Origin of the sequence: Formosa haliotis (genome assembly GCF_001685485.1) — a bacterium.
GTDB lineage: Bacteria > Bacteroidota > Bacteroidia > Flavobacteriales > Flavobacteriaceae > Formosa > Formosa haliotis.
On the sequence record NZ_BDEL01000001.1, the window covers coordinates 2,542,297 to 2,657,639 of the forward strand.

The 115,343-nt window shown below is 32.7% G+C and carries 91 protein-coding genes and 7 pseudogenes (2 of these 98 only partly in view); 21 read left to right on the forward strand and 77 right to left on the reverse strand.

Annotation, left to right across the window (positions count from 1 at the left end):
• From A9D35_RS10495 to A9D35_RS10510, 4 genes are all read right to left on the reverse strand, one after another.
• Positions 1 to 1,667 carry the 5' portion of a PD-(D/E)XK nuclease family protein gene (locus A9D35_RS10495; protein WP_066222680.1) on the reverse strand. The gene continues 1,099 nt to the left of window position 1, outside the view, so only the first 1,667 of its 2,766 coding nucleotides appear in the window; it begins with the start codon at positions 1,665 to 1,667; its stop codon lies beyond the left edge, outside the window.
• Positions 1,668 to 1,735: 68 nt separating this feature from the next.
• On the reverse strand, positions 1,736 to 3,088 hold the full coding sequence (locus tag A9D35_RS10500; protein ID WP_066222683.1) for an OmpA family protein: 1,353 nt from the start codon (positions 3,086 to 3,088) through the stop codon (positions 1,736 to 1,738).
• Between the two features lie 123 nt (positions 3,089 to 3,211).
• A complete protein-coding gene (gene kbl, locus A9D35_RS10505) occupies positions 3,212 to 4,405 on the reverse strand; it encodes a glycine C-acetyltransferase (protein ID WP_066222686.1) in 1,194 nt (397 codons plus the stop codon).
• A 116-nt stretch (positions 4,406 to 4,521) separates the two neighbouring features.
• A complete protein-coding gene (locus tag A9D35_RS10510; RefSeq protein WP_066222689.1) occupies positions 4,522 to 7,698 on the reverse strand; it encodes a UvrD-helicase domain-containing protein in 3,177 nt (1,058 codons plus the stop codon).
• A 132-nt stretch (positions 7,699 to 7,830) separates the two neighbouring features.
• On the opposite strand from A9D35_RS10510, the pseudogene A9D35_RS10515 reads away from it, so the two are divergent.
• Positions 7,831 to 8,438 (forward strand): annotated as a pseudogene (locus A9D35_RS10515) (superoxide dismutase).
• Between the two features lie 553 nt (positions 8,439 to 8,991).
• Here A9D35_RS10515 and accC read toward each other — a convergent pair.
• The 6 genes and pseudogenes from accC to pdxA form a co-directional block, all read right to left on the reverse strand.
• A complete protein-coding gene (accC, locus tag A9D35_RS10520; protein WP_066222690.1) occupies positions 8,992 to 10,347 on the reverse strand; it encodes an acetyl-CoA carboxylase biotin carboxylase subunit in 1,356 nt (451 codons plus the stop codon).
• A 74-nt stretch (positions 10,348 to 10,421) separates the two neighbouring features.
• Complete coding sequence (gene accB / locus A9D35_RS10525; RefSeq protein ID WP_066222693.1) at positions 10,422 to 10,913, reverse strand: acetyl-CoA carboxylase biotin carboxyl carrier protein; 492 nt, start codon at positions 10,911 to 10,913, stop codon at positions 10,422 to 10,424.
• 37 nt (positions 10,914 to 10,950) lie between these two features.
• Positions 10,951 to 11,945: pseudogene (locus A9D35_RS10530) on the reverse strand (beta-ketoacyl-ACP synthase III).
• 178 nt (positions 11,946 to 12,123) lie between these two features.
• A complete protein-coding gene (gene rpmF / locus A9D35_RS10535) occupies positions 12,124 to 12,327 on the reverse strand; it encodes a 50S ribosomal protein L32 (protein ID WP_007647175.1) in 204 nt (67 codons plus the stop codon).
• A 7-nt stretch (positions 12,328 to 12,334) separates the two neighbouring features.
• Positions 12,335 to 12,877 carry a YceD family protein gene (locus tag A9D35_RS10540; protein WP_066222696.1) on the reverse strand — a complete coding sequence of 181 codons (543 nt, stop codon included), beginning with the start codon at positions 12,875 to 12,877 and terminating at the stop codon, positions 12,335 to 12,337.
• A gap of 96 nt (positions 12,878 to 12,973) precedes the next feature.
• A complete protein-coding gene (pdxA, locus tag A9D35_RS10545) occupies positions 12,974 to 13,996 on the reverse strand; it encodes a 4-hydroxythreonine-4-phosphate dehydrogenase PdxA (protein ID WP_066222699.1) in 1,023 nt (340 codons plus the stop codon).
• A 65-nt stretch (positions 13,997 to 14,061) separates the two neighbouring features.
• Here pdxA and A9D35_RS10550 point away from each other — a divergent pair, with 65 nt between their 5' ends.
• Positions 14,062 to 14,655: a riboflavin synthase gene (locus A9D35_RS10550; RefSeq protein WP_066222702.1), complete on the forward strand. Its 594-nt coding sequence runs from the start codon at positions 14,062 to 14,064 to the stop codon at positions 14,653 to 14,655.
• A 3-nt stretch (positions 14,656 to 14,658) separates the two neighbouring features.
• Here A9D35_RS10550 and A9D35_RS10555 read toward each other — a convergent pair whose 3' ends face one another.
• Positions 14,659 to 14,865 (reverse strand): PID-CTERM protein-sorting domain-containing protein, encoded by a 207-nt coding sequence (locus tag A9D35_RS10555; RefSeq protein ID WP_066222705.1) that lies wholly within the window; start codon positions 14,863 to 14,865, stop codon positions 14,659 to 14,661.
• A 530-nt stretch (positions 14,866 to 15,395) separates the two neighbouring features.
• Here A9D35_RS10555 and A9D35_RS10560 point away from each other — a divergent pair.
• Positions 15,396 to 16,427, forward strand: a complete 1,032-nt coding sequence (locus tag A9D35_RS10560) for a LacI family DNA-binding transcriptional regulator (RefSeq protein ID WP_066222707.1) — start codon at positions 15,396 to 15,398, stop codon at positions 16,425 to 16,427.
• Positions 16,428 to 16,451: 24 nt separating this feature from the next.
• Here the strand turns inward: A9D35_RS10560 and xylE are convergent, their stop codons facing one another.
• From xylE to A9D35_RS10655, 19 genes and pseudogenes are all read right to left on the reverse strand, one after another.
• On the reverse strand, positions 16,452 to 17,870 hold the full coding sequence (gene xylE / locus A9D35_RS10565; RefSeq protein ID WP_066222709.1) for a D-xylose transporter XylE: 1,419 nt from the start codon (positions 17,868 to 17,870) through the stop codon (positions 16,452 to 16,454).
• Between the two features lie 221 nt (positions 17,871 to 18,091).
• Positions 18,092 to 19,417 carry a xylose isomerase gene (xylA, locus tag A9D35_RS10570; protein ID WP_066222711.1) on the reverse strand — a complete coding sequence of 442 codons (1,326 nt, stop codon included), beginning with the start codon at positions 19,415 to 19,417 and terminating at the stop codon, positions 18,092 to 18,094.
• Positions 19,418 to 19,420: 3 nt separating this feature from the next.
• A complete protein-coding gene (locus A9D35_RS10575; protein ID WP_066222714.1) occupies positions 19,421 to 20,905 on the reverse strand; it encodes a xylulokinase in 1,485 nt (494 codons plus the stop codon).
• A gap of 446 nt (positions 20,906 to 21,351) precedes the next feature.
• Positions 21,352 to 22,797 (reverse strand): glycosyltransferase family 2 protein, encoded by a 1,446-nt coding sequence (locus tag A9D35_RS10580; protein WP_066222717.1) that lies wholly within the window; start codon positions 22,795 to 22,797, stop codon positions 21,352 to 21,354.
• Between the two features lie 397 nt (positions 22,798 to 23,194).
• A pseudogene (atpG, locus tag A9D35_RS10585) lies at positions 23,195 to 24,054 on the reverse strand (ATP synthase F1 subunit gamma).
• A 76-nt stretch (positions 24,055 to 24,130) separates the two neighbouring features.
• Positions 24,131 to 25,711, reverse strand: coding sequence for a F0F1 ATP synthase subunit alpha (atpA, locus tag A9D35_RS10590; RefSeq protein ID WP_066222721.1), 1,581 nt, complete (start codon positions 25,709 to 25,711; stop codon positions 24,131 to 24,133).
• Positions 25,712 to 25,764: 53 nt separating this feature from the next.
• On the reverse strand, positions 25,765 to 26,301 hold the full coding sequence (atpH, locus tag A9D35_RS10595) for an ATP synthase F1 subunit delta (protein ID WP_066222724.1): 537 nt from the start codon (positions 26,299 to 26,301) through the stop codon (positions 25,765 to 25,767).
• 6 nt (positions 26,302 to 26,307) lie between these two features.
• Complete coding sequence (locus A9D35_RS10600; RefSeq protein WP_066222726.1) at positions 26,308 to 26,799, reverse strand: F0F1 ATP synthase subunit B; 492 nt, start codon at positions 26,797 to 26,799, stop codon at positions 26,308 to 26,310.
• Between the two features lie 89 nt (positions 26,800 to 26,888).
• Positions 26,889 to 27,089: an ATP synthase F0 subunit C gene (gene atpE, locus A9D35_RS10605; RefSeq protein WP_174545274.1), complete on the reverse strand. Its 201-nt coding sequence runs from the start codon at positions 27,087 to 27,089 to the stop codon at positions 26,889 to 26,891.
• Positions 27,090 to 27,129: 40 nt separating this feature from the next.
• Entirely contained in the window at positions 27,130 to 28,158 is a 1,029-nt protein-coding gene (gene atpB, locus A9D35_RS10610) for a F0F1 ATP synthase subunit A (protein WP_235817888.1), read from the reverse strand.
• Positions 28,159 to 28,333: 175 nt separating this feature from the next.
• Positions 28,334 to 28,723 carry a DUF6168 family protein gene (locus tag A9D35_RS10615; protein WP_066222735.1) on the reverse strand — a complete coding sequence of 130 codons (390 nt, stop codon included), beginning with the start codon at positions 28,721 to 28,723 and terminating at the stop codon, positions 28,334 to 28,336.
• Between the two features lie 15 nt (positions 28,724 to 28,738).
• Entirely contained in the window at positions 28,739 to 28,963 is a 225-nt protein-coding gene (locus A9D35_RS10620; RefSeq protein ID WP_066222738.1) for an AtpZ/AtpI family protein, read from the reverse strand.
• A complete protein-coding gene (locus A9D35_RS10625) occupies positions 28,935 to 29,342 on the reverse strand; it encodes a bactofilin family protein (RefSeq protein ID WP_066222743.1) in 408 nt (135 codons plus the stop codon). Before A9D35_RS10625 ends, A9D35_RS10620 begins: the two co-directional genes overlap by 29 nt.
• A gap of 21 nt (positions 29,343 to 29,363) precedes the next feature.
• Positions 29,364 to 31,931: a type IX secretion system periplasmic lipoprotein PorW/SprE gene (gene porW / locus A9D35_RS10630; RefSeq protein ID WP_066222747.1), complete on the reverse strand. Its 2,568-nt coding sequence runs from the start codon at positions 31,929 to 31,931 to the stop codon at positions 29,364 to 29,366.
• A gap of 106 nt (positions 31,932 to 32,037) precedes the next feature.
• Positions 32,038 to 32,745, reverse strand: coding sequence for an ABC transporter ATP-binding protein (locus tag A9D35_RS10635; RefSeq protein ID WP_066222751.1), 708 nt, complete (start codon positions 32,743 to 32,745; stop codon positions 32,038 to 32,040).
• Between the two features lie 20 nt (positions 32,746 to 32,765).
• Positions 32,766 to 34,238 carry a DUF5687 family protein gene (locus A9D35_RS10640; RefSeq protein WP_066222756.1) on the reverse strand — a complete coding sequence of 491 codons (1,473 nt, stop codon included), beginning with the start codon at positions 34,236 to 34,238 and terminating at the stop codon, positions 32,766 to 32,768.
• A gap of 52 nt (positions 34,239 to 34,290) precedes the next feature.
• Complete coding sequence (locus A9D35_RS10645; RefSeq protein ID WP_066222759.1) at positions 34,291 to 34,983, reverse strand: hypothetical protein; 693 nt, start codon at positions 34,981 to 34,983, stop codon at positions 34,291 to 34,293.
• 1 nt (position 34,984) lies between these two features.
• A complete protein-coding gene (locus tag A9D35_RS10650; protein WP_141675512.1) occupies positions 34,985 to 35,599 on the reverse strand; it encodes a hypothetical protein in 615 nt (204 codons plus the stop codon).
• A 2-nt stretch (positions 35,600 to 35,601) separates the two neighbouring features.
• Complete coding sequence (locus tag A9D35_RS10655) at positions 35,602 to 35,940, reverse strand: PadR family transcriptional regulator (protein WP_066226018.1); 339 nt, start codon at positions 35,938 to 35,940, stop codon at positions 35,602 to 35,604.
• A 116-nt stretch (positions 35,941 to 36,056) separates the two neighbouring features.
• Here A9D35_RS10655 and A9D35_RS10660 point away from each other — a divergent pair, with 116 nt between their 5' ends.
• Positions 36,057 to 37,115: a ferredoxin--NADP reductase gene (locus A9D35_RS10660; RefSeq protein ID WP_066222764.1), complete on the forward strand. Its 1,059-nt coding sequence runs from the start codon at positions 36,057 to 36,059 to the stop codon at positions 37,113 to 37,115.
• Between the two features lie 63 nt (positions 37,116 to 37,178).
• Here A9D35_RS10660 and A9D35_RS10665 read toward each other — a convergent pair whose 3' ends face one another.
• Both A9D35_RS10665 and A9D35_RS10670 read right to left on the reverse strand, forming a co-directional pair.
• Positions 37,179 to 38,198 (reverse strand): glycosyltransferase family 9 protein, encoded by a 1,020-nt coding sequence (locus tag A9D35_RS10665; RefSeq protein WP_369692166.1) that lies wholly within the window; start codon positions 38,196 to 38,198, stop codon positions 37,179 to 37,181.
• 20 nt (positions 38,199 to 38,218) lie between these two features.
• A complete protein-coding gene (locus A9D35_RS10670; protein WP_066222770.1) occupies positions 38,219 to 38,827 on the reverse strand; it encodes a DUF4254 domain-containing protein in 609 nt (202 codons plus the stop codon).
• 159 nt (positions 38,828 to 38,986) lie between these two features.
• On the opposite strand from A9D35_RS10670, the gene upp reads away from it, so the two are divergent.
• On the forward strand, positions 38,987 to 39,646 hold the full coding sequence (upp, locus tag A9D35_RS10675; RefSeq protein ID WP_066222774.1) for a uracil phosphoribosyltransferase: 660 nt from the start codon (positions 38,987 to 38,989) through the stop codon (positions 39,644 to 39,646).
• Here the strand turns inward: upp and A9D35_RS10680 are convergent.
• Positions 39,635 to 40,558, reverse strand: a complete 924-nt coding sequence (locus tag A9D35_RS10680; RefSeq protein WP_066222777.1) for a DUF6427 family protein — start codon at positions 40,556 to 40,558, stop codon at positions 39,635 to 39,637. The genes upp and A9D35_RS10680 overlap by 12 nt on opposite strands.
• A gap of 40 nt (positions 40,559 to 40,598) precedes the next feature.
• Here A9D35_RS10680 and A9D35_RS10685 point away from each other — a divergent pair, with 40 nt between their 5' ends.
• A complete protein-coding gene (locus tag A9D35_RS10685) occupies positions 40,599 to 40,826 on the forward strand; it encodes a DUF6341 family protein (RefSeq protein WP_066222779.1) in 228 nt (75 codons plus the stop codon).
• Here A9D35_RS10685 and purD read toward each other — a convergent pair.
• A complete protein-coding gene (gene purD, locus A9D35_RS10690) occupies positions 40,821 to 42,092 on the reverse strand; it encodes a phosphoribosylamine--glycine ligase (protein ID WP_066222782.1) in 1,272 nt (423 codons plus the stop codon). The two genes, A9D35_RS10685 and purD, sit on opposite strands and share 6 nt — an antisense overlap.
• An 83-nt stretch (positions 42,093 to 42,175) precedes the next feature.
• Between purD and A9D35_RS10695 the strand changes: the two genes are divergently transcribed.
• Positions 42,176 to 43,489: a phenylacetate--CoA ligase family protein gene (locus tag A9D35_RS10695; protein ID WP_066222785.1), complete on the forward strand. Its 1,314-nt coding sequence runs from the start codon at positions 42,176 to 42,178 to the stop codon at positions 43,487 to 43,489.
• Here A9D35_RS10695 and A9D35_RS10700 read toward each other — a convergent pair.
• From A9D35_RS10700 to A9D35_RS10845, 29 genes and pseudogenes are all read right to left on the reverse strand, one after another.
• A complete protein-coding gene (locus A9D35_RS10700; protein WP_066222788.1) occupies positions 43,467 to 44,246 on the reverse strand; it encodes a glycosyltransferase family 2 protein in 780 nt (259 codons plus the stop codon). The two genes, A9D35_RS10695 and A9D35_RS10700, sit on opposite strands and share 23 nt — an antisense overlap.
• 11 nt (positions 44,247 to 44,257) lie before the next feature.
• The gene (locus A9D35_RS10705; protein WP_066222791.1) at positions 44,258 to 45,610 is read right to left on the reverse strand and encodes an undecaprenyl-phosphate glucose phosphotransferase; all 1,353 of its coding nucleotides are present in this window, start codon (positions 45,608 to 45,610) and stop codon (positions 44,258 to 44,260) included.
• Between the two features lie 93 nt (positions 45,611 to 45,703).
• Positions 45,704 to 46,441, reverse strand: coding sequence for a WecB/TagA/CpsF family glycosyltransferase (locus A9D35_RS10710; protein ID WP_066222793.1), 738 nt, complete (start codon positions 46,439 to 46,441; stop codon positions 45,704 to 45,706).
• Positions 46,438 to 47,511 (reverse strand): glycosyltransferase family 4 protein, encoded by a 1,074-nt coding sequence (locus A9D35_RS10715; protein WP_066222796.1) that lies wholly within the window; start codon positions 47,509 to 47,511, stop codon positions 46,438 to 46,440. The genes A9D35_RS10710 and A9D35_RS10715 overlap by 4 nt, the downstream gene beginning before the upstream one ends.
• Positions 47,501 to 48,103: an O-antigen ligase family protein gene (locus A9D35_RS10720; protein ID WP_159427053.1), complete on the reverse strand. Its 603-nt coding sequence runs from the start codon at positions 48,101 to 48,103 to the stop codon at positions 47,501 to 47,503. The genes A9D35_RS10715 and A9D35_RS10720 overlap by 11 nt, the downstream gene beginning before the upstream one ends.
• Positions 48,100 to 48,759 carry a hypothetical protein gene (locus tag A9D35_RS10725; protein ID WP_141675513.1) on the reverse strand — a complete coding sequence of 220 codons (660 nt, stop codon included), beginning with the start codon at positions 48,757 to 48,759 and terminating at the stop codon, positions 48,100 to 48,102. Before A9D35_RS10725 ends, A9D35_RS10720 begins: the two co-directional genes overlap by 4 nt.
• Entirely contained in the window at positions 48,713 to 49,717 is a 1,005-nt protein-coding gene (locus A9D35_RS10730) for a hypothetical protein (protein WP_066222804.1), read from the reverse strand. The genes A9D35_RS10725 and A9D35_RS10730 overlap by 47 nt, the downstream gene beginning before the upstream one ends.
• A gap of 112 nt (positions 49,718 to 49,829) precedes the next feature.
• Positions 49,830 to 50,480, reverse strand: coding sequence for a hypothetical protein (locus tag A9D35_RS10735; protein WP_141675514.1), 651 nt, complete (start codon positions 50,478 to 50,480; stop codon positions 49,830 to 49,832).
• 357 nt (positions 50,481 to 50,837) lie between these two features.
• A complete protein-coding gene (locus tag A9D35_RS10740) occupies positions 50,838 to 52,232 on the reverse strand; it encodes a hypothetical protein (RefSeq protein ID WP_066222808.1) in 1,395 nt (464 codons plus the stop codon).
• Positions 52,192 to 53,526 carry an MBOAT family O-acyltransferase gene (locus tag A9D35_RS10745; protein ID WP_218017732.1) on the reverse strand — a complete coding sequence of 445 codons (1,335 nt, stop codon included), beginning with the start codon at positions 53,524 to 53,526 and terminating at the stop codon, positions 52,192 to 52,194. The genes A9D35_RS10740 and A9D35_RS10745 overlap by 41 nt, the downstream gene beginning before the upstream one ends.
• A gap of 817 nt (positions 53,527 to 54,343) precedes the next feature.
• Positions 54,344 to 55,636 carry an MOP flippase family protein gene (locus A9D35_RS10755; protein WP_066222815.1) on the reverse strand — a complete coding sequence of 431 codons (1,293 nt, stop codon included), beginning with the start codon at positions 55,634 to 55,636 and terminating at the stop codon, positions 54,344 to 54,346.
• Complete coding sequence (locus tag A9D35_RS10760) at positions 55,626 to 56,786, reverse strand: TDP-N-acetylfucosamine:lipid II N-acetylfucosaminyltransferase family protein (protein ID WP_066222818.1); 1,161 nt, start codon at positions 56,784 to 56,786, stop codon at positions 55,626 to 55,628. The genes A9D35_RS10755 and A9D35_RS10760 overlap by 11 nt, the downstream gene beginning before the upstream one ends.
• 10 nt (positions 56,787 to 56,796) lie before the next feature.
• A complete protein-coding gene (locus tag A9D35_RS10765) occupies positions 56,797 to 57,480 on the reverse strand; it encodes an NAD-dependent epimerase/dehydratase family protein (RefSeq protein WP_066222821.1) in 684 nt (227 codons plus the stop codon).
• Positions 57,481 to 57,622: 142 nt separating this feature from the next.
• Positions 57,623 to 58,180: a hypothetical protein gene (locus A9D35_RS10770; RefSeq protein WP_066222824.1), complete on the reverse strand. Its 558-nt coding sequence runs from the start codon at positions 58,178 to 58,180 to the stop codon at positions 57,623 to 57,625.
• Positions 58,181 to 58,183: 3 nt separating this feature from the next.
• Entirely contained in the window at positions 58,184 to 59,398 is a 1,215-nt protein-coding gene (gene wecC / locus A9D35_RS10775) for a UDP-N-acetyl-D-mannosamine dehydrogenase (RefSeq protein WP_066222827.1), read from the reverse strand.
• 3 nt (positions 59,399 to 59,401) lie between these two features.
• Positions 59,402 to 60,526, reverse strand: a complete 1,125-nt coding sequence (wecB, locus tag A9D35_RS10780; protein ID WP_066222830.1) for a non-hydrolyzing UDP-N-acetylglucosamine 2-epimerase — start codon at positions 60,524 to 60,526, stop codon at positions 59,402 to 59,404.
• Positions 60,527 to 60,657: 131 nt separating this feature from the next.
• Positions 60,658 to 61,914 carry a sulfate adenylyltransferase subunit CysN gene (gene cysN, locus A9D35_RS10785; protein WP_235817967.1) on the reverse strand — a complete coding sequence of 419 codons (1,257 nt, stop codon included), beginning with the start codon at positions 61,912 to 61,914 and terminating at the stop codon, positions 60,658 to 60,660.
• A 30-nt stretch (positions 61,915 to 61,944) separates the two neighbouring features.
• Positions 61,945 to 62,856, reverse strand: a complete 912-nt coding sequence (gene cysD, locus A9D35_RS10790) for a sulfate adenylyltransferase subunit CysD (protein ID WP_066222837.1) — start codon at positions 62,854 to 62,856, stop codon at positions 61,945 to 61,947.
• On the reverse strand, positions 62,849 to 63,454 hold the full coding sequence (gene cysC, locus A9D35_RS10795) for an adenylyl-sulfate kinase (RefSeq protein WP_066222840.1): 606 nt from the start codon (positions 63,452 to 63,454) through the stop codon (positions 62,849 to 62,851). Before cysC ends, cysD begins: the two co-directional genes overlap by 8 nt.
• Positions 63,451 to 63,867, reverse strand: coding sequence for a DUF2061 domain-containing protein (locus A9D35_RS10800; RefSeq protein ID WP_066222843.1), 417 nt, complete (start codon positions 63,865 to 63,867; stop codon positions 63,451 to 63,453). Before A9D35_RS10800 ends, cysC begins: the two co-directional genes overlap by 4 nt.
• 65 nt (positions 63,868 to 63,932) lie before the next feature.
• On the reverse strand, positions 63,933 to 64,727 hold the full coding sequence (gene cysQ / locus A9D35_RS10805) for a 3'(2'),5'-bisphosphate nucleotidase CysQ (RefSeq protein ID WP_066222846.1): 795 nt from the start codon (positions 64,725 to 64,727) through the stop codon (positions 63,933 to 63,935).
• On the reverse strand, positions 64,728 to 65,576 hold the full coding sequence (rfbD, locus tag A9D35_RS10810) for a dTDP-4-dehydrorhamnose reductase (protein WP_066222849.1): 849 nt from the start codon (positions 65,574 to 65,576) through the stop codon (positions 64,728 to 64,730).
• Positions 65,573 to 66,118 (reverse strand): dTDP-4-dehydrorhamnose 3,5-epimerase, encoded by a 546-nt coding sequence (gene rfbC / locus A9D35_RS10815; protein WP_066222852.1) that lies wholly within the window; start codon positions 66,116 to 66,118, stop codon positions 65,573 to 65,575. Before rfbC ends, rfbD begins: the two co-directional genes overlap by 4 nt.
• Positions 66,119 to 66,121: 3 nt before the next feature.
• Positions 66,122 to 66,985 (reverse strand): glucose-1-phosphate thymidylyltransferase RfbA, encoded by an 864-nt coding sequence (gene rfbA / locus A9D35_RS10820; RefSeq protein WP_066222855.1) that lies wholly within the window; start codon positions 66,983 to 66,985, stop codon positions 66,122 to 66,124.
• Between the two features lies 1 nt (position 66,986).
• Positions 66,987 to 68,006 carry a dTDP-glucose 4,6-dehydratase gene (gene rfbB / locus A9D35_RS10825; RefSeq protein ID WP_066222858.1) on the reverse strand — a complete coding sequence of 340 codons (1,020 nt, stop codon included), beginning with the start codon at positions 68,004 to 68,006 and terminating at the stop codon, positions 66,987 to 66,989.
• Positions 67,996 to 69,072 (reverse strand): hypothetical protein, encoded by a 1,077-nt coding sequence (locus A9D35_RS10830; protein ID WP_066222865.1) that lies wholly within the window; start codon positions 69,070 to 69,072, stop codon positions 67,996 to 67,998. The genes rfbB and A9D35_RS10830 overlap by 11 nt, the downstream gene beginning before the upstream one ends.
• 6 nt (positions 69,073 to 69,078) lie before the next feature.
• Positions 69,079 to 70,766: pseudogene (locus tag A9D35_RS10835) on the reverse strand (DUF6909 family protein).
• A 28-nt stretch (positions 70,767 to 70,794) separates the two neighbouring features.
• A complete protein-coding gene (locus A9D35_RS10840) occupies positions 70,795 to 72,297 on the reverse strand; it encodes a GH3 auxin-responsive promoter family protein (RefSeq protein ID WP_066222868.1) in 1,503 nt (500 codons plus the stop codon).
• Positions 72,294 to 73,166, reverse strand: coding sequence for a M23 family metallopeptidase (locus A9D35_RS10845; protein ID WP_066222871.1), 873 nt, complete (start codon positions 73,164 to 73,166; stop codon positions 72,294 to 72,296). The genes A9D35_RS10840 and A9D35_RS10845 overlap by 4 nt, the downstream gene beginning before the upstream one ends.
• Positions 73,167 to 73,284: 118 nt before the next feature.
• On the opposite strand from A9D35_RS10845, the gene A9D35_RS10850 reads away from it, so the two are divergent.
• A complete protein-coding gene (locus A9D35_RS10850; protein ID WP_066222873.1) occupies positions 73,285 to 73,467 on the forward strand; it encodes a twin-arginine translocase TatA/TatE family subunit in 183 nt (60 codons plus the stop codon).
• Between the two features lie 71 nt (positions 73,468 to 73,538).
• On the opposite strand, the gene A9D35_RS10855 is transcribed toward A9D35_RS10850, so the two are convergent.
• The 3 genes from A9D35_RS10855 to A9D35_RS10865 all read right to left on the reverse strand — a co-directional run bounded on the left by A9D35_RS10855 (position 73,539) and on the right by A9D35_RS10865 (position 77,501).
• Complete coding sequence (locus A9D35_RS10855) at positions 73,539 to 74,522, reverse strand: DUF4837 family protein (RefSeq protein ID WP_066222876.1); 984 nt, start codon at positions 74,520 to 74,522, stop codon at positions 73,539 to 73,541.
• A 24-nt stretch (positions 74,523 to 74,546) separates the two neighbouring features.
• The gene (locus tag A9D35_RS10860) at positions 74,547 to 76,199 is read right to left on the reverse strand and encodes a lytic transglycosylase domain-containing protein (RefSeq protein WP_083191782.1); all 1,653 of its coding nucleotides are present in this window, start codon (positions 76,197 to 76,199) and stop codon (positions 74,547 to 74,549) included.
• Between the two features lie 114 nt (positions 76,200 to 76,313).
• Entirely contained in the window at positions 76,314 to 77,501 is a 1,188-nt protein-coding gene (locus A9D35_RS10865; protein ID WP_066222879.1) for a phosphoglycerate kinase, read from the reverse strand.
• Between the two features lie 837 nt (positions 77,502 to 78,338).
• Here A9D35_RS10865 and A9D35_RS10880 point away from each other — a divergent pair.
• From A9D35_RS10880 to A9D35_RS10935, 12 genes and pseudogenes are all read left to right on the forward strand, one after another.
• Positions 78,339 to 79,103 (forward strand): GLPGLI family protein, encoded by a 765-nt coding sequence (locus A9D35_RS10880; RefSeq protein ID WP_066222888.1) that lies wholly within the window; start codon positions 78,339 to 78,341, stop codon positions 79,101 to 79,103.
• A 34-nt stretch (positions 79,104 to 79,137) separates the two neighbouring features.
• Positions 79,138 to 81,723, forward strand: coding sequence for a hypothetical protein (locus A9D35_RS10885; protein ID WP_141675516.1), 2,586 nt, complete (start codon positions 79,138 to 79,140; stop codon positions 81,721 to 81,723).
• Between the two features lie 618 nt (positions 81,724 to 82,341).
• The gene (locus A9D35_RS10890; protein WP_066222892.1) at positions 82,342 to 83,469 is read left to right on the forward strand and encodes a hypothetical protein; all 1,128 of its coding nucleotides are present in this window, start codon (positions 82,342 to 82,344) and stop codon (positions 83,467 to 83,469) included.
• 242 nt (positions 83,470 to 83,711) lie between these two features.
• Positions 83,712 to 85,280 (forward strand): type I restriction-modification system subunit M, encoded by a 1,569-nt coding sequence (locus A9D35_RS10895; RefSeq protein WP_066222895.1) that lies wholly within the window; start codon positions 83,712 to 83,714, stop codon positions 85,278 to 85,280.
• Positions 85,264 to 86,430, forward strand: coding sequence for a restriction endonuclease subunit S (locus A9D35_RS18695; RefSeq protein ID WP_066222898.1), 1,167 nt, complete (start codon positions 85,264 to 85,266; stop codon positions 86,428 to 86,430). Before A9D35_RS10895 ends, A9D35_RS18695 begins: the two co-directional genes overlap by 17 nt.
• A gap of 17 nt (positions 86,431 to 86,447) precedes the next feature.
• A complete protein-coding gene (locus A9D35_RS19825) occupies positions 86,448 to 86,969 on the forward strand; it encodes a KwaA family protein (RefSeq protein ID WP_501161662.1) in 522 nt (173 codons plus the stop codon).
• 3 nt (positions 86,970 to 86,972) lie between these two features.
• Positions 86,973 to 87,788, forward strand: coding sequence for a hypothetical protein (locus A9D35_RS10910; RefSeq protein ID WP_066222902.1), 816 nt, complete (start codon positions 86,973 to 86,975; stop codon positions 87,786 to 87,788).
• A gap of 5 nt (positions 87,789 to 87,793) precedes the next feature.
• Positions 87,794 to 88,042, forward strand: coding sequence for an AlbA family DNA-binding domain-containing protein (locus A9D35_RS10915; protein ID WP_066222905.1), 249 nt, complete (start codon positions 87,794 to 87,796; stop codon positions 88,040 to 88,042).
• A 281-nt stretch (positions 88,043 to 88,323) separates the two neighbouring features.
• Positions 88,324 to 89,049 (forward strand): type IV toxin-antitoxin system AbiEi family antitoxin domain-containing protein, encoded by a 726-nt coding sequence (locus A9D35_RS10920; protein WP_066222908.1) that lies wholly within the window; start codon positions 88,324 to 88,326, stop codon positions 89,047 to 89,049.
• Positions 89,046 to 90,011: a nucleotidyl transferase AbiEii/AbiGii toxin family protein gene (locus tag A9D35_RS10925; RefSeq protein ID WP_066222911.1), complete on the forward strand. Its 966-nt coding sequence runs from the start codon at positions 89,046 to 89,048 to the stop codon at positions 90,009 to 90,011. The genes A9D35_RS10920 and A9D35_RS10925 overlap by 4 nt, the downstream gene beginning before the upstream one ends.
• Before the next feature lie 4 nt (positions 90,012 to 90,015).
• Positions 90,016 to 93,167, forward strand: a pseudogene (locus A9D35_RS10930) (type I restriction endonuclease subunit R).
• 688 nt (positions 93,168 to 93,855) lie between these two features.
• Positions 93,856 to 95,085, forward strand: a complete 1,230-nt coding sequence (locus A9D35_RS10935) for a site-specific integrase (protein ID WP_066222914.1) — start codon at positions 93,856 to 93,858, stop codon at positions 95,083 to 95,085.
• Between the two features lie 25 nt (positions 95,086 to 95,110).
• Here A9D35_RS10935 and A9D35_RS10940 read toward each other — a convergent pair.
• The 10 genes and pseudogenes from A9D35_RS10940 to uxaC all read right to left on the reverse strand — a co-directional run bounded on the left by A9D35_RS10940 (position 95,111) and on the right by uxaC (position 112,198).
• Positions 95,111 to 96,291, reverse strand: a pseudogene (locus A9D35_RS10940) (IS256 family transposase).
• Positions 96,292 to 96,559: 268 nt separating this feature from the next.
• Positions 96,560 to 96,985, reverse strand: a complete 426-nt coding sequence (locus A9D35_RS19465; RefSeq protein ID WP_262487506.1) for a malectin domain-containing carbohydrate-binding protein — start codon at positions 96,983 to 96,985, stop codon at positions 96,560 to 96,562.
• Between the two features lie 213 nt (positions 96,986 to 97,198).
• Positions 97,199 to 98,332, reverse strand: a pseudogene (locus A9D35_RS19470) (glycoside hydrolase family 2 TIM barrel-domain containing protein); the annotation flags it as partial.
• Between the two features lie 59 nt (positions 98,333 to 98,391).
• Positions 98,392 to 99,255 carry a sugar-binding domain-containing protein gene (locus A9D35_RS18395; RefSeq protein ID WP_083191677.1) on the reverse strand — a complete coding sequence of 288 codons (864 nt, stop codon included), beginning with the start codon at positions 99,253 to 99,255 and terminating at the stop codon, positions 98,392 to 98,394.
• A 24-nt stretch (positions 99,256 to 99,279) separates the two neighbouring features.
• Positions 99,280 to 100,782 (reverse strand): sialate O-acetylesterase, encoded by a 1,503-nt coding sequence (locus A9D35_RS10950; protein WP_066222916.1) that lies wholly within the window; start codon positions 100,780 to 100,782, stop codon positions 99,280 to 99,282.
• A gap of 12 nt (positions 100,783 to 100,794) precedes the next feature.
• Positions 100,795 to 104,781, reverse strand: coding sequence for a CBM96 family carbohydrate-binding protein (locus A9D35_RS10955; RefSeq protein ID WP_066222920.1), 3,987 nt, complete (start codon positions 104,779 to 104,781; stop codon positions 100,795 to 100,797).
• Positions 104,782 to 104,834: 53 nt separating this feature from the next.
• Complete coding sequence (locus tag A9D35_RS10960) at positions 104,835 to 106,334, reverse strand: right-handed parallel beta-helix repeat-containing protein (RefSeq protein WP_141675518.1); 1,500 nt, start codon at positions 106,332 to 106,334, stop codon at positions 104,835 to 104,837.
• A 25-nt stretch (positions 106,335 to 106,359) separates the two neighbouring features.
• A complete protein-coding gene (locus A9D35_RS10965) occupies positions 106,360 to 109,299 on the reverse strand; it encodes a discoidin domain-containing protein (RefSeq protein ID WP_159427054.1) in 2,940 nt (979 codons plus the stop codon).
• A gap of 172 nt (positions 109,300 to 109,471) precedes the next feature.
• Positions 109,472 to 110,773 (reverse strand): MFS transporter, encoded by a 1,302-nt coding sequence (locus A9D35_RS10970; protein ID WP_066222924.1) that lies wholly within the window; start codon positions 110,771 to 110,773, stop codon positions 109,472 to 109,474.
• A 24-nt stretch (positions 110,774 to 110,797) separates the two neighbouring features.
• Positions 110,798 to 112,198, reverse strand: coding sequence for a glucuronate isomerase (gene uxaC, locus A9D35_RS10975; protein ID WP_066222927.1), 1,401 nt, complete (start codon positions 112,196 to 112,198; stop codon positions 110,798 to 110,800).
• A 277-nt stretch (positions 112,199 to 112,475) separates the two neighbouring features.
• Here uxaC and A9D35_RS10980 point away from each other — a divergent pair, with 277 nt between their 5' ends.
• Positions 112,476 to 113,519 (forward strand): LacI family DNA-binding transcriptional regulator, encoded by a 1,044-nt coding sequence (locus tag A9D35_RS10980; RefSeq protein ID WP_066222930.1) that lies wholly within the window; start codon positions 112,476 to 112,478, stop codon positions 113,517 to 113,519.
• A 703-nt stretch (positions 113,520 to 114,222) separates the two neighbouring features.
• Here the strand turns inward: A9D35_RS10980 and uxuA are convergent.
• Positions 114,223 to 115,343, reverse strand: partial view of a mannonate dehydratase gene (gene uxuA, locus A9D35_RS10985; RefSeq protein ID WP_066222932.1) — the 3' portion only. 97 nt of this gene lie beyond the right edge of the window; the window shows 1,121 of its 1,218 coding nt (coding positions 98-1,218); its start codon lies beyond the right edge, outside the window — the gene reads right to left on this strand; its stop codon occupies positions 114,223 to 114,225.

Consider the following 115,343-nt stretch of genomic DNA (forward strand, 5'->3'; position numbering starts at 1 on the left):
TCCTTAAAAGTTGGTAGGTTATATTCTATTTTCACATCAAAAGGTATAAAGGAATTATTACTTTTTCCTGCAGGTAATATACCCTCGTTTACCGATGAAATAATTACAGTTTCAAAATCTAATACACGTGATTCTAACATTCCCATAATTTGTAGACCTTGTAGAGGTTCTCCTTGAAAATCTAAAGTCTCACTGCTTAGTAATTCTTTATAAACCTGGTGTAGCGTACTAATGCTTTGAAAATAATTATAAGTGGTATGCAAGCGATCCAGTTCGTTAAACAATTCATGAAATCTAAACGTATATTCTAGACTTAATACATGCTCTTCTTTATTTAGGTCGAGATAAGTTTTCAGTATAAAAATAAGCGACCTTACTTGTTTTAAAGCCTCTCCAGCATTGTTTCTCCAGCCTCCAAACAATACAGTAATGAGTTCCTTAAAAGGTTCGCATAGCGCCAATAATTTCTTATCAGTTAAAAAGACTATATTGTTTGTTTGAATGGTCTCTATTAATTGTGTTGCATAATCTTTTTCATTCAGTATAAATAAAGGTCGGATATACTGATGTGATAGGATGCTAATAACATCTTTAAAATAAAATGATTTAGGATTGTTTTTATGAAGGTTGAAAAGACTCTCAAATAAAGAGGCTAATGGAATAGATTTTAAAGGAAACCCCATAGTAACATTTAAGGTTTTCACTTCGTTTGGAATAGAATTTAGAACCGGAAGCAGCAACTCTTCATTACCGAGTACTATAGCCGTGCTTTCCAAATTCTTCTTGGTTTTACTAATGTCTTTTAATATCGATCCAATGTATTTAGCTTGGCTAATATTTTTAGGAACACCTACAACTTGAATGGATTTTTGTGTTTTATAATTATCGGTAATCCATTGAAATGGATGTGTTTTAAAATAGTTCCAGTGCTTAGCATGTTGTCTAGTAAATAATCCGGCATCGTGAATTGGATTCTCAAAAAATGTTTTATCGACATCCCAAAAAATCTGAGCATTAGTATCTTCTAATAAATATTGAATGATGGATTCCTCGGCTGTATTTAAGGCATTAAAACCTAAAAAAATATGTTGCGTAGAGTTCTGTGCTACATATGCTTTTACTTCTGCATTAGCCTGCCTATAAATTAAACCTTGGTACCCCAATTTGTTATCTAGTAAGTGCTGAGAGAAATGCGTGTAATACTCTAGAAGTTTATTCCAAAACGCTAAATAATTTTTAACAAACTCTGTGATTTCGGTTTCAACAGACCAGCGTTTTAATTCTTGAATTGCACTTAAATAGGCGAATATTTTATCCTGAGGAATTAAATATCGATCTACTTCATTAAAATCTTGCAGTAAAACTTGAGCCCATTTTGAAAACACTTCAAAGGAATCTGGTTCACTTTGAGTATTTAGGGTAAGGAAGGTATTGTAAAACTGAAAAAGCAATTCGGTATTAGAAATAGTTTTAATACCAGAGATTGACTCAACAAACTCTTCTATACTTAATATTTCGGGAGCAAACATGGTTTGTTGGGTCGATTTTGAAAGCTGTTGTTTCAAAAATGTTCCTGCACGTTTACTAGGAAGAATAAATTTTAATTCGGAAAGGTTAAGCCCTTGCTCTTGGAGGTTAGTAATAACCTCTTCTATAAAAGTTGTCATTGTATAAAAATAAAAAACGCCCCGATAAATCGGAGCGTTTTCTAAAATTATATTTTAACAGTTTTGTCTTATTTAACTAAGTTAATTTCAACACGTCTGTTATTAGCTCTACCAGCTCTAGTTTTATTAGTGTCGATTGGCTTAGACTCACCGTATCCTTTAGAAGATAATCTAAATTCGTCGATACCGTGTCCTACTAAGTAATCTTTTACAGCTAATGCTCTAGATTCAGATAACTTCATGTTTAATGAATCAGAACCAACACTATCAGTGTGACCTTCTACTGTAAATTTAGCATTAGGATACTCATTTAAGATAGCGATAATGTTTTCTAATACCTCTGCAGAGTGAGTTTTGATAGTAGATTTACCTGTATCGAATAAGATCGTTTTAGCGTAAGCGTTTAATGATTTTTGAACAGCTTCAGATAATTCTGGACAACCATTGTTTGCTACAGTACCTGGATCGTTAGGACATCTGTCATCTTTATCTGGAACACCATCACCGTCAGTATCTGGCCAAGGACAACCGTTGTTTTCTGCAGGACCTGCAACATCTGGACATTTGTCATCTCCGTCAGCAACACCGTCACCGTCAGTATCAGGACATCCGTTTAATTCTTTTAATCCAGCAACTGTTGGACATTTATCATCTGGATCAGCAATACCGTCTCCGTCAGTGTCAGGACATCCGTTAAATTCAGCAGTACCTGCTTCGTTAGGACATGCATCTTTACTGTCTTCAATACCATCACCGTCAGTATCAGGACAACCGTTGAAGATTGCTAAACCAAATACGTCTGGACAAGCATCGTCTTTATCGTAAATACCATCTTTGTCAGTATCTTTTCCTCCAAATTTAATTGTAATACCAGCAGAATGTTGGAAGTGAGAAGTTAAGTAATCTTCGAAAGCATGCTTATAAGAAGATTGTACTGTAAGACCAATGTTTTCAGTAAACCAAATGTTGAAACCTAAAGTACCATTAACAGTACCAGCTCCAATTTCGTCTACCCAAGTATAACCCCCACCGGCACCGATGAATGGATTGAATACACTATGGTTTAAGAAACCATATTTAAATGTACCATCGATTCCGTAGTAAGACCAATCTGAAACAGACTCATCACCATACTTGTCAATTTTATTAATAGATCCTGTTACTCCAAAAGACAATCCACCTGTTAATTGACGAGCCACCGATATCGTTGATAAAGAAGGCAAAATGTTCCAGTGATCACCAACGTTGAAGTATTCGTCTCCGAAACCTTCACTAAGCGGTGCACCATCACCATTAGGGTAGAAGTCTACTGCGTTCACCCCGAAACGGATCGCCCATGGGTTGTTGTCATCTTGCGCATAAGTGTTGCTAAAACCAAATACCAGCAACATTGCGAACAATAATCTGCTAAGATTTTTCATATTCAAAAGTTTAATTTTTAAGTGTTAATTGTAAACAAAAGTAAGTTGTTAAATATTATTAACAAAGACAAATATAAAAAAATATTGACAACTTCAGCAAAAGATAAAAAGTTTAGAATCGTTTTATACAACCCCTAACGATTTTCCAACCTTAATAAAAGCAGCTATAGCTCGGTCTAAATCAGCCTGTTTATGGGCTGCCGAAAGCTGTACGCGAATTCTTGCTTTTCCTTTTGGAACTACAGGAAAAAAGAATCCTATTACATAAATTCCTTCTTTAAGGAGTAAATTAGCCATATTTTGAGACAATTTCGCATCATATAACATGACAGGAACTATAGCTGAATCGCCATCTATAATGTCGAAACCGGCTGATTTCATCCCCTTTTTAAAATAATTTGTATTCCACTCTAAAGTATCTCTTAACCTTGTATCCGTATCTAACATTTCGAATACCTTTATAGATGCGCCTACAATAGCTGGTGCCAAGGAATTTGAAAATAAATAGGGTCTAGAACGTTGACGTAATAACTCGATAATTTCTTTTTTACCTGTAGTATAACCACCCATAGCACCGCCTAAAGCTTTTCCTAAGGTACCGGTTATAATGTCTATTCTATCTAAAACTCCTTTTTCTTCTAAGGTTCCTCTACCTGTTTCTCCAATAAATCCAGCTGCATGACATTCATCAATCATAACTAATGCATCATATTTATCGGCTAAATCGCAAATTTTATCTAATGGAGCCACGAGACCATCCATAGAGAACACCCCATCGGTAACAATGATTTTAAACCGTGCACCTTTTTCATTCGCGGCAATAAGTTGTTGCTCTAAATCGGCCATATCATTATTAGCATAGCGATATCGTGCCGCTTTGCATAAACGTACACCATCTATAATAGAAGCATGATTCAATGAATCTGAAATAATGGCATCTTCCGCACCTAACAAAGGTTCAAAAACTCCACCGTTTGCATCGAAGGCTGCTGCATATAAAATAGTATCTTCTGTACCATAGAAGTCGGCTATCTTTTGCTCTAATGTTTTATGTATATCTTGAGTTCCGCAAATAAAACGAACTGAAGACATTCCAAAACCATGAGTATCCATAGCATCTTTAGCTGCTTGAATAACTTCCGGATGAGCAGAAAGTCCTAAATAATTATTAGCACAAAAATTTAAAACGGTTTCTCCTGTATTTAATGTAATTTCTGCACCTTGTGGTGACGTAATGATGCGCTCTTCTTTAAAAAGTCCTTCATCCTTAATATTCTGAATTTCTTGTTGTAAATGTTGCTTAATATTGCCGTACATACCTTTACTGTTTTTTTACAAATGTAAGATGTTTTTCTGTAAATACGGAAATACATTAAACTTAATGAAAAATAATCGTCAAAATAACCAATATATTACGAAATCATCAAAAACTACTATGCATAAGTAATTTGAATGTCTTCATTTAAATAGACTAAAATCTTGTGTTTCACCTGTAAATTCATGTCTTCTACGCAATCTTGATAATGTTGCAACTGTTGTTTATGCTTCTCTAAAACTGTTCCGGTTTTATAATCGATTATTACAATCTTATTTTCTGGTGTAATAATAAGGCGATCGGGTCTTAAAATCCCACCTTCTTTTGTGAGAATATCGCGCTCATTATATATAATGTTTTCTGATGAGAAATACGATTGAAGTTCTGGATGTTCTATAATTTGTAATATAGTCTGCTGTAGCTCTTGCAACTGCTCTAAATTTACCAAGCCAGTATGTTCGGCATCTTTCAATACAGGTTCTACATCGTCTTTGGTTTTAATTTTAGACATTAAATTATGAACTAAATTTCCTTTCTCAATGGCATCTTGTTGTTTGGTATCCCATAAATACCCACTACTTGCCACAATTTTTATATTGTGATCTTTTTTTGCTGTCGAAATAAACTCTAGTACTTCTTGCTCTCCAGATGTTTCATCAATGGTTTGCTCTGCAGTTGCAACACGTTTCGGATTTCCGAAGGAATAATTAAAAGTATTGTCCTGCCAAAGCTGATTGTGCATTAAAAAATCAATTAACAATCCGCTATATAATTTTTTATTAACCTGACCTTTCGCATTTAAAGCAAGACTACTAATAATATGAAGTTGCTCTACCGGTCTTGTTAATGCTACATATAAAAGATTAATACTATCTAATTCTAAAGCAGCTTCATGTTGCACACTAATGTTCATGCCTTCTTCGCCAAAATCTTCAAAACGTGATTTATTATAATTTAATAAGGTAACGGGAAAACCCGCAAAATTATCAGCATTTAAAGGAAACCATTCTTTCGCATCAATTTCTTCATATATCCCTAAATCGGCATATGGAAAAATAACCACAGGAAACTCTAACCCTTTAGATTTATGAATTGTCATGATCTGAACCGCATCTTGCCCCTCTGGAGACACAATACTTAATTTATCGATTTTAGCGTTGAAATATTCTAAAAAGCCAAAAATATCGGAGCCATGTTTTTGGGTATATTCTAAAACGATATCTAAATAATATTGAACATAGGCATTAGAAGTCTCCACCAATTTAAATTCGCGTACCAAGGTTTCGAACATATCAAACAAAGGTAATTGTATAAGCGAATTGGCATTAGACTGAATTCCTAACGACTCAAAACTTTTAAATAAATCTGAATTATTTAATGCTATATGCTTCGCTAAAAACTCATGTTTATCTTCAATTTTAAATTTTTGGGTTAAAAAATAAAGAACTTCTGCTTTAATTTCGGTGTTTTTAGGCTGAAATAATAAAGTAGCCAAATGCGTTAAAAACATAGCTTCTGGAGCATGCTTTATTAACAATAATTCTGAAGAAATCAAGGCCACATTACGCTCGCTTAAATATTTTGCAATAGCTTTAGCATGCTTGGTTTTTCGTACCAGAATACAAATGTCTTTTAATTGATAGCCATTTTCGCAACAACTTAATATGGTATTATAAACTTGTTCTGAGTATAACTCGTCCTTTTCCTTTTCTTCATCCTTTAAATCTAAAAAGGAAATATTTACATAACCTTCATTTTCATTCGATTTATGCTGATATGCCCCTTTATACAATTTCCCATAACTCGTATTACTAAAAGCAGTGTCCGATAAATAGGTGAAAAAATTATTATTAAATTCTATAACCTCTTTAAAACTTCTAAAATTGGTTTCTAAACTTTTTTTGTCTTTTACAGTATTAAACGGATTATAATTAAAACTCTCGTCAGACAACTCTATAAACTGTTCTGCTTCTCCGCCTCGCCATCTGTAAATTGCTTGTTTGGCATCGCCAACAATCATAAGTGAACCCGGGTCTTTTTCTGTATCGTAATGATCGATAGCTTCAGAAATTAACGGAATTAAATTTTTCCACTGCATTTTCGAGGTGTCTTGAAATTCATCTATAAAATAATGGTTGAATTTCTCGCCCAAACGTTCGTAAATAAAAGGTGTGGGCTGATTGGCAATTTCATTACTTATTAAAGTATTAAATTCTGAAATTAGCATTTTATTTTCTTCAGTTTTTATGGCAATCAATTCCTGATTGATGGCGTTTAAAACCGATAGTTGTGTTAAATTTTTATTTATGCTTTGCAACAGTTTTATATGAAGCACCAGAGATTTAGTTTTATAAAATTGCGCTGCTATCTGTGGCTGAAGGCTATCTATAAGCGAGGCCAAATCAGCATCCTTTTTTACACGTGCCGGGTAGAGCGGATGACTTTCAATTTTAGTTTGCCAAACCAACGAGAAATTCACGTTGAAATCGCCAGATCTTAGTTTCTCAAAATAATTTGGAACAGAAGAATTGGAAAAATCATTAAATGCAATACCATTAGTTTTAATAAGCTCTAGAAAATTTAATGCTTCTTTTTCAATTTCCTTTTCTGTAGTTTTTATATCGGAAGTTATCTGTGTTTTCAGATTCTTAAAATCGGATAATGACTTATACTTTAAAATTTCTAGATACGGAATGTCATTTTCGTTAGTAAGTAACCTAGCGATATTATATAGGTCTAAAGCGATATTCCAACTTTTATCATCATCTGCTTTTTCTATGGCATATTGCACAAGAACTTCTGTAAGCTCCTTATCTACTCCTGCTTTGGCTATGAGTTGATCTACAGCTTTATTAAGTAAACTTTCTGTATCTAAATCGACTTCAAAATTTAAAGGCAATTTTAAATCGTGAGCAAAAGTTCTTATAATTCTATGTGTAAAACCATCTATAGTAGAAATTTCGAAGGCAGCGTAATTATGTATAATGGTATGCAGCAAAGATTTCGATTTACTATGTAAAGCTTCGGGTTCCATGTTTAATTCTTCACATAGCACATTAAACATAAAGTCGCCAGAATTTATAATTTCAGGATCAGAAAATGCTTTAAGCATTTTTATAATCCGTTCCTTCATCTCGAAGACAGCCTTATTTGTAAAGGTAATGGCCAATATATTTTTAAACTGATAATTACTCTTCGACTTGAATAATATTTTTAAATACGATTTTACTAGCGTAAACGTTTTACCACTCCCGGCAGAAGCATCGTAAATAGAAAAAGAAGTCTGACTTTCCATGCGAACAAATTATTTTGAAGACAAGATAAAAACTATCAATGATTCGATAACAATTAATTATTTTTAATTGCCATGTATTATGACTAAATTTGGAAAAGAATATTAATATTAATCATAAAAACATATACAATTATGGCTTTCGAATTACCGAAATTACAATATGCTTACGATGCATTAGAACCAAATATCGATGCTCGTACAATGGAAATACACCACACGAAACATCACCAAGGATATACAAACAACTTAAATAACGCAATTGCTGGCACAGACTTAGAAGGAAAATCTATTGAAGATATTCTTACTGGTTTAGACATGAGTAATGGCGCTGTTAGAAATAATGGCGGTGGCTTTTACAACCACTCATTATTTTGGGAAGTAATGAATCCAGAAGGAAAAGGTGTTTTATCTGGCGACTTAAAAGCTGCAATAGAAAATGCTTTTGGATCTTTTGATGCTTTTAAAGATGCTTTTAGTAAAGCAGCTGCAACACAATTTGGTTCGGGATGGGCTTGGTTATGTGTAAACAAAGGCGGAAAAGTTTCTGTTTGCTCTACTCCAAACCAAGACAACCCTTTAATGCCAGGTGTTGAATGCGACGGAACTCCAATTTTAGGATTAGATGTTTGGGAACATGCTTATTATTTAAACTACCAAAACAGAAGACCAGATTATATTAATGCATTTTTAATGTTATAAACTGGAACGAAGTTGAGCGTCGTTATGCTGCGGCAAAATAAGACACTGAACAAATAAAAAGAGGGACTGTATTTAAAAATACAGTCCCTCTTTTTTTGTAATCCTATTTTAAATATAAAAAGGTGAACCGTTAAGTTCACCTTTTTGCCCCAAATCTACCATGAACTTAACCTACTTATGTTATGGTGAGACAAATATATATTGCAAAGCTATGTAGAAAAAAGAAAATTAGTCGAACTACACATAAATTAGTCTAACGGAATAAAACTAGGTTTATAAGACTATTTTTTTATAGTCATAAAAATGATACAATTAATTCTAAATCGCTATAAACCAATTCTGTTTCGTAAATTAAATGAAGTAAAACATTAATATTTCCTAGGTATAAATACCTGGTTTTTTAAATATTAACTCTTTTAATGAGTTGACTTTGTGTTAAGGATAGTAGCGGCATCCTTTTATATTTTGAAAAATATAAAAGATATAGCGGATAGCCTGACTTTTGCTTTTTTTGAAAGCAAAAGTAACACCCAAAAAATCATGGGAAAACAGTTCAAAAAAAAACTCCGAAATACGATTCGGAGTTTTGTTGTTTTAATCTTCTTTAGGAAGTTGTTCCATTACGAAATCTTCCATAAATTTTGTAGTATATTTTCCTGCGACATAATCTGGATGATCCATTAATTGTCTATGGAATGGAATTGTTGTTTTTACACCTTCGATAACGAATTCGTCTAAAGCACGTTTCATTTTACTGATGGCTTCTTCTCGTGTTTGCGCTGTTGTAATTAACTTGGCAATCATAGAATCGTAGTTTGGCGGAATGCTATATCCTGCATACACATGTGTATCTAACCTAACTCCATGACCTCCCGGAGCATGTAACGTTTTAATGCGACCTGGTGAAGGACGGAATCCGTTATACGGATCTTCGGCGTTAATACGACATTCTATAGAATGTAAGTTTGGCGTATAATTTTTACCAGAAATTGGCACACCGGCTGCCACTAAAATTTGTTCGCGAATTAAATCGAAATCGATAACTTGCTCTGTAATAGGGTGCTCTACTTGAATACGAGTATTCATTTCCATAAAGTAGAAATTACGGTGTTTATCGACCAAAAATTCTATTGTTCCAGCACCTTCATATTTAATAAATTCTGCAGCACGAACAGCAGATTTACCCATTTCGTCACGCAATTTCTTTGTCATGAACGGCGAAGGTACTTCTTCTGTTAATTTTTGGTGACGACGTTGGATAGAACAATCGCGCTCTGATAAATGACAAGCTTTTCCTGTAGAATCTCCAACAATTTGAATTTCGATATGTCTTGGTTCTTCTATAAGTTTCTCCATGTACATACCGTCGTTTCCAAAGGCTGCTTTAGCTTCTTGACGTGCAGAATCCCACCCGTCTTTAAGATCTTCTTCTTTCCAGATGGCGCGCATTCCTTTTCCACCTCCACCAGCTGTTGCTTTAAGCATAACAGGATATCCGGTTTCTAAAGCTACTCTTTTACAAGCTTCAAAATCTTCTATAATACCATCGCTTCCCGGTACACAAGGTACGCCGGCAGCTTTCATGGTTGCTTTTGCAGTTGCCTTATCTCCCATTTTAGAAATCATATCGGCAGATGCCCCAATGAATTTGATATCGTGCTCCTCGCAAATTTTAGAAAACTTAGCGTTTTCTGACAAGAATCCGTATCCTGGGTGAATAGCATCTGCATTGGTAATTTCTGCAGCTGCAATAATATTAGACATTTTTAAATAGGAATCTGTACTAGGCGGAGGCCCAATACAAACCGCTTCGTCTGCAAATTTTACATGCAAACTCTCGGCATCGGCTGTAGAATATACTGCAACCGTTTTAATTCCCATTTCTTTACAGGTTCTAATAACACGTAGTGCTATTTCTCCTCTATTGGCTATTAGTATTTTTTTAAACATAACGTATCTAATTTAAAAATCTCAAATTCCAAATGCCAAGCGTGTTGGGATTTGATTTGGAATTTTAAAATTTGTTACGATGGATCTACCAAAAATAACGGTTGATCGAATTCTACTGGTGAAGCATCATCTACTAATATTTTAACGATTTTACCAGAAACTTCTGATTCAATTTCGTTAAAAAGTTTCATTGCTTCTATAATACAAAGTACATCTCCTTCGCTTATAGTTTGACCTACCTCTACAAATAGTGGTTTATCTGGAGAAGGTTTTCTATATAAGGTTCCAATAATAGGAGACTTAATTGTTATATATTTTGAATCGGTTTCTGTTACCGTCTGGGCAGCAACCGGTTCTGGAGTATTAACCACAGGTTGTTGTTGTGCAACAGGTGCTTGTGCTACAGGAGCACTTACTGGAATTTGTTGTACATATGTTGTAGTTTCTCCTTTGTCGTCACCACCTGTTTTAATGGTAATCTTTACATCGTCTGTTTCTAATTTAACCTCGCTAGCTCCAGATTTAGCTACGAATTTGATTAAATTTTGAATGTCTTTTAAATCCATAATCAATTAGATTTTAAAATAAGTTATTAGTTGTCAATTAGGAATTGTAAGCCCAAGTTAAATAAGTTGATCCCCATGTGAATCCCCCCCAAAGGCAGCAAATATTAGGTTATCACCTTTTTTAAATTTTGATTCGAAATCACTTAAAAGTAACGGTAAAGTGGCAGATGTTGTATTGCCATAACGGTGTATATTTTTAAGTACTTTAGAATCGTCTAAATTCATTCTTTTAGCTGTAGCATCTATAATACGCATATTCGCTTGATGCGGAATAAGCCATGACACATCGTCGTGATTAAGATGATTACGCTTCATTATTTTTTCGGCAACATCGGCCATGTTAGATACTGCAAACTTAAATACAGTTCTACCATCTTGGTGCACGAAATGTTGTTTATTTTTTACGGTATCTTCACTTGGAGGTAATAGTGATCCACCAGCTTCAATTTTTAAGAAATCGCGACCAGAACCATCGCTTCTTAAGTATTCATCTTGAAGTCCGTAACCTTCTTCATTAGGTTCGAACAATGCAGCTCCTGCACCATCTCCAAAAATAATACATGTAGTTCTATCGGTATAATCTATGATAGATGACATTTTATCTGCCCCTATTACTAAAACCTTTTTATATCGGCCTGCTTCTATATAAGCTGCGGCAGTAGACATACCGTATAAAAAACTAGAACATGCTGCTTGCAAATCGTAAGCAAATGCGTTTGTTGCTCCTATTTCTGTAGCTACGTAAACAGCTGTAGAAGCTACTAATAAGTCTGGAGTTGCAGTTGCAACTACTATTAAATCGATTTCTTTAGGATCGACACCCGATTTATCTAAAAGGTTTTGTGCAGCTTTAATAGCAAGAAAAGAAGTTCCTTTTCCTTCTTCTTTTAAAACGCGACGTTCTTTAATACCTGTACGTGTAGTAATCCACTCGTCATTGGTATCTACCATAGTTTCTAAAACCTTGTTACTTAAAACAAAGTCAGGAACATATCCTCCCACTGCTGTGATAGCCGCTGTTATTTTACTCATAACGTATTAATTATTGAACCAAAACTGTAATATTTTGACCTAAAACATCAATTTTACGGCCAAATTACTTAATTTTTAGTTTAATTAGATGCAAATTAAGTTGTTTTTGACTTATAGAAAACTATATGACAAAAAAAACGCTCACAATGGAGCGTTTTTTTGTATGCATGCATAATAATTATGCTAAATTTTCTTCTACTTCTGAGTTGTCGATTAATACCTGACCTCTGTAGTATAATTTACCTTCGTGCCAATGAGCTCTATGATATAGGTGAGCTTCTCCTGTTGTTGGACACGTAGCAATTTGTGGCGCAGTTGCTTTATAGTGTGTTCTTCTTTTATCTCTTCTTGTTTTCGAGATTTTTCTTTTAGGATGTGCCATTTTCTATTTATTTATTATCCGTTAATAGTTTCTTTAATGTATTCCAACGAGGGTCTGATTCCTCTTGGTCTTTTTTTTCTTCCTTTATTTTAGGACTTAATTCGTCAAGCTTATCGAGTATTTCTGATTTTAACGTTCCATCTTCAACTCCTGGATGAACGCGTTTTGTAGGAACTGCTAACACAACTAATTCATAAATATACTGTTGTATATTTATTTCGTACTCCCCATGAGGAATTACGAGTAAATCAATTTCATCATCGTTATACTCATCGCCAAAATTCACCACCAAATCAAATTCATTTTGAATAGGCTGATCATAGGGCTCGTTTGTAACATCGCAAAAGACGTTTACAGTGCCTTCAATTTCAAAATGTAACTCTAGTAATGTGGTCTTTTTTTCTAAAAGTACATCTACATGTATGTTAGCATCATTGAAATCTTCATACCCAAAATGTTTAAAGAACTCCTGTCCAATTTGATACTCGAATTGATGCTTTCCTAATTTTAATCCAATAAATTGAATTGTAAATTCTTTCAACAACTTCATTTTCATATCTAATTTGAGCCTGCAAATATATAAAATTTTATCTTAGGCAAGCTTACTTATAAACATTTTTTGTTTATATCTTTTTTTTATGATATATTATACTCTTTTTACAAGCGTTTCGTACTCCAAACGGTGTTTAAAAATTTGAATACCAGCAAATAAAGCCTCTTTAAAAGAGGTTTCGTTAGCGATACCTTTACCTGCTATTTCAAAAGCCGTGCCGTGATCTGGAGAAGTCCGTACTTTATTTAAACCTGCCGTGTAATTAACACCTTCTCCAAACGAAAGCGTTTTAAACGGAATTAAACCTTGGTCGTGATAGGATGCAATTACAGCATCAAAGTTTTTATAATTGTTAGACCCAAAAAAACTATCGGCAGCATAGGGTCCGAACACCAATTTACCACTCTCTTTTATTTTGTGCAACGTTGGCCTTAACACATCGTCATCTTCTGACCCAATAACACCATTATCACCCGTATGCGGATTTATACCTAAAACAGCTATTTTTGGTTTAGAAATTTGAAAATCTTTTTGAAGAGATTTATATACTGTTTGTATCTTTTCCTCAATTAATTCTGGAGTTATATATTTAGAAACTTCGCTAACAGGAACGTGGTCGGTTAACAATCCCACTTTTAAAGAATCGGTAATCATAAACATTAAACTTTCTCCTTCTAATTGCTGTGCCAAATAATCGGTATGACCTGGAAATTTAAAGGTTTCAGATTGTATATTATGTTTATTGATAGGAGCTGTAACCAATACATCGATACTTCCTTCTTTTAGCGCTTCTGTTGCCGCTACTAAAGACTTAATAGCGTATTCCCCTATTTTAAAATCTTCCTTTCCGAAGTTTATAGACACATTCTCTTTCCAAACATTCATCACATTAACTTTCCCAATAATGGTTTGGTTAATATGATTGATCCCATTAAAGTTTATATCCATTTTAAAATGCGTCTTAAAAAAGGACATCACTTTAACCGAGGCGAAAATCACTGGTGTACAGAATTCTAAAATTCTAGCATCTTGAAACGTCTTTAACACAATTTCACCACCAATACCGTTCAAGTCTCCAATTGATATTCCAACTATTATATTTTCTTCTTTCTTCATTAAACTTGATAACTATTTTGTTTGTAATTTTACCATTACAAATTTAACCAAATAAATGAATTAATATGTTTACAGGAATAATAGAAAATTTAGGTCGTGTTACTAATCTTAAATCAGATCAAGATAATCTTCATGTAACCATAGAAAGCAGTTTAGCACCCGAACTTAAAATAGATCAAAGTGTTGCTCACAACGGCGTGTGTTTAACAGTGGTTCATATAAAAGAGAATACCTATACGGTTACGGCGATTCAAGAAACTTTAAATAAAACAAATTTAGCTTCGTTACAACTTGGTGACATAGTCAATTTAGAACGTGCCATGCTTTTAGGAGACCGTTTAGACGGTCATATTGTACAAGGTCATGTAGACCAAACTGCAACTTGTATTGATATTAAAGAAACAGCTGGGAGTTGGTTATTTACATTTGAATATAATAAAGACCTTAACAACATTACTATAGAAAAGGGCTCGATAACGGTAAACGGCACGAGTTTAACTGTGGTAAACTCTAAACGCAGTCAGTTTAGTGTAGCCATTATACCTTACACCTACGAACACACAAACTTTAAATACTTTAAAATTGGTGATGCCGTAAATTTAGAATTTGATGTATTAGGGAAATACGTTAAACGTTTAATGGAATTCGATATAAAATAAAACCTATTTTCTAATCGATTTTTTAATACCGTAATAGGCACCAGCAGCAATTAAAAAGGTTAACCCTCCATCAATAGGCAGGCCTGGTGGAGGAGTCCCTTCAACAGTACTAGGTACTGGAGGTCCATTATCCTTTCCAACTTGAGCAAAACAAACTGCACTTGAAGATACAAGTATAAAGACTACAATTAATTTGGTTATTTTTCGCATTGGTTTATATAATGGTTAAAAACATTAACCATAAAATGGTTTACTCAATATTTCTTAGTTTTACTAATCTAATTGATTTTAGCGCCGTAAATTTAATACAAATCTAATTACAACTACAACTTTTTGGTCAACAAATAATTAAACCAAAATAGACTTCATTTAAAAAGCTTGTAAATAAAAAGGTTGTCTACTTAAAGAAATACCATTTACATGTTGCAAAAATTGCAAATATTATTCAATTATATGTTTTTATTTCTCATTTTTTTTATTCGACCAACAAATAATATCGACAATACTAATTTTAAGCATTTTTTTTATCATAAATTAAAATTATATTCAAAAAATACGCATTATTACTTATCCTAAATAATACAATCAATTTCGATTAAGTTTGAAATATGCCAAATCAAAAGACTTCCTTAATAATCTGGAATATTTCAAAAGAATCGATAATGAGGTCTAATTTTAAAAAATAGATTACATTTATATAGCTTTTTCCAACATTAATAACATCACTTACTCTTTTAAGCATGAAGCCTCGTACGACATTAAAACAGATAGCTAAGGTATTTAATGTGTCTATTGCAACCGTTTCAAAAGCACTAAAAGATAGTCACGAGATTAGTCCTGCAACAAAAACAAAAATTCAAGATTACGCTAAAGCTCATAATTACAGACCAAATAGTATTGCTCTAAGTTTACTTCATAAAAAAACTAAAACCATAGGAGTTATTATGCCTTCTATTTTAAATCGGTTTTTCGTAAAAACTTTTAGCGGTATAGAACAAGTAGCAAATGAAAAAGGATACAATGTTTTAGCTATTGTTTCGCACGGAAATTTAGAAAAAGAAATGGCTTCGATACATATGCTTGAGAATGGTTTAATTGATGGTTTATTAATTTCTCTAAGTGAAGAAACCGAGACCAAACAGTATTTTAAACATATTGAAGATTTTATTAATAATGCGGGACCTGTGGTAATGTTCGATCGTATTTCAGATACCATTACAACAGATAAGGTTATTGTAGACGATTTTAATTGTGCTTACAAAGCCACAGAGCATTTAATAAAAACAGGATGCAAACATATTTCTGTCGTCTCTACTTTAGATAATACTCTTGGGATTATTAAATTACGTGTTGATGGCTATTTAAAAGCATTACAAGATTATAACATTCCCGTAAACCCGAAACTTATTAACTTAATAAAGAAAAGTTACGATTTTGAAACCGAGATAAAAACGATGTTAGATTATCAAGACGTGGATGCCATAATTGGTTTAGAGGAATTCTCTGCGGTAGAATCTATGGTTATTGCTCAAGAACGCGGATATACAATACCAGATGATATTTCTATAATTAGTTTTACAAATAGCGATTTTTTTAAATACACGAATCCTAGTATTACATGCATTAATCAGCATAGTGTATTTATGGGAAAAACTGCAGCCGAAATTCTTTTTTCTAGAATAGAAAATCAGAAAACTACAGAACAAGATTTCATAACCAAAACCATTAAAACCACACTTATTGAACGCGGAAGTACAAAACCCTTACCTTAAAACAAGAATAAGGGTTATTGTGTTTTATTTTTTTGTCCATAAATCATTCATCTCCTCAAGGGTTTTTCCTTTTGTTTCCGGAACATACTTCCACACAAATAACATGGCCAAAATGGACATAATACCATACACCCAGTAGGCAAAACCATGATTAAATTGCTCCGTTAGGTAAGAATTATCATCCATCATAGGAAAAGTTAGCGACACCAAATAATTCGAAATCCATTGAGCAGCAACTGCTACAGCCATAGCTTTCCCTCTAATTTTATTTGGAAAAATCTCTGAAAGCAATACCCAAACAACCGGCCCCCAACTCATGGCAAAACTAGCCACATAAAGCATCATACATCCTAAAGCCAAATACCCTGTAGCTCCAGAGAAAAACACAAAACCAAGCGCTAACATAGCAATAGCCATACCTAAGGCTCCGATCATCATAAGTGGTTTTCTACCGTATTTATCTACTGTTTTCACCGCAATTATAGTAAATAAGAAGTTTACTATACCTACAATAATAGTTAGTAAAAGGGCACCATCGGTATTCGGATCTATCGATTTAAAGATCTCTGGAGCATAATATAATACCACATTAATACCTACAAATTGCTGAAATACAGACAAGGTAATACCTATGATAATAATTCCCCACCCGTACGATAATAGTTTTCCAGAAGACTCCTCCATAGTACCTTCAATTTCAACTAATATTTTACGTGCCTCTGCTTCACCATTAACTTTTGTAAGCACTTCTAAAGCCTCTTTTGGTTTATTCTTCAACATTAAAGAACGTGGTGTATCTGGCACAAAAAACAATAATCCTAAAAATAGGCCAGCAGGAATAACTTCAGAAGCAAACATCCAACGCCAACCTACTTCATTTAGCCAAGCATCAGACCCACCACTTCTCGAAATAAAATAATTTACAAAATATACCACCATAAAACCTCCTACAATAGCTAATTGATTTAGAGAAACCAATTTACCTCTACTTTTAGCCGGTGCAATTTCGGCAATATATAATGGCGATAACATGGAAGCTAAACCGACACCTATTCCACCCAGAATTCTGTAAAAGATAAATATTGTTGAAAACGTATGATCCAATTCTCCAATAGGCTTTATAAACATTTCTGGCATCGCAGAACCTAAAGCAGAAATTAAGAATAGTACCGCCGCTAGAATTAGTCCTTTTTTTCTACCTAGTTTTTTGCTTATTAGCCCTCCAAAAACACCACCAATAACACAACCAATTAAAGCACTAGAAACAAGAAAGCCTTTAAAAGCACTTGCCGCAGTTTCACTCAACCCTTTTGGGGTGACAAAGAAACTCTCTAAAGAACCTACAGTTCCAGATATTACACCAGTGTCGTACCCAAACAAAAGCCCCCCTAAGGTAGCTACAAGAGTTAGTTTAATAAGATATTTTGAGTTTACTGTTTCCATTTAAGTTAGTTTAGTTATTTGAAAATTGAATTGATATATAAAATAAACGTATTTATTGAACTCTTGTTAAACCAAGAACGCTAGAAAATTGGTTTAAAGTTTTCTAACCTTGGTTTACCTCGTAGTCATTAAAGGCAAGACATACGTTTACTGATATGCATTAAAAGTACCGATTTGAAAACAATTATGTCTACAAACCGATACTTAAAATGTAGTTAATTCTAAATATATTGGTTAATTATATTTTCGAACAATTCTTGTTTACCACTTTGTAATTTTAACTCGCCATTTTCTTGAGCTATTTTGTACAGATCTTGAAGATTTAACTTTCCTGCTTCAAAGTCTTTCCCTTTTCCAGAATCGAAACTACTATAACGTTCTGTTCTTAATTTATCGTAAGCAGAAGATGAGATAATTTTATCGGCTGTTATCAAGGCTCTAGCAAATGTATCTGCACCACCTATATGTGCATGGAAAACATCCTCCAAATCGGTAGAATTTCTTCTAATTTTAGCATCAAAATTCACACCGCCACCTTGTAAACCACCAGCTTTTAGGAACACCAACATGGCTTCTGTCGTCTCTTGAATGTTATTTGGGAATTGATCTGTATCCCATCCGTTTTGGTAATCGCCTCGGTTTGCATCTAAACTTCCTAGCATACCCGCTTTTGCTGCAACTGCAATTTCATGCTGAAACGTATGCTGTGCTAAAGTAGCATGATTCACTTCAATATTTATTTTAAAATCTTTATCTAATCCGTATTCTTTTAAGAAACCAATAGCTGTAGCCGAATCAAAATCATATTGATGTTTCATAGGCTCCATAGGCTTAGGCTCGATAAAGAAATTTCCTTTAAACCCTTGTGCTCTAGCATAATCTCTAGCCATGCCTAGAAATTGTCCCATATGGTCTAATTCACGGCCCATATCGGTATTAAGTAAGGACATATAACCTTCACGACCTCCCCAAAACACATAGTTTTCACCATTTAAGGCGATGGTAGCATCTAAAGCTAATTTTATTTGTCCGCCGGCTCTTGCTAAAACATTAAAATCTGGGTTGGTTGATGCCCCATTCATATAACGTGGATTCGAGAAACAGTTGGCAGTACCCCAAAGCAATTTGACTCCAGAAGCCGCTTGTTTTTCTTTTAAATAATCTGTTATCGTAGCTAATCGGCTTTCCAATTCACCAAACGAAGATCCTTCTCTCACTAAATCTATATCGTGAAAACAGTAGTAATCGAAGCCCATTTTGGTAATGAATTCGAATGCAGCGTCGGCTTTTTGTTTTGCGGCCTCTATAGCATCTGAGGGTTCATCCCAAGGAAAATTTAAAGTTCCTGGACCAAATGGGTCTCCACCTATTCCGCAGAATGTATGCCAATACGAAATGGCAAATTTAAAATGCTCTCGCATGGTTTTTCCTGCTACAACTTGGTCTGGATTGTAATATTTAAAAGCTAAGGGATTATCTGATTCTTTACCTTCAAATTTAATATCTCCTATCCCTTTGTAATACTCTTTATTTCCTAATGTTGCCATAATTTATTTGTGTTTTAATATCATTTCTAATTCGTTTTTCCAAGCGTTGTAAGCCGCTTTATATGCCGATTTATCATCTAATGGTTTGTAGGTCATTACATGATCGTTATTGGTAATATTCGCGCCAAATTTTTCAAAATCACCATCGGTTAAACCTGCAGCTCTAGCCGCTCCAACTGCTCCAGTAGTATTGTAAATTTCTATGTCATGATCGATTAATGTTGCCACGGTAGTTGCAAAAATTTCTGATCGAAATAAATTATCGTTTCCAGCTCGTATCACCTTAATGTCTCCAATATCTTTTTTCAAAATATCCATCCCATATACAAAAGAAAAGGCGATTCCTTCTAAACCTGCTCTATATAAATGAGCATTGTTATGTGTGTTTAAATTGAGATTTAAAATATGGGTTCCAACGTTCTTATTTTCTAACATACGCTCGGCACCATTTCCGAAAGGAATAATTACAACACCATTACTACCTACTTCAATCTTAGAGGCTTTAGCGTTCATTTTATCATAAGACTCATTTCCACAATTATTACGTAACCATCGATATTGAATTCCAGCGCCATTAATATTTAAAAGGGTTCCTATAACGGGTTGTTTTTCGGTATAATTAACATGGGCAAAATGATTTACTTTTGAAATTTCTTGTGGCTGTAAATTCTTTGAAACCGCATAAACCACCCCAGAGGTACCACCAGTTGCAGCTACTTCTCCTGGGTTAAAAATATTAAGTGACAAGGCATTGTTTGGCTGATCGCCAGAACGATAAGTTACCTGCGCCCCTACCGGAAGACCCGTTTCTTTAGACGCTTGTTCATGTACTACGCCTTGATTTGTGAAATTTTCAACAATTTCGGGCACCAAATTTTTATCGATACCATAATACTCTAATAAATTATTAGCAACAGTATCATTTTTATAATCCCATAAAATTCCTTCGGAAAGACCGTTTTTGGTGGTCGCCATTTTCCCTGTCAACTTATACGCTATAAAATCGCCTGGCAACATAAATTTATAGGTGTTTTTATAAATTTCTGGTTCATTATCGATCACCCATTTTAATTTTGAAGCTGTAAAATTCCCTGGTGCATTTAACATATAAGTACCACAGGCCTCTTTTCCTAAATCTTGTAATGCTTGTCTACCAATTTCTACAGCGCGGCTGTCGCACCAAATAATAGAATTTCGCAAGGCATTTCCATCTTTATCCACAATAACGAGACCATGCATCTGATAAGAAATTCCAATACTTGAAATATCTGTTGGATTAATTTCAGCTTCCACCGTAACCCGTTTTATTGCAATGCAAAGGTGGGTCCACCATGCGTTTGGATCTTGCTCTGCCCAATCGGGATGTAGTGCAATTATTTCCATTTCGTTTGGAGGTTCGTGAAGTGATATTATTTTTTTACCTGTCTCGGCATCAACCAAAGCGACTTTAACCGAAGAACTTCCTAAATCAATTCCTAAATGATACATTTCTATTGAAGTATATTTAAATTACGTAAGCTATTCTTTACTAAACAAACCAAGGCTAATTTACATTTAAAGGCTATTAAAAATCTTCTACTAATTTATTAATACTTAACCTACAGTTTTGTTTGATTGTGAAATTAGGAATTTTTAACCTAAATACTAAACATTATTCAAAAATGAGTTTACAGAAGCCACGAACTAAAACCACTAACAAAGGAATACATTTTCTTATAAAATGTTGGAAACTTCAACACTATTAAGCCTTTACGATAATGCACCTAAAAAGAAGAGTAATACATAAAAAGTTACTTAAAGGTTTAAGTAACTTTTTTTAAAATATGAACCAATACTATACAAAACTAAAAAACCTCTTAGAACAAACGCTCTAAGAGGTTATAGTACAATTCAATACTAGCTATTAATTGAATTTACTTAATGAAAACTATATGCTATTTATCTACTGCTAATTCTCTTGTTAACCACCCGCTTTTACCTGCTGTTGCAATGGCATATGGAGTTATCCAGAACAAACCAAATGTATATAAGATACTGTAGGTATATGCCCAAATAGATTCTGATGATTTATATCGATTCGCGTAAAATAAAACTGGGAAACTTGAAAATATTAAGATGCTTAATAATGTAGAACTCACAAATAATATTGGATGAACAATAACGAAATACATCATGAATAATATTAATGGATAGCTCATTACAATTTTAAGTGACTGACTTAAGAATAATAATCTTGATCCTATTTTAGATCCTTCTCTAAAATCTGTAAAGACATATTTAGACATTTCGATATTCTCACGAACGTTACTTCTACTCCATCTAATAAACATTTTGTATAATCCTTTATAATCTTCAGGAACATTTGTATAAGCTGTAGCATTTCTTTGAAAAACAACGTGCTTACCTTGCTTTAAAATCATATTTGTTAAGGCACGATCTTCACCAATATCTGATGGTTTACCCATGAACTTTTGATTAATCCATTCTGGAAGACATTTAAAAACGGCTTCTTTACTATATGCTGCTAATGCTCCAGGAGTACAAAGTACAGACTCTAAACTACTTTCTGCAGAACGCATAAACTCGAAACTTAAAACAAAACTTACATCTAACATTTTAGGAAGTATAGCTTTTGCTTTGTTTAACACACGAATGTTTCCGGCAACAGCGCCTACTTGTTTATTTACAACAAACGGACTAACAAGGTTTCTTAATGTATCCTCGTCTACAATAGAATCACTATCCACAGTAACAAAAATATCTCCTGTCCCGATGTTAAATCCACGGTATAACGCGTGACGTTTACCCATGTTTTTTGGTTGCTTAAAAATAGTAACACGTTCACCTAAATCATTTTTGGCTTCTTGCATCCAACTCCAAGTATCATCTTTACTACCATCATCAATGGCAAGTAATTGAATTTTTTCTTCTGGATAATCACTTTTAGCTAAACTCATTAACGTGTCGTAAACTTGTTTACCTTCGTTATAAGCTGGAACAATTACTGTAGTTGTTGGTAATAACTCATCGCTTACAGATTCTATTGGCTTGTAAAGTAAATATAAATATAAGGTATAAGCGAACATCCCTGTACTAAACGCAAATAAAGTTGCTGCTAACACAAAAAATGCAAAGCCTAATGTTGTATTTAAACGCTCAAAGTTAAATGCTGCAAATTCTGGTTGTAATACATATACCAAATAAGCCGCACCTAGCATTAAAATAAAGGTACTTACTAGTACAATTTTACTCCATGGATTGGTATTATTTTTAGTTTTTTCTTTAGTCAGAAAAGTTGACTGATTAAAACTATTATCGGTCGTACTTCGTGACTGAATTGAAGTTTTAATATTAGTTGAATTAAGTGTTGACGTTTTCATATTGTATACTCCTAAATTAAGTTTCTCTTTTCTTAGCACCGACTACTAATCGGTCTGCTTCTATACTTACGCAAGAGACGTGCCAAGAGAACAAACCCGGTGTTTACAGCTGTTTTACCCGAATTGGCTATAAAAAAGCGTATACTTTTTACACACTTACCTAAAGTGTGTATACTAATTATACACTATACAACTACACACTTTTACACACAAAAAAGAAAGATGTAAACGTTTAGCTTATTTTTTATAGAATATAGGAACAACAATAGAATTAACGGGTGGCGTGTTTCGTGAAAAAGAAAAAAGCCCTCCAGAGTTTGGAGGGCTTTTCGGTAAATGACATTAATGTCTAGATACGTATATCTATCTATTATTTTTAATCTGTTAAGCTAAGGTTCTAATTATTTAAAGCCTCTGCACCACCTACAATTTCTAAAATCTCGTTAGTAATTGCAGCCTGACGTGCTTTATTATAAGTTAATTTTAACTGATCTCTAAGTTCTGTTGCGTTATCTGTTGCCTTGTGCATCGCTGTCATACGCGCACCGTGTTCGCTGGCAAATGAATCTCTAACACCTTTAAACAATTGATTTTTTAAAGACTTCGGAATTAATTGTTCTATGATTTCTAATTTTGATGGCTCAAAAATATAATCTACATTAACATCTTCCTCTACTTCAATAGGTTCAATTGGTAAAAACTGCTCGACAGTTACAATTTGTGTAGCCGCGTTTTTAAATTGGTTGTAAACCACATCGATCTTATCGAATTCACCATCGATAAATCTTTGCATTAAACCTTCTGCAATTTCGGCAACATTTTTAAAAGTCAATTCGTCGTAAACATCACTTCTATTTTCTTCAACTTTACTGGTTTTCTTATAGGCGTCGTATCCTTTTTACCAATAGCTAAATAATGTACTTCTTTCCCTGCATACTTGTTTGCAGTTAAATTATTTACCTCTTTAATGATATTAGAATTGAATGCACCACATAAACCTCTGTTAGATGTAACTACCACGATTAGTACTTTATTTACTTCGCGTTGTTCTGAAAACTTGTTAGTAATATCAGAATCTATAGTTGCACTTAAATTTTGTAAAAGTTCTGTAAGTTTATCTGAATAGGGACGCATTTCAGTAATAGCATCTTGAGCCTTTTTTAACTTTGCAGCCGATACCATTTTCATGGCACTGGTAATCTGCATCGTTGAAGACACTGAAACTATTCTGTTACGTATTTCTTTTAAATTTGCCATTTTAGTGTTAGAATAAAGTATTGAGTATTCAGTAGTGAGTTAAACTAGCAACTCACTACTCAATACTAAAATCTAATTATGCTTTATATTTAGCTGATAATTCTTTTGCTACATGTGTTAATACATCTGTAACTTCATCAGTTAATTTTCCTGATTTTAAAGTACTTAAAGCATCTGCATGCTTTGTTCTTAAGAATTCTAAGAAATCGCTTTCAAATTCTTTCACTTTTTCTACAGGAACGTCTTTTAATAAGTTTTTAGATCCTGCGTAAATAATTGCAATTTGATCTTCTACAGTATACGGATCGTTTTGCGCTTGTTTCAAGATCTCTACGTTACGTTTACCTTTATTAATTACATTTAAAGTTACCGCATCCAAATCAGATCCAAACTTCGCGAATGCTTCTAATTCACGGAATTGTGCTTGATCTAATTTTAATGTACCAGATACTTTTTTCATAGATTTAATCTGTGCATTACCCCCAACACGAGATACCGAAATACCTACGTTAATTGCTGGACGTACACCAGAGTTAAATAAATCTCCATCTAAGAAAATCTGTCCGTCTGTAATAGAAATTACGTTTGTTGGAATATATGCAGAAACGTCTCCAGCTTGTGTTTCAATAATAGGTAAGGCTGTTAAAGAACCACCACCTTTTACAACAGGCTTTAATACATCTGGTAAATCATTCATTCCCTTTGCAATCTCGTCATTATTAATAACTTTTGCAGCACGCTCTAATAAACGAGAGTGAAGGTAGAAAACGTCTCCTGGATACGCCTCACGTCCTGGTGGACGACGTAATAATAAAGATACCTCACGGTAAGCTACGGCTTGTTTAGATAAATCATCGAAAACAATTAATGCTGGTCTACCAGTATCTCTAAAATACTCTCCAATTGCAGCTCCTGCGAAAGGTGCATATACTTGCATTGGAGCAGGGTCTGATGCATTAGCGGCTACAATTACTGTATACGCTAAAGCTCCCTTTTCTTCTAATGTTTTTGCAATGTTTGCTACCGTAGACGCTTTTTGTCCGATAGCTACATATATACAGAATACAGGCTCACCTGCATCGTAAAATTCTTTTTGATTTAAAATGGTATCGATACAAACTGTTGTTTTACCCGTTTGACGGTCACCAATAACAAGTTCACGTTGTCCACGTCCTACAGGAATCATGGCATCGATAGACTTAATTCCCGTTTGTAATGGTTCTGTTACAGGCTCACGGAAAATAACTCCAGGAGCTTTACGCTCTAAAGGCATTTGATAAAGTTTACCACCAATTGGACCTTTACCGTCTATTGGGTTACCTAATGTATCAACAACACGACCAACTACTTCTTCACCTACATTAATAGATGCAATACGCTCGGTACGTTTTACAGTTGTTCCTTCCTTTACATTTTGAGAAGGTCCTAATAATACTACACCTACGTTGTCTTCTTCCAGGTTTAATACAATCCCTTCAAGACCGTTTCCGAAATCTACTAATTCACCATATTGTGCATTAGCTAATCCGTAAACACGTGCAATACCATCTCCTACAGTTAATACTGTTCCTACTTCATTTAGAGTTGCTCCTGCTTCAAAACCTTGTAGTTGTTGCTTTAAGATTGCTGTTACTTCAGCTGGTTTTACTTCTGCCATTTTATTTAGATATAAGCTTTAACCGAAATTATCCGATTAAAAAATTTATAAAATTAATTTAATGAAAATTCTTGTTTTATTTTATTCAGTTTGTTTGCTACACTTGCATCATACTGCAAATCGCCAACGCGTAATATAAACCCACCTATTAGGCTAGCATCTATTACATTTTTTATTTCAACTGTTTTTCCTGTTAACTCTTTTAGTTTAGCTAAAACCTTAGCCTCTAAATCGCCTGTTAACGGTACTACTGTAGTAACTGTGGCTACATCTGTACCTGTTAACTCTTCGTATAATTGGTTAAATTTTACGGCTACGTCTTCAAGAATAGACAGTCTTTTATTTGTTATTAACGTATCGATTACATTAACGGTTAGCGGATTGATGTTATTAAAAACCTCTAACAATGCCGATTTCTTAACAGCAGATTTTAATACAGGACTTTGAAGCATTTCACTTAAATCTTTATTTTCTGCAATTGTATTTGCAATTAAAGACATGTCTGTATTTACAGCTTCGGCCGTATTCGAACTTTTTGCTAAACTAATAGCTGCTTTAGCGTAACGTATTGCTGCTCTTGCTCCTGCCATTTATTCTTAGTTTAAAGTCGCTTTACCTAATAAAGAATCAACTAATTCTAGTTGTTTATTTTTGTCGGCTAATTCGCCACGTACTACTTTTTCTGCAATCTCTAAAGATAATTCTGCAACATGGTTTTTAAGTCCTACCATAGCAGCTTTCTTTTCGCTTTCAATAGCACTCTTAGCAGCCTCAATCATATTATGAGCTTGAGTTTGTGCTTCCTCTTTAGCGTCAGAAATAATTTTATTTTTAATATCTCTAGCATCTTTAAGCATTTCTTCGCGTTCTGCACGAGCTTCTTGTAAGATACGTTCGTTATCTGCTTTTAAATTTTGAATTTCTAAACGTGCTTGTTCAGCAGACAATAAAGCCTTGTTAATAGAATCTTCTCTCCCTTTTACGGCTCCTAAGATAGGTTTCCAAGCGAATTTCTTTAATAAGATGAAGAATACAATAAAAATTGCCGTTGTCCAAAAAACTAAACTTTCCGGTGCTATTAAATTCATATTATATATTGTTAAATAAAGTTGATTTTTGTTTTAAAAACATCCTGCAACCAACCGTTACAGGATGCTTAGTTTTTCTTTTTCAAAAATTATTTTGCGATTAACGCAACTACAACCGCGAAAAGTGCAACACCTTCAATAAGTGCAGCAGCAATAATCATTGCAGTTTGAATTTTTGAAGCAGCTTCTGGTTGACGAGCAATTGCTTCCATTGCAGATCCACCAATTTTTCCAATACCTAATCCTGCACCAATTGCAGCTAATCCAGCACCGATTCCAGCTAATACCATAGTAATAAATTTATATAGTTAATAATTAAAAAACTCAATTTTAGTGATCTTCGGCTACAGCCTGACCAATGAATAATGCCGATAATAAGGTAAACACATACGCTTGTAATGCAGCAACTAATAATTCTAGAGCACTCATAAACAATACGAATAATCCAGAAACTGGTGCAATAGCAGGTGTTTTAAATATAAATATTAAAGACACTAAACTTAAAATAATAATATGTCCAGCAGTAATGTTTGCGAATAAACGAATCATTAATGCGAATGGTTTTGTTAACATTCCAATAAATTCTATAGGAATCATAATTGGATATAATGCCTTTGGAACTGGTGGCATTAAAATGTGTTTCCAGTACGTTTTATTTCCATTTAAAGTAGTAACTATAAAGGTTATAAAAGCTAAAACAAACGTAAAGTAGATGTTTCCTGTTAAGTTAGAACTGAATGGGAAAAATGGAATTAAACCAATTAGGTTGTTAATCCATATAAAGAAAAATATGGTTAATAAATATGGCATAAACTTAGCATATTTATGTTCACCAATATTTGGAATGGCAATATCGTCACGTACAAATGTAATTAGTGGCTCTATAAACCCAGCAAGACCTTTAGGCGCTTTATCATTTTTCTTATAAGAACGTGCTACAGCAGTAAATAATAAGAATAAAATTATGGCCGAAATAATCATTGAAAATACATTTTTCGTAATTGAAAAATCTAACGGACGCACATCAAAATTGAAAGCTCCTTTTGTATCGTCTGTTAATGTTGCGTACTTATCTGCGTAATATATAATTTCGTTATCACGAACAAAAGTCTGTCCGTTCTTCTCTACAAGGTGGTGTCCAGAGTTATCGTGATGAAATTCTTTTGAAGAAAAAATAGTTAATCCGTTATCTGTCCATAAAATAACGGGTAAGTAAAATGAATACGCATGGCCATTATAATCGAACATATGAAATTCGTGAGAATCACCAATATGCCCATTAATTAAATCACTCGCATTAAACTCTTTCTCTTCACCATGTTCGTTGCCGTGTTGGGCGAAGCTAAAAAACGGAAGCACAGCTAAAATAACTGTTACTAAACATTTGATAGATTTTTTGCTATCATCATACTTTTTAAATATAATTTACGGTCTCCAAAATTCGGTGCAAAAATACATTTTTAATTAACATTATAAAGTTAATAACTATTTTTTTTCGGTATAAAACACCCATTTTTGAAGAATTTACATTTTTTCAAGGTTTTGGCGCTAACAGCCTAATTACGAAAACAGTCTCTAACAAGAGAAATATAAAATACGGGATAAAAAATGCCAAAACATCGCTTACGGGAGTTTCTACTGCATTTAAAATTAAAGGCAGCAGAAATATAACGGCAGCAAACATTTTTAAAAGTCCACAAGCCATAAAAGCGAATCCTGTTTTGTCTGAAAAAACACTGTTAACATAGGCAACAAAAGAATAAACCGCAAGTGTTGCAAAAAAATGAAACACATAAATACCCCAAGTAGGTAATTGAAAGTCATAACTTTGCTGTAATTTTCCTACCAGAAGCGTTTGTAAAACATATAAAAGTAAAGTTAATGGCACTAAAACCATTAAGAACGAACGTAGTTGTTGCTTCATTAAACTATAAGCTTTTTAATCTTTCTTATTCATGTTTGTTACCTGCTTAATAATTTGGTAAATGGCGCCAATAACACCAATTAATGAAAAAATTACCGTGTAAGCACTGTATTGGTTAGGAAACTTGCCATCTAACCACACACCTATAAACGTTAACACTCCAATTATGGCAATCATTTGAAATGCCATACCAGAAAATTTAATATAATTATTAAGCTGTTTTTTCTGTTGTTCTTTCATGTTTAATAGATTTTACTGCACTTTTCATAACACAAGTTACATCAAAGCTTGCACCCGGTTCTACAGCTAATTTACCTACAACAACTTCGCCTTGAATTTCGGCAGTGGCTTTTAAGGTTAAGGTACCAGACAGGTTTAATTTTCCTGAAAATTTACCTTCAAAATAAGCATCTGCACCTTCTAAAGTACCATTAATAAATCCTGTTTTACCAACAACAACTTTACCAGGTGTTTTTAAATTTCCTTCTATAATACCATCTATTCTAAATCCGCCTTCACTACTTAAATCACCTACTATTTTGGTGCCTTGGGCAATAATGTTTTGGTTTGAAGACGTTTCTACTGTTTGCTGTTTTTCTTTTTTGCTATCGTTAAACATAGTTAATAAATTTGGGAGTTTTTATTGAGTTTGATTTAAATATGAATCTAAGTTTTTATGTATTTGTAGTACTTGATAATTAGCAGACGACATAACAAAGTAGGTTTTTTTAATTCTGTTTTTATCGTTCTTTTTAAACAAGTCTTTAAAGCCTTCTGCAACTACTAGGTTTGAAAAACCATGCACTACTACAAACGTAATGGTTGGCGAATATAAATCTTTAGAAGACGATAATTCGTAATATTTTACTTTCTCTAATTGTTTATCTAATTTTTCTACAAAAAGTGCAATGTCTTTATCGGATGTGTTTTCAAACTGAAAAATAACATTAAAACGCTTTCCTTCTTCATTGTCTGCAAAGGTATCGTTTTCTAAATTAGGCAACACATTTCTAGTTAATTCTTCGGCACGCTGTCCTTCTGGAAGATTAGGATACGTTAAGGCTACATCGTTTAAAGCTTTGCTATACGCTTCAAAACCATATAATCTACCAATAGCTGTCGCTTTTAGCAAATCGAATTTCGCTACAATATCGTCGCCTTCAAAATTGTGAATATTTTCCTCGCAAAGTGCAATTACCTCAGCATAATTTTGAGAGTCAAATAATTCGTGTACAATTTTATAAGTATTCTCCGGACTGTTTAAATCTTCTGCTACAGCCTGATCTGGATTACTTAAAATTTCGGCATAACGCGAATCGGAATGATTGGTAATAATGTCGGTTTTAAGAATTTCGGCTTCACCGCGTTGCCCTAACAATTCGTAATCTTTATATAAATTATATTTTGCAGGAACAATTAATCGGTCTTCCGGATTATTATTTAAAAGTGCTTGTAATTTGGTTTTAGACAACTCGTAATCGCTAAATTTTTCCTTGTAAATTACGCCCAATTGAAAATAGGCATAATTACGTTCTTTAGCGATACTGTCTATAATTTTTTCGTCGGTAGGAATTTGATCGATATAGAATTGAGTTTGATAGATATCGGCATCTAAATCGACACCCGCAACTGCAGCAGCCCCTATAGGCGCATTAGAAGCTGAAAAATTCATGTTAGACCAACGCCAATTATCTTCATTTTTTCTATCGCCCCAATTTTTAATAAATTCATTTTTACCATAAGCGGCCGTTGTGGTATTATAAAAATAAAATGTGCTTGCATTTTTAGCGGCATTACCTCGATCTTGAAACGCCGGACTTTTAGTATCGACGTTAAAATCGTTATTAGAACTTAGCATTTCTTGAGTACGTAACTCAGCTTCTTGGCGCTGACGTTCTAACTCGGCTTGAAGTCTTAATTTTTCGGTATAGGCTTCAAAATATGCTAATCTGTCGGCCTCGGGTAAGTTTACTAAATGTAAAATACTATCATCTACTTTAGCAATTTCTTCATAATAAATAACATCGACTAAATTATCGCGTTCACGCTTTATAGTCCTGTATGGTTTAGAGTCTACCTTAAGATTTGTAAGCGTACTATCGTAATAAGCGCCAGCAGTTTTATACTCGGCATTATCAAAACTTAAATCGCCTAAAATCTCGTAGTTTCTAGCGTTTAATTGCTTATCGTCTTGTTGGGTACGCAACGATTTATTGTAATAAGCCACTCCTAAAGAGTCGTTATTTGTGGCCAAATAAAACTCTCCTACTTGATGATAAATCCGACCTAAATACGGGCGATTTTCTCGATCTTCTTCCAGCTCTGCTAAAGTTTCAGAAAACACAAGTTTATCACCCGTTTCGTAATCGAAATTCTTGGCTTTTTCTACATAAGCACCGATATAATAGTCTCTCGGAATTTTTCGATGCATCTCTATAATACGATCGAAAGTAACATTGGCACTATCTTTATACCCCAAACTATTATAAAGCTGTCCCTTTATAAATAAATACCGACCGCGTTCCTCGTGTTTAGGTGTAGCATCTGCAGCAATTTCTAAATAGGTAATGGCGGTATCTACAACTTTAGTATTTAAATACGCTTGTGCTAAGGTAGATGTAGCATCTGCTAACTCTTGTCCGTGTAGATTTTCAAGTCTAAGTAAGCGCTTTAAATTTTTAATAGCCAATTCATCGTTATCTAAACGCATATTGGTTTTTTCCCGCCATACACGAGCCACATTAATTTTATCGCTTAACGGATATTTGTAAAGAATATAGTTTAAAGCTTCTAAAGCTGGCACAAAGCGTTGGTCGAAATATCTGGCTTTACCCAATAGCAAATAAGCCTCGTCCATTTTAGGGTTTTTCTCTTTCCCTTTAATGTTCATGGAGTGTTTCTGAATGGCTTTTACAGCTTTCTCCTCGGCTCTTGCAAAATTTTCGTTTTTAGATTGCCCTGGCAGCATAACATCTTCGGTAAAATCTAGACGTTCTACCGGAAGGATCTCCCAATAATTATCGCGATACTCTTCATTAAGGCGTTCACGGCCTTCCTCTAAAGCAATGTTACCATTATAAAGTGTGTTATATTCTGTCGTTATTGCATGATAATTTCTACTTATAAATTTGTCCTTTTTTCTAGAACAGTTTACGAATATAAATGCAGAAACACATGCTATAAAAATAACCTTAAAAGATGTCTTCAACGTTGGGATATTTATTCTAATAAATAACTATAAACTCTCGCTATTATTATGCTAATGCGTAAAAATAAGCATCTTTTTTAATTAACCTATAAAAATGGAATGAGTTTTAGATTTCTACAGTACCAGCAAAATAAGATTCTAAAGTTTTAAGTGTCTCACTACTAGTAACCATATCTTTAACAATTTCGCCCTTTTCTAGTAACACAATACGCTCGCAAACATCGGTTACATGCATTAAATCATGACTCGAAACAAGTACGGTAACCCCATTTTGTTCGGCTAAATCTTTAATAATTTTTTTAAGTTTAATTTGTGTTGTAGGATCTAGATTTGCAAAAGGCTCGTCTAGAATAATAACTTCTGGATTTCCTATTAAAGCACCTACAATCCCTGCTTTTTTCTGATTTCCTTTACTTAAATCTCTTAGGTATTTCTTTTGATTTAAGATTTCACCGTGAAAAAAATCTTCAAACTGACTAACATGCGCATCAACATCTGCTTTAGATTGTCCGCGTAAATCACCAATAAAATAAAAATATTCTTCGGCAGTTAAATATCCTATTAAAAAGGTTTCATCTATAAAGGCTGAAGTAAACGGTTTCCAAGCTTCGCTTTCGTTTACTAAAACATCGTTATTATTAATAAATCCTGTAGTTGGGGGAATTAAATCTAATAATAAACTAAAATACGTGGTTTTACCCGCGCCGTTATTACCTACTAATCCTAAACTTTGTCCTTTCGGAATTTCTAAATGATTTATATTAAGTACTGTCGTGCCGTTATATTTTTTGGTAAGTTGCTCTGTGATTATCATAAGGGTTGTAATTTAATCTATTAGTGTTTTTCTGAATATGCCTGAATGGTTTTATACTTTCCTTTTTGGTAAATCTTATCTATTTGTATTAAGAAGAACGGTCTAAAAAGAATTCCGATTACACCACTTAAACTAAGCACTAAAAGGCCAGCATTGAAGTTTATTAATTTATAAGGCACATAAAATAATAACATGGGTAACACAAATTTTGGGATGGCGATTAACATTTGTACCGGATTAAAACCTTGGGTATTACTAAAGGCTTTTGCTTTTACATTTAACTCGATAGGCATTCTATTTAAAGCACCCCCAAACAAAGTTATATACGAATTTAAGCCCACGTTAAATAAGGCTCCGGCTATAATCATTCCAAATATTTTCCAGCCAAAATACAAATAAGGCGTACTAAGCACGAACGAAATTAAAACGGCCACAGACAGTAAATACCACTTAGATTCTAAATAGGTTTTATACTGAATATTCTGACTCATTAAAAACTTATAATATTCACTATCCCAAGACGGGATTAATTGCCCAAACGACATTAAAAAACCGCCAGTTACAAACATAGCCGCAAAAGCCAAGATGGCCGGTTTGTCTTGGTATGCCGAATTGGTAAAGAAAATAACCCCATAAAATAAAAACATAAACGACATCATAACCACCTGTTTAGGTCGTTTATTTCTCCAAATAAGTTTAATATCGTTTTTTAAGAAAGGTGCCATCGTACCAAAACGATCGACCCACGATAAATCTGCAGCTTGTACTTCCTTAACTTTTTTAGACACTACATTATCTAGGTAAAAGCCTTTTCTAATAAAATTATAATTTAAAAGATACAACCCTATGCTAGCCAAAAGCGGAATAATTACCAATAAAGGCTGCGCATACAAGGTATTTAACGCTGCACCAATAGGTTCTGAAATTTTAAAAATTCCATAAAATTCCAATCCGATAAACAGTAACAGCACAGCTACAACAACATAAAAGATGGTGTTATTTTTATTGATTAAAAAATTTATAAAATTGTTACAATAAGTTATGCATACCAATCCTAAAAGCCAAGGAATTACATGAGATGCAGGATACCCATTAATTATAAGAACCACCGAAAAAGGGATAAACATAATGAGTGGTAACATATTAAAAAACGAAAACAAGGTTTTACCTAATAAGAAATGAATAACTTTACTACGCTTTATAGGCAAAAGCATTAATGGTTTTACATTTATTACCGGAAGTTGTTGCATAAAAAACCGGAATACCAAGTCGAAAAGAAACCAATAAATAAGGTAATTATTTACAATCACTAACGGATCGGCTTCTGGCATATTCTTTTTAATTATATAATAAACTCCGACTCCTACAGACAAGGCAATGGCGGAAAAATACAAGACGACTAGCGCCAACATAATTTTAATAAATACGCTTTTTTTAAAGTAAGCTGCCCTAGTAAATTGCTTCCATTCTAGGGATAAAAAGTGTTTAATCATAGCGATGGGTGGTTGGTTAATTTAAATATTGGTAGGTTTCTAGTTAAAAAAGTTACACAAAATATCTTTTATATTCTGCTTTTAAATACTTGGTTATATTTTTAGGCACAACTACAAGTAAGATATAGCTTAGAATACCAAAACTAACTAAAACTAAGCAAAGTAGCGCAAATTTTATAGGTTCTAAACTAACATTCTCTGGGGTTATTCTTGGAATAATTTGAATAAAAACACCAACTACACCACACATACCACCTAATTGCAATAACACGTCTTGATATAACCACTTTTTGCCTGTGGTTTTCTGCTCTTCTTTTATAGACTTATTAATTTGAGTTAATTTAACAATAACAACACTAAAGAAAACAACAAACATAAATACTAAAGTATAATCTAAATACGGTGTGTATTTTAATATTGCGTAGGTTATACAGTATATGCTTAGTGTAAGTAGAAGTTTAGGAAGGGTAAAAAAGCTTTTAAAAATATCCCAAACAGATTTCCAATAATGTTTAGTTAGTGCCACTAAACGTGCTTCTACAACATCTTGAAATCCAAAAATTCCAAACTTTTTAAAAGCAATATCTAAAGTAGCATCAAAGGATAATTCTGGAGCTGTTTGCCACTGTAACTCTATATCGTTTGCTAGATGATCGACCAATTCTGTTTGCACGTCGTAATGATACACAAAATGAGCTCTTGTAAACTGATAAAGCTTTTCTATTTGCTCTGCCGATAACTTCATATTAATTAAACTGTTTTACAATTTGTTGGTGCTTCTTTAAAAACACAATAGAACAATAAAGAAGAATAGACATATTAAACAAAAGCCATAATGAGGTATACAAACCTTTATAAACAACTAATATAAATACGGGAAAAGCAATAACACTCCATATTTGGGTTTTAGCAATAAAACTATAAACAGTCTTTTTACTAGACGTTCTTATTTTATTAAACGTAATAAATGAAATAATTGAAAACAGAACCATAATTCCAATAATAACACACTTTAAGAACGTAGATATTCCGACTTCTGTATTTAGAAAAGGAAGAAGAAGGAAGGATAACTTGTAGATTATAAAATACTTTAAATATATTTTTTTTGCTTTATCAAGAATGAGTTTTGGTGCAGAAAACGATAGTCCAAACAGCAAACTACTGCTATAATTAAAATGAGCATTCCATTGCTTAGTAACCTGAAGAAAAGCAGACTCGAAGTCAACACAAGAATTATTAATTTCCTCTTCTATTTGAAGTATTAAATGATCTAAAATTTCGAATCTTAAATCAACATAAACAATCCCTTTAGCATCAAGATATCTTTCTATCTGCTTTATTTCATTTGTTGCTAATTTCATATTCATTCTAGACTAAATTTAGGATTAACTAAGGTCTTCATTGTTTCTATATACCGCTCCAATTCCGATAATTTATGAGCTGTTTCTTTTGTTCCTTGCTCGGTTAACTTATAATATTTCCGAAGCCGATTATCAACCTTTACAACCTCAACATCCAGAAATCCGTCGGCTTCCAATTTATGCAAAGCTGGATATAAAGCACCCTCGGTAATCGCCAATTCACCAGCTGTTAACGCCTTTACTTTTTGCGTAATTTCGTAACCATACATTTTATCTGTTTCGTTTAACAATTTTAAAATTATAGTCGTTAAACTCCCTTTATAAAGTTTTGAATTTCCCATAGTACTGATAAATATAAATAAAAAATAAACATACATAAGAATCTGATGTATTATTTTTTTAAGGAATTATAATTATAAACCTTTTGGCTTCACTATTTTTGCAAAAAAGATTACCCATGGCATTTCATAAACTTGCAATACAAAATATAAATAAAGAAACAGAAGCTGCAGTAACGATTAGCTTTGAAGTTCCTTCAAATTTAAAAGAAAACTACAGCTTTACCGCTGGACAATACATCACTTTAAAAACCGAAATTAACGGACAAGAAGTGCGTAGAGATTACTCGCTGTGTTCGTCTCCTAAAAGTGGCGAATTTCAAGTGGCAGTTAAAGCTGTAGAAGACGGTTTGTTTTCAAAATACGCAAATTCAACTTTAAAAATTGGTGACATTCTTGAGGTAGCAGAACCAAATGGCCGATTTACTTTTATACCTGATGCCTCCAAAACAAGAACCATTGCAGCATTTGCCGCGGGAAGTGGTATTACTCCTGTTATGAGTATTGCTAAAACCCTTTTAGAGGAAGAACCTAACAGTCAATTTATACTAATCTACGGAAATAAAACCCCAAAAGAGACCATCTTTTTTGATGAATTAATTGCTTTACACCACGAATATGTAGATCGTTTTCACATTCAAATGGTATTTAGCCAGTCGAAAGAAGACAATGCCCTTTTTGGTCGCATAGAAAAAAGCACGGTGAATTTTGTTCTTAAAAACACTTATAAGCACAAAACCATAGACACCTATTATTTATGTGGTCCAGAAGGTATGATTACCACTACAAAAGATGTATTAAAAGATCACGGCGTAGCAGAAGACCGTATATTATTTGAATTGTTTACAGCCCCTGTTGCTGCGGAAGCCAATACAAACACGGCCGCTGTTAGCGATGGCTCTACGGCTATTAAAATTATAGTAGACGACGAAGAGACAGAATTCGTCATGTCTCAGAAACAATCTATCCTTGAAGCCGCCATTGCAAAACAAGTAGACGCACCATACTCGTGCCAGGGTGGAATTTGTAGTAGCTGCATAGCACGTGTAACGGAAGGTTCGGCAACCATGAGACAAAACAATATTTTAACCGAAAGTGAACTCGCTGAAGGTTTAGTGTTAACCTGCCAAGCACATCCTACAACACCAACTATCGTTGTAGACTACGACGATGTTTAGAAAATAAAATATAGAGCTCTTAAATAGCTTTATTGCTAAGCAAAACAAATCCGTTATTTACGTTTAAATAACGGATTTTATTTTATCTATAATCGTTTCTGGAGTTATACTGGCGGAAGCCTTTTCGTATCCTTCAGGAAAGGTATTGCCGTAAATAGATGTAGGTATTTCTGGGAATTGATTTCGGTCTGCTGTTAAAGCATAATGGTCGGGCTGGTTAAAAGGGGCAAATCCAGCAAAAGGATGCGTAACTCCCCAAATAGTTATAACTTTTTTACCCAGCATAGCGGCTAAATGTCCATTACCAGAATCCATAGACAGCATAACATCTAAATTGGAAATAATGTCTAACTCTTCATTTAAATTTAATTCGCCTGCAAGATTTATAACATGTTTATATTTATTCTGAAAATCATTTAAAATCGCAACTTCTTTTGCTCCACCTCCAAATAAAAATACCTTATAATCTTTGGAAAGCGCCTCGATAACCTTTTCCATTTGATCTATCGGATACATTTTACTATCGTGTGCTGCAAAGGGCGCAACACCTACCCACTTTTTATCGTGAGATCCTGTTATGGTTTTTAGTTTAGCCGATAATTCAACCTTTTTCGGAAATGTAGGATGAGATAAATCAACCGGAAAACCTAAATTTTTAAACACTTCAGCATAGCGATGTACAGTTGTTGGTAACTGCCTAAAAATCGATCCGTTTGTTAACGCTTTTTTTTCTGCCCTACCCTTATCAATTTGTACGAATGGTATACCCCAAAAAAAGACTTTCAAAATTTTAGTACGAAGCACATTATGAATATCTGCAACGGCATCTATACTCATTTTTTTTAATGCTTTCGATAATGTATACAAACCCAAAACACCCTTATGTTCTGCTTTTAAATCGGCTGCAAACACTTGTACTTGCTCTAAATCTCTAAAAAAAGGAGCAAAGAATGGTCGTGTTAAAACCGTAATTTTTAAGTGTGGATATTGGGTAGTTAAAGCACGTAACACAGGTACAGACATAGCAACGTCTCCCATTGCTGAGAGACGTATTACCAATATATGTTGTGTTTGTTTTGACACGGATTTAAGGAAAAAGCTTCCTATTTTTGAGAACGTAACACAGGGTTAAGCTCGTCGTCGTTGTACATTTTCATTTGTTTGTACACCTTCATGTATTTTTCACCAGAAGCAATATCATTTAATAAGGTATCTATTGCAGTCGACAAATCAACACGCTGCTCCAAAAGTACATCTAATTTTGCTTGACACGCTTTTTTATGTGTTTCAGAAGCATCTGTACGAGTAGCCTCTTCGCGCATATGATACACTTTTAATGCCAAAATAGATAAACGGTCTATACCCCAAGCTGGACTTTCGGTATTTATAGTTGCATTTTCAACCGGTTTAACATCTTTATATAATTCTAAAAAATAGCTATCTATATATTCAACCATATCTGTTCTATCCTGGTTAGATGCATCAATTTTACGCTTCAAGGTTAAAGCTGCAACAGGATCGATTTGTGGGTCACGAATAATATCTTCGTAATGCCATTGTACGGTATCAATCCAACATTTTCTATATAGTAAATGCGCTATTAAATCGTCTTCTTTGCTATACGGATTTGAAAAATCCTGATCTACCGTATTTATAACGTGATACGTATTTATAGCTTCCTGGAAAATGGTATTTGCTTTAGTTGTAAACATGATTTCTATTTTAAAATACAAACCTACATATTTTTTAGCTAAAAGTCCTTAAATTGCTCTTAATGTAGAGTCACACTTGCACAAATTATTAATAGGAAATTAACCCTATGAATATATTTCAATTAATTAACTTTACCAGACACCACAACACCATACACTATGCATATTCATAATTTATCTACAGAAAACACCATTTTAAATGTATTTATGTCGGAGTTACGCGACAAAAGCATTCAAAAAGATAATATGCGGTTTAGAAGAAATATTGAACGTATTGGTGAAATTCTGGCTTACGAATTAAGTAAATCTCTCTTGTATAAACCTAAATCGGTTGACACACCTTTAGATACTACACAAGTAAATTTACCAGAAAACGATATTGTAATTTGCTCTATTTTACGAGCTGGAATTCCGTTACATAATGGTATTTTAAATTATTTTGATGCTGCCGAAAATGCTTTTATTTCTGCTTACAGACAGCATAAAGATGCACCTGAAAGTTTTGAAATTGTAGTGGAGTATTTAGCGTGCCCATCTTTAGAAAATAAAACCTTAATTCTTGCCGATCCTATGTTAGCCACAGGTCAATCTATGGTTGCTACTTTTGAAGCACTAAAACCTTTTGGAACACCTAAAGAAATTCATTTGGTAAGTGTTATTGGGGCACAACAAGGTATAGATTATGTAACGAAGCATTTTAATGAAAATGCAAATTTATGGATTTCGACTATAGATGAAAAGTTAAACGAAAAAGGCTATATTGTTCCTGGACTTGGGGATGCCGGCGATCTTTGTTTCGGAGAGAAGTTACAGCATTAACAACACAAACGGCACTACAATTAACAGTCCTAAAAAAACTTCTTTAAACCATTTTTCTTGAATGGTTTCAATATAATTTGTAATTATAATCGCTAAAGGAGCAAATAGAAACAAAAACTCTCCACCTTCTTTTTTAGGAGATAAAATCATGATACTAAATGCAATAAGCGCAGCAACTAATATCACCTTATATCCGGGCTTAAAGTCTTTTTGTTTAGATTTTATGGTACGAATATAAAATACCGACGACCAAATTCCGAAAGAAATTAAAAGGGTTACTCCAACAATATATTGGAGCGTATTATAGGTATTAAACTCTAAACTTACTTCTGGAAAAATATTTAAGGCGGTAAAAAAATCATCATACACAATAACAGAGTATGCGATACTTAATACATACACAGAAGCCACTCCTGTTAAAGGAATAATCCAGTCTTTTAAATTAGAATTCGAATGAAAAATTAAAGCGGCATAAATGAGCACAATGAATAAGATAGACCAAAAGTAAAATAAGGATGCAATGGCAATCCAAAAGGCTGCATCGAAGAGTTTTTTCTTTACATCTAATTGCGATCTTAAACTTAAAATTCTTCGTAAGGCAAGCAGAATAAAAAAATTAGAATACACTATATTTTCATTTAACATGGTTTGTGGTAAAGCCAGTAAAAACAAGGCATAGAGTAGAATTTCGTAACTGCTTTTTTGAGTTAATTTGTTTTTACTTACCAAAAAATCTAACACCAGAATAGAACAAAAACTTGCACTAAAAACAAAGAAATTTTTTACATAATGAGTGAGTAAATCTGAATTTAAAGCATATTTAGTATGTGCAATAAAAAATGTAAAAGCCGTGATGATAAATACGACTAAAAAATTTATTGGTTTAGATTTACTAAAAATACTTGTAATCATTAACTCTTTTTGTATTTTTGTTTGGTAAATATACCATACTATGAAAGATTTTTTTTACGCAATACAAGATTTTTTTGTTGACGTATTGTTCGCCCCTTACGATGCTTTAAGAGCATTAGAACTTAAAAACTGGTTCGCAGCTAACACATTCTCATGGATTTTTATATTAATCGGTATGGGATTTTTTGTGTATTGGATGCTTCAATTAAAAAGTTTTAACGATAACGGTGAGGAAGATAAAAGTGTATCTGCACACTCTTATCTATAAGTCGAAACCAATATCTTTACGATAATACATCTTATCGAAATGTAGTTTTTCTATATTTTGATAAGATTTTTTTATGGCCTCCTGGTAGGTATTTCCATAAGACGTCATAGCTAAAACACGACCTCCTGTGGTTAATACTTTCCCGTCTTTTAAGTCGGCTCCTGCATGGAATGGTATAGAATCTTCTATGTTTTCTAGTCCAGTAATTTCTTTTCCTTTTTCGTAAGCTTCAGGATATCCGCCAGAAACAGTCATAACTGTAGTAGCTGCACGTTCGTCTATAACTAAATCAATTTCATTTAATGTCCCGTTAGCAACTGCTTGAAGCAATTCAACAAGATCATTTTTAAGTCTAGGTAACACCACTTCTGTTTCAGGATCTCCCATACGCACATTGTATTCGATAACCATAGGGTCGTCTCCTACTTTAATCAATCCTATAAATACAAATCCTTTGTAAGGTAAATTATCTTTAAGTAAACCTTCTATTGTAGGTTTTACAATACGTGTTTCAATTTTTTCTAAAAATTCGTCGGTAGCAAATGGCACTGGAGACACGGCTCCCATTCCACCTGTATTTAAACCTGTATCGCCTTCACCTATACGTTTGTAATCTTTAGCCGTTGGCAACACTTTATAGTTTTTTCCGTCTGTTAACACAAAACAACTTAATTCTATGCCGTCTAAAAACTCTTCAATAACAACTTTTGTGCTTGCTGCACCAAATTTAGAATCGACTAACATCGCTTTTAGTTCAGCTTTAGCTTCATCTAAATCATTTAAAATAAGTACTCCTTTTCCTGCCGCTAAACCATCTGCCTTTAAAACATAAGGCGCTGTTAACGTTTCAAGAAAGGCATACCCTTCTTCTACATTAGAAGCATTAAAACTTTTGTACGCCGCTGTTGGAATGTTATGTCTGAATAAAAATTCTTTTGCAAACTCCTTACTGCCTTCTAATTCGGCAGCAGCTTTTTCCGGACCAATAACAGCAACGTGTTTCAATTGCTCGTCGTTTAAGAAAAAGTCGTGAACACCCTTTACTAAAGGATCTTCTGGCCCCACTACAACCATATCAATTTTCTTGTCTAAAACTAGGGTTTTAATGGCTTCAAAATCGGTTACACCAATTGCTACATTTTCAGCTATTTCTGCAGTACCAGAGTTACCTGGAGCTACAAATAGTTTATTACATAATGGACTTTGAGAAATTTTCCAAGCAAAAGTATGTTCTCTTCCGCCAGAACCTAGAATTAAAATTGTCATGTTGTTCATAGTTTGACACAAAAATAATTGCTTTTGCGCTTAAAAAATAATTATTTTACAAAAACATCTGAACTCTCCGTCTTTTGAAGTTATTCGACCTTACGTTACAACTTAATGGCTTCCCTTTAAAGGACGCAAAAAAGAAGCTTTCTGAAATTCAACACGTTCCAGAACCGGAGTTTGAATCGTTTCAACATAAGCGGAAACTAGATATAGTAAACTACCATTTAAAACACAATCCGTTTTACAAATCCTTTGGAAAACATATCGATTTAAACCATTGGGATTCTGTACCCATAATGACGAAACGCGACTTGCAAAAACCGTTAGGTGAGCGTTTATCTGAAGGATTTACGCCTAAAAATGTGTATATCAATAAAACGTCGGGATCTTCTGGCGATCCATTTATTTTTGCAAAAGATAAATTTTGTCACGCCTTAACTTGGGCAGAAATTCAGAATCGCTTTGGTTGGTTTGGTATCGATTTTAACAGGTCGTTTCAAGCTCGTTTTTATGGTATCCCTCTTGATACTGTGGGGTATTACAAAGAACGGTTTAAAGATAAACTAAGTCATAGATACCGGTTTTCTATTTTTGATTTAAGCGATGCTGCTCTTCAAAATTATATTGAAGTTTTTAAAACCAAACCCTTCGATTATATAAATGGTTACACTAGTGCCATCGTGCAATTTGCTAAATATTTAAGATCTAAAAACTTGAATTTGAAACACATTTGCCCCTCCTTAAAATGTTGTGTAGTAACTTCGGAAATGTTATTTCCCGACGACAAAGTACTTTTAGAAAAACAGTTTGGTGTGCCTGTGATTAATGAATATGGCGCTTCAGAATTAGACCTCATCGCATTCCAAAACCCAACCGATCTTTGGCAAGTAAATAGCGATACCCTTTTTGTTGAAATTTTAGACAATAAGAATCAAGCCACACCAAACGGACAAGAAGGTCGCGTGGCTATAACATCACTTTACAACAAAGCACACCCTTTTATTCGTTACGATTTGGGAGATATTGGTATCCTTTCGGAGGCAAGTACGGCCCAAAAACCTATATTAAAAAAACTTATTGGCCGCACCAACGATATGGCTATTTTGCCTAGTGGCAAACGTGCTGCAGGTTTAACTTTTTATTATATTACCAAAGCCATAATTGAGGACGATGGCCAAGTAAAAGAGTTTATTATTACACAAGAAACCCCATCAACATTTAAAATTGATTATGTTGGTACTTCAACTATTTCAGAACATAAAAAACGTGCTATAAAAGCTGAACTAAAACGCTATCTAGAAGATGGACTTATTGTGCATTTTGAAAGACACAACGCTTTAAAACGCTCAAAAAGCGGAAAATTGAAGCAGTTTAAATCTTTGGTAAGTCAATAGTATTTTGAGATTTTATAAAAGCATATTCGAATAGAAAAAGAAGCATACAATATATCGACTTTAAAGTAGAAAAATGGAGACCTTTTTTATAAACGGAATAATTGTACTTTATTAATCCCAATTTATTAGATGACATAGAATTCGACTGTACTCTATAATTAGCTAAAGATTCTTGAATACCTAAAACGGGTTGTTTCGTTTTCTTTACGGTTTCTAACCACAACAACCAATCTTGTCGTTTTCTTAAATTTTTGGTGTAAATTTTACCTAAAGTTTGGGTATTATAGACTCCCGTAAGATTACCAACATAATTACACTTAAGTAATTTATTATAGGTTAATACTTTTAAAGCTTTAATTTGTTTATGTAATGAATTTCCTTGCTCGTCTATAAGGTTATAACTTGAAAAAGAAACATCTAATCCTTTAGTTTCCATAAAGGAAATTTGCTTTTCTAGTTTAGTTGGAAACCATACGTCATCCGCGTCTAAAAAAGCAATATATTTTCCCTTTGCTTCTTTTGTACCACGATTTCTAGTTACTGCTGCTCCCGAATTTTTTTCATTAGTAAATAAAAAAATATTTTGGTGTACACTAGTAAATCGCGAGATAACGTCTAAAGAACAATCAGTTGAACAGTCATCAACTAAAATAAGTTCCCAATTTAAATAGGTTTGTCCAAGTACACTTGTAATACTGGTTGCAATATATCTTTCAGCATTAAAAACAGGAGTTATAATGGAAACTAATGGCTTCATAGTTATATTTATTAATACGCCTTATCTTCTCCTTTAATTCCATTTAAAATGGTTTGGAAAATAATTTTAAGATCGAGTAATATAGACCAGTTTTCTATATAAAAAATATCGTATTTAACACGATTTATAATATCCTTATCCGTTTCTACTTCACCCCTAAATCCGCTAACCTGAGCCAATCCCGTAATTCCAGGTTTTACAAAATGACGAACCATAAACTTATCTATGCGCTTGGCATACATATTTGTATGACTTACCATGTGTGGTCTTGGACCAACTACAGACATATCTCCAAAAAAAACATTGTAAAACTGAGGTAATTCATCAATACTTGTTTTTCGTATAAATTTACCAACTTTTGTAACCCGTTGATCGTCCTTTGTAGCTTGATAAATGTTTGCATCTTGATTAGGCATCATAGAACGGAATTTATAACATTCAAATTCCTTATAATTAAATCCGTTTCTAGATTGTTTAAAAAAGATTGGCCCTTTAGATTCTAATTTAATCAATATTGCCAATATTGGAGTTAACCAAGAAAGCACAAACACAATAATAAATATGGAGAAAACAATATCGAACAAGCGCTTTAAAAATTGATTTACATTTTCTTCTAAAGGAATAACACGAAGTGATAAAATAGGAATAAAATCATAATATTCGTATTTCAGTTTTTTAGAATAAATTTCCTTATTATCAGGTAGAAATTTTAAAATCTTAAGATTGTTGTCGGCAAAATTAACAACTTGAAGAATTTGGGAATTTGATAACTCTGTTATAGAACAGTAAATTTCATCAATTTTATTCTCTTTTATAAATTCCAAGCAAAGATTTAGTCCGTCTGTAGATTTATCTCTAAGATTAAATACTTTCTTTAAATCGTAACCGTACTCTGGATTGTTTTTAAAAAACGTTTCTAGAGCATTAGTTTGTCGGTTTTTACCAATAATTACTGTTTTCCTTAAATTACCACCAAAAGAAGCTCGGTATTTTTGAAGTAAGTAATAGATTGTGAATTTAGCAATACCAATTAAAAAAAATACAAACGCAATATATTTAAGCACTAAGAAAGAATCGACCATTAATTTATGCCGAAATCCAAAATAGGCAAAAACAATTAAGGTAAATAACATGGCTTGTTTAAGTAACAAAGCGGCAATAGTTACCTCGCGAGTAAACCGGTATACTTCATAAAATTTAGAATAAATAGAAAGGATAATCCAGGTTGTAGAAACAAGTGTTATAAACAAATAAGGATTAACATTTGGGAAGAAAAAAAGTAAAGCTAATCCATGTATTATAGACAAATCTATTGTATATGAAATAGGCCTTAAATACCCCGAATATCGTCCTTGTTTATTCACCTAAGCTTATATGGTTCTACGAAAAAATCACTTGCAAAAATATGAAAGTATAACTAGAAACAAATGATTATCATTTATAATAAATTTTCTTTTTCAAATTCCAAGTTTTTCGACCAATACTAACTTTATAAATTTATAATTACCGATTAAATATCGTTTCCACATACGCTTTGGCTCTTGAACTAACCTATAAAACCATTCTAGACCAGAATTTTGCATCCAAATAGGTGCACGTTTTACTTTTCCCGAAACCACATCGAAACTACCTCCAACTCCCATAATAAAATTCACTTTATTAAGGAGATCTCTATTTTCAAATAAGAAGTTTTCTTTTGTAGGGGAACTAATTGCTACAAACAACATATTGGCGCCACTATTTGCTATTTCTCTAGCTATATCTTGTTCTTCTCCCTTTTTAAAATAACCATTTCTATATCCTGCAATAATTTTTGAAGAATATTGCTCTGAGTACATTCTAACAACAGTTTTAACATTGTCTTCTTGTGCTCCAAAGAAATACACTTTATAGTTTTTTTGGTGCGCTAATTCAATTAAGTTAACCATAAGATCTATTCCTGCCACCCGCTCTTTCAAAGGCTTTCCTAAAAGTTTTGATGCCCAAACAACTGCTTGCCCATCTGCGTTAATTAAATCGCTTTCATTTACACTCTTACGCAGTTTTAAATCGGTTTGCATAGCTACTATTTTCCCAGCATTTACCACAACATGATGTAATTGACTGCCTTTTTTGATAACGGAATCAATATTATTTATGGTCTCTTCCATAGTAAGATTATCTATGGAAGTATTTAGCATTTTTATTCTTTTCATTTCAAATCTTTTAAAAACAAAAGCAACTCCATATTAACTTTTCTAGAATCATAAAGCTTAGCTGTTTTAATAGCGTTTAATTTTATTCGTTGTTTTTCATTCTCAGATAACGAAAAATATAATAATATTTTATTTACTAAATCTTTACTGCTTTTCTTTTCAAAAAGAAAACTATTGATGCCATGATTAATATACCCCATTGGACCACCTACCTTCCCTGCTACAACAGGAACCCCACAAGCCATGGCTTCAAGTCCAACCAAACCTAAGCTCTCGGCCTTTCTATAAGTAGGAAAAATAAAAAGATCAAATTCATTATATCTTAAAGCAAGTTCTTTTTGAGATATATTAGAAGTTATATTATACTTAACCCCTATACGTTCTGATAATTCTATTATCGCTTCTTTATCTGGTCCATCACCAATAAAAACAATTTCTAGATTTTTTATAACCTGCTTATTTAATACCTCTTTTACAGCTAATAATAGAACCTCCCACCCTTTACTCTTTATAAAATTAGACACAAAACCCAATACAATTTCTTCTCTTTTTTTTACAACCTGTGGATAAAAAACAGCTGTATTTATTCCACCCGATGGGTAAACAAAAACTTGACCACTCTTTATTTTATATTTTTTTATTATTAAAGTTTTATAATAAACAGAAGGAACAACTATAGCGCATTGTATAATTAATGGCTTTAAAAACTGAGATAATATCTTAGTAAATACTGTATTAAAAATTAAATCACTACCATGAAAATTTAAAACTATCTGTTTTTTAAATAATTGAACAAACCATAGCATTGGAGCAACATGTAGCGGAAAATGCACATAGATTATATCTTGCTTTTTGGCTTTGAAAATAAGACAGAAAATTTTAAAATAAAGCAATAGATAACCAAACAATTTTGCTACAACACTTTCCTTTTTCGTTAGAACACATTTTTTAACAATAAAGTCACCTTTAACAGCCGCTTCAAAATTCTTAACGAAAATACCATACCTAACATTTCTTTTTGAGGGGTACATATTGGAAATTAAATAAATTGTCACTCTGTTATTCTGCATGTTTTAAATGGTTAATCGGTTTAAAAAACAACATAAAAAACGAGTAAAAGAACGAAAATACCATTACGCCTTGACTGCGCCCTAAAAAACTTTCACTTAAAGAAAACATAGTAATTATGACGAAAAAATGTAGTGCACCTTCTTGTAACTTGGTAAGTTTAATAAATAGGAATAAAACGAAGATATACACAATTAGTCCTAATAATCCATTACACACAAAAAATTCTAAAAATTGATTATGAGCATTATAATTCTTCTTTAAAGCCAGATCAAATCCACCATTGTAATAAGCCCGCCTATAGACCAATCGTGCATCCCCAGAACCTACTCCTAACCATAAACTGTCTTTTTCTTTGAAGGCATAAACTATTTCTCGCCAACGTTCAACTCTTTCGATAGAAACCTGGCCATCGGGACTAATAATTTTTTTAAACTTAGTTCCTAAATAATCAAATTTAATTGATAAAAAACCTATTACAACAAGCAAACTTATTAATAAAACAAATAGTTTAATACTTGTTTTTTTAAACACATAAATAAGGAGGATTACTAAAAGCGTTATAACACCTATTCTACTATTTGTTTCTATCAAAAAAGAAAATAGGGAAACAACACAAGAAATAAAACGATACGATTACTTCGCATTTTTGCGAACCTTTTATCAAATAGTAAAGCACTAATAAAAAACACAATTAACACAGCAAAATAACTAGGATGACCATCCAATGGTTTAACTAAATTCCAATCGGTATAAATCCAATTAAAAAAATAAGTTGCTTGTTTAAAATAGTTTTCTCTTGATAAAATAGAAGTAAAAATATTACACCAACAGATTACCATACCTACAAATAACCCTATACCCAAAGCTAAATAGATATGTTTTAAATTATAATCTTTCTTTCTATGAGAAAAAACAGCTAATGGTATTAAAAATAGAGGCACTACGCGTCCTACATCTTTCTGAACTCTCAGTATATCTTTAGACAAAAAGAACCCAATTAAAAACATTAAAAAAACTAGTAACAAAGGAATCAATAGTTTTTTATTACGTTTTAAATTCTCTAAACCATTATGTTCTTTAAAAATAAATATCGTACTTAATATAAATAACCACAATCCAATGGTATTAATTTTTAATAATAGGGGTAGTGTCCCTACAAAAAAACAGGTAGACCATTTAAAAAATATATTTTGCCAAGAATTATTTAGAAAGTAATTTTTTATATCGAACATCATACGTGTTTTCAAATGTTAATTTTTTAAAAAAAGACTGTAATTCTAAATATTTACTTTCATCTATACATTGAATAACCTGATGTACATTTTCTAATGTCTCAAGCTTATTAAACAAATAATAATCTTTTCCTAGCAAGGTTTGTAGTGGCAAATGATTTTCAGTAAAAAAAGGTAATTGTAAACTTATAAAATCGAGTACTTTTATGGGAAATGTTAAATCATCATATTCATTCCTTGGTCTAGTATGCATTGCAAAGGCGACATTATGTTGTGCTAAAAACCCAGGTATTTCATCATGTTTTATACAATTAATATGAATATTAGTGTTTTCCAAATCGGCTTTTAAATTAGAATCTCCAGAAAGCACAAAAAAATTATAATATGAAGAATACCTATTGTAAAACGCCATAAACAAATTAAAACCAGAATTTTCATAACGCGTACCCCCCAAATAAAGTAATCCCAATTTTTTACTAAAATCGGGTTTAATAGCACCTGCGTCACTTATTAATGTCCCTGGTGGCAGATTGGTATATTCTCTCCTTGGAAAAAATTTATTTTTATCAAAAAAAACCCTACCCATCTCTAGTGTAGGAAACACCATAGAGGTAGAGATAAGCGTTAAATAAAAATTACTACACTTATTAAAAACTAAAGTAATTTTACTTCTTAAACTAGCGTAACTTTCTGGGAAAAGCTCAATATATATATCGCGAATAAACACAATTACTTCTTTTGAATATAATCGTAAAAAAAACAAACAAATAATATCTACAAAACTCAATCTATTTGTTGCAGATTCGACATAAACAACATTTATTTTTCTAGGTTTAATACTCCTAAATAATTTATTCCCTTTTTCAATTACAATATCATTGTGTTTTAAAAACACTTTTTTAAACATGGTTATCCTTGTTTTAGGACCACCTGAAACTTTTTGTAAATTAGGTACTATAAATAATATATTCATTAAACAGTAGGCTTATAAGTCTGGTTTTTGTAAATTATAAAATACGGTATAAGTAAATAAAAGAAATAATTAAAGTAATGTATGGATAGTATACAGGTAATAAATATCAAAACTAAAAACCTAATTTTGCTTTAAATGGGGTAATTCTATACATTAGATATAAATGACTCAAAATAAATATCATAAATAATGTCCAACCTCCTCGGTGGTATAGATAATAAAAACCATTATCTATTTCCTGAAAACTATAGGTTCTACTTAAGGACACAGCAATAGGGTTGTATCTATAAATCTGAGAACTTGCTCCAAAACCTTCTCCAAATAACTTTTTAAACGGGCCGAAATTTTCTTTTGCAACAATCTGATTAAAATCATCTAGGCGTGTTTTTAAGCTTCCATATTCCCATGGTCTATACACATATTTCATTTTTGATGACACCAAATCTGGTACGAAAGGTGAATTTAAAAACCAAAGTACTATAATAAACGTTAAAATTATGGCTGTAAAATAAATTGGGTTAAATACTTTTTTAAGATTAATTACTAATAGTGTTACTAAAACAGAAAAAACAGCTAAGTTCATAAAATTAGTAGTTAAAGCTATACTTACCAATCCTAATAAGGAGGCTATAATAAGTTTTCTGTCAAATGGTTTGCCTTCTAATAAATAGTAAAATAATAATACATTAATAGCAATAATCGCTGGACCGTAAACTCTTCCTCCAAACCCTATAGTTTTATAACTCCAAATATTAGGAAACAAATTAAAATATAGTAAAATATAAATTACGAAAACAGCAACATTTATATGAAATAAAAGCTTAACATAATCAAATTTCAAATTTATTAAACAGAGAAAAAAGATGAATGAGAAGCACTGAAACTTAATATCTATAAGAGGAGTATCGTGATTGTAATAAATTCCTAAACACAAATAAAAGGCATACACTATTATAGCAATTATATAATATTTTGGAACTCTAATCTTGCCTCTTTTTTTAAAAAAAACTATACCTAACAGAGTTAATAAAAGGAATAATACTAATGGATTATAATTATTTACTCCTTGAAGAAAGAACAATAGAGAGAGTATTATGTATATTATTTTATTCAATAGTTATTATTTAAATATTTTAAATGTCCCCAAATCTAAGGTGTCCTTTGGTTTATAAAAAAATATTGATATTTTTTTAATGTCGTTGTTACTTATTTTAGTGTCTATCTTTTTTATTAATATTTTAGATTCTCCTACGTCTAAAATATTTTTTTTATAGTCCCGAATATAAAAATTATCACTCCCAAATTTCCTTTTTTTAGAATAATCAGAGAGTAAACTTGTGTCTCTAGGGTAAAGTGAAATAACTAATTGATACTCATGTATAAAATCTGGGATTTTATTAAACTCCATTTTTATAAACTTGTCTTGATCATTTTCTAAATTATAAAATATATCTTTTAAGTTTAAATATTTAAAACTCCATTCATCCCTTTTTATTTTTTTAATATTATAAAAGCTAGACAAACTGTCTACCAACCTTTTAGTCACTTTATAACTACCTGAATAATTTAAATGTGTAGAATTATAAAAATCGTTTTCATTCAAAAAATAATTACTCCTAATACTGTTTAAGTTTAAAAATTTCACATTTAGATTTGCGTTAACAATACTATCCAAATACTCATCACTAAATATTTGTTTATGTAGCTTTAATGAATTCACAAATAAAACTTGTATTCCTCGTTCGTTAGAAAGTGAAATAACATCTTCCATAACGGTTTTTAAATGATTATCCCACAAAGTATCTACAGGTAGCCTTTCCTTAATACTTCTATTTGTTTCTTTTATAAAATCTTCTTGTTTAATAATAGTATTATTTTTTGCAAGAAAACCATTATATGAAAATAGATCGGAAGCTGCAGTTTTAAATTCTAATCGACCTTTTCTCTTATGATAATTAGAGATATCATTAAATCTAAAAAACCGTCCAGCCTTTTTTGACAGAGACGTAATATAATTTTCTGTATAAATATTATCTGGGAAGAATCCTGCTAAAGAATTAAATTTATCAATAGAAAAGGGAATTTCTTGTAAAGCTAAAGTTTGATAATTCCATATATTTTTCTCTTCTATTTTAGGATTGATAACAGATTGATCTGAAACATCAAAAACAATATACTTAAATGTATTTTTTGAAATGACGTCTTTCGCTACAATTAAAGAGGTAAGCAATCTTTGGGCTGAAGAATTAATATGCAAAGATGTAAGCCCCAAATCATTCTCTATTATCGTTGGATCGTAAGCTGTAAAAACATAAGAATTACCAAAAAATGCTATATCATATTGCTTGTGATTTTCATTGTTTTCTAATTTATTTAATGCATAAACATATTTCTTTTCTTTGCCAAAATCAGGAATATATGGTATAAAAAAAACAGTTGCTATTATTAAAAAAATAAATAACAATAATAATAATTTAAAACTGAAAATATATAAATTCTTGTTTTTCCAAACCATAATTTCCGAAAATAAAAATAATTAAAACTATACCTAAGTATAAAGACCATCTAAAAACCAGACTCTGATTCATTACAAAACCACTTATACTACTTATAAATGAATTATAATATTCAACAACCAACATTATAAAAACAAACAAAATTGTTATCCAAAATTGCCCAGAGCTTAATCCAAGATTATAAACATTACCGTTAAAAAGATTATTTACATCCCAATTAAAGAGATTGGAGATAATTATTAACGCATCAGCAAAGGTATTTGCTCTAAAAAATATCCATAAGAATGTTACGATTAAAAAATTAGTTATAATTTTAAAAAACTTATAGCTGAACTGTTCTTTATTAAAATTAAAAACACTAGTGTTTTTAGAAAGTAGTTTTTCTAAAACAATTAAAATACCATGAAGTGCCCCCCAAATTACAAAGTTTACAGAAGCTCCATGCCATAAACCACTAGTTAAAAAGACTAAAAACAAATTCAAATACGTTCTATTTACCCCTAACCTACTCCCACCTAACGGAATATACATATAATCTCTAAACCATGTAGATAACGAAATGTGCCATCGTCTCCAAAATTCTGTAATATTCATTGAAAAGTATGGACTATCAAAATTTTTCATCAAATCAATACCCATTAGCCTAGACACACCCCTTGCTATATCTGTATATGCCGAAAAATCACAAAAAATTTGGATTGAAAAAAATAGAACTCCAATCGTCGTTTCTAAACCTGTAAAATCTTGTGGAGTATTGTATAGCGTTTGCACAACTATTGACAGATTATCTGCAATTACAACTTTCTTAAACATTCCCCATAAAATTAAATAACTTCCAGATTTAAGATTATTATAGGTAAGTTGATTTAATTCCTTTAATTGTGGTAAAAGGTGTTTTGATCTTTCAATTGGACCTGCAACTAATTGAGGAAAGAACGAAACAAAAAGAGCATAAATTCCTATATTTTTTTCTGGTTCAATCTCCTTTCTATAGACATCTACAGTGTAACTCAAAGCTTGGAAAGTATAAAAAGAAATTCCCACAGGTAATAAAAAACCTAATTCAGGAAGGTTTAATTTTATGCCACAATATACAAAAATAGCATCTAGAGATGCGCTGAAAAAATTGAAATATTTATAAAAAAAAAGAATTAATAAATTCACTGTAAAACTAAAACCTACTATTAGCTTTCTAGTTTTCTTTTCATTAGTTTTACCTAGGAAAATACCACTTAAATAGGTGATAATCGTAGAGAATGCTATTAGCAACGCATAGCTAGCATTCCAATTCATATAAAAATAATAACTTGTAATTAGCAAGAATAACCATCTGTATTTTTTATTACATAAGAAATAAAAAACAAGAACAATAGGTAGAAATACCAAAAAATCTAAAGAATTAAATAACATATTCTTTTAAGTGTTTTTATTGTTAACTAAATTCATCTTAATTGAAAAACAATTTTAATGCGCTTAACAACGAAATAACCTGAACCTTCTCCACGCCATTGCCTCTCTCATAATGTTCTATACAGTCGGCTTTTAACTGCTTATTCTGGACAAGGTTTATAGGTAAAGAAAAATAATTATTAAGGTATTCTCTTAGATCTTGATTAGTATGCATCCAATACTCCAAAGGATTCATATTATTTTTAGAATTATAGCCTGATTTTATTAAGCTTTTGGTTATTAATTTATGAATTGTAATTTTCGTCCCTTGCAATAGGAATAGACAAATTAGTACTATGTTTAAAAAAAAATTCAAGTTTATTTTCTTAAAAAGTTAGCTGGCCCCAAACTTAAGGTGTCTTTAGGTTTAAAAAATAAATAGTTGTATTTTTTAAACTTTTTCTTCTATTCTTGTAATTAATTTTCTCTAATACCGCTAGGTTTATTTCATCGAAATTTATTCATTTTCATTTTCTCTATTTAAGTAACACTTTTTTTATCTTAAATATTTTTAATTCCACAATAATTATTTTTAGTAGCCGTACTATATGGTATAAACTTGAACTACTTTACACTCCTTTGTATAGCCTTAATTTTGTTTTTTGTATAATTATTTAAAACAATTTATCGCACATTTCTTTAAAATAGGACATACTTTATTTTATAATTGTTTTGCTTTTTTCAAAAACATTACAGAAGGAATAAGTGCATTTAAATATTCTTTTAAGGAAGCATTAGTTAGTTTATACACCAAAAAATACCAACTAGGAATTAACATAACAAGCATAGCTATTGTGATTGAAATAGCAACGCCTTCCAATGAAAATTGAGCCCCTATAATTACACTTAAGGGCATTATAACCAAGTTTAATACATTCCAGAAAAATTCTAAATCTGTTCTTCCTGTAGCTATTACTAAGCTACCGATTGGGTTACCAACTGCCCTTATTAACATATAAATACATAGAATTCTTACTAATGATGTAATATGAAGAAAATTAGAGCCATACAAAATGTCAATTACAAAAGGAGCAAAAACAATTAATCCTAGGTAAATTGGTGTATTTAGGCTTGAAACAATTTTAAGAAGTTTAAGATAATTATCTTTTAACAAAATTATATCTCTTTGAAACTTTGCTAATACAGGACTGGCCACTTTTGTAATAATTGGATTTAAAATTTGAGTAGGACGTAATACTAGTTGTTTTGCTAAACTATACCCTCCTAAAATATCAGTTCCAAAGAATTTACCTATAATTAAAATATCCAAATCCCGATTAAAATAATTTACCACTTGCCCACCTACTTGATATATCCCTATTTTTAAAAAAGGTTTTGTTTCTTGGTAATTAAAATGAAAAACGATAGGATTATGTTTTATCCCTATTACCAAATAAAGTATATTATTAAGCCCATATTGTACTAAAGCAGCATAAACTAAGGCATAAATTCCGTAATCATTTATTGCAAGAATTATGGCAAAGATAAGTGCCAATAAGGCTGAGCAAATATCTACAATAGCCATTAATTTAAACTGTAGTTCCTTTTGTAAGATTGTTTTAAACTGTCTTCCTAGCGCAGAAAAGATAATAATAACACCTGCTAGAGGAATAAGCTTTAAAAGCTCATTTTCGCTATAAAACGAGGCAATAAATGGACTTAACAAGACTATTAAAACAAATAAAAGCACACTAAACATCACATTTAGCCAATACAAACTAGCATACTCTTCTTTTTTTATATCTTGTTTATGAAGTATCGCAGAAGTAATCCCCATATCCATAAACAAATCCATAAATCCCAATACAAAAGTTATTATCGCCATTAAACCAAAGGCGGAAGGATCCAAAAATCTAGCTAAAACAGAAATTTTTAATAATGCACTTACTGCCAATGTAATTGTAGAAACAGTGGTCCATTTAACTCCTGAAATGGCTTGCTTTTTAACCGACATGTAAGTTGTTAATCAAACTCGAAACTAGGTTGTCCACGGAAACCTCTTTTCTAATAATACTTCTATTCTTTTCTTTTTGTTCTTCCGTAAGTGGCTTTAAAGAAGCTATATTATTAGCTTTTAAATCCCTTGAAATGGAAAACACATAACAACCTATTCGCTTTAAATAATGATAAACTGTATTCCTTTCATCTAAATACACCTTTGCTCCCATTAATAGCATAGCCATAATATTTCCAACGGCTTGTTGTCTGTAATGGTTCATTATTACAATACTACAACTAGAAACTGTCGTATTATAATCACTTAATGACATATAATCCCTTAAAGCAACAAAATGATTATTTAATTTCTGTTTTCCTACTCTAGAAATTTCGTCTGCATATTTTTCATCTCCATAACTAAGCGGTGTAAACACCTTTGAAGTATTCAAATTAAAATCTGACAATATATCAAATATTTCTAAATGATTGTTGGTAGATGAAGCCGAATTACCTAATAAAATATTATTACCCGAAACAACTAAATCTGTATTATTTTTAAAAATATACTCAAAAGGATAATAACTATAAAAGAAATGTTTTGCTTCTATATTTGCCAAATTTCGTTCTTTTAGAAATAAAAAATCCTCTGGTGGTTGCCCTGCTATTAGAGTTATTTCTTTAATTAATTTTAATTGTCCATTAAAGTTATCTAAAGAATTACGAAAGAGTTTATAATAAACCGGTCGAAAAATCTTTTTAAAATTAAAAATATATTTATTTTTAAAGGTTTTTAATGTTTTTTCTCCAAAAAGATCTGTCCCTAAAACATAAGGGTTGTTGTAAATTTCTGCCCCCCATATAGACAACACAAATTTTTCCTTTTCTGCACTTCTAAAAAAAACATCTGTTTTAAATTTATCTAGACCATGTAAAATAACGTAATCAAAATCAGCCAATAACTTCGTAACTTCATCCTTACTTTCTTCTGAAAAATCACCAAAAATAAAATTATCACTATCTTTAATATGCTTTAAAGGTTCCCTTTTATTAATTAAAGTTATATAAATTAAATTTTTACCAGGAAAAGCTTTCTCATATGTAAATTCTACAGCATTCAGAAACTTTTCGTCTGTACCAATATGTAATATGCGCTTTGAATTTATCATTAAATACTGTTTAGTAATATTTTTTTAAAAGTCTAATTAGGTAGTCTTGATTAAAGTTTAAATTAAGTTCCTTTATGCAATTAATCACCTCATTAGAAGGTTCCGTCTCAAAATCCACCCCTCTATCTACAATTTGAATTTTAGGAGTAATTTGTTTAAAATTAGCTATTTTAAGTACAATATCTTTTACATATAAGGTATTGGGATTCGTAACTAACAAAATTTTATTTATTACTTTATTCTTGATAAGGTGTATAGTTATTGCTCCCAAATCCTCAATATCGATTAAATTTCTTTTTGCAGAATTCCAAACTGTAATTAGCTCGTTTGCCTTTAATTTATGAACAAAAAAATTAAATATTGTATTTGGGTTTCCATTATGCCCAACCACATTAGATACTCTTAATATTAAAAATTTTCTATGCCTATTTACTAAATGCTCCATTTCTATTTTATGTAAAACATATGGTTTATTAATAGAATCTGGGTCGCCCAAACTATACGTACTAAAGTAAACAAATAATGCGTTTGGATAATCTTTCAAACTATTCTCGAGTAATCTTTTTTCTCTCTGAAATTCAGACAACCTAGTTTCATTAGAATTTGATACACCTGATGCAAAAATAACAACATCCTTACTGTTTTTATATTCCCTAACAAATGCGTTGGCAATAAGCCCAGTACCTACCACCATATTTTAATATATTCTTTTAAAAAAATTTATCATAAATTTTATTCAAAATAACTTTTTATAAAAATTAATTATTGTTGTTTAATCTCAAATATTCCAACTTAAATATGTTCAAAATAAAAGGAAATAGATATTGGTTTTGAAATTAAATATTATAGTCATAGAATATTATTCGCTCTCCCACATCCCCATTATACCCTTGTCTATCAAACAAATAAAATTTTATTAAATCGAATTTGTCTATTTTTGTTTTCACATCTATAATTACATAACAATGATTATTAATCCTTGTTAGCTCTGCTGTTCCATACCAAGCATCATACAATCTGTTTTTTGTTTTAGAATATTCAGACAATTTTGCTTCTTCATCTTCAGTAACAAAACCTTCTACAGCAAAAGTATACTTGGAAACCATATCATTCGTAATATCATTCTGTAATTCTAAAATAAGATCATAATGATTTTCTCCCTTTTTATAAAAACCAAAACCTCTTAAATAAACATCGTTTGACAGTTTTTGCTCGATACCCCTGCTATTTTTGAGATATTTTAATGCTGTTTCAAGGTGATAATTTAAATCTACTGGTTTATTTAGAGATGTATGGTTGATATTAGTAGTACTAGTTTTACTACCCGATGAATCCTTACAACTTAAAAAGCTAACAATTAATACTCCAGAGATAAAAAGACTTTTAAAATTCATTGCTTATTTTATGACACCACAAAAATCTAACACAATCTTTGCCTTTGGTATATTTAAATCTTTAAATTCTTTATGCGCTACTAAAAAGACAATAATATCTGCCTTTTCTAAAGCTTGCATATAATTTGTAATTTTAAAAACCTTATGCTCTGAAATATTTGGTTCTACAATATAATACTCTTCATTATTAGCATTTTGTAAAACTTTTTGTGCGATATATTTTGCAGGAGATTCTCTTAAATCATCTATATCTGGCTTAAATGCCAATCCCATAAGTGCTATATTTGGCTTTCTTCCTTGCTTTAATTCAAACTCCAACTTTGCGGTTTGCACTTTTTCTGCACACCAAAAGGATTTATAATTGTTAATTTCTCTGGCCTTACCTATAATTTTAGATTCCATTGGGTATTCTGAAACAATGAAATAGGGATCTACGGCAATACAATGACCGCCCACACCACAACCAGGCTGCAAAATATTTACTCTAGGGTGCTTATTTGCTAACTTAATAAGTTCCCATACATTTATATTGGCTTTATCACAAATCAATGAGAGTTCATTTGCAAACGCTATTTGAACATCTCTAGAAGAATTTTCTACCAATTTACACATTTCTGCTGTTCTAGCATTTGTTTTATGTAAATCACCTTTAATAAATTGTTGATAGAACTCTAAGGCCTTATCTGTTGATACTTCATCAACACCACCTATAACTCTATCATTATTCACCAACTCAAACATTACATTTCCTGGCAGGACACGCTCTGGACAATAAGCTATATACAATTTACCATTTAATTCAGGACGTTCATTATAGATAAGTTGCATCATCTTTTCGGTAGTTCCTACGGGAGAAGTTGATTCAATAATATACAAGTCACCTTCTTTTAATAGTGGAATTACCGCTTTAGTGGCTGCTTCCACAAACGAAATATCTGGCTCATTTTTAGCTTTGAAAGGTGTTGGAACAACTATTAAATACGTATTTGCTTCTTTTGGAGTTGTTTCTGCTCTTAGAAAACCTTTAGAAACTGCATAAGCTACAGCCTGATCTAGCTCAGGTTCTACGATATGTATTTTACCAGCATTTATTGTTTTAACAACATCTGGATTTATATCTACCCCTAAAACAGGTGTATTATTTTTAGCAATTAGTGCTGCAGTGGGTAAGCCTATATATCCTAAACCCATCATTACCACTTCTGGTTTGCTTATCATATGTTATAAATTTGAAATATAATGTACTATTTTCTCACAAGCCGTTCCGTCTCCATAAGGATTATGCAACGTACTCATTCTATTATAAAACGTTTTATTATTTAGAAGCGTATTAGCCTGATTAACTATTTTATTTACATCGGTACCTACCAACAAAACAGTTCCTGCATCTACAGCCTCTGGACGCTCTGTAGTATCTCGCATAACCAAAACTGGTTTCCCTAAACTAGGAGCCTCTTCTTGTACCCCTCCACTATCTGTAATAATTAGATAAGAGGCATTCATTAACCAAACAAAGGCTGGATAAGCTAATGGAGGTATTAATTTTATATTTTTGATACCTTCCAATAATTCATAAACAGGTTTTTGAACATTCGGATTTAAATGTACAGGATAAATAATTTGTACATCATCATTTTTTTCTGCAATTTCCTTTAGAGCTTTACAGATATTTATAAATCCATCACCATGATTTTCCCTTCTATGACCAGTTACCAAAACAATCCTCTTAGTGGGATTTATTAGCTCTTTAAGAGTTTCAATTTCATCATCTATAAAACCCTCAGAATTTACTTTGGCACTACTAAATTGAAGGGCATCAATAACTGTATTTCCTGTTACTAAAATATTAGGTTCATTAATATTTTCATTCAGTAAGTTTTGTTTTGATGTTAAAGTTGGAGAAAAGTGAAAATCACAAATTCGTCCAGCAACACTTCTATTCATTTCTTCAGGAAATGGGGATTTTTTATTGAAGGTTCTTAAACCTGCCTCGACATGACAAACCTGCGCTCCTGAATAAAAAGCGGCAATGCTAGCAGCCATAGTTGTCGTTGTATCTCCATGAACATAAACAAAATCTGGTTGATAATCTTCCAGAATAGGCTTTAAAGCAGTTATAATATCCGCTGTTAAGGTGTACAAATTTTGATTAGGCTTCATTAAATTTAAATCATAATCTGGAACAATCTCAAAAAACTGAAGTACCTGGTCTAACATCTCGCGATGTTGCGCTGTAATACAAACTTTCGTCTCAAACTCACCATTTCTTTTAAAAAAAGCCTTAACCAAAGGTGCCATCTTGATTGCTTCAGGGCGGGTTCCAAAAATGATTAAGTTTTTTTTCATATAAAAGACGAATAATTAGTAGATGTTTAAAGGGCTTCAAATTTACCATTTTTAAACAGAAAATCCATTAAAAACATACGTTTAAATTGTATGTTTTTAATGGATTTCGTATTTATGAAAAGTATAGAAACTTACACAATCATCCCTGCAGCTACAGTTTCATTCGTGTCGTCATCTATTAAGATAATACTACCTGTTGTTCTGTTTTCTCTGTAAGTATCATACATCAGTGGTTTTGTTGTTCTTATTTTAACTTTAGAGATATCGTTCATGTTAAGTTCTTTATCCTCTGTAATGCGCTCTAAAGTATTTATATCGTATTTATAAACAACCTCTTTAATCATTGCTTTTTGCTCATTTGAAGTATGTCGAATACTATATTTAGCACGGGGTTTAGCAGCACTATTGTTTAACCAACATAACATAACCTCTAAATCTTGAGATGCTTCTGGTTTATTGTTCGATTTAACAATCATATCTCCTCGACTAATATCGATGTCATCTTCTAAAGTAACAGATACGGACATTGGAGCAAAAGCTTCCTCCAAACTTGCATCTAAAGTATCTATCGACTTTATTTTTGAAGTAAATCCTGAAGGCAATACAGTTACTTCATCTCCCACTCTTAAAATTCCGCTAGAAATTCTACCAGCATACCCTCTGTAATCTCTATGCGTTTCATTCTGTGGTCTTAACACGGTTTGAACTGGAAAACGTGCATCAATCTTATTAATATCGCTACTAATATGCATTGTTTCTAAAGTATGTAAAAGAGGAGCTCCTTGGTACCAATCCATGTGTTCTGATCGGTTAACAACATTATCACCGTTTAAAGCACTAATTGGAATAAAGCGTACATCTTTTACTAATAATTTCGATGAAAATTCTTCAAACTGACCAATAACTTTATTATAAGCTTCTTCAGAATAATCTACCAAATCCATTTTATTTATACACACTATAACGTGTGGAATCTGTAATAATGAAGCAATAAATGAATGCCTTTTTGTTTGTTCAATTACACCATGACGTGCATCTACTAAAATAATAGCTGCATTTGCAGTTGATGCTCCTGTTACCATATTTCGTGTATATTGAATATGACCAGGTGTATCGGCTATAATGAATTTACGTTTAGGTGTTGTAAAATATCTATAGGCAACATCTATAGTAATTCCTTGCTCACGTTCGTCCTTTAAACCGTCTGTAAATAAAGCTAAATCTACACCTTCATGGCCCTTTTTCTTACTTGTGCTTTCTATAGCTTGTAACTGATCCTCAAAAATAGATTTCGAATCGTATAGTAAACGCCCTATTAAGGTACTTTTTCCGTCATCTACACTTCCTGCAGTTGTAAATCTTAATAATTGGTTATTATCTAACATAATGTACGTATTCTAAAAATTAATGATTATTGATTAAAAGTATCCTTGACGTTTTCTGTCTTCCATTGCAGATTCCGAGCGCTTATCATCGCTTCTATTTCCGCGTTCTGTTTGACGCATACCCGAAACTTCATTAGCAATTTTTTCTAATGTATCGGCATCAGATTCTATTCCACCTGTTATGGTAATATCTCCTAATGTTCTAAATCTAATCTTTTTTGTTACTACTTCTTCATGATCTTCTAGCACTAAAAACTCTGAATTTGGTATCCAAGCATCTTGTCTCCAAACCACTTCGCGCTCATGTGCAAAATATAAAGAAGGAATATCTATATTTTCCCTTTTTATATAGTTCCAAACATCCATTTCTGTCCAGTTACTTATAGGAAACGCACGAAAATGTTCGCCTTGAAAATGTTTTCCGTTAAAAATGTTCCATAATTCTGGACGCTGGTTTTTTGGGTCCCATTGTCCGAAATCATCTCTATGAGAAAAGAAACGTTCTTTTGCTCTCGCTTTTTCTTCGTCACGACGTCCTCCTCCAATTGCGCAATCTACTTTATTGGCTTCAATAGCATCTAAAAGGGTTGTAATTTGAAGCGCATTACGGGTCGCATTTTTACCTTTTTCTTCAACTACACGACCATCATCTATAGACTCTTGTACAGAACCGACTATAAGGTTTACACCTAAATCTTTAATAATATCATCTCTAAATTTTATTGTTTCAGGAAAATTATGTCCTGTATCAACATGCATCAAAGGAAATGGTATTTTAGATGGAAAAAAAGCTTTTTTTGCTAAGTGCGCCACTACAATTGAATCTTTTCCTCCAGAGAATAAAATCACAGGATTTTGAAATTGAGCCCACACTTCTCTTAATACATAGATGGCTTCACTCTCTAATTCATCTAAGTAATTTAAATAATACTTACTACTACTCATTGCTCTGTATTTTTAATTTAGGTAATATATATTCAACGATTTTATTTGCTGCATCTTCTACAGATACGTTTTCAGTTTTTATTTCAATGTCTGGATTCTCAGGAGCCTCGTAAGGTGCCGAAATTCCAGTCATATTCTTAATTTCTCCAGCTCTTGCCTTTTTATAAAGCCCTTTTACGTCGCGGCGTTCACATTCCTCTACACTAGTATTAATATAGATTTCAACAAAGTTAACATCCTTAACAATATTTTTAATATTTAACCTATCTTTTTTATACGGTGAAACAAAGGCTGCCAAGGTAACAACGCCAGCGTCTATCAATAAATTAGATATTTCTGCTATTCGTCTAATATTTTCAGTTCTATCTTCTTGCGCAAAGGTAAGATCACTATTAATACCTTTTCGGATATTATCGCCATCTAAAGTATATGTTTTTACACCTTTTTCAAATAATTTTTGTTCAACCACATTCGCTATTGTTGATTTTCCAGAGCCAGAAAGACCTGTAAACCACAATAAAAAAGAGTTATGCTGATTATTTTTTCGGCGATCTTCTCGAGATATTTGATATTCGTGAGCTATTATATTCTCCTTCATTTGTTTTTCATTTTACGATTATCCAAACCAAAATTAATTTTGTACCAAGCTTTCTCATGCAAATAATATAATACCATTTTGGTAAGTACTTCAGAAAACCCAACCTTCAAACCAACCATGGGATCTCCAGAAATTAGCCAAGCCAACGTCATAGTATCTATAGTTCCTACAATACGCCAAGTTATTGTTTTAAAAAGGTGGCGTTTATTACTTTCCTCCATATCGACTTTATACCAAACACGTTCGTGTAAATAGTATAAAAACATTTTTGTAGTAATCTCTGCAAAACCAATTTTAAGACCGGTTAATGGATTTCCTGAAATAATCCAAGATAATAATATGGTATCTAAAGTACCTACTAAGCGCCATGTTACAGCTTTAGCAATATGTCTTTTATGCGATGTATCTTTCATTTTAATCCTATAACTCTTTATGAACTGAAGCAAAAGTAATCATTTTTTAAACAAAAACAATTATCCTATAGAGTTACTAGGAAAAAAGGATTTAATAAATTTTCTTTATTGTATAATAATGTGCTATTAGTTTCTTTAGAAATCACGTCTATGCCCACAGCATTGCAAATTGCCTGACCAGCAGCAGTATCCCATTCCATAGTGGGTGCAAACCTAGGATAAACATCTGCATTCCCTTCTGCCACCAAACAGAATTTAAGTGAACTTCCTTTAGAAACAATTTCTACGTCTTTACCTTTTCCTTTTAAGGTCTCTACAAAATCTAATGTTTCCTGACTCATATGCGAACGACTTCCCACTACTTGTACCGGATTAGAATTTGAATCTTTAGGTTGTAAAACTTCAGCGTTTTCAATAATATAATCTATTGATGTATTATGATCATTTAAATCTACTTTAAACCCTTCCTGCTTTTCGACATCTGCATAATACAAAGTTTTAACAGCGGGAACGTATATAACACCTAAAATAGGTTTACCGTTAGTTACCAAAGCAATATTTACAGTAAATTCTCCATTACGTTTAATAAATTCTTTCGTGCCATCTACCGGATCTACAACCCAACAGGTTTCCCAATCTTTCCGAATTGAATAATCTGTTTGTTTGTTTTCTTCACTAATAATTGGGATTTCTGTAGGAACTAAAAACGAATTTATAATATCATTCGCCTTTTTATCTGCCTCTGTTAAAGGAGATTTATCATCTTTCAATTCCACATTAAAAGCTGTATCATACACTTGCATAATAACTTCTCCGGCTTTTAACGACGCTTCGACAGCGATTTTTAAATTTGTATTCATTTATAAATTTTTAATAGCGATTTTTAAACTGTCTCTCCAATGTGGGATTTCAATATTAAACGTATTCTTAATTTTGCTTTTGTCTAACACACTAAATTGAGGTCTTGCTGCTGGCGTAGGATAAGCTTCCGTTTTAATTGGAAATACTTTAATAGTAGTATCAGAAATTTCGAAGATGGCGTGTGCAAAATCGTACCAACTTGCTACGCCTTCATTACTATAATGATATAAGCCATACTGCGAACTATCTTCTTTTATGATTTTCAAGATGACAGAAGCCAAATCGGTTGCATACGTTGGTGTTCCTATTTGATCGGCTACTACACTTAATTCCGTTCGAGATTCTGCTAAACGTAACATGGTTTTCATGAAATTATTAGCATGTTCTGAATATAGCCATGATGTTCTTAAAATGAAATGTGCTATTAAATACTTAGCAATTTCATTCTCTCCTTCAAGTTTGGTTTTACCATAAACACTTTTAGAATCTGCCTTATCACCTTCTGAATATGCAGTAGAAGTATTTCCTTCAAATACGAAATCTGTTGATATTTGTATGAGTTTAACACCATTGTTTTGACAAGCAATAGCTAAATTCTTGGCACCTTCTGCATTAATTAATCTAGCTATATCATTTTCTGATTCTGCTTTATCTACAGCAGTATAAGCCGCACAGTTAATACACCAATCTATTTGATTATTTTCAAAAAATGCATTAACAGCCGATGCATTTGAAATATCGAGGTCTTCAGAGTCTGTGTAAGTAAATTGAAATTGATCAAAACCTATACTTGCATCTTTTATACAAGTAGCGAGTTGGCCGTTGCCTCCTGTTACTAATATATTCATAATTTGGCTTGTTCTAGAGAAGGTAAAATAATATCTTTTTCTGAAATATTCATTTCGGTTTCATCTATTTGCCAATCAACATTTAAGGTTTTATCATTGTAGATTATACCGCCCTCTGAAGCTTTATTATAAAAATTATCACATTTATACGCAAAAATAGCGGTTTCACTTAACACGACAAAACCATGGGCAAAACCACGGGGAACAAATAACTGTTTTTTATTATCTTCGGTTAAATTAACAGCAACATGCTGACCAAAAGTAGGGGAATCCTTTCTAACATCTACAGCAATATCTAATACTTCTCCTTTTATAACACGAACGAGTTTTGCCTGAGCATGTTCTCCTAATTGATAATGGAGTCCTCTTAACACACCTCGCGAAGAGAAAGACTCATTATCTTGAACAAAAGTGACATTTAGCCCTATTAGTTTATTAAACGTATCAGCATTGTAAGATTCTAAAAAATAACCTCTTTTGTCCCCAAAAACCTCAGGCTCTAAAATAAAACAATCTTTTAATTTTGTTTCCGTAACCTTCATAAATTATCTATTCAAAAGCCCTAAAAGATTCTTGCCATAACCACTTTTCAATAAAGGTTGTGCTAACGACTCAAATTCTTCTGCTGTAATAAAACCCATTTCAAAAGCTGCGGCCTCAATAGATCCAATCTTTAAACCTTGACGCTCTTCTAAAACCTCAACAAATTGAGAAGCTTGCATTAACGACTGAAAGGTTCCTGTATCTAACCAAGCCGTTCCTCGATCTAAGATACTTACGTTCAGTTTGCCTTGCTGTAAGTACTCTTTATTAACATCTGTAATTTCTAATTCCCCACGATGACTTGGTTTTATATTTTTAGCGACATTTACTACTGAATTATCGTAAAAATAAATACCAGGAACCGCATAATTAGATTTTGGGTACTCAGGCTTTTCTTCTATAGAAATTGCATGTCCATCGGCATCAAATTCAACTACCCCATAACGTTCTGGATCATGAACTCTATATGCATAAATAATTCCTCCGTCTGGATCATTATTAGCTTGTAACAACTTGGCCAAACCAGTACCGTAGAATATATTATCTCCTAAAATTAGAGCTACTTTATCATCTCCAATAAAATCAGCTCCTATGATAAATGCTTCTGCCAATCCGTTTGGTGCATCTTGAACAGCAAATTCAAATTTACATCCAAACTTCTTCCCATCTCCTAATAAATCTTTAAATAAGGGTAAATCTTTGGGGGTTGAAATAATTAAAATTTCATTTATTCCCGCATACATTAATGTTGAAAGCGGATAATATATCATTGGTTTATCATAAATAGGCATTAATTGCTTACTTACAGATAAGGTTAAGGGGTGTAAACGTGTTCCCGAGCCTCCTGCTAAAACTATTCCTTTCATCTTAATTTTTGTATTTATTAATATACCATTCTATTGTTTTCTTAATACCTGTTTCAAAATTCTCATCGGCTTTCCAGCCCAATTCGTTTTCTAATTTTGAAGCATCAATGGCATAACGAAAATCATGTCCTGCACGATCCTTTACAAAAGTAATTAATTCTGCATACGGTGTATCTCTAGGCTGTATAGTATCTAAAATACCGCAAATGGTATTCACTATATACATGTTATCACGTTCGTTTCTCCCTCCAATATTATAAGTTTCACCAAACTTTCCAGTATTATAAACCAACGCAATTCCTTTGCAATGATCTAACACATACAACCAATCACGAATGTTTTTTCCATCACCATAGATTGGAATATTCTCTCCTGCTAAAGCTTTTCTAATGATGGTCGGAATTAACTTCTCGTCATGTTGCTTTGGCCCGTAATTGTTAGAACAGTTCGTAGTTAACACATTCATTCCATAGGTATGAAAATAACTTCTCACAACAAAATCTGAAGATGCTTTTGAAGCGCTATACGGACTGTTTGGAGCATAAGGCGTTGTTTCTAAAAACAATCCTGTTTCCCCCAAAGTCCCATAAACTTCATCGGTAGAAATATGGTGGAATTTATTGTTTTCGCAACCTTCTTTAAATTCGAAAGGACCGTTCATCCAATATTTTTTAGCAACATCAATTAAATTAAATGTCCCAAAAATATTTGTTTGCATAAACGCATCTGGATTCTTTATTGAATTATCAACATGTGATTCTGCAGCAAAATGAATCACTCCCGAAAATTTATATTTTTCAAATAGTTCCTCAATTAAATTACGGTCACAAATATCACCTTCTACAAACGTATAATTTGGATCATTTTCAACTTCTTGTAGGTTAGAAAGATCTCCGGCATACGTAAGCTTATCTAAATTAACAACATGAATATCTTTATTTTCTTCTAAAAAATAAGGAACAAAATTTGAGCCAATAAAACCTGCTCCTCCGGTTACTAATATTGAAGTTTTAACCTTCATAAGTTTTTATAAATTTTATGATTTTAATAGCTAAGTATATGAGACATAATCCCAAAAAAGCGAAAATAGGAAAAATTAAACCGAATCGATCTGTTATTCCTTTATCAACATTTCCTATTTTCTGAAAACCAGAAACGACATCGAAAAGCACATCGTCTTCTACCTTTTGCTCTTCTATTTCTCTTAAACGATCTCTTAATTCAATATTTTTATTTAATAATTCATACTCTTTAGTTACCGATTTATCTTTTTCGAATGATAAACCATCTCCTAAACTAAACCCTTTTCTTCTTTCTGACTTAGATTCCTCTTCTAAAACCTTAATATATACGTTTTGAAGTGAATCTACTTTACTGATAGAAGCTATTATATTTTGGCGTTCAATCTCCAATAAAGCATCACGCTTTTTCATCTCGAGTTCAGAATATTCATTTTTAAAGGAGGAATTAAGACCTTCTTCTAAACTTGGGAATATATCTTTTTTTAGAGAATTTACTTTTATTTCAAAAAAGTTTACCGAATAAATTGTTCGATTTTCAAGATATTGTGCGTAAGTAAAATCCTTTATTCGAGTACTATCAACTTCAGATATAAATGTTTCGTACTCTAACATTCTATCATTTTCAGATTCTGGAGCTATATCCAATTTAATACTTAAAAGACTTTTCGCCGTTACCGAATCTATATTAAATATTTGTTGTAAAACGTCGTAATTCCCGTTGCTAATTAATGCATTGTAATAATCTACATTATTAATTAATTGATACTTAGAATCAAAATATGGTTTTACAAGCATTCTTGAACTATATACCTCCGGACGAGATTTCTCGTAAAATTCACCTATTAAAGTTGCAACAACCACTACAATTAATATTACCATCCAGTATTTTAATACTGCTTTTAAGGCATACACCAATAGTGAAAACAGAAATTTAAAAAATCGGCCTATAGCATGAAAGATTTTTGAAAACCCTCTCCCTATATAATTAAATAAGACAATTAAGTCAACCTCATCTGTGGAATTATTTTTAGGCAAATTATTATGTTCTTCTAGGTTTGTACTCATTAAGGTTTAATTAAATATTTGTTGTAAAATTTTTCTTGTGATTAAATAGGTAGGTTTTACTCCTGTTGTACCTAACCCTCCTGAAGCTAGTGTACTTCCTGTTTCTAAAGGATTATCGCTAGCATAATATGCATATCTAACTTTTACATTTGGCCCAATATTTCGTCTTACTTTAGATGCTGACTGAATAGCCTTTTGATAATGTGCCCCTTCCATTTCTAATCCGATAACATTCCAAGATGAATTGTAAAAGAACTTTAAAATATCTTTGTTTTGTAGCGATGTACCTAAAACTGTAATCATTGACCCTTCAAAAACATCAATACCGTTACCTTCTAAATCCGATTTCTTTAATTCGTTTTCAAATGGATAATTATCTGCGGTGCCTTCAAAAATGTGAGCCGACGGAATCATAATATCTCCTTTGCCTCCTTCTAAAATTCCTGCTTTCCCCATAATGGAAATAGATTCTACATTTAAATGCACTTTATTCCCATCTGCTTTATAAGGTTTTAACAGTTCATCAATTGTCTCGTAAGCTTGCTCTCCAAAAGCATAATCCATCACTAAAATTACTGGCTTATCTGCTTTTAACTTGATTTCATCTGAATCTATATCAATCTTAGAAAAATCTATTTTCGATGTATCAAAAATCTGAACATCTATATTTGTACCAGAAGTATCTTCTATAAAAATCATGCCCCTTTGCAACGCCTCCTTTGTAACTTTATTGCGTAAAGATTTATTATCTTTCTGACTTATAGCTTCGTAAACTTCAAAATATCTTTTTTTGATGCTAAAGATTTTAACGCTTGCGGAGCAAAAAGCGTATTCATGACACTGTGCATATTTGCACTGATAACATGAATTGGCTGACCCAATAAATTGTTTTTATAAAGAATATCCTTAATATTATTTGCCCAAACTTCTCCATGAATATGATGGCCTAATCGCTCTCTTAACATGGGACTGAAACTAACTGTGCGTTTATCGTTACTTACAACTTCATCTATTGCTAATTTTCCTAACCAATACACAATATGCAATAAGCGTTCTGGTCGGCCAGGAGTAGAGAATTCATTGTATTTTCTAGTAATTTCGTTAAAGGTTCTCCCTAAAATATTTGCAGTATGTGTAATTGCAACTTCGCGATCTTGTTGTGTTAACTCTTCATTAGAAAGTACAATTTTTTCGAGTTTTATCCAATCTCGAGTGGTTGTACCTTCATCGTCTATGATAACGCGTTTACTAATTTTATGAGACTCTATAAATAGAAAGGTAAGATGTGTAAGGATGTCGTAAATTTCAGACCGGCCACGCGTAATTTCAATATTCATCTGGTCTTCATCAATACGGTAACAATTTCGTCTTCTTTTAGGTGGGATTATAGATTTAAAATGAGAATTAGCATAACCTTCGTCGCTCGTTAAATTAATATATCGACATTCCTCTATACCCATTGGCAATCGGTCTATTACATATAATAAACCATCTAATTCTGCCTTTTCTTCTCCAACCGAACCATAAATTTCGGGTCTTAAGAGTAATAATTCTTCTCTTAATGTTTCTCCCGATATACCCATGGGCTTGTAAAACCCACGATTAAACAAATGCCGCATTGTAATGTACATACGCTCAATAGCGCCAGAACTCTCTTGAGCTCGCGTTCTTTCGTGTTGCTTTTTATTACTCATACAAATGCTTTAGCGTGCAAATATAACACTATTTAGTTACTTTTAAGGTGTATAGGGCGTCTGCAATTTTTCGATCGTTTGCCAATCTCGGAATTTTATTTTGCCCTCCTAACTTTCCGATAGATTTCATATAATCTTGAAACCCGTCTTTTTTGACTGTAGTTATTTTTAAAGGCTGAAGTACCTTACCAACAATTAAATCGTAGTAATAACTATTTTGCTTTTGTAACGATTCATCTAATCGTTGTATTAAATCTTGAATGTTTTCAGGTTCGTTTTCAAACTCTACAAACCATTCATGATACGGTAAACCTGACTCTGGAGTAATTTGTGGTGCAACTGTGAATTCAGAAATTCTAATATCGGTATTTGCCGTTGCTTCTTCCATAGCCTGTTCTACTTCCTTACCTATAACATGTTCTCCAAAAGCCGAAATAAAATGTTTAATACGTCCTGTAACAATAACCCTATAGGGCTTTAAAGACGTAAAAGCTACAGTATCTCCAATATTATAAGCCCATAATCCGGCATTTGTAGAAATAATCATAACGTAATTTACCCCTATCTCGACATCCTTAATAGTAACCCGCTTTGGTGAATCTTCAAAAAATTCGTCGGCTTTTATAAATTCATAAAAAATACCTGAATTTAACAGAAGTAGCATCCCCTTTTCATGTTGTTTGTCTTGATAAGCAAAAAAACCTTCACTTGCCGGATACAACTCAATACTATCTACTTTTCTTCCTATTAATTTTTCAAATTTAGCACGATAAGGTTCGTAATTTACACCTCCAAAAATGAATAAATTAAAATTCTTAAATACCTCGCCAACCGGTTTTCCTGTTTTTTTCTGAATTTTCTCAAAATACATTTGTACCCAAGATGGAATTCCAGAAATAATCGTCATATCTTCTGGTAGCGTTTCATCTACAATGGCATCTACTTTGGTTTCCCAATCTTCAATGCAATTAGTTTCCCAACTTGGCAATCTATTTTTCTGAAGGTATTTTGGTACATAATGCGCTACAATTCCAGATAATCTCCCTAGATTAACTCCGTTTTTCTTTTCTAAAATCGGACTCCCTTGAAGAAAAATCATTTTTCCATCTACAAAACTTGAATTTCCAGTTTCGTTTATATAGAGTAAAATAGCGTTTCTGGCAGCTTCAATATGCGCGGGCATACTTTCCTTAGAAATAGGAATATACTTGGCACCAGACGTTGTTCCAGACGTTTTTGCAAAATAGGTTGGTAAACCTTTCCAGAGAATATCTTTCTCTCCGGCAACAACTTTTAAAACATAAGGTTTTAAGGCTTCATAATCCCGAACAGGAACTTGCTTTACAAAGTCTTCATAAGTGGTTATTTCTTTAAACTTATGGTCTTTCCCAAAGGCTGTATTTTGAGCTTCAGAAATTAAATTTTTAAAAACCTTTTCTTGCGTTTCAACAGGGTTATTAGCCCATTTCTGAACAGAATTATATATGTACTTAGCAAATGGTTTTGCTAATGCTGCTTTTATTGATATCATGGTTTAAAATCGATAAAATTAATTGGATTAATAGGATATCCATCACTCCACAATTCAAAATGTAAATGAGGCCCCGTTGTAAACTCGCCCGAGTCTCCTGCGGTAGCAATAACTTCGCCTGCTTTAACTAAATCGCCTTGATCTTTTGTTAAGGATGCATTGTGCTTATACACCGAAATAAGGCCATAACTATGCTCTACAATAATTACAAAACCGGTTTCTGTGGTCCATTCTGCAAATATTACGCGACCGTCGGCTGTAGCTTTAATTGGCGTATCTTTTGCTACTACTATGTCTACAGCATAGTGCTTGTCTTTAACACTGTAAGGCTCGCTAATTTCTCCACTAGCTGGTGGAAACAATACAAAATTAGCTGCCGATGTTGCAGAATCGAAGAGGTTATATTTATCTTCTTTATCTACCTTTTCACGCAAAATTGAATCGGCTTTTGTTGGACTTAAATCAAACTGACTTGCTTCAAATTTTGTGGCAGCAATAATAGAATCTTTATTGATATCGGTTGTAGAAACATCGCCCTCTAACACCTTTTTTATAGATGCGTAAAACTGATCGTTTTCGCGCAACACTTGTTGTAATGAATCTGTTTTATAATGCAGCATTGTAGCCGAGCGTTTTAAGGTGCTAGAAGAGTATCCTGGAATATATTCTTTTAAAGGTGTAAAGGCTATAAAAATGGTAGTTGCTGTTATTAAAAAAATGCTTAATAATGACAGTACGACAAATACATTTAAGCGTGTAAGTTTAAATGATAAACGCTCTTCAAAAGTGTCTTCATTTAAAATAACAAGACGATACTTATGCAGTAATTTCTTTGCTATTTTTTTCTTTTTAGTTTTCTTTTGATTCATCTTAAAAACAAAATTAAAGAAATTTATTTCAAGTTTCCTTTATGTTTACCTAAAGTTATTATTAAAACCACAATATTAAACTTTAATTATTACCTTTGTCTTTTAAACATTTAATTATATGGTTTCTTTAGGAAAATTTTTAGTCATTGGAGCACCACAAATTATTTTAATTGTGGTCATTGTATTGCTGTTGTTTGGAGGTAAGAAAATCCCTGAACTTATGCGTGGATTAGGAAGCGGTATTAAGGAATTTAAAGACGCTTCTAAAGAGGAAGAGAATACAGATAACAAAAAACAATAATTCTTTATCACAATATTAAAAAAGCCAACATTTAAATGTTGGCTTTTTTTGTATCTATTTAACCCGAGGGTTTATTCTATTTTAACCGATTTCATAATGGCATCTAACTCAAAAACATAATCGCGTTTTTCTACAGATGGTGCAAAAGTAAACCCTTCTATAACTACCAGTCTATTATTCGCTTTATCTTCTATTATATAGTCGAGAAAAGGACCAGACATAAATGCATTTTTAACATCCCAAATCCCTTTGGTTTCTATAGTAGGTTTATCGTCTATTGTGGTATGTTGTAAATATGGAGCATACGCTTTCTCGGTAATCATAAAGGTACCTTCTGTAGGTCCTGGTATATGAACTTCCCCGATAGAATCTCTTATTTTTATAATCTGATTTACTAAACTATCATTATGTTTTAATGCGTTTAAAGGCAATTCGTAAATCATAATATTCTGTGTACCGGTTGTAATATCTTTTCTTAACCAGAAAAACTTATTGTCTTTTTTTGCTATTCTATAAGCCGAAGGAATGTCTAGTTTAATACCTAGCGATTTTTCTATAGTATCTATTTTAAGAAGCGATAATTTAATTCTGCGTTGCTTCTCCTTAATTTCCTTACTTTTAAATGCTTCAATTATTTTAGGTCCGTTAGATTTTAACTGCTCTATAATATCTTGCTCTGTTTTTCCAGATACTAGAATTACTTTTTGCGGTATGGCATATACATTTTTACCAAACTTTACAGCCGGAGTTTTATTTGCTCCTATTTCTATTTTTAAAACAGTTCTGTTTTTAGTTACAAATCCGCTAAAAACCTGTGGTGGAATTTGGCTCAATGAAAACAGCGGTTCTTCTTGTGGTAATCCATCTACCGGAGCAGCCAACGTATTTCTAATAGCTTCTCCAACATTACCTTGCCATAAATCGTTATCTACAACAACAGACAAATGATTAAGGTTTCCAGAAGAATCTGGCAACATTTTCTTAGTATTGTTTTTATCGCCATTACAGCTATTAAGCATCAAAAGTGCCGATACAAAAAATAGAATTTTACGCATAATAGTATTGTATTTTTAGGTTAATTAGCCTTTGGAAAGTTTAAGTGTCATTCCCGGTTTTAATCTGGTACCACTAATATCGTTCCATTCTTTAATATTCTCGACAGAAATTCCAGAATGTTTTTGTGCTATACTCCATAAAGAGTCTCCTGCTTTAACTTTATACAACTTTCCTCCTGAAGTATTTGAAGTACTCTCTGTAACCGTTGTGCTTGTTTTTTTTGGTGTTGAAGTAGAATTTCTAGGATAAATTGTAAGTCGTTGTCCTATTTTTAAATTATTACTTCTAAGACCGTTCCATTGTTTTATCTGACTAACACGAACACCGTATTTTCTAGCTATTCGTCCTAAGTAATCTCCCGACCTAACCGTGTATCGGGTTTTGGTTTCCGATTCTGAAAATTGAGGTAAGGGCTTTTCACGCTTATTAAATTCGGCCTTAGCAAAAGCATAGATTTGTTCTTCGTTTGCTACAAATGGCCCAATGGCGTACATAGGTAAACGTAAGGTGTAGGTTTTATTTTTTATAAACGGAATTATATCCAGTTTGTAAGACGGATTTAAAAACTGAAGTTCTTCAATTTTAACACCAGTAACTTCCGAAACCTGATCTAGGGTAATCATTTGTTTTACATGAAGCGTATCGGTTTCTACATAAGCAAATTCTGGTTTTGCTCTAGAAAACCCTAATTCTTCAGCATATTCAAAAATATACATGGTCGCTAAAAAAGCTGGTAAATATCCTGCTGTTTCTCTTGGTAGATAATTTCTGATATTCCAATAATTCTCGTATCCTCCCGAACGCCTTATGGCTTTTGTTACATTCCCTGGTCCCGAATTATAGGCTGCCAGAGCCAAATCCCAATCCCCAAAAATATCGTATAATTTTGCCAAATATTTTGCTGCAGCTTCGGTCGATTTTAGCGGATCGCTACGCTCGTCTACATAACTACTAACATCTAGTCCGTAACTTTTACCCGTGGCATACATGAATTGCCACAAACCTGTTGCACCAACTCTAGATTTTGCTCTCGGTTTTAAAGCCGATTCTACAATAGATAAATATTTTATTTCTAAAGGAAGATCGTAATTATCTAACTCCCGCTCAAACATAGGGAAGTAATATTCACTTAAAACCATTAATTTTTGAAGAGACTGCCGCCTGCGTTTTAGATATGATTTTATTACACTTTCCAACGCTGGATTATAAGCAACATTAAAAGGTGTTTTGGCATCTAATTCTAATAGACGCTTTTTAAGCGTATCTGTATTTAATTCGGGATATTCAACATCGTCATAAGTAAGTTCTGAAACGGATTGATAAATTGAATCGTACAAATTATTATTGTATAATTCTTCTATCCACAATTGATCAACCTTTGCAGAATAGGCTTGATCTTCCATATTCTTAATACTTAAAGAATCTATAGCTGGCTTTACTCCTGGCTTGTAATAGGTCTGTCCGTCAATTATAGTATCTACAACATAAACCTCGCCCGAACGTAGCATATCTTCTGTAAGTCGAGCCTCGACAGGTTTTAGCGCTAAGGTATCTTGAGTTCTATTTACAACTAAAGAATCTTGACTCGCTTTTACTGCAAGTGAGTCTTGAGCATAAAAACAAGTAACTTGTAAAAATGCCAAATAAAAAAAATACGAATTTAGTCGTTGCTTCATCAATAAAACCATTAATAGGGTATAACGTGGAAGCCGCTAAATTCGTATTTTTATACTGAAAATGAAAGTTAAAGTTATAAAACTCTTAACCTTTCATTTTTAAAATAACATGTATTAGTCTAAAATTGCTGCAATACCAGGCAATGTTTTTCCTTCTAAACTTTCTAACATTGCACCACCACCTGTACTTACATAGCTCACTTTATCTTCGAAACCAAATTGTTTTACAGCTGCAACAGAATCTCCTCCTCCTACTAAAGAAAAGGCTCCGTTTTTAGTAGACTCTGCAATAGAGTCTCCTAAAGCAATCGTACCTTTTGCAAAGGTTGGCATTTCAAAAACTCCTAAAGGACCATTCCATAATATAGTTTTACTTTCTAAAACTACTTTATTAAAGTTTTCTATAGATTTTGGCCCAGCGTCTAATCCTTGCCATCCTTCTGGTATATTCGTTACGTCTACAATTTGAGTTTCTGCGTCGTTGCTAAATGCATTTGCAGCCACAACATCTACCGGAATGTGAACTTGGACGTTTTTCTCTTTGGCTTGCTTTAAAATATCTAAAGCCAATTCCATTTTATCGTCCTCACAAATTGAATCTCCTACATGACCTCCTTGAGCTTTTACGAAGGTAAATGTCATACCACCACCAATAATTAAGTGATCTACTTTATCTAAAATATTTTCGATAATTGTAATTTTTGAAGATACCTTAGCACCTCCTAAAACAGCTAAAACTGGTTTTTCTCCAGTTTCCATTACTTTTTGAATACTTTCAATTTCTTGAGCTAATAAATAACCGAAGCATTTATTTTCTGGGAAGAATTGCGCTACAATAGTTGTAGAAGCATGCGCTCTATGCGCCGTACCAAAGGCATCGTTTACATAAATATCACCTAATTTAGAAAGTTGTTCAGCAAATTTTAAATCGCCAGCAGTTTCTTCCGCGTGGAAACGTAAGTTTTCTAACAATAAAACCTCTCCTGGTTCTAAATTTTTAACTGCTTCTTCTGCAACAGGACCAACACACTCTGGTACAAACTTTACAGTAACTCCTATAACTTCTGAAACTTCATCTACAATATGCTTTAAAGAAAATTCATCTTGAACTCCCTTTGGTCTTCCCAAGTGAGACATTAATACACAGCTACCACCATCTTCTAAAATTTTAATAATAGTAGGTTTTGCAGATACTATTCTTGTGTTATCTGTTACATTGAAATCTGCATCTAAAGGCACATTAAAATCTACTCGAATTAATGCTTTTTTATTATTAAAATTATAATCATTAAGTGTTTTCATCCTAAAAAGTTTTGATGTTATTCTACAAATGTAAACAATAATAAACAGCTAAAAAACGTGTTTTTCTACGAAAACGTTTTCTATTTTAAAAGATTTTTAAAAAATTAAGATATCAATACTTAAAATATAGTTAATTCCTTATTTTCAGATGGCAAAGACAAATTATGCATACCTATATAATAACAATGTGGATGGAATACAAGAACAATACCAAGAGCTTTTAGTACTACAAAAAGCCGAAAAGTATCGTTTATGGGCAAAAACTAACTTTATTTTAAAAATGAATTGTTGTTTTCTCAAATTACGGGAAAACCGTAATTTGAGAAGAATATTTTACTTTTTCGACGAACTACATGGTAATGAATCTTTTAAAAGTTTTTTTTCATTAAGTTTGAAACGTTGAAAGCAATTTCTTAAGTTTTGAAGTCTTAAAAATTGTACAAAACAAGATCGATCAATACTGGTACCAGTTTTTAATTTAAAACTTCAACTAAAACTTCATGGCTTTTCTAGTCAAAAAAATAATGTATAATATCTGAGTAAAAAATTACCAGATCTAAAATTTTAAAATTACGAAAATAATAGCAAGCATATTGTTTATTTCTCTTATTGGAAGCAATATAAGTATTAATGAAAATAAGAATCTTGATATCTCCCGAGATGTTTGTACAGCAAAAGTCACTGTTGATTGTGAGGGAGATGGAATTCCTGAAGCGACTGCCATCGTTGATTGTAAAAATGCCAATGCCATGATGAATGAGTTTGCAGAATTCTGCAGATAATTAAGTTTACACTAACCACGATCTTATTATTTGATCGTGGTTTAAACCTCTAAATATGAAATATAACATTATAATTTTTTTATTGACACTATCTTACCAATCTATGTTGTCCCAGGTAAAGACAGGTGTTGTCTATTATGGTGAGATTCAAAGTTTATCATTAGGATCTCCAGTAGGTAAAGACTACAATGCAACACTTTTGTTTGATACCGACAGATCACTTTATACTACAAGAAAAGACTCGTTAGAACAATTAACTAACAGTGTAAAACAACAGCAAAATTTTACGTTTAGCGTGAGTACCAATAATGAAGGGTTTTTATATTATAACGATTTAAAAACCAAAACATTTTTTGCTAGGGACTTAGGATTTAGCTATGTTAAAGAGGACACTCCCATAATAAATTGGGATATTAATGACAAAACGAAACTTATAGGAGATTTTGAGTGCCAAATGGCGACTTGTTCCTTTAGAGGGAGAACATATACAGCCTGGTTTACTATGCAAGTGCCCCTACCATATGGCCCATGGAAATTACAGGGCTTACCAGGGTTAATTTTAGAGGCTTACGACACAAATAAAGAAATTTTTTGGTATTTCAAAGAATTGAAGTATCCATCGAGTTATCAGTATTTATTAAAACCAATTAAGAACCCAACAAATACATGGATAACGTTTGACACATTTAAAAGTAATCTAGAAGAAAGGCTAGAACAAGCAACTTTAAATAGTAGGATATTATCAGAAAAAACAGGTGTTCCTATCCACGAAGACAAAAATCCAGGAAATATATTTATTGAAGTATTTGGTGATTTTTAAATCAGGTAGCATAAAGGTTAATATATTCATGCTAATGTTGATACTTTGTATATCTAAGACTTCGTTGGCTCAAAACATTTCTATATTTGGTTTTATAAAAAAAGATCAAGATAGTTTACCAATACCAGGTACCTCGGTTGTATTAAAAAATAATAATGCATTTTTAGGGTATGCGTATTCAGATGAGTCCGGAGCATTTAGAATTAATGTAGAATCTCAATATGAGCAACTTGTAATGGAGGTTAGTGCTCTAGGATTTAAAACATATAAAGACACCTTAATTGTTAAGGACCATGAAAATGTATTGCGAAATGTATTTTTATCTGAAAAAATAGAAACACTATCTACTGTTGTACTCAAGTCTACAGAAAAAATTGAGATTAATAGAGATACCATATCATATCGCTTGTCCGCTTTTGAAGATGGTACAGAAAATTCTGTTGAAGATATGCTCAAAAATCTTCCTGGAATAGAGGTTGATGATAACGGTGTTATTAGGGCATTAGGAGAACCTATTGATAAAATCCTGATAGAAGGGGACGATTTGGCCAATTCTAATTATAAGGTCATTTCTCAGAATTTAGACCCTTCAGTCTTAAAATCCATAGAAATCATTCAGAATTATGAAGAAAATCCTGTTTTAAAACAGTTCCTTAATTCAAATGCTATCGTTTTAAATTTAAAGTTAAAAGAAGATAAGAAATCCTTACTTTTTGGTAAAGCAGATGTTGGTATTGGCGCAAAGAACCGGTATACAAGTGATTTAAATTTAGCACTAATAAACCCTAATTTTAAATTGTTAAACCTAGGATTTATTAATAATGTAGGGAGAACAGCAGGCTCTCAATTTAGTAATTACGAATTTATGGTAGGAGGCTTTAACGATTTTCAAAAATCTTTTGAACCAAAACTAAAGCCATTGGTTTTTCTACAAGGGTCTATTATGGATATTGAAGAAAAATATTATGTAGAAAATCAAGCGTTTTCAAATAGTTTGTTACTTAACAAAAAGTTCAATAAATCGTTACATGTAAAAAATACCCTATATACCTATCGCGATAATTTTAAAAAAGATTATAACATTGATTATACCTATTTTGTTCCTCCTAGCACCATTTCATACACTGAAACGAATAACTTCGATAATACTGATTTTAGTTTAGGAAATGATTTTGAACTACAATTTTCTCCTTCAGCATCATCTAACCTCAATGCTTCCGCCTCCTTTGTTTATAAAAATAAAAACGATGTAAACATCTTGGTTACTAATGGAAATCTTATAAATCAAACTTTAAAGTCTGAAATAAATAGTTTTAATTCACAAATTCAATATACTAAAAAACTAAATAAAGGCGCTATGGTCATAGATGGTTTTTCAGGAATTAAAAGTAACAACCAATTTTTTAAAATACATCCGAATAGACTTGCTCAAGACAGTGTAAATTCCGAACTAAATACAAATTATAAGTCAACCTTAAAATACTGGGGTGCAGAATCGGCTTTTGTATTTAAATCAGGCAAAACTTCTCACTCTTATACTATTGGAGTTAATCATACAAGCGAAAAAATAATTGGACATTCATATGAAAACGAGATGGTTTTAGATAGTTTATCGGGTTTAGATCATGCCAAAAACCTACAACCAAAAGCTCAAATTAAACTTAAATTATCAATAAATGAACGTTTGGAATTCAATGCTATGGTGGAAGGAAAATTAAGCTTTTACAAAAGGAACAATATAAGCAGTTCCTTTTTTTTGCCTAATGCCGATTTTAACATTCAACTAAAAGAAGGCAAAACAGGAAATTACAGAGTAGGATGGGAATACGTTTCGAAATTAGAAACCTTAGATTATTATGTCGATTTTTTTGTAGTAAATAGTTATCGTTCTCTAGGCTTAGGGGCCAATCAAGTAAAGCCAATAACCAATAACCGATATTATTTTAAGCATAGTTTCTCTAATGTTAAAAAGCAACTTTTTTTTAGTACCAGTTTGTCTTATATACACTTTAATTCTCAATTTGTACAAGAATCCCTTTTAAATCAAAATTATAATGTATCACGAAACGTTTATACATCTGGTCAAAACTTAATCTTTTTTAATACTAGTGTTACCACTTACGCTAAACCTCTAAATATGTCCTTAAAAATGGGATATAATTATAGTCGCGTAATTAATCCTTCAGTAATTAATAACACATATTTGGAAACTATAAATAACACATCGGGCATTGGGTTATCTGGGACAAGCTATTTTAAGTCCTTTTTTAATTTTAAATTTCAATTGAATTTTACAGATATTAAAGGTCGGAATGTAGAGAGTGAAGTAAGAAATAGAAGGTTTCAATTTGTTTTTAATCCTGTATTCAAAATTACTTCGGAATGGCTCATTAGTTCAAAGTTTGAAAATTATTTAGTCGATTCCATTTTCTACGATGCTAATTATATGGAAGTAACGTACAAACCCGAATTAAAAAAATGGAGTCTAGGGCTATATGCACAGAATTTGTTTAACAAGGATACTTTCGAATTTAATTATTTAAACAACTACACAAATACCAACATCGCTTACAAAACAGTACCTAGATATGCATATATCTATTGGAGGTTTAAATTTTAATACGATTTTGGCACGGGATTATTCGAACTAAAGGCTTTATAAAAATTAAAACTTACATTCCAATAAAATCCCATTCAGCCCATTCCCACTACATTTCGCGAAAAGCTTCATTTCGGGAAAAGCGCTTCTTTACAAAGTCTCGAACACAACGTCAAGGCTTCCAACTTCTACTCCACTTGCTCGCTAATTCCCGAGAAAAACGGGAAGCGACCAAACTCCATTTCTGCCTACAGCATTAACGTTACGTTCGCTTGATTTTCTTCCATATTTGTAATTTGAATGACTAAATATACTTCCATTTTTATTAATTATTAAATGAAATTTAAATTACTAAATATATACCATCACAGGTTTCCTAATCTAGTTCACTATGATAATGGATATTTTCAAGTGTAAATTTAGAATGATTTGTTTTTACATAAAATCAAGGAATTTGCGTTAAAGATAGACTTTTAAAAATACCTAATAGTGGGTATTTTTTTTATGCCTTTTATATTTTACTTTACCTAAGTAATGAAATATTAGTGCTTTACACCAATTAACAATACTCTAATATATATGTTGATTGTTCAATTTATAAATTACATAAAACGTACATATAATTTTAAAAATTTAATTATGAAAAAACTTACTCAACTTCTCACCATATTTATGACAAGTATTGTATTTGCTCAAGAAGACAACAACATATTACACAAGGATTCAGTTCCTCTAACAAAAAAAGAGTTTTATACTGCAGTAAAGCAAGATTTTAGTTCATTGGTAGGTAATGATGAAAAAAGTATAAATAATTCAATTACAACTAATTTTGACAAAAATGAAACTAGCGTTTCAGCTAAATTTCTTATAGCTCCAAATTATTTAAATAAAAACGACAAATTTATGCACTTAATTTCAGGACAAATAAAGATAGGAGAAAGTACAAATTTTTTAGATTTGGGAAAATCTAAAATGCCTTTGATTGATTTATCTGTCCAATATAATTGGATTATGAATAAAACTTGGTACTTTAATAAGTCGAGTAAAACAGAGAAAAATAATATAAAAAAAATTATTATAGCTAATGACTCCTTGATGAAGGATGAAAAGAAACTACTTTACTACCAAATTATTGAAGAAAATGAAAAAAATAAAATTCATAATTGGACGTTTAAAAAATATCATTGGATGTCTTTTGAAATAAATTATACGAATGCTAAATATCAAATTTTTGATATAACAAAGCCTTTCGATGAGCAACTATTTAGTGAAAAATACTCTAAGGGTTCTGGGAGTATAGGATATAATTATTATGGAAAATGGATAAAGGATAATATTTATTGGAAAGACAAGGTAAGACCTCATTACGTCTTTTTTACAGTAAACTATGAATTCAAGGATGGAAATAACATTAATAAATTTGAAAAAATTGAAATTACTGATTATGAGCAAATTGAGGAAAATAACATAATAAGAGAGGTTTCTACAACTAGAACAGCTTATAAAGGAAATTATAAAACTTTTAAACAGCATAATTTCTCAAGTGAATTATTAATAGGAATACAAAAAAATATTTCGATTGACTTATTTGGTAATATTGAAATTTCTAAAGAATTTTCACCAATTTACACATATGGTGGTGGTTTGTATTTTCTGGCAAAAAATAAAAAAGAAGAGACGACGGTTAATCTCGGAATATTTATAAAGAAGGAAGGTGCAAAAGATCCATTTTTAGGTTTTAAAACCTCACTTCCCATTTCACTGTAAAAAACAACACTTAAACGATAAACCATCCACTTAGTTTGTTCTCGTTCTTAAACAATTAAATGATCCCAAAAGATTGTAGACTGACTTTTATAAAAAATTTGTATCCTAAAAACTGCTCCGGATATTACGGAATCAAATTAACCCCAATTACTTTCCTTTTTTACGGAAAACCGCAATACTATATGGTATTGATTCACTATTTTTAAGGATTGTAACCTTATCAAAATACCACATCCTTATACATGGCTAAAAAAGCTGCTGCTAAAAAGCAAAAATCGATGGAAGAAACCCTTTGGGATTCAGCCAACAAACTAAGAGGAACTGTAGAAAGTTCGGAATACAAACACGTTGTTTTAAGTTTAATCTTCTTAAAATTTGCCAGCGATAAGTTCGAAGAACGCAGGCAAGAACTTATAAACGAAGGCAAAGAACAGTTTTTAGACATGGTGGAGTTTTACACCATGAAAAATGCGTTTTTCCTTCCAGAAGCCTCCCGTTGGAGCTATATTATTAAAAACTCTAAGCAAGATAATATTGCTTTAATTATAGATACCGCATTACATACTACCGAAAAAAATAATCCGTCGTTAAAAGGTGCTTTGCCCGATAATTATTTTTCACGTCTAAATATGGATGTGAGTAAATTGGCAGCTTTACTCGATACCGTAAACAATATCGATACCTTAAAAGATAAAGAGCAAGATATTGTAGGCCGTGTGTACGAGTATTTTTTAAGCAAATTTGCTTTAGCCGAAGGTAAAGGAAAAGGCGAATTCTACACCCCTAAAAGTATTGTAAACCTTATAGCAGAAATGATTGAACCCTACAAAGGGGTTATTTACGATCCTGCTTGCGGTTCTGGAGGTATGTTTGTACAGTCTATGAAGTTTATAGAAAACCATCATGGCGATAAAAAAGAGATTTCTATTTACGGACAAGAATACACGGCTACCACTTATAAACTAGCCAAAATGAACTTAGCCATTCGTGGTATTGCCGCCAATTTAGGAGCCGTACCAGCCGATACGTTTGGTAAAGACCAGCATCCCGATTTAAAAGCCGATTATATTATGGCAAATCCGCCTTTTAACCAAAAAGATTGGCGCGCTAGTGATGAGCTATTAGACGACCCACGTTGGAAAGGCTACGATGTGCCACAAACAGGAAACGCCAATTATGGGTGGATTTTAAACATGGTCTCTAAATTATCCGACAACGGTGTGGCAGGATTTGTACTTTCTAATGGGGCTCTTTCTGGTGGTGGAGAAGAGTATAAAATTAGAAAAAAACTTATTGAAAACGGACTCATAGAAGCCATAGTCATTTTACCTGGAAGTATGTTTTATACGACTGATATCAGTGTTACTATCTGGGTAATTAATAAAAATAAAAAAGAACGCACCGTAGCACTTAACGATGTAGTAAAACATTACCGAAATAGACAAGACGAAATTTTGTTTATGGATTTGAGACAAATCGGCGAACCCTTCGAAAAGAAATTCATTCAGTTTTCTGAAACCCATATAGCAGAAATTAGTAAAACCTATCACGATTGGCAGCAGAAAGACACCGATTATCAAGACATTCCAGAATATTGCTGCTCGGCATCTCTAGAAGATGTGGTTAAAAAAGATTATTCCTTAGTGCCAAGTAAATATATTGAATTTGTTAACCGCGATGAAAATATCGACTTCGATGATAAAATGAAAGCCCTTCAAACCGAGTTTTCAGAACTGTTAAAAGAAGAAGCCAAATCTAAAACCGAATTACTTAACGTTTTTAAAGCATTGGGTTATGAAATTAAATTATAAACGATTAGGAGATTATTTAGAACCTTGTAATGAAAAAAATGACGGTAATATTATTAAAACACTTCAAGGAATAAGTAATCGAAAATATTTTCAGAAGGCAAAAACGAATACAATAGGAGTAGATTTATCAAAGTATAGGGTGGTTAGAACGGGACAGTTTGCGTTTAACAGAGCAACAACTAGAAATGGAGACAAAATTTCTATTGCTTTAAGGCGTGGAAAAGATTGTATCGTTTCACCATCTTACAGAATTTTTAAATCTAAGGATGAAAATATTCTAAATTCTGAATACTTAATGATGTGGTTTCAAAGACCTGATTTTGATCGTTATGCACGTTATAAATCACATGGAAGTGCTCATGAGTTTTTTGATTGGGATGAAATGCAGGAGGTAGAACTCCCCATCCCATCGATAGAAAAACAACGTGAAATCGTAGCCGAATACAATACCATTGTAAATCGTATAAAACTAAACGAAACCCTAAACCAAAAACTAGAAGAAACAGCCCAAGCTTTGTATAAACATTGGTTTGTAGAAAAAGACATCGTCTTAAAGAGTTCTAATTTAGCATCTATAACAAGTTTAATTACGGATGGAAAACATGGTAATTGTAAAGACGAGTATAATTCAGGATACTATTTCTTAAGCGCTAAGGATGTAAGGGATTTTTTGGTATATGAAAATTCTCGAGAAATAACCAAAAAGGATTTTGATGAAACTCATAGAAGAACAAATTTGCAACCATATGATATTTGCTTGGTAAATACCGGAGCTACTATTGGAAGAATGTGCCTAGCACCAAATAATCCAAAGACATACAAAAGTACTTTTCAAAAAAGTGTTGCAGTAATAAAACCTAAAGAAAATGTTACTACTAGTTTTTTTCTTTACTGCTTACTTAAAAATCGAATGAAAGAAATAATTGAGCTCGGAAAAGGTACCTCACAGTCAAATTTACTTTTAGGTGATTTAAAGGAATTTGAAGTAGAATATCCAGATTTTTTTTTAATAAAAGAATTTGATTTAAAAGTTAATCCTATTTATAAGCAAATTGAGATTAATTATTATGAAAATTTATGTTTGATAAAAATCAAAGATTTACTTCTTTCTAAAATGTCAAAAGCAGAAACTAAAACAGCAGAGGCCTAACTATAAAATAAATAATTATGAATTTTTTACTCAGACTTTTTTTAACATTTAGTTCGGTGTCATTTTTTGTGATTATTTATCTTATAAAAAACAAAATATTTCCGATAAACTTTTTATGCTTGTCATATTTTGAATTTTTAATGAGTGGTGTTTATGTTTTAATACCTTTCATTTTAGCTCTTATAGCATTGTTTTTTTCTAAGAAATTATCGGAATCGAATATTAAAGGAATAAAATCTATTGAAGTCTCTAATAACGATTTTTTATCAAATTATTTAGCTTTCTTTTTTGTAGCATTGAGTGTCAGTGATGGTTTGACTTTTTATATTGTTTTTGGGATTACAATTGTTTTTACGTTTGTATCTAGAGTGTCTTATTTCAATCCAGTTTTTCTAATATTCGGCTACACATTCTATTATGTACTAATAGAAGACAATATCAAAATAATGCTTATTAGTAAACAAAAATTAAAGTCACCTAAGACGATCGTGGAAATCAAAGTTCGAAGAATTAACGATTATACATTTATTGAAATATAAACTATGAATTATCTAACTGCAAAATTGAAAAATGAGTTTAAAAGTATCTTGTCTAAGAAGGATAATATTATACATAATCTTACTAATGATGAAGAGGAAGAGATTCCTTATGATCCCAATCATAAATTAAACGAAGATGAATGGTTCACTTTAACCAATTTTTCAACAGAGCCTTTTTTTATTGAAGAATTGAAACAAACATTTTCTCAAGCATCATTAAATCAAATTGAAAATAATCAGTATAATGATATTAATTTTTTATTGATTTATCAAGGCAACCAAGTCCATATACAACGAATTACTTCATCTAAATTTATCAACCGAAAAACGTTTCTTGATTATTCAGGTGAACCAATTATAACCGAACAGAAAAAGCAAATTGAAATTCGAGAAACTTCAGACGCTATTTATTTTCTTAATGAAGATAAACTTGTGTTTAGAGATTTAAGTAAATTAAAGCCAATTTTTAAAGGAATAGCAGAGTTACACCGTGAAGCTACAGAAGAAGAAGTTATTGGTTTTTTAGCGATTCCTTTTATACTTTTAAATGGATTTGATGATAAAAAAGTAGGAACCCTTAACAGGAAAAGAATTGCGGATGTTAAAGTAAAATATGAAAATTTATCTAAAAGTAAACAAGATGCACTTGTAATTTATGCAAAAGAAAATGCAGGTTTAGATATTTCCAATGATCAAGTTGAGATAAAAAGTGAAGTTGATTTAAAAAACTTACTATACGCTATGGATCAACGCTATTATTTTGCAGATATTTATGAAGAGAAAAGAATAGCCACAGCAACAAGATTACAAGCATCATAAAGAATATGGCCGAAACCAACCGCATAGAACATAAAAGAGAGCTCACCAAAGATGTAGATATAGAAAAGGAAGTTATTGCTTTTCTAAATTACAATGAGGGAGGTATTATTTATATTGGTATAGATAAAACCGGTGCGATTCTAGGCGTTAACGATTTGGATGGTGATACGCTTAAAATTAAAGACCGTTTAAAAACGAAAATTACACGGCTTGACACCTGTAATATTGGAGTCTTACGACCGGAGTTGTTTTAAGTTTTCGGAACCTTTTTTACGCACAACCTTTCCAAATACAACAACTAACGACCAAGTCAACGACTAAGTCAGCGACCAAGTTCAAAACACTTATTTCTGAGATGGAAAATAAGATGTATTCACGAGTAGAATTGATGGAAGCAATGGATATAAAACACAGATCTCCGTTTTTATAGCATTATTGGGGCAACAAGAAATAACTCATGTTTCAAACTAAAAATGTCCAGTTTTTTAATTAATAAACTGGACATTTTGTTATATTTGTAAATATTACTTATATTATGAAAGACACTGATACCATTGTAAATATAATAAATAAACTTCCTAAAGGGTATGTGTTCACCTATGAGGATTTTATGCATGAGGTGAAAAGCAAACAAGCTGCTGTAAAAGCATTAAACAGAATGGTTGCTAGTGGCAAAATAGCCAAGCTCTCTAAAGGGAAATATTTCAAGCCCGAACAGAGTGTATTTGGAACCCTAGCTCCAGAGCAATATCAAGTGGTTAAAGATTTACTAGAAGACAACAATAAGCTTATAGGCTACTTAACAGGTTTGAGTGTGTATAATCAATTAGGTTTAACAACCCAAGTAAGTAACACCATTCAAATAGGTAAAAATGAGGTAAGACCCGCTTTTAAACGCGCACATTATAAAATTGCATTTATACGCCAAAAAAATACGATTACTAAAGATAGTATTCCCCTATTACAACTCTTAGATGCGATTAAGTATATAAAGAAAATTCCAGATACTACTGTTGCAAAAGCTTGTTTACGCTTTATGGCTATTTTAAAAGAAAAATCGGCAGAAGATATTAAAACTATAATAAGATTGGCGTTAAAATACCCGCCGTCTACTAGAGCGCTATTAGGTGCCATGTTAGAGCAATTAGGGTACACAGAGCATTTACAAACTTTAAAAGCGTCATTAAACCCAATTACCACGTATAAAATAGAAGATCTAGAACAGATAGTACACACAACGAATAACTGGAATATTGTATGAAGCTACACCAAAACAAAAAATTATTTGATCAATCTATTCGTGCAACCGCACAACGTATGGGTATAGCAGATATTTATGTGGAAAAAGATTATTGGGTAACGTTAACTTTATACCAAATATTTAAGCAACCTATAGGAGCAGAAACAGTTTTTAAAGGAGGAACTGCCTTGAGCAAATGTTTCGATATTATCCAGAGATTTTCTGAAGATGTAGACTTAGTTATGGTGCGGAAGGAAACTGATACCACTAGTAAAATGGAGCGGAAGGTTAAAAAGCCAAGTAAAGTTATTGAGTCTATTTTACCTGAAATTTATATGGAAGGCTTAACGAATAAAAAAGGGATGCTACGTAAAACCGTACACCAATATCCTAAAGTGTTTAAAGGTAAATTAGGACAAGTTCGGGATGTTATTGTTTTAGAGGCAAGTTATCTAGGACGATTCGAGCCTTACCACACCCAATATATAAATTCATATATTGGAGAAATGATGGTGGCTGTGAATCAAAATGATTTAGCACAGGCATATGATTTGATGCCATTTCAAGTGAATGTGATGGATGTAACGAGAACCTTTTGTGAAAAAATTATGAGTTTGGTTCGGTTTTCTTATGGTTTAAATGCAATTCAGCAATTAAAAGATAAAATAAGACACGCTTACGATATTCATCAATTAATGAATTTAGAAACTGTGCAGGTATTTTTTAAAAGTGAAGCTTTTATTGAAATGTTAACACAGGTAAAGGAAGATGATCGCTTAAGTTTTAAATCGGAAAATACATGGTTAGATTATCCTATTTTTAAAGCACTAATTTTTTCAGATACAGAACAGGTATGGAGTCAGTTAAAAACAAGCTATTCTCATGAATTTAGAATGTTAGTCTATGGTGATTTGCCTGAGGAAAAAGAGGTATTGCAATCGTTACTAACTATAGCGCACCGATTAAAAGAAATTAAATTGTAAACCAATGAAATTTACAGAAGCACAATTAGAGCAAGCCTTTATTGAATTATTGGGGCAGCAAGGTATTCCACACGTGTTAGGAGGTTCTATACAAAGAACCGACCAAGAGGTTCTGCTTAAAGACGATTTAAAAGCCTTCTTGCTCAGTCAATATAAAAACGACCATTTAACAGAGTCTGAAGTTAACCAGATCATTAGGCAATTGGAAATTTGTTCTGCTTCCGATTTGTATGAAAGCAACAAAGCCATCATGAAAATGGTGTCTGATGGATTTGCTCTAAAACGTGAAGATCGTTCTAAAAAAGATGTGTGGATTTATCTAATTGATTATTCAGAACATAACAACAATACTTATAAAATAGTTAATCAGTTAGAAATAACGGGTTACGAAAAGCGTATTCCAGATGGCATTTTATACATCAACGGTTTGCCATTAGTGGTGTTTGAATTTAAAAGTGCTATTCGCAATAACACTGCTATTCATGATGCTTATGTACAACTAACAACACGTTACAAACGCGATATTCCAGAGCTGTTTAAATACAATGCCTTCTGTATAATTAGTGATGGCGTAAATAGTAAATCTGGTTCGTTTTTTGCGCCTTACGAATTCTTTTATGCCTGGCGAGCAGAATCTGATAGACACTTTTTTGTAGATAAAAAAGAAACCGATGGTATAAACAGCATGCTGTCTATGATTAAAGGCTTGTTTAATCAAACCGATTTACGACAAGTTATAAAGAATTTTATTTTCATTCCTGACAGCTCTAAAAGAGAAGAAAAAATTGTATGTCGTTATCCTCAATATTATGCAGCGAGTAAACTCGTAGAAAATATTAAGCGGCACCAAAAACCTGAAGGCGACGGAAAAGGTGGCACCTATTTTGGAGCCACAGGATGTGGTAAAAGTTATACCATGTTATTTCTAACACGGCTACTCATGAAAGGGGTACACTTTTCAAGTCCAACCATTATATTAATAACTGACAGAACCGATTTAGACGACCAATTATCGGCTCAATTTACAAATGCGAAAGGGTTTATTGGCGACCAGAATGTGATAAGTGTTGAAAGTAGAAAAGAGCTAAGAGCATTATTGCAAGGTAGAAAAAGTGGTGGTGTATTATTAACGACTATTCATAAGTTTTCTGAAGACACAGAGCTGTTAACCGAACGCACAAATGTGATTTGTATTTCGGATGAAGCGCATAGAAGTCAAATCAATTTAGATCAAAAAATAAAAGTCACCGAAACTGGGGTTGAAAAAACCTATGGTTTCGCTAAATATTTACACGATTCGTTACCAAATGCCACCTATGTAGGATTTACTGGAACGCCAATTGATGCTACTTTAGATGTGTTTGGTGATATTATAGATTCGTACACCATGACAGAATCTGTAAAAGATGAAATTACGGTGCGTATCGTTTATGAAGGACGTGCTGCAAAAGTGGTTTTAAAAAACAGTAAACTATATGAAATTGAGGAATATTACCGTCAGGTTGCAGATGAAGGCGCCAATGAATATCAAATAGAAGAAAGCAAAAAAGCATCTGCCAATATGAATGTTATTATTGGTGATCCAGAACGCATAAAGGCAGTTGCAGAAGATTTTGTAAAACATTACGAAAAACGTATTGAAGAAGGCGCCACCGTAAAAGGTAAGGCTTTATTTGTATGCAGTAGCAGACCCATTGCCTTTGAAGTGTATAAAGAAATAATTGCTTTACGTCCAGAATGGGCGGTTGTAAAGACCTGTGAAGAAGGTGCAGAGCTTACTGAAAAGGAACAGAAGGAAATTAAACCTATGGCGCGTGTTCAAATGATTATGACCCGTGGCAAGGACGATCCTGAAGCCATGTATAATGCCTTAGGTACCAAGGACGATCGAAAGGAATTAGACCGACAATTTAAAAATGAGAAATCTAATTTTAAAATAGCCATAGTTGTAGATATGTGGCTAACAGGTTTCGATGTGCCTTTCTTAGATACCATATACATAGACAAACCAATACAACAGCATAATTTAATACAAACGATTTCTAGAGTTAACAGGAAGTACTCGGGGAAGTCAAAAGGTTTGGTTGTCGATTATATCGGAATTAAAAGCGCGATGAATAAAGCGTTAAAACAGTATTCACAAGTCGACAGTACTAATTTTGAAGACATCGCTAAGTCGGTTACCATCGCTAAAGATCAATTAGATCTATTAGCCAGACTATTCCACACGTTTGATAGCGCTCCGTATTTTACTGGGGAATCCTTAAAACAATTAGATTGCCTGAATAGAGCTGCCGAATTTGTACAGCTAACTGAACAACAAGAGAAACGCTTTATGGGATTAGTAAAACGTTTAAAATCGGCTTACGATATTTGCTGTGGGAGTGAAGAATTTGAAGAGTCTGAACGTGACCAGATTCATTTTTATTTAGCCATTCGTTCTATCGTTTTTAAACTGACTAAAGGTGATACTCCAGACACCGCTCAAATGAATGCTAGAGTGCGTGAAATGGTGCGAGAAGCTATAAAGAGTGATGGTGTAGAAGAACTATTTAAACTAGGTGATGGAAAAGATGCTCAGGTAGACATTTTTGATGCCGATTATTTAAACAAAATTAATAAGATTAAACTACCGAATACTAAAATAAAATTACTCCAACAGCTATTATCTAAGGCGATTGGTGAATTTAAAAAAGTGAATAAAACGAAGGCCATTGATTTTCTAAAAAAATGAAAACCTTAGTTGATAGTTATAATGAACGTAAAGCGGATGTATTACAGAGTGAAGTTTTAGAAGATTTTACAGATGAAATCATCAATTTATATCACGAGTTGGTAAAAGAAAAAGAATCCTTTTCAGATTTAGGAATCGATTTTGAAGAGAAAGCCTTTTATGATATTTTAAAATCGCTTTGTATAAAATATGATTTCGATTACCCTGAAGATAAATTAATCAGCTTATCAAAAAAAGTAAAAGTGGTCGTTGACGACAAAGCAAAATACACCGACTGGAACCAACGTGCAGATATTAAAGCTGAATTAAAAGTAGACTTAATAATTCTACTTGCAGAAAATGGCTACCCTCCTATTGATAAAGACGAAGTGTATAAAGAAATTTTTGAGCAGGCAGAGAATTTTAAGAAGTATAGTGGGTAATACGTTGCATTTATCAAAGTCATAGTTTACAATTTAGTCTACAGAAGTTATTGCTATAAGGTTAAATATAAAAAACACCTACAGTAAACCATCTACCCCTGATGATAGAAAACCAACCTATCCCGTAATGGTCTAAATAATAAATTTAAGAAAGAAGAATACTTATTTGTGACTAAAAGAATGTGCCACTATAAATTTGAAATTAATTTAACAAGCATAAAAAATTATACAGGAAATTTAATGATTTTCATTAAAAATCAAGAAACAATAAATTATGTTATATTAAACAGTTTCTAAGGAATAAAACAGCCAAATTTAAAGATAATCTACACTACAAAAACAGCACAAGTATCTGTTTTTAAGTTTAATAGAAAAACATCATAACCTACACACTATTATTTTAACAAGAATGAACCATAAAAATAAAACTGCCACCCTTTCTGCCACCCTAAAAAAGAAAAACCCCCCAAACACTGGGTGTTTGAGAGGTTTTCGGTGGTCCCACCTGGGCTCGAACCAGGGACCACCTGATTATGAGTTAGAAAGATTTGTGTATCAATTGGTTTCATTAATTATCATCAACACTGATAATCAACACTTTATAGTATTTTAGTTTGTATCTAATTTCATATTTAGTATCTTTAATAGGCAATTTGTTGTACCTATGTTGTACCCATTATAAACTATTATGGCTTCTATTAAAACTGTTTTAAGAAAAAAACCTCTCACCGATGGAACATTTCCGATATGCCTTCGTGTCACAAAAAATAGAAGAACTAAATACTTTAAGACAATCTTTACAACTCTCCCGAGCGAATGGAATGAAGCAACAGGAACATTTAACAAACGAAACTCCAGCTATATTCAAAACAATAGATTACTCCTTAAATTTAAGGATCGTGCTTTGAAAGTTTATGGTCAATTAGAAATTGAACAAGAAAACTTTACTCTAGAAGATTTTGAAAAATATTATAGGATAATAGAAAATCCAATCCAGAGAAATGTATTCACATTTTGGAATGAGATAATAGATGAAATGTTAACCGCAGGTCGAACAGGAAACGCAAGAGTAAATAAAGAAACAAGCCAATCAATTAAATTATTTCACAAAAGGAAATCACTAACCTTTAGGGAAGTCTCCACTGTTTTTCTTAATAAATATGAAGTATTTCTTAGGTCCAGGGGAGGAACTGATGGTGGTATTGCTGTTCGCATGAGAGCAATTAGGGCCGTATATAACATGGCAATTGCTAGAAACCTTATAAAAGAAGATTACTATCCCTTTAAATCATATAAAATCTCTAAACTTAAAGGAAAAGGTATAAAAAAAACATTAGATTTAACTGAAGTATTAAAGATTGTAAACCTAGATTTAAAGGACAGGCAGAATTTACAATATAGTAGAAATTATTTTGTCTTTAGTTTTTACACTAGAGGAATGAACTTCGCCGATATGATGAAGTTGAAACATAGCGATGTAACTGGTGACAGAATAATTTACACTAGATCCAAAACTAAAGGAAACTTTATAGTAAAAGTTCTACCTCCTGTACAAGAAATTTTAGATTATTTCGCTCCATATAATACTCATACCAAGTATGTCTTCCCTATTCTCTATCGGGAAAATTACACGCCTACACAATTAGAAAATAGAAAGAGTAAAACATTAAAAAAATACAATAAAGATTTGAAAGAAATTGCAAAATTATGCAATATAAGTAAACCCCTTAGCAGCTATGTTGCAAGACATAGTTTTGCAAATTGTCTAAAACAAAAAGGTATTGCCACAGATATTATTAGTGAATCTCTAGGACATCAGAACTTGGCAGTAACTCAAGCTTATTTAAAAACTTTAGACAACACTGTTCTTGACGATGCTTGTGAGGTTTTATTGGACACTATCCCTAAAAGTGTGTAAATTATAAATCGAGGGTTTGGCTTAATTAAAGCTGAACCTTTTTTTCAAATATAGGTCAAAAACCAATTTAAAATAATGCCCCAATTTCTAATAGACATCGAACATTTTTTTGTAGCCTCTCTAAGAGCTAAAAAAGTGGACTTAATTACAGCTTCGTCAGTCGGTAATGGAGCTTGTTTTTGGTATATTTCCTGATTTTCCCATTAAGGTTTTCAATAAGGTTTGTGGTGTAAATAACTTTTCTAATTTCTAAAGGAAATTCGTAGAAAGCGGTCAGCTCCTCCCTGTTGCCCCTTCAGCTTTTAGTAGCATAAGAGTACTTATTTCCCATTTCTAAGCAAAGTCCTCCAGAGCGGCTTTTGCTGCGCTTTTGGCAGTTGCATCGTAGGGGTTTTCCTATCCTTTGTAAATTCTCTTTTCTCCTTCCATACCACGTATATACAGGTGTTTTTAATTTGGTGTACCATGTAGATTTGGGTCTTGGATTCTGGAAAAACGTTTTTGATGGTTTCTGTAAAACCGTTGAGATTGTCTGTGGCGGTTATACACCTCTAGCCTTTATATCGGTTAAGACACTTATCCAAAAGGCTACCAGCTCATTTTTACCAAGCCAAAGTCCCAAGACTTCCTTTTTGCCGTCCCTGCGCAGTCCTAAGTCAATTTACATGGTTTTGTGGATAATCTGGAGTTCTCCCGAACCTTGAACACAATACCGTGCATCCAAGTGATCAGATATACGGGTTCCGATGGTCTGTTCTACAGAGCAACAGTTTAATTGGTAACTTTATCCGTGATGCGTGATATGGTGAATGTAGACATATCAAAATCATAGACCTCACGGATTTGTCCTTCGACATCAGAATTACTCATACCCTTAGCACAAATACTGATAATCACATTTTCTATGCCATCGACCATGTTAGTGAGTTTAGGAACTAGCATAGGGTTAAAAGAGGCTTCTCGGTCTTTGGTAACTTTAATATAAGTCTCGTCTAATGCCGTTTTTATCTTTTTGGAAGCATAGCCATTACGGGTATTGCTAATATCGGATTGTTGATGTTTATCATAATCTAGATGTACATCAAGCTGGCATTCATGCATCTTTTCAACACCTCGCTTTTGGATGGATTTTAAAAAGGAGATCTGTTCTTCTCCTGTTTTGAACTGTTTTAAAAAGTTGTCGTTTAGAAAATCTTTTTTCTTCATAAGTGTATAAAATTTAAAATTATACAAAAAAAATATCGAGAGCTTTTAACCCCCGATATTTAAACTTTACACACTTTGTGAGGTACAACCATTAAAGAATTTGAATTTGATATGAATAACCAACTAGTGGTTAAATCATTCAACTAATTATCCTGTTTTTATGTTGCAAATCCAAGTCGTTGATGTGTCTTTGTTAAAACGTAAAGAGAGAAATAAAAACAACACAATTTTAAAAATACAGGAAAATTTTTCACACACTTATTTGTCCTTAATATACCTTTCTAAGTTCAACGGCATTTAAAATGGGTTCCCCTTTTATGGCTTTAAAGGAAATGGTAACACCTTCTTTATTCTCAATTAATTGTTTGATTTTGATTGATACTGCTTTTTCAGTACCATAATCTTTCGCTAAATTGAAATTTTCAAGAATTACTTTTCCGTTTATCAAAACATCAAATACTCTATCGCTATTTAAGTCTTCTTTTTCAGAATTAGAATCTAAATTATAAGCGAGTTCTATTTTTTCTTTATCTGAAATCAATTCTGCAAAGTGTAAGGTCAATTCATAAAAACCATCAGGCACTTGCATCTTAAATGCTTCAAGCCCCACTTGTGCCGTTTGAAAAATAGGATCGTTATTGGTATTCTTTATATTTTGATCGGTACCATATTTTTGACGTGATGTGTTTTTCATTATAAAATAATCCCCACCTACAATGCCCCAACTTCCTTTTTCATCGGTAAAGCCCTGCGCTGGCAACCATATTTCTTTAGTTAGATCATCTAAAAAATAACGTTTAGAGCCTAAGCTAATTCGAACAGATTCAAACGGTACGGCTTTACTATCTAGGTTTTTCGCAATCAAATTGAAATCTAATCGATGGAAATCTTTAGTTGTTTCACCATTATTTTCAGAAACGACTTCCAATAAATTTTCACCTTTTACAAAAGGCACATCCCAAACTAATGTTTTATCTTCATTAGCTATTCGCTCTCCTAAAGATTTTCCGTTAAGGTATAAAATAGCACTTTTCTGATTTGTAAACACACTAATTGGCTGTGTGGAAATAGTGCCATTTTCAGTATCTGTAAAGCCAGATCTATGTTCCCAAAGTTTAGAACCAATGGCTATAAATGGTTCGTTTATAAGAAATGCTTGGTATAAATAGTAACTGTCTTTTGGTTTTCTATCCAAAGTCATCACGCCTTTACTATTAATAAAAGGATTGGTATCATGACGTGTTTCCGAACCAAAATCGGCTAAATTCCAGATGTTTACACCGGCAACAAAATCACGTTCTAAAATGGCTTTTATATAATGTGTATGATACGTTACTTGATATTCTAAACTAAAGTCAAAACGTTCTGGTGTTAACGACCGTACTCTTGGGTCTGCTCCTGCTCCATATTCTGTAACGATTACAGGTTTCTTTAATTTTTCGTGGTAGCCATCTAAAAAACGATCAAAGCCTTCAAATTTACTGCCATACCAACCTGAGTACAAATTCCAACCGACAATCATTGGGATTTCAGTCAGTTCCGTTTTAGTATATAATGAAAAATTTCCGTGATTTGGAATCATGGTATAACGGTATGGATCCATCTCGCGAATAACCTTTTCAATATCTTTTGCTAATTGAGTAATACTTGCAAAATACGGTTTTTGCTTTTCTGGTTCTCCTTTATATCTAGGTCGCAGCAACACTTCGTTCATATATGCCCACGATACTAAACTGGGATGATTATAATTTTGAACTACCATTTCTTTTGCCATTTCAATACTGTTGAGAACAAAACCATCAGATTCTGTGATGTAATTTAGGACTGGAATTTCAACAGTAGTTATAATACCCAAACGATCACAGGTTTCCATGACAACAGGATCTTGCGGATAATGTGCAATACGCAAAAAATTACCGCCCATAGCTTTCAAATGCTGCACATCATCTACTGCTAAAACATCAGGTACTGCATTTCCAAGCCCTTCAAAATCTTGATGACGACAAGTACCAATTAATTTATAGTGCTTATCGTTAATAAAGAAGCCCTTATCGGCATCAAATTTATACCAACGAAACCCTAATGAATTTACCGTTTCATCTAAAACTTTTTAGTCTTTATATCTACAATTTTCGTAATGACTTCATATAAATATGGATTATCTGGCGACCAAAGATTAGGATTTTTAAACTCTGAAATATTTTGTTCAAAGGCTATAGTTTCGTTTGATTTTAAACGATAAGCGGTCTTTATTTCTTTTACAACTTGTTTGCCTGCGTTTCTAACAGATTGCACTACTTCAATTTCTATTTTTGAAGCGGTTTCGTTTGTTACTTGTCCTTTAAATAGAATGGACGCATTTTCTTTGGTAACCTTTGGTGTACTAATTAGAACATTCTTTGCGGTATAATGACCATCTTCGAAATGCACAGGATTCATTTTTTGAATATAAACATCACGATAAATACCTCCAAAAAACGTAAAATCTCCTGTTAATGTTGGAATATCTTCATTAAACTTATTGGTTACTTTTACAACGATGTCGTTAGCTTTACCAAAATTTATCTGTTCTGTAATAGCGAAAGAAAAAGCCGTATAACCACCAATATGCAAACCTACGGACGTTCCGTTTACAAATACTTCAGTTTCTTGATTTGCCCCTTCAAAATATATTTGAATGGATTTATTTTTATCTTTTTCTGAGAAAAAAATCGATTTTTTATATACACCCATATCTCGATAATAATCTGGGGTATCATCAAAAGCATCTTCGGCATTCCATGTATGAGGAATAGAAACCGATTCCCAATCATTATTATTTTCAGAACTCACTTGAGTTGAAACATCCCCTTTATGGAATTGCCAATCTGAATTTATGGTATAAGTGTTCCTGACGTTTTGCGCTGACAACATCACGGTAACAAAACCAATGGCAAGTAAACTAAGTGATTTTAATTTTTTCATTGCACTAATTTATTTTTTATTTAATCAAAACTCTAAATGAGGATGCAGGTAAACCAGCATTGTTGAACACATTTGCATATTCCATTTATCCGCCCATCCGTAGCGTAGAATAAACGGTTTTTCAATATTCTTTATATCGAAAACTAACAGTTCATTTTCAATTTTAGGAAATATTGTTTGGGGTGCATTTTGTGTCCCGTTATTTTTAAATTCTACGATTTCAAAACCTTTTGGTTGCCCTTCCGATTTCAAACCAGATTCAGCAAAATCGAACTTAACATATAACTTATCATCTTTTATTTGGGTGCCATTAAACAAAGGGCCAGAAACGGTGATTTCTTTAAAATCATAACTTTTAGATAATGCCCAGTTTGCTAAGCGTTCTCCTACTGGTTTTTTATTCGTAGGATGAATATCATCAATATTCCCAACGTCCATAGTAACCACCATGCCTGTATTTTCAATTTTTCTGTAAACTTGTAATTGAGCTTCCATAATGGCAGAAACCTCATCTATACTCCCTTTAAAGGGCGCTATTTGAACAAAATAAAATGGCAACTCTTTTTTCCAGGCTTTTCTCCAACTGGCAATCATAGCTTCAAACAAATAGGCATATTCATCGTGCCATTTTCTATTGGTTTCTCCTTGATACCAAAGTACACCTTTGATGCCAAAATTGGTTAACGGATTTATCAGTCCGTTGTACAAAGTACTGGGAGCTCTGTGCGGTCTGGCTTTTATAAACAAGGAAGTTGGCATTTCTGGAGTTTTGTCAATAACCCCATTTTTTTTGGCTTCCAGTTGTGCATAATACCCAATAGAATCCATTTTAAAATCTGCTTGCCATTCTTGGTAGCGTTTTAAAGCAATATTCAATTTAGGGTCGTTTTCTAGAACTTCTTTGGGTGTCCAGTTATCGGCTGCCGTACCACCCCAAGCTACTTCAATAATACCAACTGGCACATGTAATGCTTTTTGTAATTTTTCTGCAAAAAACACACCAACAGCTGTGTACTTATCAGCATTATTGGGATGTACCGCCGTCCATTTTGAACCTGGCAAATCCATTAAAGGCGTGTCGCTTATTTGACGCTCTACATCCAAATAACGAATGTTTGGATAATAGGCTTTAGCAACCTCTTCTTTTCCATTTAAGCTAGAACCTAATGTGAATCCCATATTGGATTGTCCAGAACAGACCCAAACTTCTCCTAATAATACATCCTTTAAAATAATAGTTTGTTTGGAAGATTTTACTTTTAATTTGAACGGTCCACCTGCCTTTGCCGTTGAGATACTGGTTCTCCAAATACCATCTTGTCCTGTGACTACACTTACTTTTTCGGTAGACCAATTATTAGAAATACGAATCGTTTCTCTAGGGGTTGCCCAACCCCAAATAGGCACAATGCCTTTTTGCTGCAATACCATTTGGTCTGAAAAAATAGCTGGTAATTTTAATTGTGCACAAACTACAGACGTGAAAAAAAATAAAACAACAAGACAAAATGGGTGTTTGAAATTCATTTTTCAAGGAATTTATTTGATAATCAACTTTTTATTAAAACTATAGTCTGGCGTTACCAATTTTACAACATAAAGTCCTGAAGCTAAGTCTAAATGGTTCAAATCAAACTCTATGGTGTTATGGGTTGTAATACTATTTTTAGTATCCAAATTAATAACTCTACCTTGTAAATCGATAATTTGTACTTTCGAAATACTAGCTACCGAAGCGTTTAATGAAAAAATTATCTTTATTTTTTTTTTTGCTGGATTCGGACTGATAATTACCCCACCAAACTTTTTAATAACATCGTTTGTAGAAAGCATACTACTTGTGCTGCCCGTTTCTCCTACAACCACAAAAGACACGTCATTTGCTGTAATACCAGACAAACAATCATTAGAAGTACTGATTAATTCTGATTGTCCTGTTTGCTGTTCTGTGAACAATAAAACTTCGTAACCAGCATCTAATTTTAGGGAACGAATATCATTATCAATAACACCTCTTTTTTCCAGTTCTTCCAAATTATAAATTCCTGTTCTTAAACTTACGGCATACCCTTCGTAATCACATTGGGAATACAACGTTGCAACACCTGGACTCATGTTGTAAACATTTTTAAGAATTTCATCGGCATAAAGCCCTCCTAAAATACGTTGGCTGAAGGTATCAAAATGTGGATCGGTCAAATCACCATTTATAGGTGCCAAATCGTCTGATTTGATATAGCTTGCTTGATTGATATCGTTGGAAATACTACTGATAACCGTATTTATAGGCTCAGATTCCGGACGCCATTTATTGATTTCACCGGCAACAAAAAAGGCGTTTTCGCCTAAATCAGCTCTTAAATCCATTACCAATTGTTTCAATTTGGCCATGTAACCACTACTTGAGTTTTGGTTGGATTCACCTTGGTGCCATAAAATTCCTTTAAAAACACCTGCCTTTTTGGCTTCCAATAAACGGGCAACGGCTTCTTCATATAAATCCATATCATCTGCACCAGAGTAACCTTTTTCCCAAAGTTCAATTTTAGTGCCTCCCCTAGCATTTACAACCAAACCAATACCTCTATTGGTATATTCCGTCAATTTTCTTGCAAACACATAACCGGGATTTAATTTTTGATTAGAAATATCTTTTCCTACCGTTGAATATTTATTTAGAGGCGTTTCGGCATTTTCCCAACCATCTGCATCATTAAATAAATAAGCATTGGTCAATGGTGCTTCGTCCAAAGTACCAATTTCGCCACGTCCAGCCATATTGGATTGTCCAATCAATAAATACACATCAAATTCATCTTTTGAAAAGCCACCTGGTGTATTACTGGTATTCATGGTACTAAATCGATGTATCCCCCTATCGATAGCGCCTGTTGCAGGAATAGGATTTCCAAAATACCCTACGGAAGTATTTCCTGCAATCTCCAACCCTGAACCTATGGCTGGCGAACCTGCTTTAAGCTTGTAACCTTGCGGACCAGCATTAACAGCTACAAATAAAGGATCTGTTGTTATGCTATTGTTACCGCTTGGCACTGTTATATTAGTACCAGCTTTATAAAACAGGTTATTGGAAAACGTATTTCCGGTACTTGCGCTTACATCATACCCATGGTTGCTTCCTTCTAGGTAATAAATATTATTATAGTATTTTGTATTAGCTGGTTTTCCTGACCATTGTTTATGAAACATCACATCAACCCCTGTTTGTTCTGCCGATAAATAAATAACGTTGTTATGGAATGTTGTATTGGTTATTTTTCCGGACAACTTAAACGCAAATTTCTCCCCGTTTTCACGAGCTACCAAACCATCACGTTCAATAACGTTGTATCTAAAAATTGTATTATCGTTAAAAGATGTTGAAAACCCCCCACCTGTTGCCAACATACCATAAGCGTTGTCATGCACATAATTATATTGGAGGATGGTGTTTTTGGTTCTAAAGTCACTATCCAATCCGCCAGCATCTTCATCTCCAATGTTCCCTTTGGTAAAACGAGCTTCGTTATATTGAAAAACGCACCCATCGGTATTAAAATTAAAAGCCGCATTACCTGAGCCCTTTACAGCACATTGATGAAACAAGTTATACTCTATAATTGGATCTTTGGCATTTCTAAGAATTAGGGCATTGGCACCCGATCTTTCAAAAACATTATTTCTTACAATAAAATTCAAGGTTGGTGTCCAGTTTCCATTGTTGGTTAAGGTTCTATCATCCCAAGTACTTACATTGGACATCCCCGTTCTGTCCACATCGTATATATGACAGCCTTCTACCAAAAAATCATTGTAATAAGTTGGCACTATGCTGCCTGTGATTTCCATATAGATGCCACCGTTATTTTTATCTTCATTATCACCATTGATACCATGAATATCCAAATTAACCAAATGGATATGATTTACTTCTCCTAGATCTTGCGCATTGACCCTTACTCCTACTTTATTGGTGTTTGGCGTTAAATCATAACCAGCTGTTGGATTATCAAACCAATCCGTTATGTTTTTGGCTTCCCAAGCTTCCATGGAAATACCCCCTTCTTCAGCTGGATTATAATTGGTGATTTCTAAATTTCTTATTTCTACATATTCATTGCCATCTAAATGAATGGTTTCTGATGCTCCTGCACCATGAATGATTGGTTTAGCTCCTTTCCCATAACTTGCAACAACAATTGGGTTGCCAGCTTCACCCGAACCTTTTAATTTTAAAGTTCCTGTCCACGATTGTCCTGTTTTAAACAATATTCTTGCGCCTGCTCCAAAAGTAGATGCATTCAGTTTTGATAAAGTTTTCCATGCTGTTGCAGGGCTATTTCCATTATTAGCATCGTCGCCATTCAAGAAATCTAAATAGTGAATACCAGTAATGGCAGTACTTGGTGGTGACACATTGGTGGGTTCTTCCAACAACTCCAACATAGGATGGAAATTGGCAGCTTCTTTACTGTAAAAGGTCAATCCGTTATTATCACCAGCAAGATCTAAAACAGTCAATGATAAAACACCACCGTCTCCTGCTTCTGCCAATTTTGCTATGACATAAGCAGAAATATCCCATTCATAATACTTATTCAATTCACCAGGTAAAACTTCCGTAGTCCGGAGTGGATTTGTATCGATAAAAGCAGGATAGGAATTCCAAGTGACAGTTTCCTCATCCCATGTATTTTCAACAGGCAAAATGGATAAATCTAAATCGGGCGTGGAATTGTTAGAGCTTGTAAAATATAATCTTAATCTTGCAGTTCCTACGGTACTTACTTTATTGACATCAATTTGATTTAAGTCAAATTTCAAAAGTCCTTTTTTAACAAAAGAATTGTTGGAAGAGCCCGCTTTTACTTGAATACCTGTGTCTGTTCCGTAATTAGTATTCGCATTGCTGCCACCAACTACCATGGCATCTTCAATTGTGCCCAATGCTTGGTAATCTTCAATTTCATCGCTTATATACAATTGCGGTTTATTAGGATCTGTAGATTCCTTGGTGTAAAAACGCGCCAATTTATTATCTCCATTTTCATCGGACAAACCTAAAGAGATGCTGGTTTTCCCTAAGGTGACGGCATCTTGGACCAATCTGGTTATTTGCCATTCTACATAAGCATTTTCTTCTACTTTTTGGCTGCGAACCGATGGCGAAATCATAACCGGTTGATTGTCCCAAGTAAGCGTACTTTCGCTCCATGTTTCATCAATATTAAAAGCACTAATCATCATATCTGTGCTCTGTGTATCATAACAATACAATCTTAGTTTTGCAGTACCTACGTCGGCTAGACTAAGGCCCGAAATATCAAATTTGATAAATCCCATTCTTGTAAAAGCGGCAGAAGAACCTGTTTTAACCCACATTTGCTGTGATTGGGTATTCCCCAAAATTTCTGTGGACTTTCCTCCATCGGCATAAGTATCATCTGTTGGGCTTAATCTTTGAATGTTTTGAGCCGAAAATTCAACGCACATTGCCATTAACATTAAGAAGATGTAATTTTTCATCATGTCAGTTTTTAGTTAGTTTTTTTAGTTGATAATATTTTCTTGAAACATCATTAATTCTCAAAAGCACCAATGTTTGGTAGTTCATCTGATAATTTATTTCCGAATAAATCTTTTCTACCATTATTTTCAATTGAAATTCCTGCTTTCAAGGCAGGGGAATCATCCTTTAATCTATAACCAGCAAGACTTTTTGGGTTTTTCATATCAATATTTGTCCCTCCTTTTCCTGGATCAAGAAACATGGGATTAGAGACCACGGCATTATCTCCTTTTGACGAAACATTATAAAAAAGGTTATTCTCAAAAACGCAAGAATCTTCAGGCTCAAAACCCCACTCTGCTTTATCTTCAAAATAAAAAATATTGTTTTTGAATGCTGTTTCTATGGGATGTCTCACTTTACCCCCTTCAACAAATATTCTCGTTCCTTTCCCTTTACCAAAATAGTGGATGTTGTTATACACTTTTACATCTTTCAACCCAAACTCTGTTGGAAACCCGTACAAATAGGAACCCAATAATTCGTTTTGACTGATGTTATAACGAATGGTGATATCTGAATTTATCCCCCTACGCATAATGCCACAAAACCAGTTGTTATCGTGACTGTAGTTGTATTGAATAATTGTTCCTGTTGATTTGTAATCTGCATCAAAGCCTCCGCGTTCATTTTCATCCCCATCTCCCGTATTGCCATAAGCTTCGTTATATTGCACAATACAATTTACAGTATTAAAATTAACGATGCTATGACCTGTATCATAACGGCTACTAGCGGCTGCCACGTTGTATTCAATTAATGGGTCAATAGCATTTCTCAATATAATACTATTGCGTCCTGTTCGCTCGATATAATTTCCTCTAATCACAAATTCCGTCCATGGATAGTAGTTTTCTGTATCAATATTTCTCCAACTGGATTGATTCCCTATGCCTACACCTCCAACATCTTTTACCACATTATCCTCAATCAATAATTTATGAAATTTTGTTTTAATGCTATCTCCATACACCTGTATGTTTATACCTCCATGCCACTTTCCTCCTACATGGCCATTCACGTTATGGATATTGCAATTTTTAATCGTGATGTTGTTGATAATTCCAGCATCCTCTGCTACCACAAAAATCCCTTTTAATTTTCCTTGGTCATTTAATGTTCCATCGGTGTTGGTTACTTCTATATTATTGATACCCCAATATTGACCATTATACAAATAAAGAGGTGCTTCTACTTTACCCAGTCCATTTATAACTGATTTTTTTTGAGCAGCATCATAAAACACTTCTTTGGTTTTTGGGTCGTACGATGTCAATATATTAGGATTGCTTTCACTACCACTACCTTTTACGATAAACTGCCCTTCAAATGCGGTTCCTACAGCGAACAAAACTTTAGAACCCTCAGGAAATTCAGTTCCCGAATATTTATCAAATGCTTCTTGGGTGTCAATGTAAAAAATGCTTTCACTGGTTTCTTTCTTTGAATTACATGCTGCCAATGTGATGAAACCTATAAGCAATAGTTTAGATACGATGTGTGTCTTCATTTTTTAGTTTAATTTTTATTGAAATTTATTTTTGGCTCCAAACCTCAAGGTTTGGTTTAATATCTGATTCTTTTGATTTTATGATTACAGTCCGCCCTTTATCCTCATCATCACCCAATTGGCGGGTTTCTCGAACCAAAACAAAAGTGACAGCTTCCGAATTGTTTTTTGAAATAATATCCGTCACATCCAAGTAATGGCTCTTTTCTTCAGTAGAAAATGCAAGTTCACCTGCTACTTTTACAGGATTTCCAACGTTTTCCACCAAAGCTTCTTTAGCATTCAATTGTGGTGCATGTTTCCAAGTCAGCTTTTTTTCATTTATTTTTTCTGAAGGAATGGCATAGACATGTAACCTAAAAGGTCTATCTCCCATATCTACTTTTCCCGTAACATGCAACAACGCTTTTTTAATTTTGGTTTTATCCTTTGGCGTATTAAAACTTAAATAACCAACCTTGTTTTCATCAATATTTTCAGCATTTAAACTCACCAATAATTCTTTTTTGTTACCGTATTTTTTTGTGCTATTAGCACCAGCGGACACATAAGCATCTGAAACTACAGGGTGTATTTCTTTAGTTAAATTTCCTTTGGGAATGCTCAGCAATGTGACACTTTGCGGCGGCAAGGTCATTTTAATTTTTTTATCCTTAGGAAGTTGTTTTAATGTAGAAACTTCACCATAAGTTTTAGCATCCACGGTTTCACCAATGATAGGTGCCCCTGGGTTTAAATCCAAGTTTGAGACATCCACATCCAAATGATAAGCAAAATGACCACGCTGCACTAACCACATATAATAAGTATCTGTTTTTTCATCTAAAGACACATAAGTATCCAACCCATTATCAACATTTGAACGGTCCACTTGCAATAAGTCCCGTTCATCTTTAAAGCCTTTGGCAAAAAGTCTCACCACTTCCCCGGTGCGTTGTATGCCCGAAATATTATAATTTGGCACATCGCTTGGCAAAGCATTTTTATCGAATAATTTGATTTCGCGGACTTTTAATGCGCCTTCATCTTCTGAAACAAATCTGATTTTTGATGTTTTTATGGATTTTTTAAAAGGAAGATAAACCTGTGCATATTTATTATCTTTTTGTTCTGCCTCTGGAATGTTTTCCCAGTTTGAACCCGTCCAATATTGCAATCTAAAATTCCTTATGCGGTCTGGTGCTGTAAATACACCACTTTCGGAACCATTATAAACTAAAGCACTTCCTAATTCTTGAGTCTTTCCTAAATCTATTTCCAACCATTTTTCTTTGCTGTCTTCATTAGATATCCACGAAGAATCATCGGTTTTATCACCATCGGTAATTAAACCTGCTTTTGAACCATTGAAAGATGCACTCACTGTTGCGTTTTTTGCCTGATTTTGATGGGCGTCTTCTACAAAACGGGTTCCCTGCCATGTGTAATGATGACCTGACTTGATGCCTCTAGAATACGAATTACTGGTATTGGTCACTAATTTAAATGCCCACATCCCATAGGCTCCATTTTTCATATTATTCGCATAAATCCCAGCCCATTCTGTGAACAACGAAGGCGAATCCATGGTCTCTTCTTTATCTATTAAATATGCATTCATCCAACGTCCTATTTCGGTAAACACAATTGGAATGGCCTTTTTTTCAGGATGGTTTTCCACTAATATTTTACGGATATTATCCACTCTTGTAGAATACCCTGCTGCAGGGGAATTATAGGAGTGCGTTGAAAACACATCAATCAAATCGTGGTCTAACGTATTGCCATGATAATCTGTGCGTATATTTTTTGCAATAGTTGCCCACCAATCGGTATTTTGCCCCGCGGTAACTGGCCCTACAAATTTTGCTTTTAAATTTTTGCTGTATTTTTTATTGACATCTTCAATAGCTGCATGTACGGCATCGGAAACGATTTGCATACCCTCAATCCATTGATTCAATTCCATAGGACCTGAATGCCTATGGTTGGGTTCGTTTTGCATGGCGAACATAGCCGCATCAGCCGTTTTAGCAACATGGTAGGCCAGTGAATAATAACGCTGCCATTGTTTCCATTTGTTGCTCCAAGTGCCATCAAAATCACGTGAATTGATTTGTAAAATGGGTTCAATTCCCAATCGTTTGGATTCTCTAATTGCATAATCAAGTTCCATGATGTTGTTCGAAGAATAATCAATAGACGTATAAATAGGTTTTAATTCATTCCACTTTATGTATTTACTAGCCTCTGGATTTGACCTTAAATCTGCCTTACGTTTATCAAACTCCTCAACGGATTTAATACTTGAATCTACTTGTACTGCACTTTCAGGGGCATAATTATTGAGGTTAGGCCAAATTCGAATACTATTTACATTGGCATATTCCAACCAACCGGACACATTATAGCCTGGCAAAAAATAACCTTGGTTATACCCCACATACTTAAAGGTTTTCCCAACTACATTATTGGTTACTTTAAGGGAAGCATTTTGGTCTTCAGTAATTTCAACTTGCTTTACAATATTGGATTCAAAAGATGGTGGCTCAGGCATATCGATGGCTACCGTTCCAAAAACCTCTATTTCCATAACGCTTATTTTTTCACCATCATCAGCAACCATTCGGATTTTAAAGGTACTAATAGGGTTTTCAAACTTAAAATAAACCGTTGTTAGCCTGTTTTCCAAAACGGACGCTTTTGGAAAGTCAGTCCAATTGGCATCATCCCAATATTGTATCTTAAAATTTTTGACGGACCAAAAACCACTAGCTTGATTTTTTTCCATAGCTGTTCTTTCATCATCAGGGATACCACTATGAAATCTTATTTCAGAAATGTTGCAGTATTTTTCAAAATCAATTTCCACAATGTGAGGCGCTTTATTGGTGGCACTCATCCATTTAGACTCTCTGGTAATTTTGTCATCTACAATATTGCTTGCAGGATACTCATCATATTCTGAAGTAGCTTGAACTTTCATTCCTAACGCAAGATTTACATTGACATCTTGTGCAAATCCCTGATTTAGGCATGCAATAAAAAAAATGTATGTTAAAAAAATGTATGAAAACGATTTAAATTTCATTTGAAAAATATTTAGTATTTATTAATATATCTCTATTTGTTTTTAACCTATTCCTAAATTCAAAAAATTAATTCGCAATAGTATTTAAATTTTCATCTAGAGGAGTCATCGAAGGCATTAATAAATGTACCAATCCAAGAATAACAATGTAACAAGAACCTACAATTAAAAAAGCCCAAAAATAACCTTGATTTCCTGACTGATCTAGAACAGAACCTAAAGCTGCATCAGCAACAATACCTGCTACAGCACCTGACATACCACCTATACCAACTACCGAAGCTGTTGCTTTTTTGGGGAACACATCTGAAACCAAAGTAAAAATGTTTGCAGACCAAGCTTGATGTCCTGCAGCAGCTAATCCCATTAGAAAAACGGCTAACCATTTATTATCTGTTATAGCAACGTAACTCACAGGAAGTACAATTAAAGCACATATAAGTAAAGTAATTTTCCTAGCTTTATTCACGGACCAGCCTTTTCTAATAAATACTCCCGAAAGGTAACCACCAAAAATACTACCGACATCAGCCATAATATAAATTACAAAGAATGGAAGTGCTATATTATGAATATTAACGTTGAATGTGTCTGACAAAAACTTAGCACCCCAGAAAAGGAAAAACCACCATACAGCATCGGTAAGTTTCGCTAATGAAAAAGCCCAAGTCTGAGGTTTACCTAGCACATTTTTCCATGGTAATTTATCATCATTCTCAGCAGTAGAGTCACTTAAAATATAAGCCAATTCTTCTTTCGAAACTTTAGGATGTTTCTCAGGTTTCTTGTACATACGTAACCATAGAAACACCCATATTGCACTAAGCACCCCCGTTATTAAGAAAGGAATTTGCCAATTCGTACCGTCTTCATGAACAATCCAACCTATTACAAAAGGAGCTGATATAGCACCAATACTAGTCGCAGCATTAAATAACCCTGTTGCGAAAGCACGATCCTTTTTAGGAAACCATTCCGCCGTGGTTTTTATCGCTGCAGGAAAATTTCCTGACTCTCCAAATCCTAAACCGAAACGAGCTATCGCAAAACCAACAACACTAAACCCTGGACGAACTAGAGCATGAAGCATCCCAAATATACTCCAAATCGCTATTGACAATGTATATCCCTTTTTAGTACCCAATCTATCAATCAACCCTCCCATAGAAAGCATCCCTATTGCATAAGCAACTTTAAAGGATATCATAATGTTTGCATAATTACTATTAGTCCAACCAAACATTTTTTCAAGAGTTGGAGCCAAAATCCCAATAATACTCCTATCAAAATAATTAATTGTTGTAGCGAACATTAGAAGTCCTAAAATCCTATAACGGTAATTTCCAATTTTCTGATTTGAATTAGTCATAATTTTATATAGTCTGAGTTTAAATTAAAAATTGAAATATTTTTTTGCATTGTTGTAGCTTATATCTGAAGCCATATTCCCAACCCACTCTATATCATTTGGCAATTGCCCCTTTTCTATTTGTGAACCTAAAATATTACAAAGTATTCTTCTAAAATATTCATGCCTTGGAAAAGACATAAAACTTCTTGAGTCTGTTAACATACCAACAAATTTACTTACCAACCCCATATTAGAAAGGGTATTAATCTGCTTTTCCATCCCATCCTTTTGATCTAAAAACCACCATGCAGACCCCCATTGTACTTTACCTGCAATACTACTATCATTAAAATTCCCTGCCATAGTTGCAAAAACCTCATTGTCAGATGGATTTAAATTATATAAAACTGTTTTTGGCAAAATATTTTCATAATCCAATCTATTTAGGAAATATGAAAGCCCTTCAGCTTGTCTAAAATCACCAATGGAATCACAACCTACATCATTTCCAATTAAATCAACTAGACGTTTGTTATTGTCACGCTGAGCCCCTAAGTGTAATTGCATTGTCCAATTTTTCTCAGCATATTTTCTTCCTAAGGCAAAAAGTAATGCCATTTGAAATTTTTGAGAGTCCTCTAGATTAATTAATTTATTAGATAATCGCCTTTTAAAAATAAGCTCAATTTCAGATTCTGTAAATTCTAAATTATATAATTGCTCTAATCCATGATCTGATAATCGACCTCCCATATTATCAAAAAAGTCAATTCGATTTTCCAATGCATCAACAAGTGATTTGAAATCATTGATGACGATATTTGACACTTCCTCTAAAGTTTTAATTGAAATTAAATATTCATCATTAACAATATTCAAAAATTTATCAGGACGAAATGTAGGTAGAATCTTGCAAAAAGAATTACCAATTAATTGTTCATGAAATTCTAATGAATCTGTTGGTTCATCTGTAGTACAGATAACTTCAATATTCATTTTTTGAATTAATTTCTGTACAGAAAAGTCTTTACTACTTATTTTATCATTTATTTCATTGAATATTTTTTTACCATTATCAGAAGTTAACAACTCATCTATCCCAAAATATCGTTTCAACTCTAAATGTGTCCAATGATATAAAGGATTACACATAGTATAGGGCACTGTTTCCGCCCATTTCATAAATCGAAGCTCATCCGAGGCATTACCTGTAATATATTTTTCTGGAATAGCATTTGCACGCATAGCACGCCATTTATAATGATCCCCATATAGCCAACATTCTGAAATTGAACTATATATCTTATCAGAAGCAATATCTTTTGAATTTAAGTGATTGTGATAATCTATTATTGGGAGATGTGACACATAATCATGATAAAGTTTTTGAGCCGTTTTGGTTTCTAAAATAAAGTTATCGTTTATAAAAATTGGAGTTTGCATTATATTATTTTTTATTGTTAGAATTATCTTAAACTTAATACTCTTTAATAAAACTCACCGATTCTTCCCTTAACAAGAGAAAATTCAGACAAGGTTTAAAGGCTAATTTTCTTTAATATTAGACTACTCCTACCCCAATATTAACAAACCCTTTTTATTACTAAATCACATTTAATTTAATTTTACATTTCAAATATAACAAATATACCATTAAAACAATCGATTGTTTAGATTTTTGTTAAAACAAAAAAATATTTAGATTATCTTGCACCCAATTATGAAAGATGAAAAAATTACAATTAAAGACGTTGCAAATTACCTTAACGTCTCAACATCCACTGTATCACGGGCATTAACAGACCACCATAGTATTAGTAAAAAAACTAAACTAAAGGTTAAAAAAGCTGCCGAAAAGTTAAATTACACCCCAAATAATATTGCGGCAAGTTTGCGTAACGGTAAATTAAACTCAATTGGTGTGATTCTACCTAAAATAAACAGCACCTTTATGTCAAATTGCATCTTCGGTATTGAAAAAATAACTCAACCTGCTGGCTATAATCTTATTATTTGTCAATCAAATGAAAACTACGAAAACGAAGTGCGAAACATTAAATCCTTATTAGATAGTCAAGTTTCAGGTATTATGATATCATTATCAAATGAAACAACTAACACCGATCACTTACAAACAGTTATAGACAAAGATATTCCCTTAGTCTTGTTTGACAGAACCTCTGATCTATTGGATGTCGATTCTGTAGTTAATGACGACTACAAATCAACTATAGCTGCGATATCACACCTATATAGTCAAGGATATAAAAAAATAGCAATATTAAGCGGGCCTACTCATATTTACGTTTATAAGAATAGAATGCAAGGCTATCTGGATGCACTTAAATTATGTAAATTAAAAAAAAATGAAGATTGGATATTTGATGGCGTCAAAAATAAATTAGAAGCACAAGCTATTACTCAAAACATTTTTAATGAAAGCAATACTCCAGATGCCATTTTTTGCACAGGAGACAACATTGCTTTAGGCGTATTACAAACATTAAATAAAATGAATATTGAAGTCCCTAAGACCGTAGGAGTAATGGGTTATTCTAACGATACTTTTTCAGAAATTACACAACCAACATTGAGTTCTGTCGAACAGCACCCTCAAGACATCGGCTCAAATGCAGCATCTATTTTATTAGAAAGCATAGAAAATAAGAAAAAAGCAGATAAGAAGTTGCATAAAAAAATATATGTCAAACCTAAACTTATAATAAGAGAATCCACAACTAGAACACAAACCTATTTGGAATAACACCTATTAAATTTGTATTTTGGTAAAACGAATAGCTTTTATTCCTCTTACTTAAAATAAATGTTAACTCCTTTTGAATAAAATAATCTCAACTAAAATTTATCGCAGCCGTGAATTAACAACAGTAAGAAATTTACAATTAACTCAAAAACAATTAATTCAAATATTTTTAAAAAATCAAACTCATATATTACACAAACGTTTGTTTTACTTTAACCAAAACCGCATAATACTCTTATTCTCTCGACCAATGAGAGATTCAATATTTATAGTATCTAATACCAATTCTACTAATTTGATAAGTCTGCTAGCAACTTAGTTAAGATTTATAATGAAAATAGTAGAAGAATATTTAATTCTGTATAACTATTAAGGATTGTTGTGATTAATTACACATCACCTTAGAGAAAAACAGCTATGAACGACCTAATAAATTTAGTGCTATTTTTCTATTATTTTTTGAATTCTTAAACTCATTTAAATACAATCAAAAGAGTAATATATTTCTTTTATACTTTGTTTTATTTCCTGATCTTATTTCTTTATAGTTATATGACAAATTTAAGTTTATCACATAAATTCGTACTGACTAAAATAGACATTCCATTAGCATCATTGCTTAACTTATAAAAAACCTCAAGCTTGCCGTTATAACAAACTTGAGATAAACAACAAACAAACTAACTAATATTTCCTCAACATACTAATCATTCTCTTTAAGGATACCGTACTTTATGCCTGCCTCAAGTCCTGCCATTTCTGCCAAACCTTTTAATCGGCCAAGGAGCGGGTAACCAGGGTTTGATTGCCTATTAAAGTCATCTAATATTTTATGTCCATGATCTGGCCGCAATGGTAAATTGAAATCCAATCTTCCTTCATCTTTTCTGCGTATTTGTTCTTTCACAATCTCGGTCATCAAACCTGTCATATCCACATATTCATCTAAATGATCGGTTTCAAAAAAATCTCCATTTTCCATCACTTTAGTACTTCTAAGATGAATAAAATGAACCCTATTGGCATAATTTCTAAATATATTGGCTAAATCATTTGTTGTTTTTGCTCCCAAAGATCCTGAACAAAAGGTAATGCCGTTATTTAAAGATGGGCAAGTTTGACTCAGCCATTCAAAATCTTCACCGCTACTAACTATTCTGGGCAATCCAAGTAAAGGAAAAGGGGGATCGTCTGGATGCACTGCTAAATTCACACCTGCTTGTTCTGCCACAGGAATCACTTCATTTAAAAAATATGAAAAGTTTTCCCTTAGTTTATTTTTATCGACGTGATCATATTCAGCCAATAATTTGTTGAATATATTCAAATAGTTTTTTTCTCCTTCGTTAACCGTTCCATCAATAAACGATTGCGTTTTTACAATAATGTTGTATCCTAACGCCTCTTTTTCTTCATCAGACAAGCCTTCAAAAATTTCTTTGGCTTCCTTTATTTGAGTTTCAGTATAGCTCTGCGCTGCATTTGGTCTTTTTAAAATAAACAAATCAAAAGCCGCGAATTTGTTAGCACTGAAATACATGGCTTCGCCTCCGTTTTCCAGTGTAAAATGAAGGTCTGTTCTCGCCCAATCCAGCACGGGCATAAAATTATAACAGATGGTTTTTATACCACATTTACCCAAATTCTTTACACTTTCTTTGTAATTAGCAATATGTAAATCCCTTAAAGGCGTTGCTTTTTTTATCTCTTCAGTTACTGGTAAGCTTTCAACAACTTCCCAAGTAAGACCATGAGATTCAATGTTGTGTTTGGTTTTTAGAATTTCTTTCACAGACCACACCTCACCATTAGGAATATGATGCA

What these genes read in the sequence shown, in the direction of transcription:
- A9D35_RS10950 (WP_066222916.1), bottom strand. Translation starts at nt 100,782, where the DNA reads ATGAATTTCAAACACCCATTTTGTCTTGTTGTTTTATTTTTTTTCACG.
- accC (WP_066222690.1), bottom strand. Translation starts at nt 10,347, where the DNA reads ATGTTTAAAAAAATACTAATAGCCAATAGAGGAGAAATAGCACTACGT.
- rfbB (WP_066222858.1), bottom strand. Translation starts at nt 68,006, where the DNA reads ATGAAGGTTAAAACTTCAATATTAGTAACCGGAGGAGCAGGTTTTATT.
- rpmF (WP_007647175.1), bottom strand. Translation starts at nt 12,327, where the DNA reads ATGGCACATCCTAAAAGAAAAATCTCGAAAACAAGAAGAGATAAAAGA.
- accB (WP_066222693.1), bottom strand. Translation starts at nt 10,913, where the DNA reads ATGGATTTAAAAGACATTCAAAATTTAATCAAATTCGTAGCTAAATCT.
- A9D35_RS10850 (WP_066222873.1), top strand. Translation starts at nt 73,285, where the DNA reads ATGGTTTCTTTAGGAAAATTTTTAGTCATTGGAGCACCACAAATTATT.
- wecB (WP_066222830.1), bottom strand. Translation starts at nt 60,526, where the DNA reads ATGAAAAAAAACTTAATCATTTTTGGAACCCGCCCTGAAGCAATCAAG.
- A9D35_RS10855 (WP_066222876.1), bottom strand. Translation starts at nt 74,522, where the DNA reads ATGCGTAAAATTCTATTTTTTGTATCGGCACTTTTGATGCTTAATAGC.
- A9D35_RS10925 (WP_066222911.1), top strand. Translation starts at nt 89,046, where the DNA reads ATGAAGCTACACCAAAACAAAAAATTATTTGATCAATCTATTCGTGCA.
- A9D35_RS10960 (WP_141675518.1), bottom strand. Translation starts at nt 106,334, where the DNA reads ATGAAGACACACATCGTATCTAAACTATTGCTTATAGGTTTCATCACA.
- A9D35_RS10685 (WP_066222779.1), top strand. Translation starts at nt 40,599, where the DNA reads ATGAAAGATTTTTTTTACGCAATACAAGATTTTTTTGTTGACGTATTG.
- xylA (WP_066222711.1), bottom strand. Translation starts at nt 19,417, where the DNA reads ATGGCAACATTAGGAAATAAAGAGTATTACAAAGGGATAGGAGATATT.
- A9D35_RS10560 (WP_066222707.1), top strand. Translation starts at nt 15,396, where the DNA reads ATGAAGCCTCGTACGACATTAAAACAGATAGCTAAGGTATTTAATGTG.
- A9D35_RS10800 (WP_066222843.1), bottom strand. Translation starts at nt 63,867, where the DNA reads ATGAAAGATACATCGCATAAAAGACATATTGCTAAAGCTGTAACATGG.
- A9D35_RS10745 (WP_218017732.1), bottom strand. Translation starts at nt 53,526, where the DNA reads ATGAATTGGAATGCTAGCTATGCGTTGCTAATAGCATTCTCTACGATT.
- A9D35_RS10840 (WP_066222868.1), bottom strand. Translation starts at nt 72,297, where the DNA reads ATGATATCAATAAAAGCAGCATTAGCAAAACCATTTGCTAAGTACATA.
- A9D35_RS10540 (WP_066222696.1), bottom strand. Translation starts at nt 12,877, where the DNA reads ATGAAGTTGTTGAAAGAATTTACAATTCAATTTATTGGATTAAAATTA.
- wecC (WP_066222827.1), bottom strand. Translation starts at nt 59,398, where the DNA reads ATGATAAGCAAACCAGAAGTGGTAATGATGGGTTTAGGATATATAGGC.
- cysD (WP_066222837.1), bottom strand. Translation starts at nt 62,856, where the DNA reads ATGAGTAGTAGTAAGTATTATTTAAATTACTTAGATGAATTAGAGAGT.
- A9D35_RS10980 (WP_066222930.1), top strand. Translation starts at nt 112,476, where the DNA reads ATGAAAGATGAAAAAATTACAATTAAAGACGTTGCAAATTACCTTAAC.
- A9D35_RS10895 (WP_066222895.1), top strand. Translation starts at nt 83,712, where the DNA reads ATGGCTAAAAAAGCTGCTGCTAAAAAGCAAAAATCGATGGAAGAAACC.
- A9D35_RS10555 (WP_066222705.1), bottom strand. Translation starts at nt 14,865, where the DNA reads ATGCGAAAAATAACCAAATTAATTGTAGTCTTTATACTTGTATCTTCA.
- rfbD (WP_066222849.1), bottom strand. Translation starts at nt 65,576, where the DNA reads ATGAATATATTAGTAACAGGAGGCAACGGCCAACTCGCTACTTGTATA.
- A9D35_RS10700 (WP_066222788.1), bottom strand. Translation starts at nt 44,246, where the DNA reads ATGAAGCCATTAGTTTCCATTATAACTCCTGTTTTTAATGCTGAAAGA.
- A9D35_RS18395 (WP_083191677.1), bottom strand. Translation starts at nt 99,255, where the DNA reads ATGAAAAAATTAAAATCACTTAGTTTACTTGCCATTGGTTTTGTTACC.
- A9D35_RS10715 (WP_066222796.1), bottom strand. Translation starts at nt 47,511, where the DNA reads ATGCAGAATAACAGAGTGACAATTTATTTAATTTCCAATATGTACCCC.
- purD (WP_066222782.1), bottom strand. Translation starts at nt 42,092, where the DNA reads ATGACAATTTTAATTCTAGGTTCTGGCGGAAGAGAACATACTTTTGCT.
- A9D35_RS10860 (WP_083191782.1), bottom strand. Translation starts at nt 76,199, where the DNA reads ATGAAGCAACGACTAAATTCGTATTTTTTTTATTTGGCATTTTTACAA.
- A9D35_RS10645 (WP_066222759.1), bottom strand. Translation starts at nt 34,983, where the DNA reads ATGAAGTTATCGGCAGAGCAAATAGAAAAGCTTTATCAGTTTACAAGA.
- A9D35_RS10650 (WP_141675512.1), bottom strand. Translation starts at nt 35,599, where the DNA reads ATGAAATTAGCAACAAATGAAATAAAGCAGATAGAAAGATATCTTGAT.
- cysC (WP_066222840.1), bottom strand. Translation starts at nt 63,454, where the DNA reads ATGAAGGAGAATATAATAGCTCACGAATATCAAATATCTCGAGAAGAT.
- A9D35_RS10620 (WP_066222738.1), bottom strand. Translation starts at nt 28,963, where the DNA reads ATGAAAGAACAACAGAAAAAACAGCTTAATAATTATATTAAATTTTCT.
- A9D35_RS10915 (WP_066222905.1), top strand. Translation starts at nt 87,794, where the DNA reads ATGGCCGAAACCAACCGCATAGAACATAAAAGAGAGCTCACCAAAGAT.
- A9D35_RS10655 (WP_066226018.1), bottom strand. Translation starts at nt 35,940, where the DNA reads ATGGGAAATTCAAAACTTTATAAAGGGAGTTTAACGACTATAATTTTA.
- A9D35_RS10615 (WP_066222735.1), bottom strand. Translation starts at nt 28,723, where the DNA reads ATGAAGCAACAACTACGTTCGTTCTTAATGGTTTTAGTGCCATTAACT.
- A9D35_RS10880 (WP_066222888.1), top strand. Translation starts at nt 78,339, where the DNA reads ATGAAATATAACATTATAATTTTTTTATTGACACTATCTTACCAATCT.
- A9D35_RS10910 (WP_066222902.1), top strand. Translation starts at nt 86,973, where the DNA reads ATGAATTATCTAACTGCAAAATTGAAAAATGAGTTTAAAAGTATCTTG.
- rfbC (WP_066222852.1), bottom strand. Translation starts at nt 66,118, where the DNA reads ATGAAGGTTACGGAAACAAAATTAAAAGATTGTTTTATTTTAGAGCCT.
- A9D35_RS10550 (WP_066222702.1), top strand. Translation starts at nt 14,062, where the DNA reads ATGTTTACAGGAATAATAGAAAATTTAGGTCGTGTTACTAATCTTAAA.
- uxaC (WP_066222927.1), bottom strand. Translation starts at nt 112,198, where the DNA reads ATGCAAACTCCAATTTTTATAAACGATAACTTTATTTTAGAAACCAAA.
- A9D35_RS10830 (WP_066222865.1), bottom strand. Translation starts at nt 69,072, where the DNA reads ATGAGTACAAACCTAGAAGAACATAATAATTTGCCTAAAAATAATTCC.
- A9D35_RS19825 (WP_501161662.1), top strand. Translation starts at nt 86,448, where the DNA reads ATGAATTTTTTACTCAGACTTTTTTTAACATTTAGTTCGGTGTCATTT.
- A9D35_RS10510 (WP_066222689.1), bottom strand. Translation starts at nt 7,698, where the DNA reads ATGGAAAGTCAGACTTCTTTTTCTATTTACGATGCTTCTGCCGGGAGT.
- A9D35_RS10965 (WP_159427054.1), bottom strand. Translation starts at nt 109,299, where the DNA reads ATGAAAGTTCAAGCTACTTCAGAATATGATGAGTATCCTGCAAGCAAT.
- A9D35_RS10970 (WP_066222924.1), bottom strand. Translation starts at nt 110,773, where the DNA reads ATGACTAATTCAAATCAGAAAATTGGAAATTACCGTTATAGGATTTTA.
- A9D35_RS10765 (WP_066222821.1), bottom strand. Translation starts at nt 57,480, where the DNA reads ATGGTGGTAGGTACTGGGCTTATTGCCAACGCATTTGTTAGGGAATAT.
- A9D35_RS10710 (WP_066222793.1), bottom strand. Translation starts at nt 46,441, where the DNA reads ATGAAAAGAATAAAAATGCTAAATACTTCCATAGATAATCTTACTATG.
- A9D35_RS10740 (WP_066222808.1), bottom strand. Translation starts at nt 52,232, where the DNA reads ATGGTTTGGAAAAACAAGAATTTATATATTTTCAGTTTTAAATTATTA.
- A9D35_RS10635 (WP_066222751.1), bottom strand. Translation starts at nt 32,745, where the DNA reads ATGATAATCACAGAGCAACTTACCAAAAAATATAACGGCACGACAGTA.
- atpH (WP_066222724.1), bottom strand. Translation starts at nt 26,301, where the DNA reads ATGGCAGGAGCAAGAGCAGCAATACGTTACGCTAAAGCAGCTATTAGT.
- A9D35_RS10770 (WP_066222824.1), bottom strand. Translation starts at nt 58,180, where the DNA reads ATGAATTTTAAAAGTCTTTTTATCTCTGGAGTATTAATTGTTAGCTTT.
- A9D35_RS10935 (WP_066222914.1), top strand. Translation starts at nt 93,856, where the DNA reads ATGGCTTCTATTAAAACTGTTTTAAGAAAAAAACCTCTCACCGATGGA.
- A9D35_RS18695 (WP_066222898.1), top strand. Translation starts at nt 85,264, where the DNA reads ATGAAATTAAATTATAAACGATTAGGAGATTATTTAGAACCTTGTAAT.
- A9D35_RS10680 (WP_066222777.1), bottom strand. Translation starts at nt 40,558, where the DNA reads ATGATTACAAGTATTTTTAGTAAATCTAAACCAATAAATTTTTTAGTC.
- A9D35_RS10670 (WP_066222770.1), bottom strand. Translation starts at nt 38,827, where the DNA reads ATGTTTACAACTAAAGCAAATACCATTTTCCAGGAAGCTATAAATACG.
- A9D35_RS10885 (WP_141675516.1), top strand. Translation starts at nt 79,138, where the DNA reads ATGTTGATACTTTGTATATCTAAGACTTCGTTGGCTCAAAACATTTCT.
- A9D35_RS10755 (WP_066222815.1), bottom strand. Translation starts at nt 55,636, where the DNA reads ATGTCGGTTAAAAAGCAAGCCATTTCAGGAGTTAAATGGACCACTGTT.
- cysQ (WP_066222846.1), bottom strand. Translation starts at nt 64,727, where the DNA reads ATGAATACAAATTTAAAAATCGCTGTCGAAGCGTCGTTAAAAGCCGGA.
- A9D35_RS10600 (WP_066222726.1), bottom strand. Translation starts at nt 26,799, where the DNA reads ATGAATTTAATAGCACCGGAAAGTTTAGTTTTTTGGACAACGGCAATT.
- A9D35_RS10920 (WP_066222908.1), top strand. Translation starts at nt 88,324, where the DNA reads ATGAAAGACACTGATACCATTGTAAATATAATAAATAAACTTCCTAAA.
- upp (WP_066222774.1), top strand. Translation starts at nt 38,987, where the DNA reads ATGCATATTCATAATTTATCTACAGAAAACACCATTTTAAATGTATTT.
- A9D35_RS19465 (WP_262487506.1), bottom strand. Translation starts at nt 96,985, where the DNA reads ATGAAAAACACATCACGTCAAAAATATGGTACCGATCAAAATATAAAG.
- A9D35_RS10640 (WP_066222756.1), bottom strand. Translation starts at nt 34,238, where the DNA reads ATGATTAAACACTTTTTATCCCTAGAATGGAAGCAATTTACTAGGGCA.
- A9D35_RS10500 (WP_066222683.1), bottom strand. Translation starts at nt 3,088, where the DNA reads ATGAAAAATCTTAGCAGATTATTGTTCGCAATGTTGCTGGTATTTGGT.
- pdxA (WP_066222699.1), bottom strand. Translation starts at nt 13,996, where the DNA reads ATGAAGAAAGAAGAAAATATAATAGTTGGAATATCAATTGGAGACTTG.
- A9D35_RS10660 (WP_066222764.1), top strand. Translation starts at nt 36,057, where the DNA reads ATGGCATTTCATAAACTTGCAATACAAAATATAAATAAAGAAACAGAA.
- A9D35_RS10890 (WP_066222892.1), top strand. Translation starts at nt 82,342, where the DNA reads ATGAAAAAACTTACTCAACTTCTCACCATATTTATGACAAGTATTGTA.
- atpA (WP_066222721.1), bottom strand. Translation starts at nt 25,711, where the DNA reads ATGGCAGAAGTAAAACCAGCTGAAGTAACAGCAATCTTAAAGCAACAA.
- xylE (WP_066222709.1), bottom strand. Translation starts at nt 17,870, where the DNA reads ATGGAAACAGTAAACTCAAAATATCTTATTAAACTAACTCTTGTAGCT.
- A9D35_RS10575 (WP_066222714.1), bottom strand. Translation starts at nt 20,905, where the DNA reads ATGTATCATTTAGGAATTGATTTAGGAAGTTCTTCGGTTAAAGTCGCT.
- A9D35_RS10625 (WP_066222743.1), bottom strand. Translation starts at nt 29,342, where the DNA reads ATGTTTAACGATAGCAAAAAAGAAAAACAGCAAACAGTAGAAACGTCT.
- A9D35_RS10580 (WP_066222717.1), bottom strand. Translation starts at nt 22,797, where the DNA reads ATGAAAACGTCAACACTTAATTCAACTAATATTAAAACTTCAATTCAG.
- kbl (WP_066222686.1), bottom strand. Translation starts at nt 4,405, where the DNA reads ATGTACGGCAATATTAAGCAACATTTACAACAAGAAATTCAGAATATT.
- A9D35_RS10865 (WP_066222879.1), bottom strand. Translation starts at nt 77,501, where the DNA reads ATGAAAACACTTAATGATTATAATTTTAATAATAAAAAAGCATTAATT.
- A9D35_RS10955 (WP_066222920.1), bottom strand. Translation starts at nt 104,781, where the DNA reads ATGAAAAATTACATCTTCTTAATGTTAATGGCAATGTGCGTTGAATTT.
- A9D35_RS10845 (WP_066222871.1), bottom strand. Translation starts at nt 73,166, where the DNA reads ATGAATCAAAAGAAAACTAAAAAGAAAAAAATAGCAAAGAAATTACTG.
- A9D35_RS10730 (WP_066222804.1), bottom strand. Translation starts at nt 49,717, where the DNA reads ATGAATATATTATTTATAGTACCTAATTTACAAAAAGTTTCAGGTGGT.
- A9D35_RS10760 (WP_066222818.1), bottom strand. Translation starts at nt 56,786, where the DNA reads ATGATAAATTCAAAGCGCATATTACATATTGGTACAGACGAAAAGTTT.
- rfbA (WP_066222855.1), bottom strand. Translation starts at nt 66,985, where the DNA reads ATGAAAGGAATAGTTTTAGCAGGAGGCTCGGGAACACGTTTACACCCC.
- atpE (WP_174545274.1), bottom strand. Translation starts at nt 27,089, where the DNA reads ATGGTATTAGCTGGAATCGGTGCTGGATTAGCTGCAATTGGTGCAGGA.